We start from the raw sequence: 113,199 nt of genomic DNA, 5'->3' as shown, positions 1-113,199 counted from the left end.
TCTCCTCGGGGATGGGATCGCTGGATCGGCACGCACCGTGTGCATGCAGTCAATGCCGTCATTGACTGCTAATATCAATCATCAATATACAATCATTGTACAGTCGATAATGTAGTCAAAGCTGAGGTCGGTTCTGCATCCAAACTAAGCAGAAACCCGTAGTTCGCGGCGGTCGAAACCCGCATCTGCACGGAATTGGAGCAGGCTGGCCGAAGGGCGGCGTTTTCGGACCTGTGGGAAGATCCAAGCAAGCACCGCGCCATAGGTGACAAGGACGCGATGCAACATTATACATACAATTCGACCGCCGGCGTCCCGCTACCGCTGCGCCGCCCCCGCTACCGACATGTGACGCCATGGCCGACTGGACACCCGACCTCGCCCTTTCCGACAAGCCGCGCTACCTCGCCATCGCCGATCTGATGGAGGAGGACATCAGGGCCGGACGGCTCACGCTCGGCGACCGGCTGCCGCCGCAGCGCCGGCTGGCGGAGCGGATCGGGGTCGATTTCACCACCGTGGCGCGCGGCTATGTCGAGGCGCAGAAGCGCGGGCTGGTGGAAAGCCGGGTCGGGCAGGGCACATTCGTGACCGGCACGCCCAAGCCCGCGCGCCGGGCGGGCCACGCGCCGTCGCGGGGCGAGCGCGCGGAAATCGTCGATCTCTCGATGAATCTGCCGCCCGAGCCGGACGACCCGGCCCTGATCGAGCGCATGCAGGACGGGCTGGCCGAGGTAAGCCGCGACCTGGTGGCGCTGCTGCGCTATCAGGGCTTCGGCGGCTCGCCGGCCGACAAGGACGCGGCGTCCGCCTGGCTGGGCCGGCGCGCGCTGGTGCCCTCGCAGGAGCGCATCTTCGTCACGCCCGGCGCGCATCCCGCGCTGCTCGGCATCCTCACTCTGCTGGCGCGGCCCGGCGAGACCGTGCTGTGCGAGGCGATCACCTATCCCGGCATACGCTCCATCGCCGCCCAGCTCGGGCTGCGGCTTCAGGGCCTGCCGATGGATGGCGAGGGCATCGACCCCGACGCCTTCGCGGAGGCCTGCCGGACCGGCGCGCCCAAGGCGCTGTACCTCAATCCGACGCTGCAGAACCCGACCACGCTGACCATCCCCGAGGCGCGCCGGGCGGCGATCGCCAATGTCGCGCGGCGCTTCAACGTGCCGATCATCGAGGACGACGCCTATGGCTTCATCCCCGCCCATGGCGTGCCCCCGCTCGCCGCCATCGCGCCGGACCTGACCTGGCACGTCGCGGGGCTGGCGAAATGCATCGGCGCGGGGTTGCGCACGGCCTATGTCGTGGTGCCGGACGCGCGCAGCGGCTGGCCCTTCGCCGCCGCGCTGCGCGCCGCCAATGTCATGGCCTCGCCGCTCACCGTCGCGCTGGCGACGCGCTGGATCGAGGATGGCACCGCCGACACGCTGCTGCGCTTCATCCGCGCCGAGACGGGCGCGCGCCAGCTGCTGGCTGCGGAGATCTTGCCGGCCGGCAGCTTCCGCGCCGACCCGATGAGCTTCAATCTCTGGGTGGAACTGCCCGAGCCGTGGACGCGCTCGGCCTTTGTCGGGCACATGCAGGCGACCGGCATCGGCGTGGTGGCGAGCGACGTGTTCACCGTCGACGGTGCCCCGCCGGAAGCCGCGCGGGTGTGCCTGGGCGGGCCGGTGGACCGCTCGAGGGTGCGCGGCGCGCTGGAATACATGGCGCACGCGCTGGAAGGCTCGCCGGCGCTGGCGACCGCCTTCCTCTAGATTGCAGATAGCCGGCTATTCTTCCCCGTCGTCGGCGGCGTCGACACGGCCGGGGACCGGCACGTCCGGCAGGAATTCCGAGCCGCGCCGGCCGAGGAATTCCGCGATCGCCTCCGCCGGCGGGGTGAGCCGCTTGGCCGAGCGCTTGACCACATACCATTGCCGCACCACCGGCAGGCCCTCGACATCGAGGATCGCCAGCCGGCCGTCGGCGATCTCCGCCGCCACGGTGTGCGCGGAGATGAAGGACAGGCCGAGCCCGGCCATCACCGCCTGCTTGATGGTCTCGTTGGAGCCGATCTCCATGGCGATGCGCGGCTCGATGCCGGCGCCCTGGAAGAACCGCTCCATCAGCCCGCGCGTGCCAGAGCCCGGTTCGCGCACCAGGAACTTCATGCCCGCCAGCGCCAAAGGCGACACGCGCCGGCCGAGCAGGGGATGATCGACCGGCGCGATCATCACATGGGGGTGCGGGCCCAGGAGATGCTGCTCGACCGTCATGTCCATGGGCGGGCGGCCCATGATCGCGACATCGATGACGTCGCCGCGCAACGCCGTGATCATCTCCTCGCGATTGCCGACCAGCAGCGCCACCTCGATGCCGGGATGGGTGCGCGCGAAGGCGCCGAGCGCGTTGGGCGCGAAATATTTGGCGGTGGAGACGATGCCGACCGTCACCCGCCCGGCGTTCAGCCCCTTCATCGCATCGAGCGCGGCGCTGCAATCGCCGAGCGCGTGCTCGATGCGCGAGACCGCCGCCAGCACCTCGCGGCCGGCGGCGCTGGGGTGGAAGCGCTCGCCGGTGCGCTCCAGCAGCGGCACGCCGAGCATCTCCTCCAGAAGCTGGACCTGCATGGTGACGGCCGGCGGGGTGACGTTCAGCCGCTTGGCGGCGGCGGTCACGGTGCCGGTCTCGACCACGGCGGCGACGGCGCGGAGCTGCTTGAGCGTGGCATTACGCATGGAAAGTGCTTCTTCAGATAAATTGAAGTCTGGGAAAAGAATATTCGAATTTCCTTACGCACACAACTCGGGCACAGTCAGCTCAACAAAAAGGCGTCCGCCGCTTCGGGTCCCCCACTCGAAGGCACAACGGAAACGACACGCCACAGGGTCGAAGAACCTTTAAAAACTGGGGAAACGCCATGAGTCACAAGACATTGCAGGACCACCTTTCGGGGTGGGCCGGAGCCGATCCGCTGCGCGGGGCGGTGGGGGAGAGCGTGCTGGCGCTGGCGCAGGCCGGCACCGCGATTTCCGAGCTGGTCGCCGCCGGCTCGCTGGCCGGGTCCATGGCCACGGTCCGCGGCTATCACGAGGACGGCGACAGCCAGAAGGAACTGGACGTCATCGCCGACACCATGGTGCGCGAGGCGCTCGGCCGGGCGCCGGTCGCGCTGCTCGGCTCCGAGGAGGCCGACGAGCCCTATGCGCTGAACCCGGACGGCCTGCTGGCGGTCGCGGTCGATCCGCTGGACGGCTCCTCGAACATCGACAGCAACGCCTCGATCGGCACGATTTTCTCGATCCTGCCCCATATCGGGCCGCACTCGCTGCTGCAGCCGGGCACGGCCCAGCTCGCGGCGGGCTTCCTGATCTACGGGCCGCAGGTCGCGCTGGTGCTCACGCTCGGCGAGGGCACGCAGATCTTCCTGCTGGAGCGCGCCACCCGCCGTTTCCTGCTGGCGCAGCCGGGCGCGAGCGTGCCGCACGAGACCGCGGAATACGCCATCAACGCCTCCAATGCCCGACATTGGGACAGCTCGATCCGCTACTATGTCGAGGACTGCCAGGCGGGGGCCGATGGCCCGCGTGGAAAGGATTTCAACACGCGCTGGATCGCCTCCATGGTCGCGGATGCCTATCGCATCCTCGCGCGCGGCGGCGTCTATCTCTATCCCGGCGACGCCCGCAAGGGGTATCAGCACGGCCGGCTGCGGCTGGTCTACGAGGCCAACCCGGTGGCGTTCCTGATGGAACAGGCCGGGGCCGCGGCCACCGACGGGCGCCAGCCGATCCTCAGCCTCCAGCCGACGCACCTGCACCAGCGCGTGCCGCTGGTGTTCGGCTCGCGCGGCGAGGTCGAGCGCATCGCCCGCTACCACCTCGATTCGTCCGCCATGCCGGAGCGCTCGCCGCTGTTCGGCCGGCGCGGCCTCCTGCGCGCGTGAGGGGGAAGGACATGTCGATCCATCACCCGATCATCTCCGTCACCGGCTCCTCGGGCGCGGGCACCACCTCGGTGCGGCGCATCTTCGAGCAGATCTTCCGGCGCGAGCATGTCACCGCGGCCTATATCGAGGGCGACGCCTTCCATCGCTACGACCGGGCGCAGATGCGCGCGATGATGGCGGACGAGTCCGCGCGCGGAAACAATCACTACAGCCATTTCGGACCCGATTCGAACCTGTTCGAGGAGCTGGAGGAGACGTTCCGCAGCTATTCCCAGACCGGCACCGGCAAGGTCCGGCACTATGTTCATGACGAGAAGGAGGCCGCCGAATATGGCGGCGCGCCGGGCACCTTCACCGAATGGGAGCCGATCCCGACCCCGACCGACCTGCTGTTTTACGAGGGACTGCACGGGGCGGTGGCGAGCGGCAATATCGATGTCGCGCGCTATGCCGACCTCAAGATCGGCGTGGTGCCGGTGATCAATCTCGAATGGATCCAGAAGATCCATCGCGACCGCGCCCATCGCGGCTATTCCACCGAGGCGGTGACCGACACCATCCTGCGGCGCATGCCCGATTACGTGAACTATATCTGTCCGCAGTTCACCCATACCGACATCAACTTCCAGCGCGTGCCGACGGTGGACACCTCCAACCCGTTCATCGCGCGCTGGATACCGACGGCGGACGAATCCATCGTGGTGATCCGCTTCATGAACCCGCGCGGGATCGACTTCCCCTACCTGCTCTCGATGATCCAGGGCTCGTGGATGAGCCGCGCCAACTCCATCGTCATTCCGGGCGGCAAGCTCGACATCGCGATGCAGCTCATTCTCACGCCGATGATCCTCAACCTCGTCGACAAGAAGCGGCGCGCGGCATGAACCGGGAGGAAGACATGCTCACCAAGACCACGGTTCCGGTGATCTGCCCCTATGAGGGCGCGACCGAAATTCCTTACGAGGACATGGCCAACGCGCTGCGGGCGCTGTCCATGGACGCGGTGGAGAAGGCCAAATCCGGCCATCCCGGCATGCCGATGGGCATGGCCGACGCCGCGACCGTGCTGTTCACCCGCTTCATGAAGATCGACCCGACCCGCCCGCGCTGGGCGGACCGCGATCGCTTCGTGCTCTCGGCCGGCCATGGCTCGATGCTGCTCTATGCGCTGCATCACCTGCTGGGCTTCGAGGACATGGGCATCGACCAGCTCAAGAACTTCCGCCAGTTCGGCGCCACCACCGCCGGCCACCCGGAATATGGACACACGCTCGGGGTGGAGACCACCACCGGCCCGCTCGGGCAGGGGCTGACCACGGCGGTCGGCCTGGCGCTGGCCGAGCGCATGCTGAATGCGCGCTTCGGCGACGATCTGGTGGACCACTACACCTATGTCATCGCCGGCGACGGCTGCCTGATGGAGGGCATCTCCCACGAGGCGATCGACCTCGCGGGACACCTGAAGCTCGGCAAGCTGATCGTGCTGTGGGACGATAACGGCATCTCGATCGACGGGCCGACCTCGCTGTCGACCTCCACCGACCAGCTCGCGCGCTTCGAGGCGGCGGGCTGGGACGTGCACCGCGCCGACGGCCACGCCCACCACACGCTGATCGACGCCATCGCCAAGGCGCGCAACACCAAGAAGCCCTCGCTGATCGCCTGCCGCACCACGATCGGCTATGGCGCGCCCAACAAGTCGGGCACCGAGGGCGTGCATGGCGCCCCACTCGGGGCGGAGGAGATCGCGGCGGCGCGCGAGTTCCTCGGCTGGCATCACCCGCCCTTCGAGGTGCCGGCCGGCGTGCGCGCCGCCTTCACCAAGATCGCCGAACGTGGCCGGCAGGCGCGCGAGGCCTGGCAGGCGCGGCTCTCCGCCAGCGAGCAGCGCGGCGCCTTCGAGGCGGCGATTTCCGGCGAGTTGCCGGCCGCGTTCGACGAGACGCTGGACGCCTATAAGCGGTTGCTGATCGAGGAGGCGCCGAAGGTCGCGACCCGCAAGGCCTCGGAGATGGCGCTCACCGTGATCAACGCGGCGACCGACCTGACCATTGGCGGCTCGGCGGACCTCGCCCATTCCAACCTGACGCTGACCAAGGGGCTGGGCTCGATCGCGCCGTGCAAATATGCCGGCCGCTACATCCATTACGGCATTCGCGAGCACGCGATGAGCGCGGTGATGAACGGGCTCGCGCTGCATGGCGGCTTCATCCCCTATGGCGGCACCTTCCTGGTGTTCTCCGACTATATGCGCGGCGGCATGCGGCTCTCCGCGCTGATGGGACTGCGCACCATCTATGTGCTGACCCACGATTCCATCGGGCTCGGCGAGGACGGGCCGACGCACCAACCGGTCGAGCATCTCGCCATGCTGCGGGCGACGCCGAACCTCTACGTGTTCCGCCCCGCCGACGCGGTGGAGACGCTGGAAGCCTGGCAGGTGGCGCTGCATGCCGAGAACACGCCCTCGGTGCTCGCGCTGTCGCGGCAGAACCTGCCGACGCTTCGTGCCGACTACACGGAGGACAACCTCACCGCCCGCGGCGCCTATGTGATCAGGAAGCCGACGCGCTGGCGCGACGTGACGTTGCTGGCCACCGGCTCGGAGGTCGAGATCGCGCTGAAGGCTGCCGACATGCTGGCGGCGCGCGGGGTCGAGGCGGCGGTGGTGTCGATGCCGTGCTGGGAGCTGTTCGAGCAGCAGAGCCCGGAGTACCGGAAAGGGGTTCTCGGCACTGCCCCCCGCGTGGCCATCGAGGCCGCCGCGCGGCTCGGCTGGGACCGCTGGATCGGCGAGCGCGGCGCCTTTGTCGGCATGACCGGCTTCGGCGCCTCGGCGCCCGCGCCCGAACTCTACGCGCATTTCGGCATCACCGCCGAGGCGGTGGTCGATGCCGCCTGCGACATCCTGACCTGCGCCTGAGGAGAGAGAACATGGCCCGTATCACCCTTCGCCAGCTTCTCGACCACGCGGCCGAGCAGGGCTATGGCGTCCCCGCCTTCAACATCAACAATATGGAGCAGGGCATCGCGATCATGGAGGCCGCCATCGCGGTCGATGCCCCGGTCATCATGCAGGCGAGCCGCGGCGCGCGCTCCTATGCCGGCGACATCATGCTCTCGCGGATGATCGACGCGCTGACCGAGATGTACCCCGCCATCCCGATCTGCATGCATCAGGACCACGGAAACAACGAGGCGACCTGCCTCTCGGCGATCCAGCACGGCTTCACCTCGGTGATGATGGACGGCTCGCTGAAGGAGGACGCCAAGACACCGGCGGACTACGACTACAACGTCGCGATCACCCGCCGCGTGGTGGATGCCGCGCACTGGGTCGGCGCCTCGGTCGAGGGCGAACTGGGCGTGCTCGGCTCGCTGGAGAGCGGGGCCGGGGAGCAGGAGGACGGGCACGGCGCGGAAGGCGCGCTCAGCCACGACCAGTTGCTCACCGATCCCGACCAGGCGGTCGAGTTCGTCGCCGCCACCAAGGTCGACGCGCTCGCCATCGCCATGGGCACCTCGCACGGCGCCTATAAATTCTCGCGCAAGCCGGATGGCGACATCCTCGCCATGAACGTGATCGAGGAAATTCACCGCCGGCTGCCGAACATCCATCTGGTGATGCACGGCTCCTCCTCGGTGCCGCAGGCGCTGCAGGACCTGTTCAATGCCTCGGGAGGCGAGATGCCCCAGACCTGGGGCGTGCCGGTGGAGGAGATCGTACGCGGCATCCGCCACGGCGTGCGCAAGGTCAATATCGATACCGACTGCCGGCTCGCCATGACCGCGCAGTTCCGCAAGGTGGCGGTGGGTTCGACATCCGAATTCGACCCGCGCCAGTTCCTGAAACCCGCCATGGACGCGATGCGCGATCTGTGCCGGGAGCGGTTCGAGCAGTTCGGCACCGCTGGGCAGGCCTCGAAGATCAAGGTGCTGCCGCTCGCGGCGATGGCCAAGCGCTATGCCTCGGGCGCGCTCGATCCGGTGATCGGCGGCGTGCGGGTGGCGGCGGAATGATGGGCTGAGCCGGGCGGAGCGCCCGGCGGGAAGACACGAAACATCAGGCGAACAGCCAAGGCGCGCGACCCCTGTTGCGCGTCAACGGGAAAACCATACCCGACATTCAACCGGAGCGAGATCGATGAACGCGATCGAAAAGGTGCCGACCGAAGCCAAGCGCGACCGCTACAGCGCCGGCGTCATGGAATACCGCAAGATGGGCTACTGGCAGCCCGATTACGAGCCGAAGGACACCGACGTGATCGCGGTGTTCCGCATCACCCCGCAGGACGGCGTCGACCCGATCGAGGCCTCGGCGGCGGTGGCCGGGGAAAGCTCGACGGCGACATGGACGGTGGTGTGGACCGACCGGCTGACCGCCTGCGACAAGTACCGCGCCAAGTGCTACCGGGTCGATCCGGTGCCGAACTCGCCGGAGAGCTGGTTCGCCTATATCGCCTACGACCTCGACCTGTTCGAGCCGGGCTCGATCGCGAACCTCTCGGCCTCGATCATCGGCAACGTGTTCGGCTTCAAGCCGCTCAAGGCGCTGCGCCTCGAGGACATGCGGCTGCCGGTCGCCTACATCAAGACCTTCGACGGCCCGGCCACCGGCATCGTGGTGGAGCGCGAGCGGCTCGACAAGTTCGGCCGCCCGCTGCTGGGCGCGACGGTGAAGCCCAAGCTCGGCCTGTCCGGCCGCAATTACGGCCGCGTGGTCTATGAGGCGCTGAAGGGCGGGCTCGACTTCACCAAGGACGACGAGAACATCAACTCGCAGCCCTTCATGCACTGGCGCGACCGCTTCCTCTACTGCATGGAGGCGGTGAACAAGGCGCAGGCCGCGACCGGCGAGGTGAAGGGCACCTATCTCAACATCACCGCCGGCACCATGGAGGACATGTACGAGCGCGCCGAATTCGCCAAGCAGCTCGGCTCCAGCATCGTGATGATCGACCTGATCATCGGCTACACCGCGATCCAGTCCATGGCGAAGTGGGCGCGGCGCAACGACATGATCCTGCACCTGCACCGCGCCGGCCACTCGACCTACACCCGGCAGAAGGCGCATGGCGTGTCGTTCCGGGTCATCACCAAGTGGATGCGCCTTGCCGGCGTCGACCACATCCATGCCGGAACGGTGGTCGGCAAGCTGGAGGGCGACCCCCACACCACCAAGGGCTATTACGATCTGTGCCGCGAGGATTTCGTGCCGCAGAACCTCGCCCACGGCATCTTCTTCGACCAGCCCTGGGCCTCGACCCGCAAGCTGATGCCGGTGGCCTCCGGCGGCATTCATGCCGGCCAGATGCACCAGCTCATCGACCTGCTCGGCGAGGATGTGGTGCTGCAGTTCGGCGGCGGCACCATCGGCCACCCGATGGGCATCCAGGCCGGCGCCACCGCGAACCGTGTCGCGCTGGAAGCGATGATCTTCGCCCGCAACGAGGGCCGCGACATCGTCAATGAGGGCCCGGAAATCCTGAAGGCCGCCGCCCGCCACTGCCTGCCGCTACGCCAGGCGCTGGATGTGTGGAAGGACGTGACCTTCAACTACTCGTCGACCGACACGCCCGACTTCGTGCCGCAGGTGACGGCTGCCGAGTGACCGCGGCGGAGTGAGCCGCGCTTTTCCGCCCCGCCGTCATCGCGCGCCGACGGCGGCGGGGAACCGACCCCCCATTTAGGAGACACCACCATGCGCCTCACCCAGGGAGCCTTCTCCTTCCTGCCCGACCTCACCGACGAGCAGATCGCCCGGCAGGTCCAGTACTGCATCGACAAGGGATGGGCGGTGAACATCGAGTTCACCGACGACCCGCACCCCCGCAACACCTATTGGGAAATGTGGGGCATGCCGATGTTCGATGTGAAGGACGCCGCCGGCGTCATGTTCGAGCTGAACGAATGCCGCAAGGCCTATGGCGGGCGGAACTACATCCGCATCAGCGCCTTCGATTCGACCCACACCTGGGAATCGCTGCGCCTGTCCTTCCTCACCGACCGCCCGGCCGACGAGCCCGGCTTCGCGCTGGAGCGGCAGGAGGTTGACGGCCGCGCCATCCGCTACACCACGCGCTCCTATGCGGCCCAGAGGCCGGAGGGCGCCCGCTACTGACGGATCGGAAGCCGCGGCTTCCCAGACCAACTCGCCCGCGGTGGATCCCATTCCTCCCCCGCCGCGGCAGGCCGGCCCGGAACCGCACGCCGGGCCGGCCCTTTTCTCCCCTCGCGTGAAGGAGCGCTGCCATGGATGCCATCACCGACGAGCCGCGCCCGGCCGAGGCGGACGAGCGCATCGACTTCCGCGCCGAATTCGCCCGCTCGGGCCTCGCCGACATCTTCGACGAGCTGGACCGCGACCTGGTGGGCCTCGCGCCGGTGAAGAGCCGGCTGCGCGAGATCGCCGCGCTGCTGCTGGTCGACCGCGCCCGCGCGCGATTCGGGCTCGGGGCTTCCAGCCCGACGCTGCATATGAGCTTCACCGGCAATCCCGGCACCGGGAAGACCACGGTGGCGCTGCGCATGGCGGAAATCCTGCACAGGCTCGGCTATGTGCGCAAAGGCCATCTCGTGACCGTGACGCGCGACGATCTAGTCGGCCAGTACATCGGCCACACCGCGCCCAAGACCAAGGAAATCCTCAAGAAGGCGATGGGCGGCGTGCTGTTCATCGACGAGGCCTATTACCTTTACCGGCCCGAGAACGAGCGCGATTACGGGCAGGAGGCGATCGAGATCCTGCTGCAGGTGATGGAGAACCAGCGCGACGACCTCGTGGTGATCCTCGCCGGCTATGGCGACCGCATGGAGCGCTTCTTCACCGCCAATCCCGGCTTCCGCTCGCGCGTGGCGCATCATATCGACTTCCCGGACTATTCCGGGGACGAGCTGGCGGCGATCGGCGGGCGGCTGCTCGACGGCATGGGCTATGTCATGAGCCCGGAGGCGGAAGCGGCGTTCGCGCGTTATATCGAGCTGCGTACGGCGCAGCCGCATTTCGCCAATGGCCGCTCGATCCGCAACGCGCTGGACCGCGCGCGGCTGCGGCAGGCCAACCGGCTGTTCGCCAGCGAGATCCCGGTGAGCCGCGACGACCTGATCACGCTGGAGGCGGCGGACATTCTCGCCAGCCGGGTGTTCTCCGGCGGCATCGACAGCTACCCGCCGCTGAGACCTCGTTGACCCTTTCCTCTCCCCGACGGGGGAGAGGCCGGCACCGTGACAGGAGACCGCCATGACCACCCCGCTCATCGCCCCGTCCATGCTGGCTTCCGACTTCGCGCGCCTCGGCGAGGAGGTGCGCGACGTCGTGGCGGCGGGCGCGGACTGGATCCATCTCGACGTGATGGACGGGCATTTCGTGCCGAACATCACCTTCGGCCCCGATGTCATCAAGGCGATGCGCCCGCACACCGACAAGGTGTTCGACGTGCATCTGATGATTTCTCCCGTGGAGCCCTATCTCGAAGCCTTCGCCAAGGCGGGGGCCGACATCATCACCGTGCAGGCCGAGGCAACGGACCATCTCGACCGCTGCCTTCAGGTCATTCGCGGGCTCGGCTGCAAGGCGGGCGTGGCGCTGAATCCGGCGACGCCGGAAAGCGCGGTGGCCTATGTGCTCGACAAGGTGGACCTGATCCTCGCCATGACCGTCAATCCCGGCTTCGGCGGGCAGGCCTTCATTCCCGACGTGCTGCCCAAGGTGGAGCGGCTGCGCGCCATGATCGGCGAGCGGCCGATCCATCTGGAGATCGACGGCGGGGTCAATCCGCAGACCGGGGCGCGTTGCGTCGCGGCCGGGGCGGACGTGCTGGTGGCGGGCTCGGCGGTGTTTAAGGGCGGGATCGAGGGCTACCGCGCCAATATCGCCGCGATCCGCGCCGGGGGCGCCCCGGCACGGGCCGACGCAGCCTGAGGCTACGCCGCCAGCGACAGGGCGGCCGGGCGCCGGGAGAGGCTGTGCTGCAGCCGGCGCTGTTCGCGCGCCAGCGTCTGCGCCACCTCGCGGGCGTCGAGCCGGTCGCGCTTCAGCACCAGCGCGACCAGCGGGTCGGCGAGGATATCGTCGAGCCGGGGCTCGCCCGCGGCATGGGAATCGAAAGGGGTCATGTCGGATTATCCCGGTCGCCGGCGGCGCGCGAGGCGCATCGATCCGGCAGGGCTGCATGGCAAAAGCGAAGGACGGCGCGGCGCCGTCAGCAGCAGGGACAACACATCGGTTTAAGTCGCGTGGCGGTCATGTCAGCCTCCTCAAAGGCGCGGTTTGAACGACCCGACCACGACACCGTGGCGCTTTAGCAATTGATGACGCGGTGCAAGCTGCCGGGCTCAAATCCCGCGACCGGGGGAGCCAAGCGCGCTCCCGACCGATGAGGCAACCATGCCGGGGTGGCCGGCGATTGTCAACTTATTTAGTAGATTATTAGAATGGTTCACAACAGCGGCGTCTGGCGGCCGTGGGTCGCGAGCAGGTGGCGCACCACCGGGCCGGTCTCGTGGCGGTGGAAGGCGCGGACCTCCTGCTGCACGTCGGCATCGGCATGGGAGACGCGGCGGTGCTGGCGCAGATGCTCGGCCCAGCTTTCCACCATGAACCATTCCACCAGGATTTCCGGGTCGGCCGCATCCTCGGTCACGCCCCAATTATAGGCGCCATCGCGGCGCCGGGCATGGGAGAGCCGGTTCAGCACCCTGAGGAAGGCCGCGTGATCCTCGCGCGCGACATGGTACTCGACCAGGATCAGCACCGGGCCGCGATCCCCCGCCACCGGCTCGGCGAGCAGCGGCTCGGGCCAGTGATTGGAGGGGGCGAGGTCGGACTCGCCCGTCGGCAGGCGGATGCGGTGGGCGACCAGCCCGGCCAGCACCAGGCCGGCGGCGGCGATCAGCAGCGTCGCGGAAAGGCCGATCTCCTGCGCGATGAAGCCCCAGCCCAGCGAACCGCCGGCCATCGCGCCGTTGAACACGGTGAGATAGACCGCGAGCGCGCGCCCGCGCACCCAGTTCGGCAGGATCGCCTGCGCGGTGGCGTTGAGCGTGGTCAGTGCCACGATCCACGCCCCGCCCATCGCCAGCAGGATCGCGATCGCCAGCCATTGCGGCGGCGCCAGCGCCAGCGCGGCGGCGGCGAGGGCGGTGAGGATGGCGCTTGCCAGCATCAGCCCGTCGGCATCGAGAATGGTGCGCAGCTTGGGCAGCGCCAGCGCGCCGAGGATGGCCCCGGCGCCGACCGAGCCGAGCAGCAGGCCGTAAAAGGCGGCGTCGCCCTTGAGGAGTTCGCGCGTCACCAGCGGCAGCAGCGCCCAGACCGCGCTGGCGAAGGCGAAGAACACCGCCGCGCGCAGCAGCACGACATGCAGCTCGCGGCTGGAGCGGGCATAGCGCAGCCCGGCGCGGAAGGCGCCCGAGAAGCGCTCGGAGAGTTCATCCTGCGCGGTTGGCGGGCGCTTCCACCAAATGAGCGCGGCGATCACGATGATGTAGCTCGCGACATCCGCGCCATAGGTGAGCGCGGCGCCGAAGGCGGCGAGCAGCACGCCGCCGACCGCCGGGCCGATGGAGCGGGCGATGTTGATGCCGAGCGAGTTGAGCGCGACCGCGCTCTTGAGTTCGCTGCGCGGCACCAGCTCGGGCACGATGGACTGCCAGGTCGGCCCCATCAGCGCCGCGCCGATGCCGCCCACGAAGGTCAGCGCGATCAGGGCGGTCACGGTCATCAGCCCGCTATGGGCGAGGATCAGCAAGGTCAGGCTGACCGAGCCGAGCAGGAACTGGATGGCGATGAGGAATTTCCGCCGGTCGAGAATGTCGGACAGCACGCCGGCCGGGATCGCCAGCAGGAAGATCGGCAGCATGCCGGCGGCCTGCACCGCGGCGACGGCGGCGGGGGAGGCGGAGAGGTCGGTGACCAGCCACGCGCTGGCGACATCGCGCATGAAGCTGCCGGTGTTGCCGAGCACGGTGGCCGCCCACAGCACAGCGAAGACCGGGCGCCTCAGTGGCGCGAAGCCGCCGGAGGACTGTGCGTTGGGGGCGTCAGTCATGGCGGGCTCCGTGTCGGGGAGGCAGGAGGTCGTACCGTGCGACCAGCACGAAGGCGCCGGCAAGGCCGAGATGCTCGAAGAAGGAATTCGCCATGAAGAACCGCGCCTCGCCCGGCGGCAATTCCCAGAAGCGGTTCGCGAGCACTGTGGCGAGCAGGGTGAAGCCGGCGAGGGCCAGCGCCCCGAGCCAGCGCCCGCGCCCGGTCAGGATCATCACCGGCGCGACGAGTTCGAGCGCGATCACCGCCAGCGCGAAGGGCAAAGCCGGGGCGAGGCCGAAATGCGCCATTTCCGCCAGCGCGCCGTCGAAATCGAACGCCTTGACCAGCGCGCCCTGGAGATAGGCCCCGCACAGAGCGAGCCGGGCGAGGAACAGCACCGGGGCCGGGGCGAGCGCCCGGCGCGCCAGGGTTTCAAGGGCGCGGGCCACGGCTCAGAACGCCCAGCAGGCGCAGCCGAGCGCACCCCAGAACGAACGCTCGTCCGACACCGGCGCGCTGGAGCCCCACGCCCCGGCATGGGCGTGGCCGTGGACATTGCACGCGCTGGCGCAGCCGCACAGCGAGGCGAAGGCGTATTTCGTGGTCTTGCCGGCCTGCGCGCGCTCCTGATAGCCGCCGAAGCGGCGCACCGGCGACCAGTCCGGCATGGCGGGCGGCAGGTCGGGCGCGAGGTTCGAGAAATCGCCCGCGCCATGGACCGGCACGCCGCCGAGCAGGGTCAACGCGGCGGTGATGTCCTGAATCTCGTCGTCCGGCACGTCGAAATAATCGGCCTCCAGCACCACCATGTCGGCGAGCTGGCCGGGCGCGATCTGCCCCTTCTTGCCGGGCTCGTTGGAGAACCAGGTGTTGGCTTCGGTCCACAGCCGCAGCGCGGTCTCGCGGTCGAGCCGGTTTGAGGCGGGGTAGAGCGACATTCCGCCCAGCGTCCGCCCGGTGACCAGCCACGACAGCGAGACCCACGGATTATAGGAGGCGACGCGGGTGGCATCGGTGCCGGCGCCGACCGGGACGCCCATGTCCAGCATGCGGCGGATCGGCGGGCTGCGTTCGGCGGCGCGGGCGCCGTAGCGCTCGGTGAAATATTCGCCCTGAAACGCCATGCGGTGCTGTACGGCGATGCCGCCGCCCAGCGCGGCGATGCGCTCGATGTTGCGATCCGTGATGGTCTCGGCATGGTCGAAGAACCAGTTGAGCCCCTGAAGCGGGACATCGCGGTTCACCTTCTCGAACACGTCGAGCGCGCGGGAGATCGTCTCGTTATAGGTGGCGTGCAGCCGCCACGGCCAGCGCTTCTCGGCCAGCAGGCGGACCACGGGTTCGAGGTCGCCTTCCATGGAGGGCGGCATGTCGGGCCGCTCGACGCGGAAATCCTCGAAATCGGCGGCGGAATAGACCAGCATCTCGCCGGCGCCGTTCAGGCGGAAGCTGTCGTCGCCCTGGCCGGGCGTCACCGTGCCGGTCCAGCGCGCGAAATCCGCCAGCTCTTCCTTCGGCTTCTGGGTGAACAGGTTGTAGGCGATGCGCACGGTGAGCTGGCCCTCGCGGTGCAGCTCCTCGATGATCGCGTAGTCGTCCGGGTAGTTCTGGAAGCCGCCGCCGGCGTCGATCACGCCGGTGACGCCGAGCCGGTTCACCTCGCGCATGAAATGGCGGGTGGAGTTCTTCTGGTACTCCGGCGGCAGCTTCGGGCCCTTGGCCAGCGTCGCGTAGAGGATGGTGGCGTTGGGCTTGGCGAGTAATAGGCCGATGGGATTGCCGTTGGAATCGTGGACGATCTCGCCGCCGGGCGGGTTCGGCGTGTCCTTGGTGTAGCCGACCGCGCGCAGCGCCGCTCCGTTGAGCAAGGCGCGGTCATAGAGGTGCAGGATGAACACCGGCGTGTCGGGGGCAATCGCGTTGATCTCTTCCAGCGTCGGCAGGCGCTTTTCCGCGAACTGGTGCTCGGTGAAGCCGCCGACCACGCGCACCCATTGCGGGGCGGGGGTGTTGTCGACCTGGCTTTTGAGCATCTCCAGCGCCTGGCCGAGCGAGCGCACGCCGTCCCAGCGCAGCTCCATATTGTAGTTCAGCCCGCCGCGGATGATGTGCATGTGGCTGTCGATCAGGCCAGGGATCACCCGGCGCCCGCCGGCGTCGATCTTTCGCGTGGCCGGGCCGGCGAGTGGCATGATCTCGGCCTCGCTGCCCGCCTGCACGATGCGGCCGTCCTTGACCGCCACCGCCTGCGCGGCAGGATTGGAGCGGTCGAGCGTGGTGATGCGGCCGTTGAACAGGATGAGGTCGGGCGTGCCGGCGTCGGTCTGCGTCATCGGGTTCGAGGTCATGGTCTGGGCCCTCAGCTGCGGGGAGGCGAGGCCGGTCGCGAGCGCGACCGTGCCGGCGGCGGCGTGGGTCATCAGTTCGCGGCGGTTGGGCATAGGGCGTTCCATGGCGCGCTCCTCATGAGCCGGACGGCGGATCGGCCGGGCCGGCGCTCTGCCGGCCGGGAAGCTGGCCGAGCACATGGTCCGAGCAATCGGCGAGGCCGATGGCGGCGCGCAGCCCGTCGCCGTTGATAAGATGGCGGGCGACCGGCACGATCTGTTCGCCGATCAGAATGCCGAACAGCCCCACCAGCGCGACCACCGGCGGGGCCGGCGAGCGCACATTGATGAGGCTGTAGACGATGCCCACCAGAAGGCCGGCGCCGAGCGAGGCGAGATAAAGCTTCACCGGCTGGTCCTCCTATCGGCGGCCGCTCAGGCGGCCACGGTTGCGACCGCCTCGCGTATGACGGCGGTCACGGCGTCGGCCTTGGACACCAGCGACATGTGGCTGGCCTCCAGCTCGGTGGTGTGGGCCTTCAGCGTGCGCGCCAGCTCGCGCTGGAGTTCGACGCTGACGGCGCGGTCCTGCGTCGAGACCACGAACCAGCTCGGCCGGTCCTTCCACGCGGCCTGACTTACCTTGTCCGAGAAGGTGGCGAGGCCCAGCGGAGGCTGGAGCGCGGCGAGCAGGCGCGCCTCGGCCTCGGGCAGGTCCTGCGCGACATTGGCGATCCAGCTCTCGACGCTCATCTTGAGATGGCCGGTGCCGTCGTCATGCACGCCGGAGAGGCCGGGCGGCGGGGCGTGGGCGCCGACCTGATCGCCGGTCGACTGGCCGACATCCGGGGCGAAGGCGGCGACATAGACCAGCGCCTTCACCTTGGGATCGTTGCCGGCCTCGGTGATGACGGTGCCGCCCCAGCTATGGCCGGCGAGCACCACCGGCCCCTCGATCGCCGCGAGGGCGAGGCGGGTGGCGGCGACATCGTCGGCGAGCGAGGTGGTCGGGTTCTGCACGGCGACCACGGCAATCCCCTCGGCCTGCAGCCGGCGGATGACGTGGCGCCAGCTCGACCCGTCGGCCCAGGCGCCATGGACGAGAACGACGGTGACGTTGGTGGTGGCCATGATGCTCAGTGCCCGCCTTCCGAGGCGCCGAACATGGTCTTGGCGTAGATGATGCCGAGGCCATAGGCGCCACCGAACTTCTTGGCGACGCCGGTGGTGAAGTCGTAGGTCGCGCTGCGCGCCCAGTCGCGCTGGAGTTCGAGCAGATATTGCAGCGAGGTCATCGGCACCGCGCCGGCCTGGATCATGCGCTCCATGGCGCGCTCATGGGCCTCGTCCGAGACGTCGCCGCAGGCGTCGGAGATGACATAGACCTCGAAGCCCTGCTCGATCGCCGAGATCGCCGGGCCGACGATGCACACGCCGGTCCACAGGCCGGCGAGCACGATGCGCGGCTTGCCGATGCGGTTCACCTCCTCGATGACCGCGGCGTCCTCCCAGGTGTTCATCGAGGTACGGTCGAACAGCTTCTGGCCGGGAAACGCTTCGGTGATCTCGCCGAACATCGGGCCGGAGAAGCTCTTCTCCGCCACGGTGGTGAGGATGGTCGGCACCTTGAAGCCGGCGGCGGCGTGGGAGATCAGCGCCGCGTTGTTGCGCAGGTTCACCGCGTCGATCGACTTGGTGGCGAAGGACATCTGCGACTGGAAGTCGATCAGGATCAGCAGGTGGTTGGTGGGATCGATGAGCCCCTTGCCGGGGACGGGGGTCGCGGTCGCCATGGCACATCCTCTCCATTCGGTGCGGATTTTTTTAGAAACCGGCGCTGGTTGGGCACAATTGTGCAGGAGGGTGAGGCGTCCCTACCCTGAGGATATGCCCAGCACCGCGCGCAGGCAGGCGAGCAGCGCCTCGGGCTCGACCGGCTTTTCGAGGAAGCCGCGGACCCCCGCCCTGAGCGCGCCGGCGCGGGTCGCCTCGTCCGGATAGGCGGTGATCAGGATGGTGGGCAGGTGACGCCCCTGTGCGCGCAGGCGGTAATGAAGCGCGAGCCCGCTCAGGCCCGGCAGGCGCAGGTCGGCGATCAGGCAGGCGGCCTCGCGCGCGGTGCGCGAGGCGAGGAAGCTCGCGGCGTCCGGGAAGCCGCAGACCTCGAAGCCGAAGGCGCCGATCAGGCTGGCGAGCGCCGCGCGCGCGGAGGCGTCGTCCTCCACGATCGCGACAAGGCGGGGGATGGCGTTCTGGCGCGGCGTCATGACGTGGGGTTCCGTCCGGCGGCGCGCGGGCACGGCGTCCCGGCGCCCGCTCAGGATCGGGCGAAGGCCGGGATGGCGGCAATTGTACCGGAGTGTCGGTCGGCTAGGCCCGAGTATGGTCCCGGTTAAGTCCGCGGGTGGGGTCCGCCGCCAGCCGGTCGGCGAAGCGCACAAGATCGACCAGCGAGCGCGCCTGCAGCTTCTGCATGATCTGGGCGCGGTGCACCTTCACCGTGACCTCGCTGAGCTGGAGGTTGACGGCGATCTGCTTGTTCATCAGCCCGCCCGCCACCAGCGGCAGGATCTCCCGCTCGCGCGGGGTCATGGCGGCATAGCGCTCGCGCAGCTCCGCCATCTGCCGCGCCTCGGCGCGCCGGGCGCGGTCGCGCTCGATGCCGTTATGCACCGCGTCCAGCAGGTCCTGGTCGCGAAACGGCTTCAGCAGGAACTCGATGGCCCCCGCCTTCATCGCCGAGACCGACATCGGCACGTCGCCATGGCCGGTGATGAACACAACAGGGATGTGGATGCCGGCCCGCACCAGCTCCCGCTGGAATTCGAGCCCGCTCGACCCGCGCAGGCGCACGTCGAGCACCAGGCACGCCGGCAGGTCCGGGCGCTTCGCCGCGAGAAAGGCGGCCCCGGATTCGAAGGCCTGCACCTTGTGGCCCTCGGAGCTGAGAAGGCTTTCCAGCGAGGCCAGGATCGAGGCGTCATCGTCGACCACGAAGACGGCGGATGGTTCGTTCATGAGTCCTGCTCCGCTTGATCGCGCGCCAAGATGGCCGCTGGCAGCGAGAAATGGAAGACCGCGCCGCGTGGGCTGTTCGGCGCCGCCCAGATTCGTCCGCCATGGGCCTCGATGACGGAGCGGCAGAACATCAGCCCCATGCCCATGCCGCCGGGCTTTGTGGAGACAAACGGGTCGAAGATGCGCTCCGCCATGCCGGGCGCGATGCCGGTCCCGCTGTCGCTGACCATGGCGTGCAGCTCACCATGCGCGCCGAAATTGGTGCGGATCACCAGCAGGCGCTGGCGGTCATGGGCGGCCTTGATGGCGTCGATCCCGTTCTCGATGAGGTTGCACAGCACCTGATGGAGCTGCACGCCATTGCCGATGATCGGCGGCAGGTCCTCGGTCAGCTCCATCGCGATCGGGATGCCCTCGAAGCGCGCCTCCGCCCCGGCGGCGGCCACCGCCTCGCGCACCAGCGCGTTGAGATCGAGCTCGGTGCGCTCCTGCGCGCCCTTCATGAACATGGTGCGGATGCCGGCCACCACCTTGTTGGAGCGGTGGCCGTCGGCGACGATGCGGCGCAGCGCGTCCTCCACCCGGTCGAGCCGTGGCTCGCTGCGCGCGAGCCAGCGCAGGGCGGCGTCGGCGTTGGTGATCATGCTGGCGAGCGGCTGGTTGATCTCATGGGCGATGGAGGCCGAGAGCGCCTCCATGGCGGTGAGCCGGTTCTGTCGGGCGCGGCGCTCGGCCGCCATGGTCGCGGACAGCCGGGCGTAAACCCCGGTGGTCTCGAACAGCAGCACGGCGAGCACGATGCTGGCGGCGGCCAGCCCATAGAGCCGCCCCGCCCACCAGCCGACGCTGAGCCGGACCGCGCCGCCGAGGAAAGAGATCAGCATCAGCTCGATAATCAGCGAGAACAGGACGAGGCTGACCCAGATGTCGAGCGGCGAGCGCCGTCGCACCAGCAGCACCGCGATGCCGGCCACGTACAGCGCCATGCCGGTGATGGGCACCCACAGCCAGATGTCGTTGATCTGGCGCGAATCGCGCATGAACACCGGCAGACGATCCTGATGGGAGAGGATGAGGCCGATGGCGAGCGCGGCGGCGGCGCCAACCACCAGCACGGTCTTGAACACCGTGACACCGGTGAAGCGGCCGGCCGCGCTGGTGCCCGAGGCGAAGGCGAAGCCCAGCACGAACAGCGGGAAGCCGAGCCGGCGCACCGCCGCGAGGGCGGCCGTGGTCTGCAGGCCGAAATCAATGCCGAGCGAGGAGAACACGCCGGGGAAGGACAGCGCCCAGGCCGGCACGATCAGCGCCGAGAACAGATAGCCGGCGGCGAGGATCAGCAGCGCCCGCGTGCGCTGCACGTCGTAGAGCGCGAACAGCAGCGCCGCGGTCATGATTTCCAGGACGCAGGTCGCGGCGGCATAGGCCGGCAGCAGCGCCTCGGTCCGGCCCGTGGCCTCGCGGGCGAACGGCATGGTCAGGAGCAGCGCCGCCACCAGCCCGGCCGCGACGATGTAATGCCTGCGCATCGCGCGGACCGGAGTCGCCGATCGATCGTCCCTGGCCGGCACGGCACCACCATCGCAGCGCGAAGAGGGGACCGGAGCGGCCGCCCTCGCGCGAGACTAGAGCCGTTCCCGCCCGGATGAAACATCCGCATGGGAAGGGCTCCGGATCCAAGAGCGGGAGCATCCCCTCGTCGCCGTCTCTGCGCGCCGAGGCGCGTGCGAAGGATTGCGGACGTCATGCGTAACTGGAATCCTGTGGCCCGCATTAGGTCCATATGTTGCGGACCCCGCAACCGGCCGCCGCCGCCGCTACATGAGAGGACGCCATGCCCAAGAACATCGCCGATCTTATGGTTGAAACCCTTCACCACGCCGGTGTCGAGCGCATTTACGGCGTGGTCGGCGACAGCCTCAACGGGCTGACCGAGGCGATCCGCACGACCGAACAAGTGCGCTGGGTTCATATGCGGCACGAGGAGGCCGCCGCCTTCGCCGCCGCCGGCGAATCCCAGATCACCGGAAAGCTCGCCGTGTGTGCCGGCTCCTGCGGGCCGGGCAATCTCCACCTGATCAACGGCCTGTTCGACGCGCAGCGCTCGCGCACCCCGGTGCTGGCCATCGCCGCGCAGATCCCCTCGGCCGAGATCGGCGGCGGCTATTTCCAGGAAACCCATCCGCAGAACCTGTTCCAGGAATGCAGCGTCTATTGCGAGATGGTCTCCTCGCCCGAGCAGATGCCCTATGTGCTGGAGAACGCCATCCGCGCCGCGGTGGGCAAGCGCGGCGTCGCCGTGGTGGTGATGCCCGGCGATGTCGCGCTGATGCCCGCGCCGGAACGCGCGGTCTCGCCCGCCCTGCTGCCGCCCGCGCCGACCGTGGTGCCGGCGCCCGCCGAGATCGACGCGCTGGCGGCGCTCATCGCGGAGGCGGGGAGCGTCACCCTGTTCTGCGGGCGCGGCTGCGCCGGGGCCCATGCCGAGGTGCTGGCGCTGGCGGAAAAGCTCAAGAGCCCGATCGTCCATGCGCTCGGCGGCAAGGAGCACATCGAATACGACAACCCCTACGATGTCGGGCTCACCGGCTTCATCGGCTTCTCCTCGGGCTACGAGGCGATGCAGTCCTGCGACCTCCTGCTGATGCTCGGCACGGATTTTCCCTACAAGCAGTTCCTGCCCGCCGAGGCGCGCATCGCGCAGGTGGACATCCGCCCGGAAAATCTCGGCCGGCGCTGCAAGCTCGACCTCGGCCTGGTCGGCGACGTGCGCGCCACCCTCGCCGCGCTGCTGCCGAAGCTGGAGGGCAAGGAGGGGACGGCGCATCTCGACGCCGCGCTCGCCAATTACGCCAAGGCGCGCAAGGGGCTCGACGACCTCGCGGTCGGCACCGCCGGGCGGCCGCCGATCCACCCGCAATATCTGGCGCGCCTTGTCAGCGAGGCGGCCAGCGAGGACGCGGCCTTCACCTTCGACGTCGGCACGCCCACCATCTGGGCGGCGCGCTATCTGAAGATGAACGGCAAGCGGCGCCTTGTCGGCTCGCTGGTCCACGGCTCCATGGCCAATGCCATGCCGCAGGCAATCGGCATCCAGGCCGCGCAGCCGGGGCGGCAGGTGGTCTCGCTCTCCGGTGATGGCGGCTTCGCCATGCTGATGGGCGACCTGATCACGCTCACCCAGGAAAAGCTCCCGGTGAAGGTGGTGATCTTCAACAATGGCACGCTCGGCTTCGTGGCGCTGGAGATGAAGGCGTCGGGCTTCGTCGAGCTCGGCACACGGCTCGACAATCCCGATTTCGCCGCCATGGCCCGTGCCATGGGCATCCATGGCGTGCGGGTGGAGGACCCCGGCGACCTGCCGGGCGCGGTGGCGGACATTCTCGCCCATGACGGGCCGGCGGTGCTGGACGTGGTGACCGCCACGCAGGAACTCTCGATGCCGCCGACCATCGGCTTCGAACAGGCCAAGGGCTTCGGCCTGTGGGTGCTGCGCGCGGTGATGAGCGGGCGCGGCAGCGAGGTGCTGGACCTGGCGAAGACCAACATCCTGCCGCGCTGAACGGGTCGCCCTTGGGGAGTGTGGGCTCCCCTACGTAAAGGGGTGGCGGTGGATTGTTCAAAATTGCTACGATATCGACTATATCGGCCGGCGACGCGGATCGCCGGCCGATGGAATCCGTTAGACGATCCAGCCGAGCTTCGTCATGGCCGACGCAGACATCCTTTACACCGCCGTGCTGGAGCACATGCAGGGCGGTGTGCTCGCCATCGGCATGGATGGCCGGGTGCAGGCGTTCAATCCCGCCGCCGAGCGGCTTCTGGGCTGCTCGCCCGAGCGGCTGCGGGGCGAATTGTTCGCCTCGCTGTTCTTCGACAACCCGGCCAATGACGGTTTCACACAGACCGTGCTGAACGCGATCTACGACGCCGAGGACCGGCACAACCAGGATGTGGAATATCATCGCCCCGACGGGCCGATCTGGCTCAACGTGACCACCTCGGTGCTGTGGACGCCCGAGCTTCCGGGCGCTGAGGCCACGAAAGCCGGCGTGGTGGTGCTGTTCGTCGACATCACCGAGCGCAAGGCCGCCGAGGCGGCGCTGCGCCGGGTCAATGATGAGCTGGAGCGCCGGGTCGACGAGCGCACCCGCGACCTCGCCGCCACCAATTACGCGCTCAAGCTGGAGATCGCCGAGCGCGTGCGAGCGCAGGAACGCCTCGCCCATCTCGCCGACCATGACGCGCTGACCGGCCTGCCGAACCGCCGGCTGTTCGAGCAGCGGCTGGGTGAGGCGATCGACGCCGGCGACGGCTTCGCGCTGCTCTATCTCGACCTCGACGGCTTCAAGCCGGTGAACGACACCCATGGCCACGCCACCGGCGACTGGCTGCTGAAAAGCGTGTCGCGGCGGCTCGCGGTCTGCGTGCGCGACACCGACACGCTGGCGCGGCTTGGTGGCGACGAGTTCGCGGTGCTGCTGCGCTCCAGCCTCGCCGAGGACGGGGTGCTCACCGTGGTGCAGCGGATCATCGAGCACATTTCCGAGCCCTATCACGCCGAGCCCGACATCGTGCTGCGCATCGGCGTCAGCGTCGGCTTCGCGCTGCAGCCGCAGGCGGATGGGGCCTTGAGCAAGCGGCGCGCGCGCGCTCTGGGCCTGCGCGAACTGGTGCAGGCGGCGGACGCCGCGATGTACGAGGCCAAGCGCGCGGGACGCGGCACCTGGCGCAAGGCGGCCCGTCCGCACTCCTGACCCGCCATCGCGGCCTCAGGCCGGCGCGAGGCCGGCCCAGATGAACGAGACGCCGCTGCCGATCACCAGCACCTCGACCAGGGCGGTGTGAATCTTCACGTGCATCCTGTCGATCAGCCAGCGCGCGCCATAGGCGCCCGGCACCATGCACAGGCCGATCAGCAGTCCGGCGAGGAACAGGTCGGGGCTCATCAGGTCGAGCCGGCCGAACATGACGGTCTTCACCACATTGACCGACATGCCGATCAGCGCGTCGGTGCCGACCACCGCGCCGCGCACCAGCCCGAGCCCGAGCAGCAGCGGCATCAGCACCACGCCGCCGCCCGGCAGCGCGCCGGAGATGAGGCCGAACAGGCCGGAGACGCCGACCACCGCCCCGGGGGTCGGGGTGACGGCGCGGCGTGCCATGTAGCGGCGCAGCGGGATCGAGGCCAGCAGAAAGCCGCCGATCAGCATGGCGAGCTCGGATTGCGGCAGGTAGCTGTAGAGCAGCGTGCCCGCCACCACGCAGGGCAAGGACGGGATCATGATCCTGAGCACGATCCGGCGGTCGATCTGGTGGCGATAGACCCAGACCCGGGACAGATTGCCGAGCGTCATCGCGATCGCCATGACCGGCACCACGGCCTTCACGCCCACCACCGGCATCAGGAACGGGGTGACGATCAGCCCCGCGCCGAAGCTGCTGATGCCGCCGATGATGGAGCCGGCGAAGGCGATGAAGCCCAGCAGCATGAACTGCGCCGGGCTGACCGCGCCGAAGCTAGACAGCATGTCCATGGGAACCGGTCACCCCTGCCCGAGAAGGCTTTCGACCGCTGCCGCGATGGCGAACAGCCGTTCGTCCTCGAAGCGGCGGCCGACGAGCTGGAGGCCGAGCGGCAGGCCGGCGGGACCGTGCCCGAAGGGCAGCGTCACGCACGGCGTGTATAGCAGGGTCCAGAGCGAGTTGAAGCGCGCGTCGCCGGTCTTGGCGAGGCCGGCCGGCGCCTCGCCGGCGGCGGCCGGGGTGAGGATGAGGTCGATCTCTTCCATGGCGCCCTCGATCCAGACCCGCATCGCCTCGGCGCGGCGCTGGGAGGCGATGTAGTCCTCGACGCGGCAGCGCTCGCCGTCGCGCACGCGGCCCTCGTAGAAGTCGCGGCTGAGCTGGTCGAGGAACAGGCGCTTCTCATGGCCGAAGCTGCGCGCGGCTTCGAAATTGGCGATGCGGCGGTGGTCGTCCTGCCAGCCGGAGAACACCGCCTCCGGCAGCTCAAGCTCCGTGATCCCGGCGCCGGCCTCGGCCAGAAGGCGCGCGGCGGCCTCAATGGCGTCACGGGTGCTGGGCTCGGCCTGCTCCCACTCGGCGGTGCGGCACAGCGCGACGCGCAGTTTGAGACCGCTCGGAGCGACCGGCTCATAGGGGATGCCGACCAGGACGGCGCGCAGCAATTCGACATCGGCGACCGAGCGTCCGCACAGGCCGACCGTGTCCAGCGTGCCGGAATGCGGCTTGACGCCGACCCGGCTGATCTCGCCGAAGCTCGGCTTGTAGCCGACGATGCCGCAGAAGGCGGAGGGGCGGATGATCGAGCCGCTGGTCTGGGTGCCGATGCCGAGCGGCACCTGGCGGTCCGCCACCGCCGCCGCCGAGCCCTGCGAGGAGCCGCCCGGCGTGTGCGCGCGATTATGCGGGTTCATGGTCGGGCCGGGGTGGCGGTTGGCGAACTCGGTGGTCACGGTCTTGCCGAGGATCAGCCCGCCGGCCCTGCGGATCATCGCCGCGCAGGCGGAATCGGCAACGGGCACGTAGTCGGGATAGATCGGCGAATTGAACCGGGTGGGCATGCCGGCGACATTGATGATGTCCTTGAGCCCGACCGGCACGCCGTGGAGCGGGCCCTTGGGCGGCACGGCATCGGCGGCGCGGGCGTCGGCGAGCGCCTGCTCGGGATCGAGATGTGCCCAGGCGCGGACCTCGCCATCGCGCTCGGCGATGCGGGCAAGGCAGCTCTCGACCAGTTCCCGCGAGGAGAGCGCGCCCTTGGCGATGGCGGCGGCGGCTTCAGTGGCACCGAGGTCGCAGGGCTCGCTTGCAAGGGCGACGGTTGCCGTCTGACGGATGTTCATGATCGGCCCCTTCAGTTCGCGGCGAGGATGCGGTCGGCCCAGGCCGACAGGGAGAGGTGACGGTCGTCCTCATGGCGCGGGCCGACGAGGGTGATGCCGACCGGCAGGCCGTTCGGCCCGGTGAAGCGCGGCAGGGTGACCGCGGGCATGTACATGTGCGTCCAGATGTAATTGAAGGTGGCGTTGCCGGTGGAGGCGAGGCCGGGCGGCGCCTCGCCGGCCGCGCTCGGGGTGAGCAGGGCGTCGATGCCGCGCTCCGCCATGGCGGCGTCGATCCAGCGGCGGGCGCGCTGGCCGAGCCGCAGCGCCTCGCGGAAATCGGCAAGGCTTGAGGCATTGCCGACATCGACGCGCTCGCGACGGAAATCGGCGCTGACGAGGTCGGGAAAGCGCGACAGCTCGTCGGCATAATTGCGCACGCTCTCGAAGCCGCAGACGATGCGGTGGGCGCGGTCGAGCCCGTCGAACATTTCCGGCAGCTCGAAGTCGATCACCTGCGCCCCGGCGGACTCGAAGGCGCGGGCGGCGGCCGCGATCGCCGCGCGGGTCTCCGGCAGGGTGATCTCCCAATGCGGGGTGCGGCACAGGCCGATGCGCGGACGCGATACCGCGTCGGGCGCCGGCGGCACATAGGGAAGCTGGCCGGCGGCCGCCTTGAACAGGGCGAGGTCGTCGACGGAGCGGGCCATGAGGCCGACCGTGTCGAACTGCTCGGTATTGGTGCGCACGCCGGCATTGTGGAACAGCTGGAAGCTCGGCTTGTAGCCATAGGCGCCGCAATAGGCGGCGGGGCGGAGCACCGAGCCGCCGGTCTGGGTGCCGATGGCGAGCGGCACATGGAAATCGGCCACCGCCGCCGCCGAGCCGGAGGAGGAGCCGCCCGGCGTGTGCGCGCCATTATGCGGGTTGCGGGTCTTGCCGGCGTGGCGATTGGCGAATTCCGTGGTCACGGTCTTGCCGAGCGCGATGGCGCCCTGCGCGCGCGACAGGGCGACGGTGGAACTGTCCCAAGGCGGGCGGTGGCCGCGATAGATCGGCGAGCCATAGGCCGAGGGCTGGTCGAAGGTGTCGAGAATGTCCTTCACGCCGAAGGGAATGCCGTGCAGCAGACCGGCGGAGGGCCCGGCATCGAGCTGGCGGGCCCGCGCCAGCGCGCCGGCGGCGTCGACATGCTCCCACGCCTCGACCTCGGGCTCGCGCGCCTCGATCCGCTCCAGGCAGGCCGAAACCAGCCGCTCGGCGGTGAGCGCGCCGTCGTCGATGCGCCGGCGCGCCTCCAGCGCGGTGAGGCGCGCGATGTCGTCCCGCAGATGAACGTTCATGTCGGTTTTCCTTGAGAGGCCGCCGGTCAGCCGGGCCGGCTGGCGGAGAGTGAGCCCGCGTGGAGGCAGGCGACGTCGTGACCGGGCGCCATGTCGCGGCGCGCGGGCTCGGTGCGCAGGCAGTCGTCGGCGCGATAGGCGCAGCGCGGGGCGAAGCTGCAGCCGGGCGGCAGCTTGCTGACATCGGGCGGCGAGCCTGTAAGTTCGCCCAGCCGCCGGTCGCGGTAGCTGCCCTGCACCACGCAATGGGTCAGCGCGCGGGTATAGGGATGGGCGGGGTTCAGCAGCACCTGCGCCGCATCGCCATGCTCGACGATGCGGCCGGCATACATCACCGCCACCTCGTCGGCGATCTCGGCGGCGACGCCGAGGTCGTGGGTGACGAACACCATGGCGGTGCCGCGCTCCTTCTGGATCTCGCGCAGCAGCAGCAGCACCTGGATCTGCACCGTGGCGTCGAGCGCGGTGGTGGGCTCGTCCGCGAGCAGAAGCTCGGGATCGCAGCTCATCGCCATCGCGATCATGGCGCGCTGGCGCAGGCCGCCGGACAATTCGTTGGGATAGGCCTGGAGCCGGCGCTCGGCGGAGGGAATCTGCACGAGGTCGAATAATTCGCGCGCCTTCGCCATGGCCTCGCGCCAGGAGACGCCGCGATGCTGCACGATGGTCTCGGCAATCTGGTGCCCGATGCGGAACACCGGATCGAGCGCGGTCATCGGCTCCTGGAAGATGAAGCCGACCCGCCCGCCACGCAGCTTCAGCAGCTCCGGGGCGGAGAGCGTGGTGACGTCCTGCCCGCCGACGCGGACGCGGCCCTCGACCTTCGCGCCTTCCTCGCGCAGCAGGCCGACGATGGAGCGCAGCGTGACGCTCTTGCCGGAGCCGGATTCGCCCAGAAGCACGAGGCAGCGCCCGCGATCGAGCGACAATTCGACCCCGCGCACCACCTGGGTCCAGCCGCCCCGGCCACCATAGGCGACGTTGAGGCCGGAAATATCGAGGATGGGTTCGGACAGGCCCGCGCGCGCCGAAGCCGACAGCGGATCATGAATGTTCATTGCACGCTCCCCGGGACGCTTGCCGGCACGCGCGGCGACAAAGAATGGCCGCTGCCGGGCAGCGCGGCCCAGCAGGCGGCGCGATGGCCCGGCCCGCTCTCGTCCATCTCGGCGAGCGGGGGACGGGCGGCGGCGCAGACGCTCTCGGCGATCGGGCAGCGTGTGCGGAAGCGGCAGCCGCTCGGCGGGTTCACCGGGTCCGGCGGATCGCCGGTGAGCGGGGGGGCACTCACACGCTGGCGCGGATCGGGCGAGGGCTTGGAGGCAAACAGCGCGCGGGTATAGGGATGGCGCGGCGCGGCGAAGATGTCGGCGGCGCTCGCTTCCTCCACGATCTGGCCGAGATACATCACCACCACCCGGTCGGCGATATAGCGCACCACATTGAGGTCGTGGGAGATGAACAGGTAGCTGAGCCCGAGCTGGTCGCGCAGGTCCACCAGCAGGTTCAGCACCTGCGCCTCCACCGACTTGTCGAGCGCGGAGACCGGCTCGTCGAGGATCAGGAGGCGCGGGCGGATCGCCAGCGCGCGGGCGATGTTCACGCGCTGACGCTGGCCGCCGGAGAGCTGGATCGGGTAGCGCTCGGCAAAGCGCGCCGGCGGCAGGCCGACCGCGCCCAGCAGGTCTCTGGCATAGGCGCGGGCCTTTTCCGACGAGACGCCATGGGCGCGCGGGCCGAAGGCGAGCGTCTCGGTCAGCGTCATGCGCGGGTTGAGCGAAGAGGCGCTGTCCTGGAACACCATCTGGATGGCGCGGCGGCGCTCGCCGTCGATGCGCGCGCGCGGCGTCCAGAAGCTCTCGCCGTCGAAGATGATCTCGCCATCATCGGCCGGGGTGATGCCGGCGATCAGCCGGGCCGCCGTCGACTTGCCGCAGCCGGATTCCCCAACGATGCCGACCGTCTCGCCCTTGCCGACCGTGAGCGACAGATCGTCCACGGCGTGAACCACGGTGCGCCCGCCGAACAGGCCGCCGCCGAGGCGGAACTCCTTGCGCAGGCCGGAGGCGATCAGCAGCGGCTGCTGCGGGCCGCCATGGTCCTCGATCCGCGGCAGCGGCGCCTGCATGCGGGAGAAATCGACGGTCATCGACGCACCTCCATGGCGCGGCGCACGCCGTCGGAAACGAGGTTGAAGCACACGGAGCACAGGAAGATCATCGCGCCGGGCAGGGCCGCCACCCACGGGTTCACATAGATCGACTGGCGCAGGGCGGAGAGCATCAGCCCCCAGTCCGGGTTGGGCGGGGCGACGCCGAGGCCGAGGAAGGACAGGCCGGAGGCGGCGATGATCGACACGCTGACCTGGCTGGAGGCGAACACCAGGATCGGGCCGGCGACGTTGCTGAGCACATGCTCGCGCATGATCCGCGCCGTCGAGGCCCCGGACAGCCGGGCCGCGATCACGAATTCATAGGAGCGCACCTGCGTGGTCACGCTCTCCGCCATGCGCGCGATCGGCGGGATGAACACCATCGAGAGCGCGAGCACCGCGTTCATCAGCCCCGGCCCCAGCGCGCCGGCGATGGCGACCGCCAGCAGGATGGAGGGGAAGGCATAGAATACGTCCATGCCGCGCATGATCGCCATGTTGGTGCGCCCGCCGGCATAGCCGGCGAGGATGCCGAGGAAGCCGCCGACGAACAGGCCGACCGCCACCGGCAGCACCGCCATGGCGAGCGAGATGCGCCCGCCATAGATCAGCCGGCTCAAAATATCGCGGCCGAGCTCGTCGCCGCCGAGCCAGCGATCCGGCGTGCCGATCTCGGCAAGGCGGCGCGCCACGCGGGTCTGGAACGGATCGGCGGGCGCGACATAGTTCGCGAACACGGCCGCGAGGATGATCGCCAGCAGGATGCATGCCGCGGTCATCGCCACCGGCTGGCGCATGAAGCGCAGCAGCACGACCCGGCCATAACTGTGATGCTTCACCTCGGGGAGGATCGCGGCCTCGGCATCGGCGGTTTCGCCAAAGGTCCCGTGCATCACGCCCTCCGGATGCGGGGGTCGGTCGCGCTCTGCACGAGGTCGACCACCAGATTGAGGAACACGAAGAACATGGAGAGCACGAGCATCGTGCCCTGCAGCAGCGGCAGGTCGCGCTGGAAGATCGCCGAGGCCAGCAGGAAACCGGTGCCCGGCCAGGCGAACACGGTTTCCACCAGCACCGAACCGCCCAGCATGTTGCCGAGCTGGAGGCCCATGACGGCGAGCGCGGTCGGCAGCGCGTTGCGGATGACGTGCCACAGCACGCTCTGGCGCGGCAGGCCCTTGGCCCGCAGCGTTGTGATGAAGTCCTGATCCAGCACGTCGACCACGCTGGCGCGCAGGGTGCGGGCGATCACCGCCATGGGAATGGCGGCGGTGGCGATGGTGGGCAGGATGAGGTGGCTGATATGCGCCCAGTCCGGCCGCCAGCCGCCGGAGCGGTCGGGCCCGATGCCGAGCGGGGGCAGCCAGTTGAGATCGACCGCGAACACGATGACCAGCATGATCGCCAGCCAGTAATGCGGCACGCTCACGCCGGAGATGGTGATGAGGTTGACGATGTGGTCGACCGGGCGGTCGCGCCACAGCCCGGCGACGATGCCGAGCAGGAAGCCGAGAATGCAGGCGACGAGGCCGGCGCTGACGGCGAGGATGAAGGTGTTGCCGACGGCACTCATCACTTCGGTGGCGACCGGGCGCCCGCTGCCGATGGAGGTGCCGAGATTGCCGACCGCCGCATTGCCCAGCCAGATAGCGTACTGGACCAAGAAGGGCCGGTCGAGACCGAACTCGCGTCGGGCCTCGTCGACCATTTCCTGCGTGGCCTCGTTCGGCAGCAGCGCGCTGATCGGATCCCCTGGTGCGATGTGCACCAGGGAGAACACGATGAAGGTCACGCCGATCCCGATCGGAACCGCATAGAGAATGCGGCGGACGACATAGAGGAACATCAGTCTTTACTCTCGGGCTCAGGGCTCGATGGAGACGGGCGAGAAGTCGACGAACCAGCTCTGAGCATGGACGTGGCCCTTGATCTTCGGCGACAGGGCGCGCGAGCCGACGTCATGGACGATCCAGACCAGATCGGCGCGATCGACCAGTCGCTGGTGGATCCGGGCGACCAGTTCGTCCTGCTTCTTGGGATCGAATTCGTTGCGGATTTCCAGAGCGAGGCGCTCGATCTCCTCGTCGCGGATGCTGCCCCAGTTGGAGCCCTTCGGCGCGATTTCCTCGGGCGTCACGTAGCGCAGCACGGCGACATAGGGGTCGTTGGTGCTGTAGCTGTTGTTGAGGATGGTGATGCCCTTGTTCTCGTCCGCCTGGGCGCCGACGCGGCGGCGGCCGCGCAGGGCTTCCCACTCGAAGACTTCCAGCTCCATCTCGATGCCGACTTCGCGCAGGTTCTCCTGGATGAACTCGTTCATCAGCAGCGGGTACATCTGGCCCGAACCCGAGGTCGAGATCGCGGCCTTCACCTTGAGTGGCTTATCGGGACCATAGCCGGCTTCTTTCAGCAGCTTGCGCGCCTCATCCGGGTCGTACTTGACGTCGAATGTCGGCTTGCCGAACCACGGGCTCTGCGGGGAGACCATGCCCTTGGCGGGGACGGCGAGGCCGTTCAGTACCTTGACGAGACCGTCGCGGTCGATGGCGAGGTTGACGGCCTTGCGCACGCGGATGTCGGTGAAGGGGGAGCCGTCGAGTTCGCTGAGCGTGTAGGGCCAGACATGGGGAATGGCGTTGGTCGAGATCTTCATCCCGGCCGAGGTGAGCTTTTCCACCGTGTCCGGCGAGGGGCTTTCCGCCCAGTCGACGCGGCCCGAGAGAAGGGCGGCGGTGCGCGCCGAGACTTCCGGGATCGGCAGCAGCACCAGCCGGTCGAGCTTGGGCACCCGGTCCTTGTCCCAGTACTCCTTGTTCGGCAGCAGTTCGAGGCGCTGGCGCGGCACCAGTTCCTCGACCTTCCACGGGCCGGTGCCCGAGGGCGTGGCGCGGAACTTGTCCCAGTCGTTGCCGAGCTTGGCATACTGGGCGGGCGAGGCGATCAGGAAGCGCGGGAGCTGGTAGGGGAACAGCGAGTCCGGCGCCTTGGTGGTCATCTCCACCGTGTAGTCGTCGATCTTCTTCCAGCTTTTCAGCGACCCCAGATAGATCTTGAGCTGACGCTCGAACGAGGCGTCATAGGCCGGGTATTGCTTGTTGAACGCCCGCTCCAGATTGAAGATCACCGCGTCGGCGTTGAAGTCGGAGCCGTCGTGAAACTTCACGCCCTGGCGCAGCTTGATGACCCATTTGGTGGTGTCGTTCGGATCGACCTGCCATTCGGTGGCGAGCGCGGGGCGCAGGTCCGCCGAGGTGTCGGCGCGCGACAGATCGTAGGAAATCAGCGGGTCGTAGATGGTGTAGCCCGCGAACCGGACGCCCTCCGTGCCCTGGTCCGGGGCGCCGTCGATGAGCGGGATATCCGCGAGCGTCATGGCGACGCGAAGCGTGCCCTGTGCGAGCGCCGGACCTGCCGCGAAGGCGGCAACCATCAGCCCGGCCATCAATTTGGAACAGATACGAAGGTTCATCAGCCACTCCTGACCGCAAGTTCTATAGTGTTTAAAATCTAGTGATTACGGAGCGGCGTCAATCTGACCGGCGCCTGAATGCCAAGCAAACGGCGCGTAAACTTTGAGCATTCGGAGCGTGTCAGGGCAGGCGGCGGCGGTGTTTCGCGTGGCGGTGCTGCACGGCCGGAGCGTCAGGTATCGATATGCCGCCTTCCATCGCGGGAGGGAGCGGGACGTGAGCGAAAAGACCGGCGCCGCGCGGGGGTGAGAGCGGGCGCCGGCCGGCTCACAGCCTGCGGTCCCAGAAGCGGAACAGCGGGGCGGTGAGCGTCGCCACCAGCACGATGCGCATGAAGTGCCAGGCCGCGACGATGGGCGGGGCGAGGCCGAGCGCTTCCGCCGTCAGCGACATTTCCGCGACGCCGCCGGGGGACGCGGCGAGCACGGCGGTGGGGAAGTCGACATAGGCCGACACCGCCCAGGCGATGGCGACATTGGCGAGGATCAGCAGCACCGTCGCGATCACGGTCGCCGGCACGAAGCGCGAGCCGAAGCGGCGCAGCGTGAGCCAGTGGAACCGCGCGCCGAGCGAAACGCCGATCGCGATCTGCGCGATGGCGCGGGCATAGGGCGGGGCGGCGATCGGCTCCTCCATCATCAGGCCGAAGCCGATGCCGGCGACGAGCCCGCCGAGCAGGAAGGCGTTGAAGAGGCGCAGCCGGTTCAGGATCTGCGCGCACAAGGCCGCCGCCACCACGCCGACCGCCAGCATCAGCGTCGACATTTCCGGCGGGTGGCTGATGGGCGCGGTCGCGGCGTGATGCATGTAGAGCGTCAGCCCGGCCGGGACGGTGAGCACGATCACCACCACGCGCAGGCTCTGCGCCACCGAGACCACGGTGATGTTGGCGTTGAACTGGTGGGCGAGCCCCGCCATTTCCGCGAGCCCGCCGGGCATCACCGCGAAGAAGGCGCTGCGCCGGTCGCAGCCGCCGAATTTGGCGAGCGGCAGCGACAGCGCCACCGAGACCAGGATCGAGGCGACGCCGGCCAGCGTGATGATGAGGCCAAGGTCCAGCACCTGCCGGCCGACCTCCGGCGTGAAGAACACCCCGACCGCGAAGCCCGCCACCGACTGCCCATATTGCCGCACGAAGGCGGGAACCGGCAGCGAGAAGCCGGTCATGCTCATCAGCGCGGCGCAGAACAGCGCGGCCAGCAGCCAGGGCAGCGGCGTGTGGGCGAGGTGGAACAGCGCGCCGGCGAGCGTCGCCAGCGCGGCGCCGCCGATCACGCGTGCCCAGCCCGGCATCCGGTTGAAATGGCGCTGGAGCAGGGCGCCGGCCAGCGGCTCGGGCAGCGCCGCCTCGACCTCGCGCTCGATCTCTTCCTCGATGGCTTCCTCGTCGCCCGCCCCGGTGAGGGGCGAACGGTCGCCGTCGGTGCGGTCCGTCATGCCGGCACCTCGCCGCAGATCCAGCGCGCCAGCGCACACAGCCGCGCATCCATCTGCGCGGTGCCGGCGAGCTGGAGGCCCCAGGGCATGCCGTCGGCCACCATCAGCGGCAGGCTGAAGGCCGGGAAGCCGAGCCACGACCAATAGGCGAGATAGGTGCGGCTGCCGGTGAATTCGTGCCCCTGCGGGGCCGGGCCGGAGGCGGCCGGCAGCACATAGGCGTCGGCGTCGAGCGCGGTGAGCGCGCGGGTGGTGAGGCGGCGGGCGATGTCCTGCTTCAGCCGCAGCTCCTCATAGTCCAGCGCGGTCATCTCGCGTCCGCGCGCGATCAGGGCGTGGATGCGCGGGCCGATGGCCTCGCCGTATTGTTCGATATAGTCGCGATAGGGGAAGCGCATGTCGTAGGTCACCATGTCGAGCGAGCCGTCGACATGGGCATCGAGCCAGGATTCCAGCGCGCGCACGTCCTCGCTGTCCTCGCGGTCGACGATCTCCACGCCGCGCGCGGCGAGGGCGCGGCATTGCGCCTCAAAAATCTCGCGATGCGCGCCGGCTACTTCGTCCCAGCCCTTGAGGGTGAGCCGGATCAGCCGCCGGGGTTTGGCCGCCGCTGGCGCGCCCTCCGCCGCCCCGGCGAGGCGCGGATGGCCGGGGCTGCCGATCGCCGCGATCGCGGAGGCCGCCGCCCACAGCTCGTCGAGCGAATTGGCCATGAGGCCGAGATGGTCGTGGGTGACGGAGAGCGGGTGCACGCCGCCGGTCGGTAGCGCGCCGAGCGTGCCCTTATAGCCGAAGCAGCCATTATAGGAGGCCGGGCGCAGTACCGAGCCCTGGGTCTGGGTGCCGAGCGCCAGCGGCAGCAGGCCGGCGCCAACCACCGCGCCCGAGCCGCTCGACGAGCCGCCGGGCGTGCGCGCGGCATCGTGGGCATTGACGGTCGGGCCGGGGCCGCCAATGGCGAATTCGGTGGTGACGGTCTTGCCGAACGGGATCGCCCCAGCCTCGCGCAGTGCGGTGACGCAGGCGGCGTCGCGACCGCTCATGCGTCCGGCAAAGGCGGCGTTGCCGCAGCCGGTCGGCATGTCGCGGGTCTCGATGATGTCCTTGATGCCGACCGGACAGCCGTCCAGCACACTGAGCGGGCGGCCGGCGCGGTAGCGCTCGGTCGACGCGTCGGCGGCGCGCCGGCAGGCCTCGACATCGAGGAAGGCGAAGGCCTGCAGCGACGGCTCCCGCGCCAGCACCCGCTCGATGGTCGCCTCCATGTCCTGGCGCGGCGTACGTGCGCCCGACAGATAGGCGCGGCGCAGCGTCGCGAAGGGCGTGAGCGGCGGGGCGGGCGGCGGGGCGTACATGGGCGGCATCTCCGGGGCAAAAGAGGGCCGGCTGCGCCGAAGGCCGGCACAGTCGGGCAGGATCGCGATGTCTGGCCGCGCGGGGCCGGGAGTTCAGTCGGATTCGGACACGTAATGGGCGTCGTTGCAGGCGCGCATCAGGCGCCGTTCCACGGCGGTTCCCTTGAGGTCGAAGCCAATGCGCTCGATCTGGAGCATGGGATCGCCGAGCGCCACGCCGAGCAGCTCGACATCGCCGGCCTCGGCCTTCACGGCGGTGACCTTCTCGCGGACCTTGGCGATGATGATGTGGTACTGGCGTTCGAGCAGCTGGTAGAGCACGTCCGGCCGCGTCGCGTCGATCAGCACGCCGATGCCCGGCATCACGTCCTCGCGCAGCGCCAGGATTTCGCTCACCAGCGGGCGCTTGCGGAACAGGCGCAGGCGCCGCACGCGGGCGACATGCGCGCCGCGCGAGATGCCCAGCGCGCGGGCTTCCTGCGCCGAGGCGCGGGCCGGGGTCACGTCGATATAGGCGGTTTCCTGGTTGAGGCGTTCGCCTTCGGCGGTGACCAGCCGGTAATAGCGCTGCACTTCCTGGCGATGCGTGTGCATGGCGACCGTGGTGCCGCGCCCGCGCTGGCGCACCAGCAGGCGCTGGTCGGCCAGTTCCTCGATGGCCTTGCGCGCCGTGCCGACGCTCACCCCATATTCCGCCGCCAGCGCGTTCTCGCTCGGCACCAGCTCGCCCGGCCGCCATTCCCCGCTCTGCACCCGCCGGAGCAGGTCTTCCTTCATCCGTAGATAAAGCGGTTTGGCCGCTTCCGCTGCCTCTGCCATGGCCACCATGATCCCGTCGCGTCCTCAGAATTCCTCGTGAGGATAGACGGGCGGGATCGGGTCGACATCATCCATCTGGCTTCCGATGGCCGCTTCGATCTCGTTCAGCGCCTTCATCCACAGGGAGAGGCGCAGAAACACGTTGCGGATCTCGTCCTCGGGAACCGGAACGCCCTGAAGCGCCAGCGCGGCGCGCACATACTCTTCCGAAACGTCATACATGGCCGGGTCCCTGTTCTCACGCCGCCATCGGCGCCAGCGTGGCGTCGAGCTCCGGCAAATGGCGATACCAGCCGGCCGCGCGCTCATAGGCATGGGCGATGTTGAGCAGACCCGCCTCGCCGAAGGGGCGGGTGGCGAATTGCAGGGCCAGCGGCAGGCCCTGCGCGGAAAAGCCCATCGGCACCGAGAGCGCCGGCACATTGGCGAGGCTGAACGGATAGACGCCGATGCGCCGCTCCATCAGCCGCACCACGGCCTCGTCGGACGATTCGACCTTTTCCTGTTCCTGCTCGATCGGCTTGGTGGCGCGGATCATGGTCGGGCTGACCAGGGCGTCGAACTCCTTCATCGCCTCCAGCACCTGCCGGCGCACCACGACGCGGGCGCGCATGGCGCGGTTGTAGACCGTGGCGGGGATCAGCGAGGAGGCGGCGAGGCGGGTGCGGGTGCCGACATCGAAGCGGTCATAGCGCTCGCGCAGATATTTCTTCACGAACCAGGCGGCGACATCGGCATCGGTGCTGAGCAGTTGCAGCGGCACGGCATAGAGCGCCAGCGGCAGCGAGACTTCCTCGATCTGCGCGCCGAGACCGCGCAGCACGTCCAGCGCGGCGGAGAAGGCGACCTTTACCTCCTCGGTGGTGGCGTCGCCCCAGGCGATCTCGCGCACCACGGCGATGCGCCGGCCCTTGATCGATCGCTCAAGCCCGGCGGCATAGGCCTCGGCCGGGCGGTTGCTGCATAGGGGATCGCGCGCATCCGGGCCGGCGATCGCCTCCAGCACCTGCGCGATGTCGCCGACGCTGCGCGCCAGAGGACCGATCGTGTCGGTGGTGTAGGCTTCGATCACCGCGCCGTGGCGGCTGACGCGGCCATAGGTCGGGCGCAGGCCCGCGACCCCGTTCAGCGCCGCCGGGCCGCGCACCGAGCCGCCGGTGTCCTCGCCGAGCGAGAAGGTGCACATGCGCGCGGCCGGCGCGATGCCCGAGCCGGTTGAGGAACTGGAGGCCGAATAGGCCGGGTTCCACGGGTTGCGCGGCTGGCCATAGGGGAAGGTGAGGGTGCCGCCCTTGCCGAATTCATGGAGGTTCTGCTTGCCGAGCAGGATGGCGCCGGCGGCGTCCAGCTTCTCGATCACGGCGGCATTGCCGGGCGCGACCATTTCGTGCGGGTCGAGCACCTTTGTCGCGAGCGTGGTCGGGAAGCCGAGGGCGTGCATCTGGTCCTTCACGCCATAGGGAATGCCGTGGAGCGGGCCGCGATACTGGCCGGCGGCGATTTCGGCTTCCGCCTTGCGCGCGGCGGCGAGGGCGCGCTCGCCGTCGACGGTGATCCAGGCCTTGAGGATGCCGTCCCAGCGCTCGATGCGGGCAAGATAAGCGCTGACCAGATCCACCGGGGAGATGGCGCCGCCGCGGATCAGCGCCGCCTGTTCACTACCGCTCAGAGCCGTCAGTTCATCACTCATGCCCGCCACCACACGCCGCTGCGCCGCTACCTCGTTCGTTAGTTCTATATAGAATGATATCTATAATTCTGTCGAGGCCCGGCCGGCCGCATCCCGCAAAATTCTCGTGCCGGGCCGGGCGGCCAAGGTGCGGCCGAGGGGAGAGGGCGAGAGGCGGGCGGTTCAGGCCTGCGGCGTGCCGAGCAGCTGCCGCACGGTCTGCGCCGCCCGCTCGCGCCAGGGCGCGGAACGCAGGCCGAAGGTGTCGGCGAAGGCGTCGCTGGACAGTTCGGAATTGGCCGGGCGGCGCGCGGGGGTCGGGTAGTCCGCCGTCGCGATGGCTGCCACCTCCGGCCGCCGGCCGGTCAGCGGAGCGCCCGCCTCGATAATGGCCTCGGCGAAGCCGTGCCAGTTCGTCACCCCGGTCCCGGCGAAATGATAGGTGCCGGCGACCCCGCGCCCGGCCGCCAGCGCCTCGGCCGCCGCCAGCAGCGCGCGCGCAAGGTCGGGGGTCGCGGTCGGGCAGCCATGCTGGTCGGCGACGACGGTCAGCCGATCGCGCTCGCCGGCAAGCCGCAGCATGGTCTTGAGAAAGTTGTGGCCGTGGATGCCATAGACCCAGGAGGTGCGCAGGATGACATGGCGGTCCAGCGCCGCGCGCAGCCGCGCCTCGCCCTCAGCCTTGGTACGGCCATAGACGCCGAGCGGGGCGATGGGATCGCTCTCGACATAGGCGCCGACCTTGGTGCCGTCGAACACGTAGTCCGTGGAGACATGGACCAGCCCGGCGCCGTGGCGGGCGCAGGCGAGCGCCAGCACTTCCGGCCCGACGGCGTTGATGGCGTGCGCAGCCTCGGGCTCGCTCTCGGCACGGTCGACCGCGGTATAGGCGGCGGCGTTGATCACGATGTCCGGCCGATGCTGGGCCAGCGCGCCGGCGACCGCGGCCGGGTCGGCGATGTCCAGCCCCGCGCGGTCCATCGCAACCAGACCCAGCCCCCGCGCGGCGGCCAGGGCCGCGGTCTCGCGCCCCAACTGCCCGCCGGCGCCGGTCAACAGAAGCTTCATTTGGTCAGCCCGATCCTGTTCCGATCGTAGCGCTGCTGGAGCGGCTGCCACCAGTCCTGGTTATCCAGATACCAGCGCACCGTCGCCTCTATGCCGCTCTCGAAATCATGAGCCGGTACCCAGCCAAGCTCGGACTTCAGCTTGCCGGCATCGATGGCGTAGCGCGCGTCGTGGCCCGGCCGGTCGGTGACGAAGGTGATCAGTTTTTCGCGCGGGCCGATCGCCGCATCCGGCACCAGCTTGTCCATGATCGCGCAGATGGTGCGCACCACGTCGATGTTGCGGCGCTCATTATTGCCGCCGACATTGTAGCTTTCGCCGAGCCGGCCGCGGGTCGCGATCAGCTCCAGCGCCGCCGCGTGGTCGTCGACATAGAGCCAGTCGCGCACGTTCTCGCCCCGGCCGTAGACCGGCAGCGGCTTGCCTTCCAGCGCGTTGAGGATGGTCAGCGGGATCAGCTTTTCGGGGAAATGATACGGCCCGTAATTGTTCGAGCAGTTCGACATCACCACCGGCAGGCCATAGGTGTGGAACCAGGCACGCACCAGATGGTCGGACGCCGCCTTGGAGGCGGAATAGGGCGAGTTGGGCTGGTAGGGCGTGTCCTCGCGGAACAGGCCTTCGGCGCCCAGCGTGCCGTATACTTCGTCGGTCGAGATGTGGTGGAAGCGGAACGCCGCGCGCGCGCCGGCGTCCAGCCCGCGCCAGTAGCGCAGCGTCTCGTCCAGCAGGGTGAAGGTGCCGACCACATTTGTATTGATGAAGTCGGCCGGGCCGTCGATGGAGCGGTCGACATGGGATTCGGCGGCCAGATGCATGACGAGATCGGGCCGGAAGCTCTCCAGCGCCGCGCGGAACGCCGCCCCGTCGCAGATATCGGCCTGCACGAAACGATGGCCGGGCAGGTTGTCGATCTCGGCGAGCGAGGTGAGGCTGCCGGCATAGGTCAGCTTGTCATAGGTGAGCACATCCCGCCCGGAACGCACCAGGCGGCGCACCACCGCCGAGCCGATGAAGCCGGCGCCGCCGGTGACGAGGATGCGTTGCGCGTTCGCGACCATGCCGGACCCTTCTGACCACCGCCTCCCGCTATCACAGCCAAAAGGGCGTCGCCTAGAGCCAATCGGATGTCACCATCCGATCAAGAAGGGTGGCTCCAGCCCCCTGAGTCCGGAGCCTTTCCGGTTCGTATGTTTCCTGCGGACAGGAAGGGCTCTAAAGGCTTGATCCCGGCCATCGATGGTGCATGTTCAAGGTAACCGAAGCGGAGGGCGGTCCATGCGGGAGATTCGTCGCTGGTGATGCGGTGGCGAGGGGCGGGCGTTGAGCGGCGGAATCGGCTTCCGGCCTCGCGATCCGGTGGGTATCGCACGCAGCCGGCCGTCTCCTGCGCATGGTGTTCGAAAATAGAATTTTTATTTTCCTTTGTCGTTTTAGCCTGATTTTGTCTGAAAATAAAAAGTTTCAATTGCGTTGTTTGTATAAGTGGACGATTTCATAGATGAAAAATGTTCTGGTGACGGGCGGGGCGGGTTATATCGGTTCTCATGCCTGCAAGGCGCTGAAGATCGCCGGGTATAATCCTGTCACCTTCGACAATCTTGTGACCGGCTGGGCGGATGCGGTGCGTTTCGGGCCGTTTGAGCAGGGCGATATCTTCGATGCCGCGCGGCTCGACGAGGTGTTCGCGCGCTGGCAGCCGGTGGCGGTGATGCATTTCGCCGCGCTCAGCCAGGTCGGCGAGGCGATGCAGGAGCCGGGACGCTACTGGCGCAGCAACCTCGTGGCCTCGCTCACCCTGATCGAGGCGGCGGTGCGGGCGGGGTGCCTGAACTTCGTGTTCTCCTCCACCTGCGCGGTCTATGGCGATCAGGACGGGGTGGTGATCGACGAAAACACCGTGCAGTCCCCGATCAATGCCTATGGCGCCTCCAAGCGCGCCATCGAGGATGTGCTGCGCAATTTCGGCCACACCTATGGCCTGCGCTCGATCATCTTCCGCTATTTCAATGTCGCCGGCGCCGATCCGACCGGCGAGCTCAGCGAGCGCCATGTCCCGGAGACCCATCTGATCCCGATCCTGCTCGAAGTCGCCAAGGGCAAGCGCGACCATGTGAAGATCTTCGGCAGCGACTACGCGACGCCGGACGGCACCTGCATCCGCGACTATATCCACGTCGCCGATCTGGTCGACGCGCATCTGCTCGGCCTGCAATGGCTGGAGGCCGGGCGCGGCAGCAACGTGTTCTGCCTCGGTAGCGGCCATGGCTACTCGGTGCGGCAGGTGGTGGAGGAGGCCCGCAGTATTGTCGGGCACCCGATCCCCGTCATCATGGCGGACCGCCGGGCCGGCGACGCGGCCAGCCTGGTCTGTGGCAGCCAGCACGCCCTGCAGCAACTGGGCTGGGCGCCGCAGCGCTCGCTATTGCCGATCATGATCGAGGATGCGTGGCGGTCCATGGGGTAGCTCTGCTGGAGGCGGCCGTCATGCCAGCGACGCGGAACTGCGGCACACCGGCCCGGTCTCGCGTGGCGCAGCGCCGTCCGCGGCCATTTTCAACCTGGGCGGCAACGGGTATGGTCACCGCCGTTTGAATTCTTGCTTTGCCAGATCGTCCTGCCGATTTTCTCGTCTATTTTAAGATTGCTATCGGAGTTCCGCCTGATCATGCGCGTTCTTATTACCGGAACCATGGGTTTTATCGGGTTCCACCTGGCGAACCGGCTGCTCGCGGATGGCCATTTCGTCACCGGCTATGACGCCATGACGGATTATTACGACCCGCAGCTCAAGCAGGCGCGGCTCGACATTCTTCGCCGCCGCAACGGCTTCACGCCGGTCATCGCGCGGCTGGAGGACATGGCGACGCTGGAGCGCACCGCCGAGGAGGCGCAGCCGGACGTCATCGTCCACCTCGCGGCGCAGGCGGGGGTACGCTACTCGATCGAGCATCCGCGCACCTATGTCGATTCCAACCTGGTCGGCTCGTTCAACGTGCTGGAAGTGGCGCGGCAGCTGAAGCCCAAGCACCTGCTCTGCGCCTCCACCAGCTCGATCTATGGCGGAAACGAGGTGATGCCTTTCCGCGAGATCGACAAGGCGGACCTGCCGATCACGCTCTACGCCGCCACCAAGAAGGCGATGGAGGCGATGGCGCATTCCTATGCGCATCTGTGGAACATCCCCACCACCTGCTTCCGCTTCTTCACGGTCTATGGCCCGTGGGGGCGCCCCGACATGGCGCTGTTCAAATTCGTCGACGCGATCTGCAAGGACCGGCCGATCGAGATTTACGGCATGGGCGAGATGAAGCGCGACTTCACCTATATTGACGACCTGATCGAGGCGATCGTCCGCCTGATCGGCCTGCCGCCGGAGCCGGGCAAGCCGGTGGCGGGGGGGATCGACACGCTGTCGGGCGTCGCGCCCTGGCGCACGGTGAACATCGCCGGCGGCACGCCGATCGGGCTGCTGGAGTTCGTCGAGGCGATCGAGAGGGCGCTGGGCCGCCCGGCGGAGAAGATCCTGCTGCCGATGCAGATGGGCGACGTGCGCGAGACCTTCGCCGACCACCATCTCCTGGAGGCGCTGACCGGCTACCGGCCGTCGACCACGGTCGAGGTCGGGGTCAAGGCGTTCGTCGACTGGTACCGCGGGCATTACGGGATATGAGGGTGGTGCGGCGAGCTCGGCGGGGCGCTCGTTGCCGGGCAGGTCGGACTTGCTATGATGGCGCGTACCTTGCTTATCACTGCTGCCAGTGTGTCGGTACAGCACGCCGGTCCTGCTGACGTGCCTGTGCCCGTCGAAGGATGAAGGGTTGCGTATGAGTTGTTTCGGAATTGGAAGGTATTTTGCCGGTTCCGGGGTGAAGGGCCTAAAGTCCCGCTAATAACGACCGTTGGCCTGCTTTATCGATGATACGCCTTCGTTTTCTGTCTCTATTTTGCAACGTGATTGTTGTTTCGGGAATGACTGGATCTTTTTAATCGATCTTTGTCGTGAAATGATTTGAGTACGGGCCCAGAGGGCGGAGCGGCATGCGCTTGTGGAATGCTTTTGCTAAATTCTGGTTGAGAGGCGCTGCGTCGAAGCTGAGCGTGTATCGAGGCCTCATTCGTTATTTCCACGCCCGCGGGTGGAGCCGTACCGCGAAGTTCTTTTCTCAACGACTGGAATGCGCGCTCGGAATCTTCCTGCCGCCCAATGCCGTGATTCCCGCTTCCGTGGAATTCCGTCATCCGACCAGCGTCGTGATCGGGGAGGGCGTCGTGATGGGTGAGCGGGTCATCGTCTATCAGCATGTGACCCTGGGCGGCGTTCGCCTGGGCGACGCCGAAGCGATGCGCTATCCCAGTATCGGCGACGATACCGTCATCTTCGCGGGCGCCGTGCTGCTGGGGCAGATAAAGATCGGTAAGAATTGCACGATCGGCGCAAATGCCGTTGTCTTGCAGGATGTACCTGACAACGCGACCGCTGTGGGAATTCCCGCGCGTATTATTTTGAAATCCAACCCATTGCAGATCTCAGCGACTGCCGATCAAGAGGCGGATTAACATGGTGGCGAGCATCCTCAGAGTCCCCACTCCCGAAGCCCGCGAGCCTGCCAAGGCCACGACCGGGAATGTCCTGCGCGTCAGCGGTCCCAGCGCGCTCAACGGCGAGGTCGCGCTGAGCGGCGCCAAGAATTCGGCGCTGCGACTACTCGCGGCCAGCCTGCTGACCTCGGGCACCGTGACCCTGACCAATTATCCGTCCGAGTTGCTGGACGCGCAGCTTCACGTCGAGATGCTCGACGCGCTGGGCAAGAGCTGCGAGCTCATCTCCGCCGACGAGATCCGGATCGCCGAAGTCAGCGTGCCGCAGTCGCGCCTGGAATGGACCCGGCGCTCGATCCGCAACACGCTGCTGATCCTCGGCGCGCTCACCGCCCGCACCGGCGCGGGCAGCGTGCCGCTTCCCGGCGGCTGCAAGCTCGGCGAGCGCAAATATGACCTGCATGTCATGCTGCTGGAAAAGCTGGGCGCGCGGGTGTGGGAAGATGGCGACTATCTGTGCGCCGAAGCCCCGAACGGCCTGATCGGCACCGACATCTACCTGCCGATGCGCTCCACCGGCGCTACCGAGAACGCGATCCTCACCGGCTGCCTCGCCAAGGGTGTGACCCGGCTGTGGAACCCCCATATCCGTCCGGAGATCCTCGACCTCATCGCGCTGCTGCGCAAGATGGGCGCCAAGATCCGCGTCTTCGGCCAGGAGCATATCGAGATCACCGGCAGCGAAGGCCTGCATGGCGCTGAGCACCGGGTGATCGCCGACAACATGGAAGCCATCACCTGGGTGGTCGGCGCGGCGGTCACCGGCGGCGACATCGAGATTCGCGACTTCCCCTATGACGACCTCGAAAGCGTGATGGTCCACCTGCGGGCGGCCGGCGCCCGGTTCTATCGGGGCGACACGTCGCTGATCGTACGCGGGGGCACCTGCTACCCGATCGAGATCAGCACCGGCCCGCATCCGGGCATCAATTCCGACGTGCAGCCGATCCTTGCGGCCTGGGGCGTCAAGGCGCGCGGCGAATCCCGCATCGTCGACCTGCGCTTCCCCGGCCGCTACGGCTATGCCGAGGAAATGGCGCGCATGGGCGCTTCCTATGAGGAAGATGGCGACATGCTGCGCATCCACGGTAATGGCGGCGCTCTCAAGCCCGCCACCGTGCGCGCGCTTGACCTGCGCGCCGGTGCCGCGCTCTCGCTGTGCGCCCTGATGGCCGAGGGCGAGACCGTGATCACCGATGCGTGGCAGATCTCGCGCGGCTATGTGAACTTCGCCGAGAAGCTGACCTCGCTGGGGGCCACCTGCCGATGGGAGGCGTGAGTCAGCCCGTCGTCGCGCGTGCCGGCGAGGCGCTGGCGCATGATCTGGAGCGGCTGTGCCCGGGCGGCGTGTTCGCCGATGTCTCCCTGGCCGATATCAGCCGCTGGCGCATAGGCGGCACCGCTGATCTGTTGGTGCGCCCGCGCAGCACCGAGCAACTCGCCGCGCTGCGCGGCTATATCGCCGCGCGCGGCCTGGCGAGCGTGGTGATCGGCGCCACCAGCAATCTGTTGTTCGCCGACGAAGGGCTGCGCGCCATCGCCATTCAGATCGGCAGCGATTTCGCGTCGCTGTCGATCCGGGGCGAGGAGATCGTCGCCGATCCCGGCGTCTGGGTTCCGGGCCTCGTGCGCGCCAGCATGAGCGCGGGCCTGACCGGCATCGAGCATGCCTGCGGCATTCCCGGCACGCTGGGCGGGCTGGTGTGCATGAATGGCGGCAGCCAGCGTCGCGGCATCGGCGAGCGGGTGGTTGCGGTGGAGAGCGTGGCGAGCGACGGCACCATTCACACCCGGACCGCCGAGGCATGTGGCTTCGCCTATCGCCGCTCGGTGTTCCAGGGCAATGACGAGGTCATCACCCGCACCACGCTGCGGCTGGAGCCGGCGGGGGACAAGGCGGCGTGCCGCCGCGCGATCCTCGCCATATTGACCGACCGGCGCCGCAAATTCCCGCAGAAGCTGCCCAATTGCGGGTCGGTGTTCGTGAGCAACCCGGCGATGTATGCCGAGTTCGGCCCGCCCGGCGCCATCATCGAGAAGCTGGGCTTCAAGGGGCGGCGGGTCGGCGGCGCGCTGGTCTCGCCGCAGCACGCCAATTTCATCGTGAACACCGGCACCGCCCGCGCCGAAGAGGTGCGCGAGCTGATCGTCACCATCAAGAACGCGGTGTTCGAGACGACCGGCTACGCGATGGAGATCGAGGCCCGGTTCATCACCCCGGATGGCGCGATCCTCTCGCCCGACGCCCTGCCGCTTGCCGGCGCGCCGGTGGCCTGACCCGGCCGCATCCGGCCCGGCCGGCCATCGCGCCGGAGAGCGCGGCGCGAGCGGCGCGGTGCGGCACTCGCGCGCTAACCGCGTTTCAGATGAAGTGCAGCCCTGGCCGGTCGAGCGTCTCAAAGGCGAGGTCGTCATACGGACGGCACGTCGATACGTGCCGCCGCCTTCGCCGAGAGAGCGGATGGCGATGGCGTTTCTTTTTACCTGGAGCCTTCCGACGGCTCGCCCCCGAAGCGCGTCGCCCTCCGCCCAAGAGCGCAAAACCTTGGAACGTCGCGACCGGCTCGCGCGGCGTGTCGACATCGGTCGCGATGACGACGTCGCGCCGGGTGGGAGAACGGCCAAGCCCCACGCGCCTCCCCATGATCAACCTGCTTTTGGTCTCCTTCCATCCCGAGGGATGCGGCAGAGACCAGCGATTGGATTTGTTCAGGCGCCGACGGTATCGTGCCTCCTCCGTCATTTTCGTGGGGGTGGCGATGGAGTGGAGCGATGTCCGGATCTTTCTGGCGATCGCCCGTACCGGCACGCTGGGCGCCGCCGCCCGTGCGCTGCATCTGAGCCATCCCACGGTCGGGCGCCGGCTTCGGGCGCTCGAACAGGCGACCGGGCACACGCTGTTCCAGCGCACGGTCGATGGCTTTATCCTGACGGAGGAGGGCCATGCCGTCATCGCCCTCGCCGAGCAGATGGAGGAAGGCGCGCTGGCCATCGAGCGCCGGCTCGCCGGACGGGAGCAGGACCTTCAGGGCACCTTGCGCATCTCGTGCGCCGACTGGTTCGGGGCCTATGTGCTGCCGCCGATCATCGACGACTATGCCAAGGCCTATCCCAATGTCGATCTGGAGATATTGACCGGCACCCGCCTCTTCAGCCTCGCCCAGCGGGAGGCCGACATTGCGTTCCGGATCGTCCCGTTCGACAGCCCCGATGTCGTGCCGCGACGTCTGGTCCGTCTGCCCTATGGCGTCTATGTGGCGGCCGTCTCGCCCGAGCCGGTATATGGCGATGGCACCGGATTCCGGCTGATCACCCACGACACCTCGACCGGCCAGTTCCCGGATATCGCCTGGCTCACCGAGAGCTTCCCGAACGCCCGGCCGCTGCTGCGGTCGAACAATCGCAACGTGCAGGGGCGGATGTGCCGCGAGGGCATCGGCATCGCCGTGCTGCCGCAGGTGGTCGGTGACCAGATCGCGGGCCTGCGCCGGCTGAAGCTGCCGCAGGAGCCACCCTCGCGGGATATCTGGATGGGCTATCACCGCGACATACGGCGTCTCCAGCGGCTGCGGGCTTTTATCGCCATCGTGACTGACCATGTCGCGAAGGCGCCGCTCCGGATGGGCGCGCCGCAGCCGGACCCGTCAGCTTGAGGGCGTGCCCGGCGGTCGCCATGCAGCTTCCTACTGTTCTTCCTCGAACAGCCAGAGCTCGGCGGTCGGCTGCGGCAGGCCGAAGGCGTTTTCCCGCAGGCCGAGGAAGGCCGGGATACGACGCTTCTGCTCGTCGCTGAGCGCGGCGGCGAGCGGCTTGAGCGCGGCCGCGAGCGTCTTCAACTCGCTGGCCCGCACCGCTTCCGCGTCGGCGGTGCGCTCCATCAGCGCGACGAAATCGGCCGGTGCCGGCAGCTTGGCGCGCTCCAGCTTGCGGGCGGCAGCGTCGGCGGCGATCCTGCGGATCGCGGCCTCGACCGGCTCCCACAGCGCCGCCTGCTGGGGGGTGAGGCCGATCACGGTCTTCAGCGCGATCACGCGGGCATCGAGCACCGCCTGGGCGTCCTGGCGGGTGTAGAGCTCGACGATCTCGGGCGCCGGCGCGGGCGGCGTCTGCTGGGCGTGCGCGGACGGCAGGCCGGCAATGCCGGCGGCGGCCAGCAGCAGCGCGAAGAGGAGCTTGGGCATTTTCAGGTTCCTGGTCCACGACATGAGAGGAAGCGGGCTCACTGCCACGCGCCGTTCGGCAGGCGTCCGTGATAGGGCGTGTCGCGGCAATGCCCCCACGGGCCGCGCCACGCGCCGGGACCGCACCCCTCGGCCACCGGAACGACGATCGCCGGGCCGTCGGTCAGCTTGGACACCGGCGCGGACGCCGGCAGGGTCGCGCAGGCGAGAAGCCCCGCGCAGCTGAGAAGCCCCGCGCGTGCCAGCAGTCGAGTGACGATCATCTGGATCTCCATGACGTTGACGCAAAGAGGCAGGTCGGAAGCGGCAGGTAGGCCGCGCGCCGGCTGTCTGGCCGGGACGGGAATCACCGAACCTTACCCCGAAGCCGTTCAACTGGAGGGGTGTCGAAGTAGGCGCCGAACAGGCCGATTCCGGCGGGCGCGTCGGGGCCTGCGCCACATGGGTCTTGCGCTGCTTTCGGTATGGAGCGCTTGAACCGAGCGCCGCTTGCTGGAGCGTGCGGCGGGTCGGTGGAGGACAGGTCCGCATCGCCATGGGGCCGGCCGTTGCCGTCCTCGAAGGGGAGGGCGAGGCGGCGCCTTGCCTGAGGAAGCCGGCGAAGACGTTCTCAAGCGCCTGCGAGGACGCGCCTGCGGTCGCAAGCATCGCGCGCGGGACGCTCGCCATCGTGGTGATGGCGAGCCCGGGTTCGGGGACGTGCTGCTCTGGTGGCGGATCGGGGAGGGGGCGGGACGCTCCGCCGGCGATGTCGGCGCGCGTTCGCGGCCTAGAAATGCCAGGCGAGGCTCACGGTCGGCCCGTGCATGGTGGTGTTGTAGCGGAACGAGCCGCCATTGCCGTTCGAGCTCTCGTAATCCTCATAGAGGTAGCGATAGCCGATGGCGGTGGAGACCGACGGCGTCCACATATAGCCGACGCCGAGATAGCCGGTGCTGGAGAGCTTGGAGCCGACGCCGAAGCCGCCAATGTCGGCGATGGCGTTGACGAACCATTTTTCGTTGATCGTCCAGGTCGCCACCAGGCCGATGGTGGGATCGACCCACGACTCGCTCTGGCTCCGCGAGACCGTGACCGGAAGCAGCGCCGGCGTCAGCGACAGGTCGGCGGACAGATCGACATAGCGCAGGCCGACGGTGGCGGCGATGTCGACGTTCTGGATGCCGAGCGGCAGCCAGTAGCCGACCGCGCCGGTCGCGATGGTCTGATCGAGTTCCGCATCGAGCCGGCTGTTGCCGAAGACCCCGACATTCTCGCCGTGCGACAGCTTGGCCAGCACCAGATCAGCCAGGAACAGCCATTTGCCGTTGGTGGCGAGGAACGAGCCCATCAGCGCGCCATCGAGATTGCCCAGCACGTCGCCGATCGAGGCATTGACCGGCGAGGTCGGCAGGTCGCGCACGCCGACATCGCCGTCGATCGCGGTCAGCCAGCCATAGAAGGTTGCCTGATAGCGCCAGTCGGACGAGGTCTCGACCGGCGCCACGGCCTTCACCGGCACAGGCGGCGGCATATCCGCCGCGTGGACCGCGCCGGTCGCCAGAAGCGTGGCGATCAGCGTCGCCGCGCCGTGGAACGTGGAAGCTCGCATCATGGGGGCCCGACTCAGTTCACCTTGGTGACGGCGGGGATAGCCCACGAGCCGTCGAGGATCGACGGATCGTTCTCGTCCGGCCAGTAAAGGCGCAGCATCAGGTTGAAGCGGTCCTTCGGTGCGGGGAGCCAGTTGGCTTCCTTGCCCGCGCCCGGGCTCTCGTTCTGGATATAGATGACCAGCGAGCCGTCGGGCTCGTAGGTCGGCTTGGTCCGCACGCTCATCGAGTAGCGGTTGATGGGATTGGCGACGAAGAACATGTTCGCGTCATACATGGTCAGCGACCAGAAGCCCTTCACCGGGGGAAGCTGGCCGGCCGCGAAGCGCAGCTGATACTTGTTCGCGCCGCTATATTCGTCACCATCCTTGTTCTTGAGCGAGGTCGGATAGACGGCGTCCTGCGGACGGTTGGCGCCGAGCCCGATGGCGGTGATGAGCGCGCGCTGGAGATAGTCGGTGCCATAGAGGCCGGTCTTGGTGGTGTAGCCCCAGCCATTCACGTCCTTCACGTCGCCGTCGCTGACCTTGAAGTGCAGCATGATGCGGTCAAAGGAGAGCGCGGGCAGGCGCTTCGCCCAGCGGGCGTCGACCGCCTTGGCATCGAAGCTCTGGCCGGGGACGAGGCCGATCTCCTTGAAGCGCTCCAGCTCCGGCGCGTCCTTCGCCGCAGGCGGGTTGGTCTTCATGAGTTCGGCGAGCAGCGTGAAATACTCGGCGGCGCTGAGCGCGTTCACCTGATCGCGCACCGCCGTTTTCATGTCGACCGTGGGATCGACCTTGCCGGCCGGCGGGGTGTAGTCCTTGCCGAGCGCGCTCAGGGGAAACAGCTTGAACTGGTCCTGCAGCGCGTGGACGGCGGCGTAGTCCTCCGGCGTGCCGGAGCAGTAGATGCGCCCGAGCATCCAGACCATGCTGGTTGGCGATTTCAGCTGCACCATGCCGTCCGGCACCGTGCCGGACCAGCCGGGGCCGGTGACGAGGAAGGTCTGCGCGCCGGTGCCGGTGGTGCGGGAGCCCGGCACCTGGAACACGCTGGTCCACCCGTCCAGGAAAGGCAGCAGGAAGTAGCGCCCCTTCATGTCCGGAATGCTCACCACCCAGGGTTCGGCGCCGACATCGAAGAAGGCGGTGGTGTAGAGCGTGTCGGCATTCGGGGCGGTCACGTCGCGGAAGGCCGCGTCGGGATAGGAGCGCGCCTTCATGATGGTGCCCATCGGGGCGCGCGTGCCTTCCGGCTTGGCGACGTTGGTCATGACCCGGCGGGTGTATTCCATCGTCACCAGCGGGTAGCCGTAGACATAGGCGTCCGAGGCGATCTTGAAATCCTCGGTGCCCTCGACGACGTCGAACAGCGGCCCGTCCCAGGCCAGGGCGCCCTGATGGGTGGCGGCGAGCGCGAAGGCGGTTCCGCCCAGCAGCAGGGTGCGGCGCGAAAAGTTCATCACAGGCTTCCTTGTTGGCATGACGGGGACGCCGCGCGGCCGTTCCGGCGAAGGAGAGTGTCCCTCTCGCGGGCCGGACGCCTCATGGCGGAAAAGCGCGGCCGTGCGCGGCGGCGATGGGGGCACAGGCAGGAATGGCGCTCGCGAGGCGATCGAGGCCACGCGAGAAAAACACCAAGACCTTGCGCAAGATCATCTGCCTGTTTTGTTTGATGACATACAATCTCAAAGCATCGATCCCCAACTCTTCATGGAATTCGTGCGTGATTGCCTTGTCGATGGCGCAAGCCATAGCTTAGATGAAAGTGTTCTGCTTGCTTTTTGAGGACAGGAGCGACCGAATTTGAACCATATTCCGGCCCAGCGCGTGGGGCCTCTCGCGGCCCTGCCGGGCCTGCTTGAGGAGTTCGGCGTCAGCCTGGACGACGCGTTCGCCGGCTCCGGCATCGCCCCGGCGGAACTGGTGCCGGATGCGCGCTTTGCCTATCCGGTCCTTGCGGCCTTGCTGGAGCGCTCGGCCGTTCTGGCGCATTGCCCGCATCTGGGGCTGCTGGTCGGGGCGCGGAACGATCATCGTTGCTTGGGTCCTATCGGCGAGATGATGGCCAGCGCCCCGACGCTCGGCGATGCCTTTCGCGACTATATCGGCCTCCAGATCGGCTATTCCCGTGGAGCGGTGGTCTATCTGCAGAATATCGGCGACGACTATCTCATCGGCTACGGGCTGTATGCCGATCCCGGAACCGGCCGGCAGATCCACGATCTGGTGCTTGCCCTCGGCTGCAACATGGTCCGCTCGCTCACCGGCGGCCGGGCGAACCCGCTGCGCACGCTGGCGAGCGTGGGCCAGCCTGCCACTATCGCGCCCTATCGCAGCCTGCTGAAGACCACCACCCTGTTCGACCAGGAACATACCGCCGTGATGGTCTCGGCGCGCGACATGGCGCTGCCGCTTCCCGGAGCGGATCCCGCGCGGCGACAGCAGTTGCGCGACAGCATCCAGAAGATGCTGCGGGGCGATCTCGACGACATCGCGGCGCAGGTGCGCCACATCTTGCGTCCGCGGCTGATGACCGGCGAGGCCGACCGCGAGTCGGTGGCGCGCGAACTCGGGCTCGGCGGCCGCACGCTGGCGCGCCATCTCGCCCGCACCGGCACCAGCTTCGAAGCCATCAAGGACGAGGTGCGCTTCACCATCGCCCGCGAACTGCTGGCGCGGACCTGCCTGCCGATCGGGCGCATCGCCGAAGCGCTCGCCTATTCCGCCAACAGCACATTCGACCATGCCTTCACGCGATGGGCGGGCATGGCGCCCTCGCAATGGCGCGCCACGCAGCAGATCGGCGAATAGGCCGCGCGACATCGCCTTCATGGCCGCCGATCCCGGCCGCCGATCCCGGGCGCTGAATGACGCGGGGCGCCTTGCGCAGGACGGCGCATGGCAGAGGACGATGTCTCTGCACTCGACCGCGCCGGCGCAGTCGCTATTCTTGGGCGGCGCGGCCAGTGGCGGCTCGGCGGGGAATCACTTGGCGCTGGAGATCCTCGCCAACCACACCGTCGCCCCTGATGCGTGAGAGAGTTGAGAGAGCAGAGTCATGTACATCCCGACCCTTGAGGACATGATCGCGGCGCGTGCCCGCATCGAGCCCTATGTTCATCGCACGCCGGTCCTGACGTCGCGCATGCTGAACGAGCTGACCGGCGCCGAGCTGTTCTTCAAATGCGAAAATCTGCAGAAGGCCGGCGCCTTCAAGGCGCGCGGGGCGTCGAACGCGGTGTTCGGCCTTACCGACGCGCAGGCGGCCAAGGGCGTCGCCACCCATTCCAGCGGCAATCACGGCACCTGCCTGAGCTATGCCGCCGGACGCCGGGGCATTCCCTGCACCGTGGTGATGCCGCACACGGCGCCGCAGGCCAAGAAGGACGCGGTGCGCGGCTATGGCGGGCGCGTGGTGGAATCCGAGCCCTCGACCTCCTCGCGCGAAGCGGTGTTCGCCGAGGTGGTGGCACAAACCGGCGCGGAGTTCGTCCACCCCTATAACGACCCGCGCGTGATCGCCGGGCAGGCCACCTGCTCGGCCGAGCTGATCGAGCAGGTCGAGGGGCTGGACGCGGTGATCGCGCCGATTGGCGGCGGCGGCATGGTGTCGGGCACCTGCCTGACGCTCTCCAACCTCGCGCCCTCCATCAAGATCTACGCCGCCGAGCCCTTGAACGCGGACGATGCCGCGCGCAGCTTCCGCGCCGGCCACATCATCGCGGACGACGCGCCCGAGACGGTGGCCGATGGCTTGAAGGTGCCGCTGAAGGAGCTGACCTGGCACTTCGTGCAAAACCACGTCACCGATATCCTCACCGCGACGGAAGACGAGATCGTCGAGGCGATGAAGCTGATCTGGAAGCGGATGAAGATCGTGATGGAGCCCTCCAGCGCCGTGCCGCTGGCCACCATCATCAAGAATCCGGACATCTTCGCCGGCCAGCGGGTCGGCGTCATCATCACCGGCGGCAATGTCGATCTCGACAAGCTGCCGTGGAACTGAAGCCTTGGAACCGAGGAACGCTGCCATGAACGCCAAGACGGACATCACTCCCGACTTCTCGGCCTATGAAGTCGGCTACGATATTCCCGCCGTCCCGGGCATGAACGAGGCGGAGATCCAGACGCCCTGCCTGATCCTCGACCTCGACGCGCTGGAGCGCAACATCAAGAAGATGGGCGACTATGCCAAGGCGCACGGCATGCGCCACCGCAGCCACGGCAAGATGCACAAATCGGTCGACGTGCAGAAGCTGCAGGAGAAGCTTGGTGGCTCGGTCGGCGTCTGCTGCCAGAAGGTGGCGGAGGCGGAAGCCTTCGCGCGCGGCGGCATCAAGGACATCCTCGTCACCAATGAGGTGCGCGAGGCGGCCAAGATCGACCGGCTCGTCCGCCTGCCCAAATTCGGCTCGACCGTCACGGTGTGCGTCGACGACGTGGCCAACATCGCCGACCTGTCGGCGGCGGCGGTGAAGCACGGGACCGAACTCGGCATCTTCGTCGAGATCGATTGCGGCGCCGGGCGCTGCGGCGTCACCACCAAGGAGGCGGTGGTCGAGATCGCCAAGGCCGCAGCAAGCGCGCCGAACCTCACCTTCAAGGGCATCCAGGCCTATCAGGGCGCGATGCAGCACATGGACAGCTATGAGGCCCGCAAGGAGAAGCTGGACGCGGCCATCGCGCAGGTGAAGGACGCGGTCGCGGCGCTCGAAGCGGCGGGGCTCAAGCCGGAATTCGTCTCGGGCGGCGGCACCGGCTCCTATTATTTCGAGTCCAACTCGCACGTCTATAACGAGCTGCAGTGCGGCTCCTATGCCTTCATGGACGCCGATTACGGCCGCATCCACGACAAGGACGGCAAGCGCATCGACAAGGGCGAGTGGGAGAACGCGCTGTTCATCCTCACCTCGGTGATGAGCCACGCCAAGCCGCACCTCGCCGTGTGCGACGCCGGCCTCAAGGCGCAGTCGGTGGATTCCGGCCTGCCCTTCGTCTATGGCCGCGACGATGTGAAATACATCAAGTGCTCGGATGAGCACGGCGTGATCGAGGACAAGGACCACGTGCTCAAGGTCAATGAAAAGCTGCGGCTGGTGCCGGGCCATTGCGACCCGACCTGCAACGTCCACGACTGGTATGTCGGCGTGCGCGGCGGCAAGGTCGAGGCGGTGTGGCCGGTCTCGGCGCGCGGAAAGGGCTATTGATGTACGTCGTCGCCGAGAAGGACATTGCCGGCCTGATGACGCCGGAAGCCGCGTTCACCGCCATCGAGGCGGTGTTCGCCGCGATGGCGGCCCGCAAGGCCTATAACTTCCCCGTGGTGCGCGAGGCGATCGGCCACCAGGACGCGCTCTACGGCTTCAAGGGCGGCTTCGATGCCGCCGGGCTGACGCTGGGGCTCAAGGCCGGCGGCTACTGGCCGCATAATCTGGAGCGCGGGCTGATCAACCATCAGTCGACGGTGTTCCTGTTCGATCCCGAGACCGGCCGCGTCAGCGCGGCGGTGGGCGGCAATCTGCTCACCGCGCTGCGCACGGCGGCGGCAAGCTCGGTGTCGATCAAATATCTCGCGCCGAAGGGGGCGAAGGTGCTGGGCATGATCGGCGCCGGGCACCAGTCGGCGTTCCAGCTGCGTGCGGCGGCGAAGGTGCACCCGTTCGAGAAGGTGATCGGCTGGAACCCGCATCCCGAGATGCTGGGCCGGCTGAAGGACACCGCCGCGGAGATCGGCCTGCCCTTCGAGGCGGTGGAACTCGATCGACTGGGCAGCGAAGCCGACGTGATCATCTCGATCACCTCGGCCTTCGCACCCCTGCTGCTGGACGCTCATGTGAAGGGACCGACCCATATCGCGGCGATGGGCACCGACACCAAGGGCAAGCAGGAACTGGACCCCGCCCTTGTGGCCCGCGCGAAGCTGTTCGCCGACGAGATCGCGCAGTCGGTCACCATCGGCGAGTTCCAGCACGCCGTACAGCAAGGACGGGTCGCGGAGAGCGCCATCGTCCAGCTCGGCGCTGTGGTGAACGGCGACGATCCCGGCCGCGGCGATGCGGAGGTCACGATCTTCGACGGCACCGGCGTCGGTCTTCAGGACCTTGCCGTGGCCGCCGCCGTCGTCGAGCTCGCCAAGCAGAAGGGCATCGCGCAGGAAGTCGCGATCTGAGGAAAGAGGGGGCTCGATGTCGCGAGCGATTAGGCCGGATCGTCGTCGCGCGACGGCTGTCCGGCTGGAGCCCATCCCGTGTGGACGGAACATCCGCACGGGATGGCGTGCTCTGGATTGAAGGAGCTGGAGCCGTACTTCGTCGATCGGATGAGATCGGGAAAGGCTCTCGGCGTTGCAGTGCCAGAACCCTACATCGGCGCGCCCGCTGTGGAATGGGCACGCGCCTGTAGCCGCCGTCCCTTCGGCTTAGGCGGCCCGAGGTGCTTCCGGGCTCGCACGACGCTCCATCACCCACCATCGACATCGCCATCCGACGAGGCCGCGAGCGGGCCGCCACGGCGATCCTCGCGGGATGAGGAGACGTTATTCCTGCTGAGAGCGCTCCCCCGTCCGGCCCGGTGCTGCTGTCGCTGCCGATGGACGTGATGAGCTCCGTCAGCATTCTGGAGCGCTCGGTCATCGACCGGCGCATGCTCGCTCGGTCTCGGGCGCGCGCCGGTGGTCTCGCTGGTCGGCGACGGTGCGGCACTCTATTCCCCGCAGTCGATCTGGACGGCAGCGCATGAGAGGCTGCCCGTGACCTTCGTGGTGATGAACAACCGCGCATACAACGTGCTCAAGAATTTCATGCGCACCCAGCAGCATTACGCCTCGGTGCAGAGCAACCGTTACATCGCCATGGAAATCAACTCGCCGGTCATCGACTACGTGGCGCTCGCGCAATCCATGGCGCTGTCGGCGCGGCGGGTGACGTCCGCGGGCGATATCGCCCCGACCATCGAGGCCGGCATCGCCTCCGGCAAGGCCAATCTGGTCGAGATCGAGATCTCAACCGAATCCCCGAACTGACCTGTTTTCCGAAATGGAGAGCAAGAGCCATCTCAATGGCATAGGCGAGGGCGAAAAGCCCCGATCGCGACAGATTACCGACAGATAGGGCTTGCTACGACGTCGGCATCGGCAAACGCCGTTTGAAACAGGAGTTATCGATGCGCTACCTCACCGCGACCGCTTTCGCCGCCCTTCTCATTGCCCCGATCGCTGCTCATGCCAGCCCTGCCTGCACCACGGAAGGCAAGGACAAGTGGATGAGCGAGGACGCCATGAAGGCCAAGGTCGCCGAGATGGGCTATCAGAAGATCAAGACGTTCAAGGTCTCCGGCAGCTGCTACGAAATCTATGGCTTCACCAAGGACGGCAAGAAGGCCGAGGTCTACTTCAATCCGGTGTCGGGCGCCGTCGTCAAGTCCGAGATCGACTGATGTCTGGGGCACAGATGCGGGCCCGAGAAGACATCCCGTCTGCTGCGGGGACCCATACCGTTCAGGTATGGGATCCCGTAGTGCGTGTGTTCCACTGGACGGTGGTCGCCGGTTGCCTTCTTAATCTCTTCATTCTGGAAGATGGCGACCTCGCGCACCGCATCATCGGCTATCTGGTCGCGGCCATGCTGGTGATCCGTCTGGTCTGGGGCTTTATTGGTACGCGCTATGCGCGTTTTACCGAGTTCGTTCCCAGCCGCCATCGGCTTGTCGGATATCTGGCCGCGCTTGCAAAGGGCCGCGAGCCGCGCATGCTGGGACACAATCCGGCGGGCGCGGTGATGATGCTGGCGCTGATGGCATTGCTGGCGGCTGTCAGCTTGACCGGATGGATGATGGGGCTCGATGCCTTCTGGGGCGAGGAATGGCTCGAAGAGACACACGAGTTCCTGGCCAACGCCATTCTCGTTCTGGCGCTGCTGCACGCCGCCGCGGCCGTGATCGAGAGCGTGCGGCATCGCGAGAACCTCGTGCTGTCGATGATCACGGGCCGCAAGCGAAGCAACTGAGCCCTCCATGGAGGCGCGGGCAGGCATGAGATTGCTGCTTGTCGAGGATAGCGCGCGGCTGCGCGAGCTGGTCAGCGAGACCATTCGCGAGGCGGGCTGGCGCATCGATACCGTAGGTTCGGCGCTGGAGGCCCAAAGCGTCCTCTATGTCGATGCCTACGATCTTATCCTGCTCGATCTTGGACTGCCGGATGGCGACGGGCTGGATGTCCTGCGCGCGCTCCGGCGGCAGCGCAACGCAACGCCCGTGCTGGTGCTCACCGCGCGAGGGGCGATCGATGAGCGGATCGCCGGGCTCGATGCGGGCGCCGACGACTACCTCACCAAGCCTTTCAACAATGGTGAGCTGCTGGCCCGTATCCGTGCGCTGCTGCGGCGCGCGCCCGTCGTTCTCGCGCCGGTGCTGGAGGCCGGCCAGCTACGTTTCGATCCGGCGCGCCATGAGGTGAGCTGCTACGGAGAGGTTCTGCCGCTGACGCCCCGCGAGCGCTCGGTGCTCGAAATCCTCATGCGCGATCTGGGCAGTGTGACGCCGAAGCGGGTGCTGGAGCGCAAGCTCTCGGATCTCGACGGCGATATCTCGGTCAACGCGATAGACCTTCAGCTCTCACGCCTGCGCAAGAAGCTCGCCGCGTGTCCTGCCGGGGTGGCGATCGAGACGGTGCGGGGTGTCGGCTATCTGTTGCGCGAGACCGGACCGTGACGAGGTCCGCGCGTCCGCTCGGTGCGCTGGTCGCGCGGCGCATCGTGCTGTTCACGCTGCTTGCCATGCTGGTGCAGCTCGGTTTCGTGGTGGCGCAATATGCCGCCGATACCGGGAACCTCTCGCGGCTCCTGTTGGAGCGCGAAACAGCGGCACTGGCGGAGGGGTTTTCGATCCGCCAGTCGACCTTGAGCTATGAACTGCCCGAGGCGCTGCGGGGGCGTTATGATGTCGAGGGCTCCGGCTATGTGGCGCGGGTGCGCACGCCCTCCGGCGTCATCCTGTTCTCGCATTGCGACGCGTCGTGCACCGAGCATTTCCTGCCGCTGGATATCAATCCGCCGAACTTCTGGCTGCGGACGCTGAAGGAAGGCTATCCCCTGTCCTTTGCCGGGGGGCGAACCGTCGATATCGAGGGTCGGCCCACCTTCATCGAGATCGCCATCGACGGCGATCGACAGGGTGCCCTGTGGGAGGTCTTCGCCGACGAGGTGACGGAGCACATGCTGGTGCCGATGGGCCTCGCACTGTTCGTCGTGCTCGGCGCGAGTCTTTACTCGATACGGGTGGCGCTGAGACCGGTGCGCGACGCGGCAGCCACGGCCGAGCTGCTTGATCCGATGAAGCCCGATGGCGCGCTGTCGACGCAGGGCATGCCGCTGGAGATCGCCCAGCTCGCCGGTGCGGTGAACCGCTCCTATGAACGGGTTCGCAATCTGATCGCTGGGCAGAAGCTGTTCACCTCGGCGATCGCGCACGAGATCCGTACCCCGCTGGCGATCATTCGGCTGGAACTGGAGAGGATCGATCATCCGCGCGCCGCGCGGGCCATCCGCGAGATCGATGAACTGACCCGCTTCCTCGAACAGGTCGTGGCATTGGCGCGCCTCGAAGCGACCGGGCGGGACGGATTTGCCGAGGTGCATCTGGATCAACTGCTGGAGGAGGTGGTCGGCACGCTGGCCGGCATGGTCTATGCCGGCGGCGCGTCCATCGGCTTCGAGGGCTCGACCGATCCGGTCGTCTCGGGCTCGGCGCCATTGCTCCGCGACGCGGTGCGCAATCTCATCGAAAACGCCCTGCGCCATGGCGGGCCGGGTGTCGCCATCCGTATCGTCTCGACCAGCGACGGGCACATCGACGTCATTGATGACGGCGTGGGATTTGTCGCGCAGCCCGTCTCCGATGCGCTCGGACATTACAAGCGCTCCGGCGGTCTGGGCATCGGGCTTGAGATCGTGCGTCGCATCTGCGAACTGCACGGCGCGCGGTTCGATATCCGACGTGCGGGGGCGCGGGGCACTGTCGCGACAATCGCCCTGACGTTGCCCCCTGAAACGCCCTCGGATTGAATTGGACTCCGTCGGAAGGAGACGGGGCCTGCGGCAAGCCGGTCGAGAGCGGACCACGGTGAGCGCCACCTTTCCGGCATCAGGCGCGGCGATGGCGGGATCGAATAGGAGATTGGCCGGCAGCGGGGGCTGGGGTTGTGAGGGAACGTCACACTGCGTGACACTTACCGGTCACCTGCGTGACAAGGCCTCACAGACATGATGTTCCAGCTTGGAAGCCGCTCACATCAGGGTAAGCAACCCAGCTGCCGCTCGAACTGTTGAAGGCTTGTCTCGCAACGTTCGGCGATGTCATCCATGTCACTCTCGGTCACGATAAGCGGCAGGGAGAAGCCCGGCACCTCATGCGCGCGCCACGAGGCCGTTGCCAGAGGCTATGCGGTCGAACATCCGGACATATGTCCCGCAGCCGTTGCGCTAACGGGTATCTGATTGAGAAAAGAGGTAGTCGGACGCATCATTTGCAAAGTGGCTCTGCGGTTTTCCCCGAAAGCGGCTCTTTTTGACGGGGCCATTTCCAGGAAATCTCCCCTCACCCGCCTGGCGCGGGTTTGTGCAGGAGGAAAATATGAGCGACCCGAGCCTCGATTACTCGAAAGGCGCCGCGTACATGAACGGCATCTACGTGCCGATCTCCGAGGCCAAGATTCCAGTGGGCGATTGGGGTTTTACCCATTCGGACGTCACCTATGACGTGGTTCATGTAACCGACGGCGGGTTCTTCCGGCTGGAAGACCACCTCGACCGTTTTCATCGTTCGCTGGAAGGCTACCGTCTCGATCCCGGCGTCACCCGCGACGAGATGCGCACCATCCTCGGCAAGGTGGTGGCGTTGAGCGGCCTGAAGGACGCCTTTGTCGCGATGCTCTCGACGCGCGGCGTACCGCGGGTCTACGGCTCGCGCGATCCCGACGACTGCGACAACACCTTCATCGCCTATGCGGTGCCGTGGGTCGACGTCATCAAGCCGGAGGTGCAGGAGCGCGGCGCCCACCTGCTCGTCGCACAGGTGCCCCGCATCTCGCAGAACTCGCTCGATCCCACCCTCAAGAACTATATGTGGCGGGACTTCACCCGCGGCATGTTCGAGGCCAAGGACAAGGGCTTCGACACGGCGATCCTGCTCGACAGCGAGGGGTACCTCACCGAGGGCGCGGGCTTCAACGTCTTCATCGTCAAGGACAACAAGGTCATCACCCCCGATCGCGGCGCGCTGCGCGGCATCACCCGACTCGCCGTCCTCGACCTGTGCCCCGAGCTCGGGCTTGAGCCGATCGTTGGCCCGATCACCTTCGACGACCTGATGGACGCCGACGAGGTGTTCACCACCACCACCGCCGGCGGTGTGATGCCCTGCGCCCGGGTCAACGAGCGCATCTATGGCAATGACCGGCCGGGGCCGATCAGCGCCAAGCTGAAGGAGACCTATTGGCGCAAGCACAAGGAGGGCTGGCACATGACGCCGGTCAACTATGCCGACGCCGACAACCCCTTCAAGGTCGCGGCCTGACACACCGCCTCCCTGTGACGGCTCAAGGGCGGCGTTCAGACTGCCCTGAGGAGGAAACGCACAAGGCAAGGGCCCCGCAAGGACCGATCGCACCGATTTCAAAAACCAGAGGGCGTGGCCATGACCAAATCGACGTTCAATTCTTCCGACGCTCCGGCACTGTCCGCCGCGTCCGTCAACCGCCGTACCGTGTTGAAGACACTTGCGGCGGGCACGGCCGGCGCGCTTGCCGCGCCCTACATCCGGCCCGCTTCGGCCGCGCCCACCCAGCTGCGGGCGCTGATGTGGGAAGTCTATGCCGTTCCCGACATCGTCGGGGCCTTCGAAGAAAAGCACAAGATCAAGTTCTCCCCGACCTTCTTCGACGGCAACTCCGAAGCCTACAACAAGCTGCGCGTCGGCGGCACCAAGGATTTCGATCTCGTTCAGGCCGACGGCTTCTGGCCGGGCCTGTATTTCCGCGAGAAGCTGATCCGCGACATCGACTACGCCAAGATCCCCAACACCGCCAATGTGTACCCGGTGTTCAAGCCCGACCGCTTCAAGCTGTTGACCGACCAGACAAGCGGCAAGCACTTTGGCGTCACCTGGTGCTGGGGCAGCTACGGCACCACCTACAACACCGCCGACGTGCCGAAGGAGAAGGTCGAGAGCATCGAGGTGCTGTTCGATCCCGCCTTTGGTGGACGCCTCGCGACCAGCGCCCGCTTCGAGGAGAACATCGCGCTGACCGGCATCCTGGCCGCCACCCGCATGGGCACCAAGGACAAGCCGCGCCCCGACGGCAAGCCCTTCAACCCCTACGTCCTCACCGATGAAGAACTCGCGGAGGTCGAGAAGCTGCTGATCCAACAGAAGTCGCTGCTGCTCACGCGCTACCAGGACAACACCACCCTGCAGCAGCTGCTGGAAAGCGGGGCGATCGTCGCCGCGCCGGAATTTGCGCAGGTCTATCGCATCCTCGTGCATAAGAAGGAGAAGGGCGACATCTCCGCCAACTTCGCGCACCAGCTTGTACCGAAGGAAGGCGGCCTCGGCTGGGTCGATACCTGGCTGGTCACGTCCGGCGTGACCGATCCGGCGGCGCTCGATCTCTGCTATGACTTCATGAACACCTTCCTCGCGCCGGAAAACATCAAGAAAATCTCGCTCATCGCCGGCTCGTCCGCGACCGTGGATCTGCGTTCGATCTCGACGCCGGAGGAACAGAAGCTGTTCCTGATGGACCGTACCGAGGAATTGTCGAGCATGTATCAGTTCGACCAGCCTTCCTCGACCGAGAAGTGGGAACGCGTTTGGTCACGCGTGCAGGCTGCCTGACAAGCCATAGCCCGGGCCGTCAACGGCCCGGGCCTTGCTTCGGTTGGTTCGATCAGGGAGTGCGGCGTTGGCCTATATCCATCTCGACGGCGTTTCCAGGCAGTATGGAAGCGTCTGGGCGGTCGATCGCGTCGACATGGCGATCGAGAAACATGAGTTCGTCTCGCTGCTCGGCCCGAGCGGCTCGGGAAAGACGACGCTGCTGCGGATCATCGCGGGTCTGGAGCGCCCGACCCAGGGACGCGTGCTCATCGATGGCGAGGACGTGACCGACCTGCCGCCGCACAAGCGCGGGGTGGCGATGGTGTTCCAGGAATTCCTGCTGTTCCCCCATCGCACGGTCTACGAGAATCTTGCCTTCCCCCTGCGCATGCTCGGCCTGCCCAAGGGCGAGATCGAGGCGCGCGTCGACTGGGTGGTGGGCATCCTCGCCCTGCGCGGACTGGAGAAGCGCTACCCGAACCAGCTCTCCGGCGGCCAGCAGCAGCGCGTTGCCCTCGGGCGTGGCCTTGTCGGCCGCCCGAAGGTGCTGCTGCTCGACGAGCCGCTCGCCAATCTCGACCGCGAACTGCGGCAGGAAATGGAGGTGGAGATCCGCAAGCACCAGACCGATCTGGGCATCCCCTTCATCTATGTCACGCATAATCAGGAAGAGGCGCTCTCGATGAGCGACCGCATCGCCGTCGTGCGCGGCGGGCGCATCGAAGACTTCGCCTCGCGCACCGCCATCTACGACCATCCCAGAACCGCCTTCATCGCCCAGTTCGTCGGACGCTCGAACCGGTTCCCGGGCACGGCGCTCGTCGCCGACGGCAAGGTCGCCCTGCGCTCCGACGGCGTGCGGATCGAGACGGCGGCCCGGCCGGACATCGCCGAGGGCATCCCGCTGGCTGCCTATGTGAAGAACGAGAAGGTCCGGCTCAGGCTTCCCGCAGACCTGCCGGCGGATGCCGCCAACGCGCTGACGGCCACGATACGGTACGTCATCCTGCGCGGCGCCTATGCCGAATATGTGCTCAGCTGGAAGGGCGGCGAGATCATCGCCAGCCGGCCGCGCAGCGAGGCGGAGTTCGCCGCGGGCACGGAAGTGGCCTGCTTCTGGAATGAGGGGGATGTCGACCTGTTTCCGGTGGCGGAGGACGGTCGATGAAGCGGCGCATCGCCCCGGCCATCTTTCTCGGCCTGCCCACGGTGTTTCTGGTCGGGCTGTTCGTGTTGCCGCTCATCTCCATGCTGGTGCTGAGCGTCTGGCGGACCGAGAACTACCACATCATCCGCGACTTCAGCTTCCACAATTACGAGGCGCTGGCGACCGAAGGCGCCTACATGACCTTTCTGGTGCGCTCGCTGGTGATGGCGAGCGTCGTCTCGCTGATCTGCACCCTGATCGCCTGGCCCGTCGCCTACGGCATCACGCTCTACGGCGGACGCTACAAGCTCCTGCTGACGCTCGCTTTCGCCGTGCCCTTTCTGACGGGCGAGGTGCTGCGCATCATCGCCCTTCAGGGGCTTCTGGGCCCGGTCGGGTTGCTTAACGGCGTGCTGCTGTCGCTGGGGGCGGCGCCGCTCAGGGTGATCATGTATACCAATGTCGCCAGCGCCATCGGCCTCGTCTACCTCTATCTGCCGATCGTGGTGACGGTGATCTATCTGTCGCTGCTCAATTTCGACCAGCGGCTGATCGATGCCGCGACGATCTTCGGGGCGAGCCCGGCCCGTGCCTTTTTCGAGATCACCTGGCCGCTGAACCTGTTCGGCACGCTGATCGGCTTCGCGCTGTGCTTCATTCCCTGCCTGTCGGCGACGCTGGCACCCCGCTTCCTCGGCGGCCCCAACGGCACGCTCTACGGCATGGCGATGGCGCAGCAGTTCGGCGAGAGCGGCACCTGGGCGCTGGGGGCGGCCATGGGTGTCGTGCTGTTCACGGTATCCGTGATGCTGGTCGTGGTGGTCTCTCGTCTGGTCGATCTGCGCCGCACCGGCTTCACCGGCTTCGGGAGGGGATGAGATGCGCCTGAAACCAGGAAAAACCGTGCTGCTGGCGATGGTCGCCGTCTCCTACCTGTTCCTCTATCTGCCGGTCGTCCATATCGGGTTGGCGAGCTTCGCACGGAACTCGAACTTTCCTTATCCGCCGAAATGGTCGCTCGAGATCATGACGCGGCTGTTCGCCAACTCGCTCTACCAGACAGCGCTGGGCAATAGCCTCGTTATCGGCCTCTGCTCGGCGCTGCTGGCAACGGCGCTGGCGGGTCTCGCGACCATAGGGCTCATGCGGCACGCCGGCCGGCGCGCGCCGCTGTATCTGGCTCTGTTCATCGCGCCGCTCTTCGTGGCGGAGGTGCTGCTCGGTATCTCCTCGCTCATCTTCAACGGCCTGTTCCTCGGGCTGCGCGGCAATATGGTCTCGGCCATTCTCGCCAATGTGGTCCACTGCTTCAGCTATGCGCTGCTGATCATCGCGACGCAGCTCTATCGCTATGACTGGAGGCTCGACGATGCGGCCATGGTGTTCGGTGCCAGCCCGGCCCGCACCTTCTTCGAGGTGACCTTGCCGCTGATCTGGCCCGGCCTGCTCGGGGCCTTCATCGTGGCCTTCATCATGGCGTTCAACAATCTGGAGATTTCGTTCTATCTGCTGGGCGCGACGCCGACCCTGCCGTCGGCGGCCTGGGGTGCGCTGCGCTACGGGGTCAAACCGGAACTCTATGCGCTGGCGACCTGCGTGAATCTGATCGTCTTCCTGCTGCTCGGCATCATGTTCGTGCTGATGCGGACCGGTCTCGTCACCTTCGGCCACCGGCCGGAGCGAGAACGCAGCGCCGTGTAGCGCGAACGCCAGCGGCGTGGTGCGGAACTTGCGTTCTCCTGATCGATCAGATCGCGGAGGCATTGTGAGGCTGCTGGATTCGCTTGCGCTGCATATCGACAGGGTTGCCGATGCACCGTTGCACCGGCAACTCTATAAGCGGCTCGTGGAGGAAATCACCGCCGGCGCGCTGCGGCCGGGCGAGAAGCTTCCCTCGACGCGGGACTTTGCCGACCTGCTGGGGGTATCGCGCAACACCGTGTTGCTGGCCTTCGACCACCTGATTTCCGAAGGCTATCTGGAGCCCGTTACCGGTTCCGGCACCTATGTCTCGCGAGAGCTCCCCGAACAGCGCCCGGCAAAGGCCTCGGCGCGCATAAATCCCGCGATAGAGGCGGCCGGGCATCTCCGCCGGTCCATGGCGCCGGATTCGGCGATCACCCATGCGCCATCCACCCTTCGGCACATGCGCCGGCCCGTGCCGTTCCGCGCCAATTTTCCGGCGGTCGACATGTTCCCGGTCCGGCAATGGGCCAGCCTTGCCGCAACCCTTTATCGAGGGCTGGATCCCGATGCCGCCGGCGAGTTGCTGGGGGAAGGCGATCCGCAGGGCTATGAGCCGCTCCGTGTCGCCATTGCCGAGCATGTCGCGCTCAGCCGCGGGCTTACCTGTACCCCGCAGAACATCGTCATCTTCGCGGGGGCGCAGCATGCAGTGGATCTCGCCTGCCGCATCCTGCTCACCCCCGGCGAGCGGGTCTGGTGCGAGGATCCGGGCTATGACGGCATCTATGCCTCGGCGACCGCCGCGGGCGCCATTCCCGTCGCCGTGCCTGTCGATGAGGAGGGGATCGACGTGGAGCGCGGCATTGTTCTCGCCCCCGATGCCCGCCTCGTCTATGTCTCGCCTTCCAAACAGTTCCCGCTCGGCATGGAAACCAGCCTCGAGCGACGCCATGCCCTGCTGCACTGGGCCGGCGCCGCTGGCGCCTGGGTGCTGGAGGACGATTACGATACGGAGTTCCGCTATGCCGGCCGTCCGATGCCGGCGCTGCACGCGCTGGATCGCGAGGGTCGCGTCCTGTATTTCGGCACCTTCAGCAAGATGCTGTTTCCGGGCCTCCGTTTGGGTTTCGCGGTGCTGCCGGAGGCTCTGGTCGAGGCTTTCGTCTCGGCGCGCGCCATTGTCGGGCGCTATTCGCCGATGCTGGAACAGGCGCTGGTCGCCCGCTTCATGAAGGATGGCCATCTGGCGACCCATGTGCGGCGCATGCGGCGGCTCTATGCGCGGCGGCAGGATTATCTGCTGCAGGCGATCGACCGCCACCTTTCCCGGTGGATGACCGCCGCCCCTACCAATACCGGCATGGAGATCATCGCCACTCTGTCGCCAGGGCTGAGCGGGAAACGGGTCGCGGAAGCCGCGGCGCAACGAGGGCTGGAGATCCTGCCCATCGCCGCTCTCGCACGCGAAGCCGAGGTCGATCATCTCGTCACGCTCGGCTTCAGCGCCTTCGGCGAAGACCAGATGGCCGAAGGGATGGGCATTCTCCGTGACGTTTTTGTCGAGATGGAGCGCGATGATGGAACACAAAAGAAGGCCAGCTGACAGATCGGGTAGATGCTGCTTCACTCATCTAGCCGATCTTCATCCATCGCCGTGGCGTACCTGACGTATATAACAACCTGTCCGTTGCCGAAGTGAACCGCCCCTAGATTCCTGGACGCCTTCTTCCCTAAATTTTGAGGCAAGGAGGCCCCGATGGGCAAAGCGAACTTCACCGAGGACTTCAAGGGCGACGCCGTCCTTGGTGGTGCGTTTCGCCGACATCGCTCGCAAGCGCATGCGTATCGAAGGCGGCGGCTACCGGCGCGATCATTTGCGCGCCCTGGCTCAGCGAGTCGAGGTCGGAGCGAGGGAAGTCCGCATCATCGGATCGAAAGGAGACCTGCTCCGAACGCTGGGTGCCGTCTCAGGAGGGAAAACGGCTACGCTGGGCGTGCCCAGTTTGGGACTGAAATGGCGGAGGGAGCGGGATTCGAACCCGCGATACGGTTTCCCGTATACACACTTTCCAGGCGTGCGCCTTCAACCACTCGGCCACCCCTCCTGCGGCGCCGGCCTTGTCGGCCCGCGCATTCTTCCGCGTCCCACGATATCCGCGTTCCTGTGAGGATGGCGCGGCGCCGGACGAAGAGGCGCGGAATATAGCGAAGCGCGACCGCGTGGCAAGACGCCCGCCGGGATTTTCAACCGTCTGCGTGCGAGGCCCCCGCGCGACCCGCCGCGGGCCCGTCAGTTCGAGGGCATCGGAGTCCCGGCGGGGACGTCGGCCAACGTGCAGGTGGCGCTGTGCGCGCTGGTGCCCATCAGTTGCATCCGGCCGTCGCCGGTGCCGCCCGCCGTGATGTTGTAGAGGATGGTGCTCACCGTGCCGGCCGGCTTGCCGCCCTCGGAGAAAGTGCAGGTGACCTGCACCGCCGCCACGGTCGCCGTCCCGCTATTCGCCACGGAGACATCCATCACCGTGCCCACCGGGTCGGCGAAGATGTCGCCCTGCGTCAGCGTCAGCCCCGAGACGTCGGCGACCGCGCCGCCGGCGGCGAACGGGGTGCACAGGAGGAGCGCGGCAAATCCGATCGGCTTCATGGCGGCTCTCGCATCTAAGGATAGGGCAGGGCGCTTCGCAAACGCCCTATTCAGTAGAATGGGCAGGTGCCGCCGCCTAGGGTGAATCCATCAAAATTCGTCTCATTTCTGCGCCGCACCATCGGGCTTGCTGGCGCCGGCCGGCGGTGGGCGCCAGCTCCGGCTGGCCGGTAGCTGATTATACTTGTCATGTTGACGCGATTCCCTGTGTAGAGAGCAAGTATATTTTACTAATACATGAAATTATCATGCGTCATTTCTAGATCGTTGACGTCGCGGCTGCTAGACAATCAGATGGGCGCCGGTATATTTCGCGCAGGAGAATGGTTCCGAGTCAGAGTGGTGCCGGTCATGGGGGGTGAGATGGGTCCGAATGCGCGTCAGGCGGTATCGCGGCGCGGCTGGATGGGCGTTGCGGCCGTCGGCGGCCTCTCCCTCGTGCTGGCCGCCTGCGGCGAGAAGAACGAATATGTTCCGCCGCCGCCGCCCAAGGTCTCCGTCACCTCGCCGGTCCAGCAAAGCGTGACCCGCTATCTTGAGCTGACGGGCAATACCGCCTCGGTGGGCGAGATCGACCTCGTGGCGCGGGTCGAGGGCTTCCTCGACCAGATCAACTACACCGACGGTGCGCAGGTGAAGAAGGGCACGCAGCTCTTCCTGATCCAGCAGGACACCTACAAGGCCAATCTCGACCAGGCCAAGGCGCAGCTCGCCTCGGCGCAGGCGCAGTACACCAACGCCCAGACCGAATATGGCCGCCAGTCCACGCTCGGCCAGCAGGACTTCTCCTCGCAGGCGGTGGTCGATCGCTCGCGGGCGACGATGGAGCAGGCCAAGGCCGCCGTCGACGAGGCGACGGCCAATGTCGAGATCGCCACCATCAACCTCGGCTACACTCAGGTGACCGCGCCGTTCGACGGCATCGTCACCCGGCATCTGGCCGATGTCGGTCAGCTGGTCGGCCATGCCGAGCCCACCAAGCTCGCCACGCTGATCCAGATGAATCCGATCTATGCCTATTTCAACCTGAGCGAAAATCAGGTGCTGCGCATCAAGCAGACGCTGGCGGAGAGCGGGCGTACCATCGAGCAGGTACGTGATGTCGAAATCGACATCGGCCTGCAGAACGAGGGCGACGACTACCCCCACAAGGGCCAGCTTGACTACGCTGCCCCGCAGATCGACCCGTCCACGGGCACGCTGCTGGCGCGCGCGGTGTTCGAGAACGAGAAGCTGGCGCTGCTGCCGGGTCTGTTCGTGCGGGTGCGGGTGCCGGTCCAGCACATGCCCGACGCGCTGCTGGTGGATCCCACGGCGATCGGTTCCGGCCAGCAGGGCAGCTACGTGCTCGTGGTCGGCAAGGACAATGTGGTCGAGCAGAAGATCGTGACCCCCGGGCAGCTCTATGGCGGGCTGCGGGTGATCGAATCCGGCCTGTCGGCGGACGACAAGGTGATCGTCGGCGGCATCCAGCGCGCGGTGCCGGGCGCCAAGGTGGACCCCGAGGTGGTGGCGCCGCCGCCCGCACCTCCCGCCGCGGCCGCTCCGGCGGCCACGACGCCTCCTGCTGCGACGCCTTCTGCTGCGCCGCCTTCAGCCACGACGCCTCCCGCGCCGACGCCGGCCAAGCCCTGAACAGCCCGGCCGCGCGCCGGTTCTCCTGAGCCAACGGTCAGCCCGAACCGAAAGTCCGATCCATGATCTCCCGCTTCTTCATCGAACGGCCGGTTCTGTCCAACGTCCTCGCCCTGGTCTTCGTGCTGATCGGCACGGTGGCGCTGCTCAAGCTGCCGGTGGCGCAATATCCCAATGTCGTGCCGCCCACGGTGCAGGTGACCACGCTCTATCCGGGCGCGAGTGCCCGCACGCTGGTCGATACCGTCGCCCTGCCGATCGAGCAGCAGGTGAACGGCGTCGAAGGCATGCTCTACATGCAGTCCACCAGCGCCAGCGACGGCACCTACACGCTGACCGTCACCTTCGCCATCGGCACCGATCCCGATTTCGCGCAGGTTCTGGTGCAGAACCGGGTCGCCATCGCCATGTCATCGCTGCCGCAGGCGGTGCAGGTGCAGGGCGTGACCACGCAGAAGAAGTCGACCTCGATCCTGCAATTCGTCACGCTGTATTCGCCCGACGGGCGCTATGACAGCCTGTTCCTCGCCAATTACGGCGTGATCAACCTGCAGGACGAGATCGCCCGCCTCAGCGGCGTCGGCAATGTCAGCGTGTTCGGCGCCGGCGAATATGCCATGCGCGTCTGGCTCGATCCCAACCAGCTCCAGGCGCGCGGGCTCACCCCGCAGCAGGTGATCGACGCCATCCAGCAGGAGAGCCAGGAAGTCGCCTCCGGCATGATCGGCATGCCGCCCATGCCCAAGGGCCAGGATTTCCAGTTCACGCTGAACATCGCCGGCCGGCTCGACAAAGCGGCGGATTTCGAGAACATCATCGTCAAGGTCGACAACGCCAATGGCGGCCAGATCACCCGGGTGCGCGACGTCGGCCGGGTCGAACTCGGCGCCCAGACCTACAGCCAGGTGTTCACCTTCAACGGCAAGCCGGCGGCGGCGCTCGGCATCTACCAGCTTCCCGAGGCCAATTCGCTGCAGGTCGCGCAGGAAGTGCGCGACAAGATGGCCCAGCTCGCGAAGAACTTCCCGCCGGGCCTCTCCTACCAGATTCCGTTCGACACCACGGTCTTCGTCAACGCCTCGGTGACCGAGGTGTACAAGACCCTGTTCGAGGCCGGCATATTGGTGCTGATCGTCATCCTGGTCTTCCTTCAGGACTGGCGCGCGACGCTGGTGCCGGCGACCACGGTGCCGGTCACCATCATCGGCTCCTTCGCCGCGATGGCGGCGATGGGCTTCACCGTCAACCTGTCGACCCTGTTCGCCATCGTGCTCGCCATCGGCATCGTGGTCGACGACGCCATCGTGATCGTGGAAGGCGTGGCGCGACACATCGAGCGCGGCCTCCCCGGGCGGCAGGCGGCCGAGAAGGCGATGGACGAACTGTTCGGCCCGATCATCGGCATCACGCTGGTGCTGATGAGCGTGTTCATCCCGGCGGCCTTCATGCCGGGCCTCACCGGCCAGCTCTACCAGCAGTTCGCGCTCGTCATCGCCGCCACCGCGTTCATCTCGGCGATCAACGCGATGACGCTGAAGCCGACGCAGTGCGCGCTCTGGCTGCGCAAGCCGGTGCCGCCCGAGGAGCGCAATTTCTTCTATCGCGGCTTCAACGCGGTGTATGACCGCGCCGAGCACTGGTACGCCGGCCTGATCCGGCACATGGTCGGGGTCAGCTACCTGACCGTGACCGTGGCCCTCGTGCTGATCGGCATCGCGATGTGGGGCCTGACCCGGGTGCCGACCGCCTTCCTGCCGACCGAGGACCAGGGCTATGTGCTGATCGGCGCGCAGCTTCCCGACGCCGCCTCGCTGGAGCGCACCAACGAGGTCATGGCGCGCATCTCCCAGATCGCCTCCGACACGCCGGGGGTGGAGAACGTGATCTCCATTTCCGGCATCTCGGTGCTCGACAACAATGCCACGCTGCCCAATGCCGGCGTCGCCTATGTCATCCTCAAGAGCTGGGACGAGCGCGACAAGGCCGGGCAGGGGCTGCTCGAAATCTACACCTCGCTCAACAAGGCGCTGCAGGCCGAGCAGCAGGCCATCACCTTCGTGCTGGTGCCCCCGCCGATCCAGGGCATCGGCAATGCCAGTGGCTTCACCATGATGGTGGAATCCAAGAATGGCAGCTTCGACTTCACCGAATTGCAGGCGGCGACCCAGCAGGTGGTGAGCAATGCCGGCTCGCAATCGGCGTTGCAGCACCTGAACACCTCGTTCCGCGCCGACGTGCCGCAATATTTCCTGTCGATCGACCGCATCAAGGCGGAGACGCTGGGCGTCACGGTCGGGCAGGTGTTCGCGACCATCCAGGGTTATATCGGGTCGAGCTACGTCACGCAGTTCAACCAGTTCGGCCAGACCTTCCAGGCCTATATCCAGGCCGAATCCGAGTTCCGCCGCACGCCTGAGCAGGTGCTGAACCTCAAGATCCGCACCCCGGCCGGCGAGATGGTGCCGATCGGCACGCTGGCGGAAGTGAAGCCGGTGTTCGGCCCCTCGATGATCACGCTCTACAATCTCTATCCGGCGGCGACCATCGTCGGCGGCTCTGCCCAGGGCTTTTCCTCGGGTCAGGCGCTGGACATCATGGGCCAGGTCGCGAGCAAGAGCCTGCCGCCGGGCATGGGCTACGAGTGGAGCGCGATGTCCTACCAGGAAGAGGTGGTCGGCAACGAGATCTACTACGTGTTCGGTCTCGCGATCCTGCTGGTCTATTTCGTGCTCGCTGGCCAGTATGAAAGCTGGATCCAGCCCTTCGCGGTGCTGCTCGCGGTGCCGCTGGCGCTGCTCGGCACGGTGGGCGCGTTGACCGGGCTCGGCATCGCCAACAATCTCTACACACAGATCGGCCTGATCCTGCTGATCGCGCTCTCGGCCAAGAACGCGATCCTGATCGTCGAGTTCGCGCGCGAGAAGCGGGCGGAGGGCATGGAGATCATGGATGCGGCGGTGGAGGCGGCGCGGCTGCGGTTCCGCCCGATCCTCATGACCTCCTTTGCCTTCATTCTGGGCGTTCTGCCGCTGGTGCTGGCCACCGGCGCCGGCGCCAATTCGCGCAAGTCGATCGGCATCGCGGTGTTCTCCGGCATGCTGGCCTCGACCTGCCTCGCCGTGCTGTTCGTGCCGTCCTTCTACACGGTGCTGCAGCGCTTCGAGGAATGGCGCGGCCGAAAGAAGACCCCCGCGGCTCACGGCGACGCGAACCATGGCGACGCCCCGCCGCCCGCCGGCGAGGCGACCCCGGTGCGCTGAGCACCGGCGTCGCGGACCCGCGGCGCGTGAGCGGCCTCGCGCCGGCGCCTGAATAAGCAGCAGAATCCCGCCTCTCCAGCGTCCGCGTGGTGCTTAATCAGGCGGGCATGCCGCGCGCGCGCCGATGCGGCGCCGCGACGTAACGGTAAACCATGCGGCACGAATCCTGCGTTCGTCGGAGGGCGCGGCGGGAAACGGCTTCCGTCCCCCGGTGTGCCCGCCTAAGCTGTTCGCCTCGCGCGGTGGTTCCGTTTTTTCAGTTGGTGCCTATGACCATTTTCGCCAGCCTGCATCACGTCACGGCCTACAAATACGATCGCCCGATCACGCTCGGGCCGCAGATCATCCGGCTGCGCCCCGCGCCGCATTGCCGGACGCCGGTGCAGAGCTACTCGCTCAAGGTCACGCCCTCGAACCATTTCGTGAACTGGCAGCAGGACCCGTTCGGCAACTGGATGGCCCGCTTCGTCTTCCCCGAGCCGGTGACGGAGTTCCGCATCGAGGTCGACCTGATCGCGGACATGACGGTCTACAACCCCTTCGACTTCTTCGTCGAGGAATATGCCGAGAAGCTGCCCTTCGCCTACACGACAGACCTCGCCAAGGAGCTGATCCCCTATCTGGAGAAGGAGGAGGGCGGCCCGCTGCTCGACGCCTATGTCGAGAAATGGCGCCCCAAGGTGGGCAGCCCGACCGTCGATTTCCTTGTCGAGCTGAACCAGAGCCTCCAGCACGACGTGAAGTACCTGATCCGCATGGAGCCCGGCGTCCAGAGCCCGGACGAGACGCTCTCGCTCGCCGCCGGCTCGTGCCGCGATTCCGGCTGGCTCCTCGTGCAGATCCTGCGCCGGCTCGGCCTCGCCGCGCGCTTCGTCTCGGGCTACCTGATCCAGCTCAAGCCGGACGTGAAGGCGCTCGACGGCCCCACCGGCACCGAGGTGGACTTCACCGATCTGCACGCCTGGTGCGAGGTCTATCTCCCCGGCGCCGGCTGGATCGGGCTCGACCCGACCTCGGGCCTGTTGTGCGGCGAGAGCCACCTGCCGCTCTGCGCCACGCCGAACTACGTCTCCGCCGCGCCGATCACCGGCTCGTTCAGCGCGCCCGAGGGCACCAAGACCGAGTTCGATTTCGACATGCGGGTGACGCGCGTCGCCGAGAAGCCGCGTGTGACCCTGCCGTTCTCCGACGACGCCTGGGCCTCGCTCGACGCGCTGGGCGACCGGGTGGATGCCGACCTCGCGGCGCAGGACGTGCGCCTGACCATGGGCGGCGAGCCGACCTTCATCTCGATCGACGACTACCAGAGCGCGGAGTGGAACACCTCCGCCGTCGGCCCGACCAAGCGCATGCGCGCCGACGATCTGGTGCGCCGGATTCGCAAGCGCTTCGCCCCCGGCGGCATGCTCCATTACGGCCAGGGCAAGTGGTATCCCGGCGAGAGCCTGCCGCGCTGGACCTTCTCGCTTTACTGGCGCAAGGACGGCAAGCCGATCTGGCGCGACCCGAGCCTGGTCGCGCTGGAATCGCAGACCTCGGCCAAGATCGCGCAGGCCGAGGCCTTCACCACCAATCTCGCCGCCCGCCTCGGCCTCGCCACCGGCTATGTCGAGCCGGCCTATGAAGACCCGGCCTACTGGATCCTCAAGGAAGGCGATCTGCCGGACAATGTGGATCCGCTGAATTCCAAGCTGGAGAACCCGGAAGAGCGCGCGCGCTTCAGCCGCGTGTTCGAGCGCGGCCTCGGCAAGCCGAGCGGCTATGTGCTGCCGATCCAGCGCTGGCAGGCCCGCGCGCAGCGCGGCTGGGTGAGCGAGAAGTGGAATTTCCGGCGCGGCAAGCTGTTCCTCATGCCCGGCGACAGCCCGGTGGGCTACCGGCTGCCGCTCGCCAGCCTGCCTTGGGTGCCGCCGGCGGCCTATCCCTACATCAACCCCGCCGATCCGATGACCATCACCGGCGAACTGCCGGATGTGGAGGTGCTGCACCAGCGCTACCGCCGCTCGGCCTCCGATGAGGGGCATCAGGAAAAGGTGGAGCAGGTGCTGACCGGCACCGGCTCGGTGCGCACCGCGCTCTCGATCGAGCCCCGCGACGGCCGGCTCTGCGTGTTCATGCCGCCGACCGAGCGGCTGGAGGACTATCTGGAGCTGCTCGCCGCCATCGAGGTCACCGCCGCCGAGCTCAAGCTGCCGGTGCATATCGAGGGCTACACCCCGCCGGTCGATCCGCGCCTCAACGTGATCCGCGTCGCCCCCGATCCGGGCGTGATCGAGGTAAACGTCCATCCCGCGTCGAACTGGCAGACCTGCGTCGAGATCACCCGCGACCTTTATGAGGAAGCGCGGCTGTCGCGGCTCGGCACCGAGAAGTTCATGGTCGACGGGCGCCACACCGGCACCGGCGGCGGCAACCATGTCGTGGTCGGCGGCGCCATGCCGGCGGACAGTCCGTTCCTGCGCCGGCCGGACCTGCTCAAGAGCCTCATCATCTACTGGCAGCGCCATCCCTCGCTGTCCTACATGTTTTCGGGCCTGTTCGTCGGCCCGACCTCGCAGGCCCCGCGCATCGACGAGGCGCGACACGACGCGCTGTACGAGCTGGAAATCGCGCTCGCCAACGTCCCGGCGCCCGGCGTCGGACAGGCGCCGCCGCCCTGGCTGGTCGACCGGCTGTTCCGCAACCTGCTGACCGACGTCACCGGCAACACCCATCGCTCGGAAATCTGCATCGATAAGCTGTTCTCGCCGGACGGCCCGACCGGCCGGCTTGGCCTGGTCGAGTTCCGCTCGTTCGAGATGCCGCCGGACTGGCGCATGAGCCTTGCCCAGCAGCTCCTGCTGCGCGCGCTGATCGCCTGGTTCTGGCGCGAGCCGCAGGAGGGCAAGCTGGCCCGCTGGGGCACGGCGCTGCACGACCGCTTCATGCTGCCGCACTTTGTGTGGTCGGATTTCATGGACGTGCTGCACGACCTCGGCGGCGCCGGCTACCGCTTCGATCCGATGTGGTTCGAGGCGCAGCGCGAGTTCCGCTTCCCCTATTTCGGGCAGGTGGAATATGGCGGGGTGTCGCTGGAAATCCGTCAGGCGCTAGAGCCGTGGCACGTCATGGGCGAGGAAGGCGCGATCGGCGGCACGGTGCGCTTCGTCGATTCCTCGGTGGAGCGGCTTCAGGCCCGCGTCGAGGGCCTCAACCCGATCCGCCATATCGTCACCTGCAACGGCCGGCGCCTGCCGCTGGTCCCGACCGGGCGCTTCGGCGAATATGTCGCGGGTGTGCGCTTCAAGGCGTGGCAGCCGGCCTCGGGCCTGCACCCGACCATCCCGGTCCATGCCCCGCTCACCTTCGACATCGTGGACCTGTGGTCGAACCGTTCGCTCGGCGGCTGCGTCTATCATGTGGCGCATCCCGGCGGGCGAAACTACGATACGTTCCCGGTGAACTCCTACGAGGCGCAGGCGCGGCGACTGGCGCGGTTCCAGCATTTCGGCCACACACCGGGCTATCTGTTCGTGCCGCCCGAGGAGCCGAGCGGGGAGTTCCCCGTCACCCTCGACCTGCGGCGCCCGCCGGGCGTGTAAGGCCGGCAATCGGGTGCGGTAGCTGGACCGGCTGGCCGTCGACGAGCGTGCCGGGACGGCCAGGGCGGCGTGCTCCGCCGGTCCGGCCTGCCGTTGTGCCGTGATGGGGTGGCGGATGGAAACACCCGTGGATTGCCGGCCGGCCCTGCTTGCGCCGGTCCCTTTGCGGCGCGCATAGAGGACGCCATGGCTGGACGCACAGACCCGCAGGCGCTGACGCGTCGCTTCGAGGCGGAAGCGGTGGACGCTTTGCTCGCGGGCTATCAGCCGCTTCCGGGCGTGCACGACGAGCTGGTCGCCGCTGACGGAACTCCCCGCCCTCACTGGAACTCGATGCTGGCCGCGCTCGCCGAGATGGGCGTGGACGAGGTGAACCGACGCTTCGCCGCCGCCGACCGCCATCTTTACCGTTCCGGCGTGTTCTACCGCGTCTATGACGATCCGGGCGGCGGCGAGCGGCCCTGGCCGCTCTCGCACTTGCCGCTGGTGATCGACGAGGTGGAATGGCGCGCGCTGGAGCGCGGGCTGATCCAGCGCGCCCAACTGCTGGAGGGCGTGCTCTCCGACCTCTACGGCGAGGGCCAACTGGTGCGCTCGGGCGCGCTGCCGGCCGCCGCCGTCGCCGGCTCGCCGGATTTCCTGCGGCCCATGGTCGGCGTCGATCCCCATGGCGGCAGCTTCCTCAAGATCTACGCCGCCGATATCGGCCGCGGGCCGGACGGCAATTGGTGGGTGCTCTCCGACCGCACGCAGTCGCCTTCGGGCGCCGGTTACGCGCTGGAGAACCGCATCGCGATCGCCCGTGCCCTGCCGGACCTCGCCCGCGCGCTGAATGTCGAGCGCCTTGCCAGCTATTTCCAGGCGCTGCGTGCCAACCTCACCCGGCTCGACCGTTCCGGCGAGGGGCGGGTGGGGCTGCTCACCCCCGGCCCGCTGAACGAGACCTATTTCGAGCACGCCTATCTGGCGCGTTACCTCGGCTTCGTACTGCTGGAGGGCGAGGACCTCACGGTGCGCGACAATGTGGTCTATGTCCGCACCGTCGCCGGCCTCAAGCGGGTCGACGTGCTGCTGCGCCGCCTCGATGCCGATTTCGCCGATCCGCTGGAGCTGAACCCGCGTTCGCATCTCGGCATTCCCGGCGTGGTGCAGGCGATCCGCGCCGGCGGCGTCGCCATGGTCAACGCGCTCGGCTCGGGCCTTATCGAATCCCCGGCCATGATGGGCTTCCTGCCCAAGCTCGGTCCGCGCGTGCTCGGCGAGGACCTGATCCTGCCCAATGTCGCGACGTGGTGGTGCGGGCAGGAGGCCGAGCGCGAGCGCGTGCTCGACACGCTCGACGACCTCATCCTCGCCCCCGCCTTCCAGCGCCCGCTGCCGGGGCTGATGGAGGACGGCCCGGTGATCGGCGCCGACCTCCCCCCCGCGCGCCGCGCCGCGATCGAGAACGCCATCCGCACCCGCGGCATCGATATTGTCGGGCAGGAAGCGGTGCGGATGTCGACCATGCCGGTCTGGGTGAACGGTCGGCTGGAGCCGCGCCCGTTCATCCTGCGCATCTTCGTCACCGCGACCGACGACGGCTGGAAGGTGATGCCCGGCGGCTTCTGCCGCGTCTCCGACCGGCTCGACGCCCGCGCCGTGACCATGCAGCGCGGCGGCCGCTCCGCCGACGTTTGGGTTCTGGATGAGAACCCGGTGGAGCAGCTCACGCTGCTGCCGCCCGCCGACCGCGTGGAAATCCGCCGCCAGACCGGCCCGCTGCCGAGCCGCGCGGCCGATAATTTCTTCTGGCTCGGCCGCTATGTCGAGCGCGCCGAAACCACGCTCCGGCTGCTGCGCACGCTGGTCGGGCGGCTGTCCTCCTCGACCGAAGGCGGCGGGCAGTCCGTCGACAAGCTGCTCGGCCTGCTCCAGGCCTGGGGCGCGGTGCCGGCGGACCTCGCGCGCGGCAAGCCGGCGCGCCATGCGCTGGCGGCGCTGTCGCGGCGCGACCTGCCCGGCGCCTTGCCGAACCTGATCGAGAACGCCCGCCATACCGCCTCGGTGATCCGCGACCGCCTGTCGCCCGATGCCTGGCGCACGCTGGCCGACCTCGCCGTTCTGGTCGCCGAGCCGGTGCCGCCCGGCGGCGCGGAGGCGGATGCCTATGAGCGCTCCGACCGCGCGCTGCGCGGGCTCGCCGCCTTCTCCGGCCTCGCCTCGGAGAACATGAACCGGCTCGCCGGCTGGCGCTTTCTCGATCTCGGCCGGCGCATCGAGCGCGGCATCGCCACCTGCCGCTTCGCCCGCGCGCTTGTCGGCGAAGCCCCGACCGCCGGCACGCTCGACGTGCTGCTGGAGCTGTGCGACAGCCAGATCACCTATCGATCGCGCTATGTGATGACCGAGAGCCGCGCCCCGGTGCTCGACCTGGTGCTGCTGGATCCGGTCAATCCGCGCTCGCTGGCGTTTCAGATCGACTGCCTGCTCGACCATCTCGACACGCTGCCCGGCCACCATGCCGACGAGCCCCCTCCGCCGGAGGAGCGCGTGGCGGCGCGGCTGTCGGCGGCGATGAAGGCGTTCAGCGCCAACGAGTTCGACGATGCGCGGCTGCGTGAGATCGAGGCCGAGCTGATGGAACTGTCGAACGACATCGCCGAGCGCTATTTCATCCACCGCCTGCCGGTGGAGACGCCATGGGACTTCCTGGCATGATGTACGACATCCTCCAGACCACCTCCTACCGCTACGCCCATCCGGTGCCGGTGGCGCGGCATGTGGTGCGCATGGTGCCGGTGGACCGGCCGGGACAGCGCGTCATCGTCAGCCATTTCGCGGTGGAGCCCGAGCCGGTGGAATGGCGGGAGGCGCGCGATTTCTTCGGCAACAAGGTGGTGCATATCCGCATCGAGACCGCCCATACCAGCTTCGTGGTGCGCACCAGCGCGCGGGTGGTGGTGGAGGCCGGTCCCCCGCACGATCCGCTGGCCAGCCCGGCCTGGGAGGATGTGCGCGAGGCGGCCTTCACCTCGACCGAGATCGGCCCCGCCTCGCCCGCCCATCACCTGTTCGCCAGCCCCGCCGTGCCGCTCAGCGCGGCGATCACCCGATGGGCGGCCAAGAGCTTCCCGGCCGGGCGCCCGATGCTGGAGGGCGCCATCGACCTGATGAACCGGCTGCACGAGGAGTTCACCTATGATTCCCGCGCCACCGACGTCTCGACCCCGCCGCTGGAGGCGTTCGAGATGCGGGCCGGGGTGTGCCAGGATTTCGCGCATATCATGATTGCGGGCCTGCGCGGGCTCGGCCTGCCGGCGGCCTATGTCAGCGGCTTCCTGCGCACCGAGCCGCCGCCCGGACAGGAGCGGCTTCAGGGCGCGGACGCCACCCATGCCTGGGTTTCGGTGTGGTGCGGGGAGGATATCGGCTGGCAGGGACTCGACCCGACCAATGCGCTGGTGGTCGCGACCGACCATGTCGTGCTGGCCCATGGCCGCGACTATTCCGACGTTGCCCCGATCGGCGGTGTGCTGATCGGCTCGGGCCGGCAAAAGCTCTCGGTGGCGGTGGACGTCATCCCTGTGGTCGAGAAGGCCGTGCCGGGCGAGGCCGCGCGGGCGGCGCGCGCCGGCCCGGTCACGCCGGGCTCCGGCGGCGGGCCGGCGAAGGGCTGAGGCCGCGCGCCGCGCCGCCCGCGACAGGGCTGGTGTTGCGGGATACAGATGGGCGATCCTTCTGGCGAATCGCTCCCGGATGAAGCTCTGACATGACCGACGCCACCCGACGCGCCGATGCCGAAGCTGACGGCCTGCTGGCGAGCCTTGCGGTTTATCTGCGCCCGCGCGTGCTCATCGTCATCCTGCTCGGCTTCTCCTCCGGCCTGCCGCTGGCGCTCTCCGGCGCCACGCTCACCATCTGGATGGCCGAGGCCAAGGTGAACCTCGCCACCATCGGCCTGTTCGCGCTGGTCGGCGTTCCCTACAATTTCAAGTTCGTCTGGGCACCGCTGGTCGACGCGCTCGACGTGCCGCTGCTCGGGCGCTGGCTGGGACGGCGGCGCGGCTGGCTGGTGTTCACCCAGCTCCTGCTCGCCCTGGCCGTGGTGTGGCTCGGCTTTCAGGACCCGGTGACCGCGCCCTGGCATGTCGCGCTCGGCGCGCTGCTGGTCGCCGCCGCTTCGGCGACGCAGGACATCGTGGTCGATGCCTTCCGCGTCGAGAGCCTTGAGGTGCGCGAGCAGGCCGCCGGCATGGCGGGCTATGTCGCGGCCTATCGCGTCGGCATGCTGGCCTCGGGCGCGGGAGTGGTGCTGCTGGTGGCGTGGTTCGAGGTGCTGGGCGTGCCGCGCGGCGACGTCTGGGCCTGGGGCTATTTCTGCGCCGCGCTGATGGTCGGCGTCGGGCTCATCGCCTCGCTGCTGGCGAAGGAACCGGCGGGCGCAGACCCGGTGAAGCACGATGTGCCGGTGCTCAGGCGCATCGCGCAGACCGCGGTCGGGGCGTTCGGCGAGTTCCTGTCACGGCGTAGCGCGATCGCGATCCTGCTGTTCGTGGTGCTGTACAAGTTCTGCGACGCCTTTGCCGGCGTGCTGACCGGCGCCTTCGTCATCGATATCGGCTTCGACAAGGCGGCCTATGCCGGCATCGTCAAGGGTGTGGGCTTCGCCAGCGCGCTGATCGGCGGCTTCGCCGGCGGACTGATCGCGCGGACGCTGCCGCTGTCCACCAGCCTGTGGGTCGGCGGGCTGCTGCAGATGGCCTCGAACCTCGCCTTCTCCTGGCAGGCGTGGATGGGGGTGAACCTGCCCGCGCTCACCGCGACCATCATCGTCGAGAATTTCACCGGCGCGATCGGCACGGTGATCTTCGTCGCCTATATCTCGGCGCTGTGCGGCGACCGCGCCCACACCGCCACCCAATATGCGCTGCTGACCGCGCTGGCGGCGGTCGGGCGCACCTTCCTTGCCTCGGGCGCCGGCTTCATCGCGCAATCGACCGGCTGGATGACCTTCTTCGCCATTACCGCCGTCGCCGCGCTGCCCGGCCTCGCGCTCTTGGCCTATCTCCAGGCGCGCGGGCATTTCCGCGAACTGGCGGGCGGGAAGGGCTAGAAGCTGGTCCTCGCCCGGATCGCCGCGGCCAGCGTGCCCTCGTCGAGATAGTCGAGCTCGCCACCAACCGGCACACCATGGGCGAGCCTTGTGACCTTCACCCCGGTCTCGCGCAGCAGTTCGGTGATGTAATGCGCGGTGGTCTGGCCATCGACCGTGGCGGGCAGGGCGAGCAGCACTTCCCCGGTGCCCTCGCGGGTCACCCGCGCGACCAGGCTTGTGAGGTTGAGGTCGTCCGGGCCGATGCCATCGAGCGGGGAGAGCGTGCCGCCGAGCACATGGTAGCGCGCATTCACCGCGCCCGAGCGCTCCAGCGCCCAGAGGTCTGACACATCGGCGACCGCGACGAGGATGCCGGCCTCGCGCGTCTCGTCGGCGCAGACCGAGCATGGCGAGGTGACGTCGAGATTGCCGCAGACCTGGCAGGTGGTGATCTTGCCCAGCACCTCTTCCATGGCGCCGGCCAGTGGGGCCATCAGCGATTCGCGCTTCTTGATGAGCTGGAGTGCCGCGCGCCGGGCCGAGCGCGGCCCGAGTCCCGGCACGCGGGCCAGAAGCTGGATCAGGCGTTCGATCTCGGGTCCGGCGACGGCGCGGCGCATATTAATCCTCGGGGCAGGGGCCTGACGGCCTGTCCCATGCTCTAGCACGGGAGGAGGCGATGGCAATCCGCCGGCGCCGGGCATCGCCGTTCACATCGGTATCAGGGCGGACCGGTTTTGCTCGACAGGAGGAAGGGGGGTTGCTACCCGAAATCTCTCGGAAAAAGGGGGAACGTGCCGATGAGGAAAGTCCTGCCGTTGACGGCGATGGTTGTGCTCGCCGGGCTCGCGCCGGCACATGCCGCCGAGGGAGCCGGGCTGGACGGGACCACGCTGTCGCTGATCTGGGGTATCCCCTTCGCCGGCATGCTGCTGTCCATCGCGCTGTTTCCGCTGCTGCTCCCGCATTTCTGGCATCACCATTACGGCAAGGTCGCGCTGTTCTGGGGTCTGGCCTTTCTCATTCCGTTCATCGCGGTCGAGGGCGGGGACGTTGCGATCTATGAGGTCGTCCACGCCGCGCTGCTGGAATACATCCCGTTCATCATCCTGCTGTTCGCGCTCTTCACCATTTCCGGCGGCATCCTGCTCAGCGGCAACCTCCATGGCAGCCCGGCGGTGAACACGCTGCTGCTCGCTATCGGCACGGTGCTGGCCAGCATCATCGGCACCACCGGCGCCTCGATGGTGCTGATCCGCCCGCTGCTGCGCGCCAACGACAACCGGCGCCACAATGTCCACACCGTGGTGTTCTTCATCTTCCTGGTGTCGAACATCGGCGGCTCGCTGACCCCGCTCGGCGATCCGCCGCTGTTCCTGGGCTTCCTGAAGGGCGTCGACTTCTTCTGGACCACGCAGCATCTGTTCCACGACACCGCGCTGATCGCCGCGATCCTGCTCGCGGTGTTCTATGTGCTGGACCGCTATTTCTACGGCAAGGAAGAGGGGATGCCCGCCAAGGCCGACCCGACGCCGGACACCGAGGCGCTGCGCCTGATCGGGCTGCGCAACATTCCGCTGCTGGGCGGCGTGATCGCGGCGATCCTGATGAGCGCGCTGTGGAAGCCGGGCATCGAGTTCAACATCGCCGGCACACATCTGCCGCTGCCCTCGCTGGCGCGGGACGTGACGCTGCTGGTGCTCGCCGGCATTTCGGTCTGGATCACCCCGGCCTTCATCCGCGAGCGCAACGGCTTCGACTGGGAGCCGATCCGCGAGGTTGCCAAGCTGTTCGCGGCGATCTTCCTCACCATCATCCCGGTGATCGCCATCCTCAAGGCCGGGCCGGACGGCGTGCTCGCCCCGCTGGTGGCGCTGGTGACGGACGAGAACGGCGGGCCGGTGAATGCCGGCTATTTCTGGATGACCGGCATCCTCTCCGGCTTCCTCGACAATGCGCCGACCTATCTGGTGTTCTTCAACCTTGCCGGCGGCGACGCGCAGGAGCTGATGGCGCGCTATGCGGTGACGCTGGAGGCGATCTCGGCGGGAGCGGTGTTCATGGGCGCGCTGACCTATATCGGCAACGCGCCGAACTTCATGGTGCTGGCCATCGCCAAAAGCCGCGGGGTCAACATGCCGAGCTTCTTCGGCTACATGGCGTGGTCCGGCGTGTTCCTGCTGCCGTGCTTCGCCCTGCTGACCTGGCTCTACTTCCTGTAGGCGCGCGCCGCTCAGCCGGCGGGCTGGGCGGCGAACCTTTTGGCGAACCAGTCGGCGAGCATCGCCTTCTCGAAGCGCAGCCGGTCGTCGGAGCGGATCGCGATCGGGTCCATCAGGTAATTGACCTTGAGGACCCGCTCCTCGCTCTGCGCGACGATCCGCCCGTTGCGGCGCAGCGTGGTGCGCAGGCGCATCTGCGGCCAGGTGTCCTGCCGCATCACCCGCAGCGTATTGGTGCGCGAGCGCAGCGGGTCGATCTTGCCGGCAAGGTCGATGTCGAGCACCTCGATATCGAGGTCAGTGCCGGCCGGGACATAGCGGTGGGCGAGGCGGAGCAGGATGCGCTCCAGCCCTTCCAGCGTCAGGCGCTGGTCCACCGGGCCCCAGGTCAAATTGCCGTCGGTGTAGGTCTGCGGGGCGATGAAGCTGACGCGCGTCGCGGCCTGCGCGGCGGTCAGTCCGAAGGCGGGAAGCAGCAGGGCGGCGAGCGTGGCCGCCCCGCACAGGCGTCGATGAAACATGCGGGCCTCCTGCGGTGCAGGCGGCCAGCCTCGCATCATTCCGCCGCCATGGCCATGCGCGGCTGCGCGTGGCGGACATCCTCGTCCACCGCCGGCTCGAAGCGGGCGAAATTGTCGCTGAACAGGCCGACCAGCCGGCGCGCGGTCATGGCGTAGTCCATGCGGCTGGCCCAGGCGCGCGCGGGATCGAGCAGGCGCGGCTCGATACCCTCCACGGAGGTCGGCACCGCGAAGCCGAAATGCGGATCGGTGCGGTATTCGGCCTCGGCAAGCGAACCGTCGAGCGCGGCGGCGACCAAACGGCGCGTCGCTTCGATCGGCATGCGCCGGGCGCCGGCATCGCCGGCCTTGCCGCCGGTCCAGCCGGTGTTGACCAGCCAGCATTCCACGCCATGCTCGGCCACTAGGTCGCGCAGCAGATTGCCGTAGACCGAGGGGTGGCGCGGCATAAACGGGGCGCCGAAGCAGGCGGAGAAGGTGGCCTGCGGCTCCTTTACGCCTTCCTCGGTGCCCGCAACCTTGGCGGTGTAGCCGGAGAGGAAGTGATACATCGCCTGCGCCGGGGTGAGCTTGGCGATCGGCGGCATCACGCCGAAGGCGTCGCAGGTCAGCATCACGATATGGCGCGGAATGCCGCCGAGCCCATCGGCGCGGGCATTGGCGATGACGTCCAGCGGATAGGCGGCGCGGGCGTTCTCAGCGAGCGCGGCGCTGTCGAAGTCCGGCACCCGGCTGTCGGCGTCGAGCACGACATTCTCCAGGACGGTGCCGAAATGCCGGGTCGCGGCGAAGATCTGTGGCTCGCTCTCCGCCGAGAGGCGGATGGTCTTGGCGTAGCAGCCGCCCTCGACATTGAACACGCCCTCGCGGCTCCAGCCATGCTCGTCATCGCCGATCAGCGCGCGGGCGGGATCAGCGGAGAGCGTGGTCTTGCCGGTGCCGGACAGGCCGAAGAATAGGGCGACGTCGCCTTCCTCGCCCATATTGGCTGCGCAATGCATCGGCAGTACGCCGCGCTCGGGCAGCAGATAGTTGAGATAGCCGAACACCGATTTCTTCATCTCGCCGGCATAGGCGGTGCCGCCGATCAGGATAAGGCCGTTGGCATAGTCGCAGGCGATGACCGTGGAGGAGCGCGTGCCGTGCTTTTCCGGCTCGGCGCGGAAGGCGGGTGCGCAGAGAATGGTGAGCTGCGGGGCAAAATCGGCCAGATCGGCGCGCGCGGGGCGGCGCAGCAGGGTGCGGATGAACAGCGAGTGCCAGGCGTGCTCGGTGAACACCCGCACCTTCAGCCGCTGCGCCGGGTCGGCGCCGGCATGCAGGTCCTGCGCGAACAGGGTTCGGCCGGCGGCATGGGCGAGGAAATCCGCCTTCAGCGCCTCGAAGTTCTCACGGGACATGGCATTGGAGTTGTCCCACCAGACCGTCTCTTCCGTCGTCTCGTCGCGGACGATGAAGCGGTCGGCCGGGCTGCGGCCGGTATGGGCGCCGGTGTCGGCGGAGAGCGCGCCGGAATCGGAGAGCCGCGCCTCGCCGCGCGCGATGGCGCGCTCATAGAGGGCGGGCTCGGTGAGATTCCAGAACACCTTGCCGGTGCCCGAGAGGCCGGAGGCGTCGGCGCCGTGGTTCGGGTTGCGTGTGCCGGTTTCCTGCACGGGCAGCTCCTTCAGGTTACGCGATACTGTTGCGCGCCACCCTGGAGGAGGTATCGGGCGATTTGGATGAGATTCCGGGTCGGAACTGTGGCCAAAGCACGCCATGCGCGTGACCGCATTAACCTCCCGCAGAGGTTAACGAAGCGGTAAGGATTGCTGGGCCCGCGCCCGCGCGCGGCGGGTTCCTGGCGACCGTCCCCGCCTTCCACACATGCCGGCCGCGCCTCACGCCGCCGTCTGGCGTGCCCTGGTGGCAAGCTCGACCAGAACCGCGCGCAGTTCGGCCCCGCTCGCTACCCGCCGGCCGAAATCGAGCCGGCGCGCCAGTTCGCCGGACATCAGGTCGCAGCCTTCCGGGTCCAGCCCGGTCAGCCGCCACGCGCCCGACGGGGCACCCAGAAGCGCGGTGGCGTAGAGCGCGATGGCATCGGCATGGTCGGCATTCATGTGCGCGATCGCGCTCTCCTCCGCCGCGATCAGCTCGTCCGCGCCGTCGAGCGCGGTCAGGAACTCCTCGGCGTCGAGATCGAGGATGCGTCCGAAGCCGGCGACCAGATGCGCGCTTTCCAGCGTGATCGCGTAGAAGGCGAAGTCGCGGAAGCCGGCAAAGCCGGTGGCGTCGGGGTGGCGGGCGAGGAAGCGTCGGCGCGCCAGCTCCTGGTCGGGCGCGGTGGCGATCCGGCCTTTCAGGCTGACGCGCGAGCCCTGCAATTCGTCGCCGAGCCGGCGCTCGTCCAGCATCAGCGAGACGCGCGGATCGCCCTTGAGATTGCTGGTGTGGCGGGCAAGGCCGGAGAGCAGCAGAACCGGCGATCCGTCCGGCAGGGTCGCGACCTGCACCAGCGAGGCATAGGGATGGCCGTCGGCCTCCAGCGTCGCCAGCGCCCCCGTGCGCGCCTCGCGCAGCAGCCGCTTCACCGCGCCCGCCGCATCGAATTCGCCTGCCGCCTCGCCGCTCATCGTCCGCGCTCCCATCGTCTCGAACCGCCTCTTGATACCCTGTTCAGGTGGGGCTTCGGGCGGCCCGGCGTCAAGGCCGTTGGGGACGGCGACGCGGGCGCGTTGGCTATGTGCCTAAAAACGCGCTATTTTCGCTCGACTCGTCTTGCGTGTCACATTATGGCCACGCCGGCACGGTTCACCGCACTGTGCGCCACGACCGCCGCCGAACCAGAAAGTGTTGAGATGCCGACCATCGCTCTCGTCGACGACGACCGCAATATCCTCACCTCCGTCTCGATCGCCCTCGAATCCGAAGGCTACCGGATCCAGACCTATACGGATGGCGCTACCGCTCTCGACGGCTTCAAGACCAATCCGCCCGACCTCGCCATCTTCGACATCAAGATGCCGCGCATGGACGGGATGGAGCTGCTGCGTCGCCTGCGCCAGAAGAGCGACATGCCGGTGATCTTCCTCACCTCCAAGGACGATGAGATCGACGAATTGTTCGGCCTCAAGATGGGCGCCGACGACTTCATCAAGAAGCCGTTCTCCCAGCGCCTGCTGGTGGAGCGCGTCAAGGCGGTGCTGCGCCGCTTCGCGCCCAAGGACGGCACCGCCCCGCGCGAGACCGACAGCGCCAAGGTGCTGGAGCGCGGCCTGCTGCGCATGGACCCCGAGCGCCATACCTGCACCTGGAAGGGCGAGAACGTCACGCTGACCGTGACCGAGTTCCTGATCCTCCAGGCGCTCGCCACCCGCCCCGGCGTGGTGAAGAGCCGCAACGCGCTGATGGACGCGGCCTATGACGATCAGGTCTATGTCGACGACCGCACCATCGACAGCCACATCAAGCGGCTGCGCAAGAAGTTCAAGGTCACGGACGACAGCTTCGAGATGATCGAGACGCTGTACGGTGTCGGCTACCGCTTCAAGGAGTGAGCGCTCGTTGCTCGATCCCGATTCCACGCGCGGCGTGACCGACGAGGACCAGCCGCCGGAAGACGGCGGCGCGACGGCCTCGGCGCCGAAGAAGGCCGGGCGCCTTGCCGGCGTCCTCGGCGCATTGCGGCGTGCACGCAATTTCGTCGCCTTCAAGAGCTTCTCCAGCCTCCGGCGCCGCATCGTCCTCTTGAACCTTGCGGGCATGGTGGCGCTGGTCTCGGGCATTCTCTACCTGTCCGAATTCCGTGCCGGCCTGATCGATGCCCGCGTGCAGAGCCTGCTGGTGCAGGGCGAGATCATCGCGGCCGCCATCGCCGGTGCCGCGCAGGTCGAGACCAACGCCATCACCATCGACCCGGAACGGCTGCTGGAACTGCAGGCGGGCGAGAGCTACGGGCCGGGCGAGGACGGCTTCGCGCCGCTGGAATTCCCGATCAATCCCGAGCGCGTCGCCCCGGTGCTGACGCGCCTCGTCAAGCCGACCGGCACCAATGCCCGCATCTATGACCGGGATGGCGGCCTGCTGCTGGATTCGCGCTCGCTGTACTCCAAGGGCGAGATTCTGCGCTTCGAGATGCCGCCGCCGACCGAGCGCCGGCCGAACTGGTTCGAGAAGACCTGGAACAAGCTGAACCTGTGGTTCGAGCGCGGCGACCTGCCGCTCTATAAGGATCTCGGGCCCAATAACGGCAAGGGCTATCCCGAGGTCGCCGATGCGCTGCAGGGACGTAACGCCTATTCGGTGCAGGTGAACGAGCGCGGGCAGGTCATCGTGTCGGTGGCGGTGCCGGTGCAGCGTTTCCGCGCCATTCTCGGCGCGCTGCTGCTCTCCACCGATAGCGGGGAAATCGAGGCGGCGGTGACGGCCGAGCGCCTCGTCATCGTGCGCGTGTTCCTGGTCGCCATGGTGGTCATGGTGGTGCTGTCGCTGCTGCTCGCCGGCACCATCGCCGGGCCGGTGCGCAAGCTGGCGGATGCCGCCGAACGCGTGCGGCGGCGCACCCGTTCGCGCGTCGAAATCCCGGATTTCACCCGCCGCGCCGACGAGATCGGCCATCTGTCCGGCGCGCTGCGCGACATGACCGATGCGCTCTATTCCCGCATCGAGGCGATCGAGCGCTTCGCAGCGGACGTGTCGCACGAATTGAAGAATCCGCTCACCTCACTGCGCTCCGCCGTGGAGACCCTGCCGCTGGCGAAGTCCGACACCTCGCGCGGGCGTCTGCTGGAGGTGATCCAGCACGATGTGAAGCGGCTCGACCGGCTGATTACCGATATTTCCGACGCCAGCCGCCTCGACGCGGAGTTGCAGCGCCAGGAAGCCGAGCCGGTCGACCTGATGCGGCTGCTGACCGCGGTGGCTGGCGTGCACAATGATGTGGTGCGCGGTGACGGATGCGTGGTGAAGCTCAGCTTCGAGCCGGCGACCGGCGGCGCGGCCTTCATCGTCCCGGGCCACGATTCCCGGCTCGGGCAGGTGTTCAACAATCTGATCGACAATGCCCGCTCGTTCTCGCCGAAGGGCGGGCAGGTCCACGTCACCTGCCGCCGCCTCAAGGACGAGGTGGAGATCACGGTGGAGGATGACGGTCCCGGCATTCCCGACCATGCGCTCTCCCGCATTTTCGAGCGCTTCTACACCGACCGGCCGGAGGAGCAGGGCTTCGGCCAGAATTCCGGCCTCGGCCTCTCCATCTCGCGCCAGATCGTCGAGGCCCATGGCGGGCGCATCTGGGCCGAGAACCGCCCGGTGGCGGAAGTGACTGCCGCGCCGAAGCCCGCGCGCAAGCGTGCCAGCCGCGCCAAGGCGGCGGAAGCCGCGCCGAAGCTGGAAGCGGCCGAGCCGGTGCCGGTCCGCCTCTCCGGCGGGGCGCGCTTCGTCATCCGCCTGCCGGCGGCGTGAGGCCCGCCATGGCGCCGGACGCCCCCAGCATTCAAGCCCCCAGCATTCACGCCTCCTGCGTGCGAGTGGGGGAGGCCGGCGTGCTCATCCGCGGCGCGCCGGGGGCGGGCAAGTCGCGTCTGGCCTTCGCACTGGTGCTGGCGGGCGGCACGGCGCTGGTGCCTCCGGTGCGTCTGGTGGCCGACGATCGGGTGCTGCTGACGCGACGGGGAATGCAGTTGTTTGCGACCGCGCCGCAAAATCTCACTGGTTTGATCGAGGTTCGCGGCGCTGGCATTCGCCGCTTGCCCTTCGTGACGGAGGCGGCGATCGATCTGGTGGTCGACCTCGATGCCGGAGATGCGGCACGGCTTCCCCCGCTCAATGCCTGCCAGATCGTGCTGGAAGGCGTTGGAATCGCGCGTCTTGCGGCGCTGCCCTCGGGCGACGTGCTCCAGCAGGTGCTGGCGCGGCTACTGACCGCGCCGGCCGACGAGGACACGGTTTTACCGCCGTCCGAGTGAGCTGTGGCTTTTTTCCGGCGGGACTTGCCATTCGTGTGCGGTGCAACGATGATGTCGGCCCTGCGCGCGGCGGTAGCGGGTACCGTTTCCCCCGGCCGCGCCTCAAGCCAAGTTGGAGCCGTGCCCGCGGGTGCATGGCGGAGCAGAATGATCGGTCTCGTACTCGTAACCCACGGACATCTGGCCAGCGAGTTCCGCGCGGCGCTCGAACACGTCATGGGGCCTCAGACCCAGATCGAGGCCATCACCATCGGGCCGGACGACGATATCGAGCAGCGCCGGCAGGACATCGTGGACGCGGTGGCGGCGGTCAACACCTCCGAGGGCGTCGTCATCCTCACCGACATGTTCGGCGGCACGCCCTCGAACCTCGCCATCTCGGTGATGAACGCGCCCGATATCGAGGTGCTGGCGGGCATCAACCTGCCCATGCTGGTCAAGCTCGCCACGGTGCGTGGCGAGGTGACGCTGGACGACGCGGTGGCGCAGGCCCAGGAGGCCGGGCGCAAATACATCAACATCGCCAGCCGCGTCCTGGCCGGGAAATAACCTTGTCGAGCGATCCGGTGCCGGCCCAGCGCGAACTCGTCATCACGAACAAGCGGGGCCTTCATGCCCGCGCCTCGGCGAAATTCGTCCAGACCGTCGAGCGCTTCGATGCCGACGTGCGCGTGTCGCGCTGCGGCGAGACCGTGAGCGGCGCCTCGATCATGGGGCTGATGATGCTCGCCGCCGCGCTCGGCACCTCGATCCGTGTCGAGGCCACCGGCCCGCAGGCGCAGGAAGCGGTCGACGCGCTCGACGCGCTGGTCTCCGACCGCTTCGGCGAAGGCGAGTAGCGGGCGCTCTCCTCAGTAATTGGGGATGACGAAGTCAGTGATAACCTTGCCTTTCGGCGGCGCGGTTTTCTCCCGATCCATTTCCAGCCGGCGCACCTGAACGGGCTCGGCGGACAACAGGAAGTCCCTCAGTGCCGGCGGCATCCCTTGCGCCGTCATACCCTTGTGCTGTGTCGAACATCGAGCCCTTGTCGAAAAGGTGTCACATAAAGACATCTTTATATCGTTATTGTTTTCCGGCGCGGGGGCTGCTATCACCCCGCCAGAAGCGCTCGTATGGGCAGATCAGGCAGCAAGGGAAACCATCATGGCCGCCGCCAGCGAATCCATCGTCAAAGACCTCAGCCTCGCCGCCTTCGGCCGCAAGGAGATCGAGCTCGCCGAGACCGAAATGCCGGGCCTCATGGCGATCCGCGCCGAATACGGCCCGTCGCAGCCGCTGAAGGGCGCGCGCATCGCCGGCTCGCTGCACATGACCATCCAGACCGCCGTGCTGATCGAGACGCTGAAGGCTCTCGGCGCGGATGTGCGCTGGGTGTCGTGCAACATCTTCTCGACCCAGGACCACGCCGCCGCCGCCATCGCCGCCGCCGGCATTCCGGTCTTCGCCTTCAAGGGCGAGACGCTGAAGGAATACTGGGACTTCACCGCCAAACTGTTCGACTGGCATGGCGGCGGCGTTCCCAACATGATCTTGGACGATGGCGGTGATGCCACCATGCTGGTGCATCACGGCCTGCGCGCCGAGAACGGCGACACCGCGTTCCTCGACAAGCCGGAATCCGAGGAAGAGGAAATCTTCTTCGCGCTGATCAAGAAGATGCTGGCCGAGAAGCCGAAGGGCTGGTTCGCCGAAGTCGCCGCTTCCATCAAGGGAGTCTCGGAAGAGACCACCACGGGCGTGCACCGCCTCTACAAGCTGGCCGAGCAGGACAAGCTGCTGTTCCCGGCGATCAACGTTAACGACTCGGTCACCAAGTCGAAGTTCGACAACCTCTATGGCTGCCGTGAATCGCTGGTCGACGCCATCCGCCGCGGCACCGACGTGATGCTGGCCGGCAAGGTCGCCTTCGTCGCCGGCTTCGGCGATGTCGGCAAGGGCTCGGCGGCCTCGCTGCGCCAGGCCGGCGCGCGCGTCATCGTCTCGGAGGTCGATCCGATCTGCGCGCTGCAGGCCTCGATGGAAGGCTATGAGGTCGCGACCATCGAGGACGCGTTCTCCCGCGCCGACATCTACGTCACCGCCACTGGCAACCGCGACATCATCACCGTCGAGCACATGCGGCAGATGAAGGACCGGGCGATCGTCTGCAACATCGGCCATTTCGACAACGAGATTCAGGTCGCGGGCCTCAAGAACTTCAAGTGGACCAACATCAAGCCGCAGGTCGACGAGATCGAGTTCCCGGGCGGCAACCGCATCATCCTGCTGTCGGAAGGCCGCCTCGTGAACCTCGGCAATGCGATGGGCCACCCGTCCTTCGTGATGTCGTCCTCGTTCTCCAACCAGACGCTGGCGCAGATCGAGCTGTGGGCGAACCCCGGCAAGTATGACCGCAAGGTCTACACCCTGCCGAAGGTGCTGGACGAGAAGGTCGCCGCGCTGCACCTCGAAAAGCTGGGCGTGAAGCTCACCAAGCTGCGCCCGGAGCAGGCCGACTATATCGGCGTGCCGGTCGCCGGCCCGTTCAAGCCGGATCACTACCGCTATTGATCGCTCTGCACGCTAGACAAGGAAAAGGGCGCCGTACGGCGCCCTTTTTTGTCCGGTCTCGTCCTGTCCGAGCCGCCCAGGCTAGGTCAAGAGTGGTGGTCAAAGTGCGTTCTCGCGAATGGCCTGGTGAACCGTTGCGACTGTCGGGCGGAATCCGAGCCGTCTGGCCAGAGCGCCGTCGCATTGGCCAAACCAGGGGTTGGCGAGCGGCGCGGCAGACGTCACAAGGGCCGCGCCGACCAGTTCGGTGATCTCGTATACCGACATCGGCGCGTCGTCGACGGTGTTGACGATGCGGCCATCCATGGCGCCGGAGAGCGCGAGATTGACGGCCACGGCGATGTCGCGATGGTGGATCATGCTGAAGCGGGCGGCCGGATGCCATTTAAACATGTCGAGCAGCCTCGGCACCGATTCCAGATGGCCGTCCCGGTCGCCATAAACGAAGCCGAGGCGCAGGATTGACCAGTTGAGGCCGCTGCTGCGGAGCTCATTCTCCGCAGCCAGCTTGCTGGCCGGATAGTCCATCTTCGGGGCTGCGACATCGTCCTCGCGGCCGGGACGGGGACTGTCCATGTCGTAGATCAGGCCCGTGCTCGCCATGATTATGCGTGCATCCGGGGCCGACCGCCGGGTCGCGGCAATCAGATTACGGGTGCCGTCGAGGTTCACCCGCCAGATGGCATCGGCGTCCTGGGTCCGGAAGAGTGCGGCGAGATGCACGACCGCGGACACGCCCTTCAAAGCTTTGGTCAGCGAAGCTTCATCGAGAATGTCGCCTTCCACAGGCGTGACGCCCTTCGGAAGTTCCTTACCTTCCCGGACAAGTCCACGGCACTCCACCCCCGCGCCGACGAGGCGCTGCAGCAGGCGCGAGCCGACGAGGCCGGTGCCCCCGGTGACGAGAATTGTCATGACTTCGATCCTTCCGGGAGGTTGTCGTTCAGCCGCTGGGTCGCGGTCCGAAGGACCCGTACGACGGTGGCGAGCTCCGATTCGTCAAACCCGGCGAATGAAATCGCGAGGATCATTTCGATCGGGTCGGGGAGGTCCTTCCACAGGCTCAGGCCCGCCGGCGTGATAGTCAGGATTCGCTGCCGCAGGTCGGAGGGATCGGTGGACTGATCCACCAGCCCCTTGCGTACCAGCGCGCCGACCGCTTCGCTCAGTGTCGGCTTTTCCAACTGAAGCATGCCAGGCAGGCTGCGTTGAGCTATCGGCCCCTCATTGGCCAGATGGTACATCACATACCACTGGCTCAGTCCGAGGCCGTAGGGACGCAGGACCGCTTCCATGAAGGAGCGGCTGGCAAGATGGTAATGTTTCGCCCATTTCCCAGGGGAATCGTGGCGGAGATGGTCCAAAGAAATCCTCCAGTTCGTTCGGTCCCGAACGAATAATGTTCGGGGCCGAACGAACTGTCAAGATGTCCGAGGAAGGCCCTTCCGTGTGAACCTTGGCTCACAGCTCCTTTTGCATCAGCACCAGGTCGAGCCGCCGGCCGAACTTGGTGCCGATGCCCGGCATGTAGCCGGTCTCAACGAAGCCGAGCCGCTCATGCAGCCGGACCGAGGCCTGATTGCCGCCGGTGATGGCGCCGATCATCACCTTCTTGTCCAGCGCGCGGGCCGGCGCGAACAGCGACTCCACCAGCCGGGCGCCGATGCCCTTTCCGCGCGCGGCTTCCGCGACATAGACCGAGTGCTCGACGCAGACGCGGAACCCATCGAAGGGGCGGAAATCGCCGAAGCTGGCATAGCCCAGCACCTCGCCCTCCTGCACCGCCACGAGGACGGGATAGCGTTTCGTGCGGCGGTCGGCGAGCCAGGCCTGCCGGTTGGCGAGGTCGACCAGCGTGTCGTTCCAGATCGCGGTCGAGTTGACCACCGCGTCATTGTAGATGGCGAGGATGCCGGGCAGGTCGGCCTCGGTCGCGTCGCGCAGGATCATGTCGGCACCTTGCAGAAAATCGGGTCGGCGGTGCGCCAGCATAGCCGGACGCGAGCGCTAGCGCCTTTGTGAGAGGCCCGCCCGCGCTGAATTTCGCGCGCGGCGCTGGAATCGCCGCAATCGGCGACCATATCTAACGGAAAGCAAGCACCCGGCATCGGGAGAAAAGGGAGAAGTATGGCTGCCAACGATCCGTTCGGTGGAATGCGTTTCACGGTCCGCCGCGTCAGTTTCTGGCAGGTCGCGGTCGTTGTCGCGGTGGCGCTGGCGGTCGGCACCGCGCTTGCCGTGGTCGCGGCCAGCGTGTTCCTGGTCCTGTTCCCGATCGTGGCGATCGCGGGGCTGGCCTACAAGCTGTTCGGCGGCCGCAAATCGTCCGTGCGCACCGCTTCCGGCGCGACCGTGATCGACGCCGAATATCGCGTACTCTCCGCCGAGGAAGTTTCCCGCGAGAGCACACAATGGGATGACGGGCGCCGCATCCGCTGAGCGGGCGGCGCCGCGCCGCGCCCTCACTTCTCGACGAAGGCCTTCTCGATCACGAAGTCGCCGGGCTCCGTGGTCGAGCCCTCCTCGAAGCCGCGATCCTTGAGAATGACGCGCATGTCATCGAGCAGCTGCGGGCTGCCGCACAGCATCACGCGGTCGTCTTCCTTCGCGAGTGGGGGCAGATCGAGATCGGCGAACAGCTTGCCCGAGGTGATCAGGTCGGTGATGCGGCCCTGATTGTGGAACTCCTCGCGAGTAACAGTCGGGTAATAGACCAGCTTCTCCAGCACCAGTTCGCCGAAGAACTCGTTGCTCGGCAGCTCTTCCTCGATCAGCTCGCGATAGGCGAGCTCGCCTACGGTGCGCACGCCGTGGACCAGAATGACCTTCTCGTAATTCTCGTAGGTTTCCGGGTCCTTGATCAGGCTGAGGAACGGGGCGAGCCCGGTGCCGGTGGCGAGCAGATAGAGCCGGCGGCCGGGGACGAGATAGTCCACCAGCAGCGTGCCGGTCGGCTTGCGCCCGACGATCACCTCGTCGCCGACCTTGAGGTGCTGAAGCTTCGAGGTCAGCGGGCCGTTCGCCACCTTGATCGAGAAGAACTCCAGCGTCTCCTCGTAATTGGCGCTGGCGATGGAATAGGCACGCAGCAGCGGCTTGCCCTCCACCTCCAGCCCGATCATCACGAACTGGCCATTCTTGAACCGCAGCGCGGGGTCGCGCGTGGTGGTGAAGGTGAAGAGATTGTCCGTCCAGTGATGGACGGAGAGGACCCGTTCGGTATGAAGCTTGCTCATTTACAAACCGTCTAAGTAGAAACCCGCCGTAGAACCGAGGGTCCATGTAAATCGTGGCTCGGGTTTAATGCGCATTCGCCCGGTTGTCGACCCTTGTCGACGCCGGGCAGCCATGGTCTTTCCGCTACCGGCCGGCATCGGGCCGGCGGCGCGGGGAGGCAAGCCATGTTCAGCCATATCATGGTCGGGGCGCGCGATCTGGAGCGGATGACGGCGTTCTACGCGGCGGTGCTGGCGCCGCTCGGGCTGGTGCGCGACTTCACCTATGAGGATACCGGACCGGCCGGCGCGACCTGGATCGTGCCCGGCAAGCCGTGGCAGCAATTCTTCGTGCAGCTGCCGTTCAACGGCCTGCCCGCGACCTGGGGCAATGGCACCCAGGTCAGCTTTGCCGCGTCCACGCAGGAGGCGGCCACGGCGGCCTGGCAGGCGGCGATCGATCAGGGCGGGCTGGATGAGGGCGCCCCGGGCCTGCGCCCGCATTACGGGCCGGACTATTTCGCCGCCTATTGCCGCGATCCCGAAGGCAACAAGCTGTGCTTCGTCCACACGGCGGAACTGGCGCGCTCGGGTATCGCGGCGGGCGGAGTGGAAACGCCCTAGCCGCGCACCAGAGTGGCGGTCGGCTGGCCGCGTTTTTCGCGGTACATCTCGAAATCGGCGCGCCGCACCACCGCCTCCAGCCGCTCGCCGGGAACGCTGGTCGCCATGCCGGCGGACATGGAGAGCGTCGAGGCCGAATAAAACTGGTTGTTCAGAGCGACCAGCTTTTCGATGTTCTCCATCACCGCAAGCCCGCCCTCGGCATCGACGCCGGGCAGTAGCAGCGCGAACTCGTCGCCGCCGATGCGCGCGGCACAATTGGGCTTGTCCACCGCCTTTGCCAGCACCTCGCCGGTGCGCCGGAGCAGCGCGTCGCCCACCGCGTGGCCGAGCTGATCGTTGACCTGCTTGAGATTGTCGAGGTCCAGCATGATGATGGTGACCGGGAACGGGCCCTTGCGCTCCAGCCGGTTCAACTCGTCGACATAGAAAGAGCGGTTGTAGAGCTTGGTCAGCACGTCGTGCTTGCCGAGATATTCCAGATAGGCCTCGGCCTTCTTGCGCGCGGTGATGTCGGTCAGCGCGATCTGCACCAGCGACCAGTCGTGCTCATGTCCCGGCAGCACCGAGAACTGGAGGTGGACATGCAGCTCGTCGCCGTTCAGCGAATAGTTCACCACTTCGCGGGTGTGGAACAGCTTGCCGTTCCACAGGTCCACGAGCTGCTCGCGGAAATGGCGGTGCATGTCCTCGCGGAACACGTCGCCGATATGGGCGATCAGCGTGGCCTTGTCGGGCGCGGCGAACATCTCCAGCGTGTGCTGGTTGACGTCGATGACGCGGATTTCACTGAGGCAGCGGCGCACGAATTCCGGGTGCACATCGGTGAAGACCCGGAAATCGACAATGCCGCGGAACCGGAGCTCGTCGACGAGCTGCTTCACGCTGGAGAAGTCCTCGACCCACAGCGACACCGGCGAATGCTCGAACAGGCCGCGGGCATATTCCTCGGCCTGCGCGGCCTGGCGGCGCATGGTCTCGCGCTCGGTCACGTCCTCGATCGAGAGCAGCACGCGCCCGAGCGTGGCCTCGTAGCCCGGCAGCACCGTGCCCTTGAGCTGGATGTCGAGCCGCCGGCCGCCCAGCGTGTAATTCACGGTGTTGCTGGTGAAGGTGGTGGCGCCGTCCCAGAGCTGGCACAGCTCGTCCACGAAGGTCTTGAGCATGTCGGCCCGGAACACACGGCCGAGATTTGAGACGAGGTGATCGAGGCTGTCGGCCTCATAGAGCGCCAGCGTGCGCCGGTTGACCTTCAGGACGCGGATCTGCTCGGAGCACGCCTTCACCTTGGCCGGGTTCTCGCGCAGGAATTCGCGCAGCGAGACCACGCCCTCGCGGCGCCAACCATCGAACAGCGCCGTCAGCCCGGCATAATCCTCAAGCCAGAGCGAAATCGGCGCGAGCTCGAACATTTCCTCGTGGTCGTGCCGGGTGGCGGCCGCGCCGTCTGTGGTGTCGTGCAAATGTAACATGTCGACCTGTCCGCCAACCGCAACTGGCGATTGCCACTCTTATGCGTTGTCGCTCGGCTTTAGTGGTATCAAGTTCCGCCGCTGCCTTTGGACCGCAATTTTTGCAGTGTGTACCCTGCGGCCGTTGCCGGCGCGCACGGCTCTGCCCCCCGCGCCCAGTTATATCGCCAAGCCGCCTATTCGCCCATAGAGCCTTCGATGGACGCCCGCACGCGTGGCGCGCTATATCCGGATCCGGGTTCGAGGAGGCCTCATGAGCGATATCATCTGCATTTCCCCGGTGGACGGTTCGGAACTGGCGCGCCGTCCGGCGGCCTCCGGCGCGGCCATCGCCGCGGCGCTCGCGGCCGCCCGCAAGGCGCAGGCGGAATGGGCGAAGGTGCCGGTCGCCGCGCGCGCCGCCCATGTGCTGCGCTTCCTCGACGCCATGCTGGCGATGAGCCAGGAGATCGTGCCGGAACTCGCTTGGCAGATGGGTCGCCCGGTGCGCTATGGCGGCGAGTTCGGCGGCTTCGAGGAGCGGGTGCGCTATGTCGTCGACATGGCCGAGGACGCGCTCAAGCCGGTGATCCCCCATGATGCGCGCCCCGGCTTCACCCGCTACATCCGCCGCGATCCGCTCGGTATCGTCTTCGTGGTGGCGCCGTGGAACTACCCCTATCTCACCGCCGTCAACACCATCGCGCCGGCGCTGATCGCCGGCAACGCCGTGCTGCTCAAGCACGCGGCGCAGACCATCCTGGTCGGCGAGCGTTTCCAGGCGGCGATGGACAAGGCCGGCCTGCCGAAGGGCCTGTTCGCCAATCTGGTGCTGACCCATGACCAGACCTCGCAGATTCTCGCCTCGGGCAGCGTCGATTTCGTGAACTTCACCGGCTCGGTGGAAGGCGGCAAGGCGATCGAGCGCGCGGCGGCCGGCAGCTTCACCCCGATGGGGCTGGAGCTCGGCGGCAAGGACCCGGCCTATGTCCGCGCCGATGCCGATTTCGACTTCACGGTCGAGAACCTCGTCGACGGCGCCTTCTACAATGCCGGCCAGTGCTGCTGCGGGATCGAGCGCATCTATGTCCACGAGGCGCTGTACGACCGCTTCATTGACGCCTTCTCGGCGCTCACGGCCAAATATGTGCTCGGCAATCCGCTGGACGAGGCGACCACACTCGGCCCGATGGCGCAGAAGCGCTTTGCCGAGCTGATCCGCGCCCAGACCGCCGAGGCGCTGGCGAAGGGCGCGCGGGCCCATATCGACGCGTCCGCCTTCCCGATGAACCGCGAGGGCTCGCCCTATCTCGCGCCGCAGGTGCTGACCGGGGTCGACCATTCCATGTCGGTGATGCGCGAGGAGAGCTTCGGCCCGGTGGTCGGCATCATGAAGGTGAAGGACGATGCCGAGGCCGTGGCGCTGATGAATGACAGCATCTATGGCCTCACCGCCTCGATCTGGACCGCCGACCGCGCGGCGGCGGAGGAACTGGGCGGGCAGGTCGAGACCGGCACCGTGTTCATGAATCGCTGCGACTATCTCGATCCCGGCCTTGCCTGGACCGGGGTTAAGGAAACCGGCCGCGGCGCCTCGCTCTCGCGCATCGGCTTCGAGATGCTGACGCGTCCGAAGTCGTTCCACCTGCGCCACGGCTGAGCGGCGCGCTCCCCCTCACGCCGCCGCGACGTTCCCGTAGCGCCGGGCGGCCTCGATGGCGAGGCCGGTGCCGACCGAGCCGAAGGTGTCGCCCTCCACAACGCGCGCGCCGGGGAGCGCGGCAAGGATGGCGGCGCGGACATGTTTGAGCCGGGTCGAGCCGCCGGTGAGGAACAGCGCGTCGACATCGCCCGCCTTCAGCCCGGCCTGATCGAGGCAATTGGCGATGCGCGCGGCGATGCGCTCGGCCAGCGCCCGTGTGTGGTGCACCAATTCCTCCGCCGTGATGCCGACCGAAAGCCCGGCCTCCAGCCAGCCGAGATCGACGTCGACCTGCGGCTCCCCGGCCAGCGCGATCTTGGCCTCTTCCGCCTGCATGGCGAGGGTGTGGCCGCGCTGCTCCTCGATGACGCGCACCAGACGGCTTACCAGTTCGGGATGCGCGGCCTCGCGGCGGACCTCGTGCAGCTCGCGCACGGTCTTGGCATTGTAGAGCCGGTTGATGCTGGACCAGGTGGCGAGGTCGTGGAAATAGCCGCTCGGCACGTCGCGGCCGGGCTTCTTCATCGGGCTGCGATAGCCCAGCAGCGGCATCAGCGTGCCGAGGCTGAGATGGCGGTCGAAATCGGTGCCGCCGATGCGCACGCCGTCATTGGCGAGGATGTCGTCGGCGCGCTCGGTGCGGCGGTGGCGCTCGGCGCTTAGCCGCACGATTGAGAAATCCGAGGTGCCGCCGCCGATATCGGCGATCAGCGCGGTCTCCTCCGCGCTCACCTGCTGCTCATAATCGAGCGCGGCGGCGATCGGCTCGAACTGGCAGGACACCTCGCCAAATCCCGCCTTCAGCGCTATGGCGCGCAGCGCCGCCTCGGCGCGGGCATTTGCCGCCTCGTCGTCGTCGACGAAGAACACCGGGCGGCCGAGCACGGCGCGCTCCAGCGCGGCGCCGGCATCGACCTCGGCGCGCTGCTTCACGGTGCGGACGAAATCGCCGATCACCTCGCGAAAGGCGACGCGGTGCTTGCCGATCTGGGTCTTCTCGTCGATCAGCGCGCTGCCGAGCACCGATTTCAGGCTGCGCATCAGCCGCCCGTCGGTGCCGCCGACATAGAGCGCCATCGCCGCGCGGCCGATGGTCAGCGCGCCATCGCGCCCGTAAAACACCGCGCTCGGCACGGTGTCCTTGCCGTCTTCGAGGCGCGCGAGGCGGGGGGCCTCGCCGCCGTAATATCCCAGCGTCGTGTTCGACGTGCCGAAATCGAGGCCGCAAAATGCCATGGAGCGAGATGCCATGGGTCAAGACCTCCGGTTCGGGAAAAGGGGGGCTTGGTTAGAGGCTTTGCGCGAATTGATCAACCAAGGACGGCACGGCGAGTTGACGGGCGCGGCCGGAACGGGGAAACCCTTGGGGAGCCGCCCTAGCGGAACAACCGACCTCGAATGCGAGAATGCGCCGTGGCCCAGCACAAGAAGCCGACCGAACCCGCCCAGCCGCACGGCGCCATCAATTCCATGCGCTCATGGGAAACCAAGCACTGGGTCGTCGCGCTGCTGATCCTGCTGATCGCGATCGGCGCCTTCCTGGCGAGCTGGGACTGATCCGGCAGCTTGATCCGACGTCTCGGCCCAACAGCTGGGCCCGGCAGATTTGGCGGGCCGCTTCTGGCGGCCGTCACATTGTGATCCTATCTAGCGGGCTAAGGTCGCGTCGCCGGCCGCAGTTGGAAACGCCGCCGGAGGAGTTGCGCCGACCGTGTCCCTTGATACCCCGTCGAACGAGGCCACCGGCAGCGAGGCCGATCTGGACGAAGCCGCCACCCGCCTGTCCGATGTTCTGAACGGCATCGCCAATGACGAAGGGCGCGAGCGCGTCGGCGTCGGGGATCTGCTCGGCGTGATGAAGGAGCGCGCCTTCGGGCCGCTGATGCTGATCTTCGCCCTGCCCAACGTGCTGCCGACCCCGCCCGGCACTTCGGCGGTGCTCGGCGCGCCGCTGATCTTCCTCACGCTTCAGCTCGCGCTTGGCCGCGATCCGTGGTTGCCGCGGCTGATCGCGGACCGCTCCATCGCCCGCAAGGATTTCGCCGCCTTCATCGGCCGCGCCACGCCCTGGCTCGCGCGCGCCGAAGGGCTGCTGCGCCCGCGCTTCAGCATCCTGGCGCACCCGCCGTCGGAGTATCTGATCGGCGTGCTCTGCTTCGTGCTGGCGGTGGTGCTGGTATTGCCGATCCCGCTGGGCAACATGTTGCCCGCGCTGTCGATCTGCGTGTTCGCGCTGGGCATATTGGAGCGCGACGGCCTGTGGATCCTTGCCGGCATCGTGCTCGCCATCACCTCGCTCGGCGTGGTTTCCGGCGTGATCTGGGCCTTCATCAAGGCCGGGCTTTATCTGCTGCACAGCCTGCTGACGTAAGCTGTCTGGAGCACTTCCTCATCGTCCGGACGTTCTGTCCGACATGAAAGGGCTCCGGCCGGCGCTCAGCCATAGGCGCGGGCATTGTCCAGCGCGCGTTCGAGCATCAGCAGGCATTCCCTCGCCTGCTCGTGGCCGGCGGCGTCGGCGCGCAGGCGCTCGGCAAGGTCGCGCAGGTCGCGGATCGCGACGTCGACCGCGGTCTCAAGGTCGATGTCGAGATCGCCCTCGTCCTGCCGGGGCCGCGCGGGAAAGGGAATGACGTTACTCATCACGGAACTCATGCTCGCAGAATCGCCTCGTGGCCTCACTGCGAGCAGCATGCCGGGAAATGGTTAACGCCGTCCTCCCGCTACCGCAGCGGCCCGGCGACAATGCCTCCCTACATTGCCGCGATATATCCATACAATCCGGTGATATCGTTGACATTGTATGCGGCGAGGCCCACCTCAACGGTGTCGCGGGCGACGCCCGCCGGCAGATCAGGCAGGAGGCCGAGATGACCGAACAGCAATGGCCCGTTTTGACGCCGTTCCAGTGTGGTGTGCGCGGCTGCTGTCCGCGTTGCGGGCAGGGGCGCCTGTTCGACGGCTTCCTTAAGCTGAAGCCGCGCTGCGAAGCCTGCGGGCTGGACTTCTCCTTCGCCGATCCGGCGGACGGCCCGGCCTTCTTCGTCATCTGCTTCGGCTGCATTCCCTCGGTGATGTTCGGCCTGTGGCTGGAGATGGCGTTCCAGGCGCCGTACTGGGTGCACCTGTTCACCACCCTGCCGGTGATGCTTTTGACCTGCATCCCGCCGCTACGCCCGCTCAAGGGCTGGCTGGTGGCGAGCCAATATTACTACAAGGCCGAGGAAGGCCGGTTGATCCCGGTCGAGCGCAGCCTGGAGCCGGCCGTCAAACCCTGAGCCTTCACGCCTCAGCCGTCCTCGCTGCGTATGAGGGCGGCGAGCGCGACCAGCGCCTCGCCGAGCCGCGCGCGGTCGGCCACGGCGCCGAGCGAGAGCCGCAGCGCATGGCTCGGCTCTCCCCTCACGCAGAACGCTTCCGCCGGCATCACCGCCAGCCCGCGCCGCCGCGCCGCGGCGGTGAGGCGGGCGCGGTCCCAGTGCGCCGGCAGCGTCTGCCAGACATGCAGCCCCTCGGGGGCGGCGACGGCGCCCTCCGGTAGCAGCGCCCGCGCCATGTCCTGCCGGGCCCGCGCCTCGCGGCGGATCGCGCCGAGCAGATGCGTCGCGGTGCCGGTGCTGATCCAGCGCGTGGCGAGCGCGGTCATCAGCGGCGCTGGCATCAGCGCGAGATCGCGCATCGCCTGCGCCAGCTTCTCGGTGGTCTCGCCCTCGGGCACCGCGACATAGGCGATGCGCAGCCCCGGTGTCAGCGTCTTGGCCAGCGTCGCGACATGATAGGTCGCCTCGGGCAGGAGGGTGGCGAGGGCCGGGAGCGGCGTGTCCATCAGCCGGCTGTAGGGATCGTCCTCGATCACGGTGAGCTTCTTTGCGCGGGCGATGCGGGCGATCTCGGCCCGGCGAGGCGCGCTCATGGTCGCGGTGGTCGGGTTCTGCAGCGCCGGCTGGAGATAAAGCAGCCGCGCCGTCCCGTGACGGCAGGCGGAGAGCAGCGCGTCGGGCTCAAGACCCTCGCGATCGCAGGCGACGCCGACCACCCGCACGCCGAGCCGGGCCGCTGCCGCGATCAGGCCGGGATAGGTCTCGCGCTCCGCCAGCAGCGTGTCGCCGGGCTTCGCCAGCAGGGCCAGCAGGCTCGCCAGCGCCCCCTGCGCGCCGGGCATCACCATCAGCCGCGATGTGGAGACCGGCCCGAGCGTCGGCTCCAGCCAGCGCGCCGCCGCCAGCCGGTCCGGCGGGGCGCCGGGGCCGACATGATAGGCCATCAGCACATCGGCATTGGAGCGCGCCAGCAGCCCACTGAGCCCGCGCTCGATCACCTCGCCGAGCTTCATGCCCTGCGGCGGCGGCGGCATGTTCATCGAGAGGTCCATGGCCGGGGCGGAAAGGGCCGCGCCGCCGGCGATGAAGCTGCCGCGTCCCGTCACCGCATCGATCAGGCCGCGATGGCGCGCCTCGTTATAGGCGCGGGTGACGGTGGTCAGGTCGATGCCGAGCCGTGCCGCCAGCGCGCGCTGGGTCGGCAGCCGCTCACCGGGCCGCAGCGCCCCGCGTGCCACCGCATCCTCCAGCGCCGCCACGATCCGGGCATGCAGCGGGCCGCTCGCCCGGTCCGCGCGGTCGAGCGGTCCGATCCAGTCGTCATGCGGGGGCGCGGTCGCGTGCGTTGGCATGTCGCAAGCCTTGGCGCGTTGGCGGCGGCAACGCAACCCGTGTGCCGGCCGCGCGCCGCGCCGTCTGCGCATCGGCATCAGGTATCCGGCATGCCAAGGCGCGCCGGCAATGCTATGGATCGGGAAACCCGCGTGCTCTGCCGCGCGCAACCATGAGGACGACGCCAATGACCGATCCGATCCGCAAGGGCATGTTCGACGACTGGGAAAAGGACGCCAACGGCCATCTCAAGGTGTGGCCGATGAACGCCTTCACCACCGCGCTGTTCGGCGCCGAGGCGGTGGGGCTGCGCCTGGAGATCGGCGCCGCGCCCAAGCCCGGCGAGCCGGTTTCCGCGCTCCAGCTCGTGCTTCGGCCCGAGCAGGTGCGCCAGCTCTCGCACGCGCTGGCGGAAGCCGAGGCCCGCCTCGCCGACGCCCATTTCACCGTCCTTGCCAACCCCGGTGCCGGCTCCGGCAATGCGTGAGCGCAGGGGGGGGGGGATGACCTCCCGGCGCCTCCTTCGGCCCGCCGGGCGCGTGCCTCAGGATGACGGCGTGAGGGTGGAGGCGGGGGATGCGAGCGCGGTTCGTTTCTGCCACACCGCCGCCGGTGCGCGGCGGCGCGTGTAAGGAGCGAGGGGCGCCTGGCTGTCTGCGCCGCACCGCTCAGGCAGCCGCCACGTAGCGCTCCCTCGCGGTCCCAAGCACGCCCGTCATGCTGAGGTGACGGCCTCAGGCTGGTCTCGAAGCATGCGGGCGGCCGGGGCGAAGCGGGCCCCGCGTCCTCACGCCGCCAGATATTGCGCGTCAGCCTGGTCGAGGCGGCGGCGCATCTGGGTGACGATCAGCGCCTCGTCCGGCGCGCAGTTCTCATAGGTCAGCCGCTCGCCGGCATTTACCGGCTTCAGCACCCGCGCCTTCTCGGCAAGGCCGAGCGGAAGCGCGAAGCTGTCGCGCGCGTCGCGCCAGCCCATGGCGAAGCCGCGATAATCATATTCGCCGATCTTGCCGAGCACGTCGCCTGGCCTGAGGTCGCGCTTGGCCACCGCCGTGCACTCGGCGACGGGATGGTCCAGCACCTCCATGTCGGGGCGCTTGTGGAGCACCGCGCGCACCGCCGAGAGCGGCACTTCGAGGCTGGTGAGGTGATAGGGCCGGATCAGCGCGAAGCAGGGGCCGGGGCCGACCTTGAGGTCCGCCATGCGCTCCAGCACGCGCGGGTGGCGCGGCTTGACGATGCAGAACACGCCGGGCGCCACGCCCTTGCCGAGGGTGAAATCGACCACGCCGGAGCGCGAGAGGATGCCGCCATCCTCCTTGGTGCACAGCACCTGGGCGAGCACGTCGCGGTCGGCCTTCGGCCCGTGCATGCCCGGCACGTCCGGCACCAGGCCGGTGGCGTTGGCGAGCGCGGTCATCTCCACCATGGTCTTGGAGCCGTCGACGAACTCGACCAGCATGCGCGGGTTCATGTTGCGCGCCTTCGCCTCCTCGGCGAATTCGTCCGGCACGGCGTCGGGCTTGAAGGCGTTGTTCTTGGCCTTGCCGGCGCAGACGATCTCGAAGCCGAGCGACTGGGCGAAGCCGATCAGTTCCACGGTCGCGGCCGGCTCGTCCCCGGCGGCGCCGGTCAGCACCACGCCTGCCTTGCGCGCCTCCTGCTTGAGGAAGCGGCCGATGGTGATGTCGGCCTCGACGCTCAGCAGCACGACATGCTTGCCGTTGCGCATCGCCTCCAGCGACACCAGCGTGCCGATGTTCGGCGAGCCGGTGGCGTCGATCACCACGTCGATATGTCCGCTGGCGCACAGCGCGTGATAATCCTCGGTGACGGCGATCTTGCCGGCCTCGATGGCGCGGTCGATGGCCTGCGTGCTGGAGGCCGAGACGATGTCGGCGCGGTCATGCCCGGCCATGAGCGCGGCGTCGATGGCGAGTTGCGGGTCGATTTCGGACACCGCGCCGATGCGCACGCCCGGCATCAGCGCCGCCTGCACCACGAGGTCGGTGCCCATCTGCCCGGCGCCGGCCAGCCCGATCGTCACCGGGCCATGCTGCTCGGTCCAGCGCTCCAGCTCGGCGGCAAGGCCCGTCGTTACCAATGCGCCGCTGCCGAATCCGACCGCCGAAATGCTGCTTGCCCCGCGCATGAACTCAAAACCCTTCCGCCGATTCCGGGGGGACCGGCCGCCCTCGCGCGGTCTCCCCTGTCCTTCGGTACTCGACATTTGGCGTGACGCAAAGAGCCAAGCGCATCGCCCGGACGACAGATGTTCCGGTCAATAGGTCGCGCCGGCGGCCTCAAGCACCGCGCTCGCGGTCACTTCGTCGGTGATGAAGGCGGTCGGGCGCAGCATGCGCAGCGCGCCGATGATCGCCTGGGTCTTGCCAGGCCCGCCGGAGGTGAGGATGCGCTCGGGCGTGGCCTGCAGCGTCTCGATCGGGATCGACATCACCCGGCTGTTGATCGGGTGGTCGACCAGCCGGCCCTCGATGTCGACGAAATTGTAGATGACGTCGCCCACCGCGCCGGCTGCCACCAGCGAATCCCAGTCGGCATCCGAGAAGAAGCCGAAGCGCAGCGAGGTGCTGTCCCCGGTCATCTCGCCGACGCTGAGCACTACCGCGTCCATGTCACGCGCGAGATTATAGACCGGGGCGAGGCCGCAGCGTTCGATCAGCGCGCGCTTGGTCTCCAGGCTGTCGACCACGGCGGGCGCGGCGATCAGGTGGCAGTCGGCCTGGAACAGGCGCGAGAGCTGCCAGGCGAATTCGGAGGGGTTGTACTGCTTGGCCTTGGTGATGCCGCCCAGCAGCGAGATCACCGAGAGATTGGCCACCGCCTTCTCGTCGATGAAACCGAGCGCGCGCATCAGCGTGCGGCCCCAGCCGAAGCCGATCTTCATGTCCGGGCGAATCAGGTCGGAGATGAACTGCCCGGTGGCGGCGCCGATGGCGGCGGTCGGGTCGGCGGCGGGGTCGGAGAGCGGAGCGACCACCGCCTCGCGCAGGCCGAACGCCTTCTGCAGTCCCATTTCGAGGCGCGGCAGCTCGGCGATCTCGCGCGAGAGCGAAATCTTCACCTCATTGAACTGGCGGGCATCGGCCAGCATGCGCACCACGGTGACGCGCCCGATGCCCAGCGCCTCGGCGATGGCGCTCTGGGTCAGGCCCTCGACATAGTACATCCAGGCCGCGCGCAGCCTCAGGCGCGTGGAGCGCCGGCCGGTCGCGCTCATGTCGGAAGGCGCCCCGGCCGGGCTTTCCGGCTTCGTGGTCACGTTTCCCTCGGACATCGCTTCGCTTTCCCCCAACCCCCGCACGCTCTCACGGCGCGCAACGCGTTGCCGTTGCTATAAATGAGCCGTGCGCCATCTTCAAATCGCGGGCAGCAGCGGTGTCCCGGTGCCGGTTACGCATTATCCCGCTTGTCGATGCGTCGCGAGCGATGCAAATCTCGAACCGGGTGCGGCGGCGGGGCTGGATCAAGAGTCAGAGGTTCTTCATGTCCGACAAGGACGGCGCCGACGATACCGTGTTCCGGCTTGAGAATTTTCTCTGCTTCGCGGTCTACTCGGCGAACCACGCCTTCAATCGCGTCTACAAGCCGATGCTCGATCGGCTGGGGCTGACCTATCCGCAATATGTCGCCATGGTCGCGCTGTGGAGCGGGGACGGGCTGACCGTCGGCCAGCTCGGCGAGCGGGTGCTGCTGGAGACCAACACGCTCACCCCGCTGCTCAAGCGCATGGAGGCGGCCGGGCTGGTGCGCCGCGTGCGCGATTCGCTCGACGAGCGGCAGGTCCGCATCTTCCTCACCGATCATGGCCGCGCGCTGCGCCAGCAGGCCGACTGCCTGCCCGGCGCCATGGGAACCTGCATCGAGAAGGATGATGCCGATCTCAAGGCCCTGACGCTCGACCTGATCGCGGTGCGCGACAAGCTGCTGGCGAAGATCAAGCCGTAGCGGGGAGCTCGCCGGGCCGGGCGGCGGCATCAAGCCCGACCGCGCCTTCGATGAAGCGCCGGTGCCGGCCGATCTCGGCGGCGAGGAAATCGAGGAAGGCGCGCACGCGCGGCGAATGCCGAAGGTCCGGGTGGGTCAACAGCCACAGGTCGGCGGCGAACTCGTCGACCGGCGGGGCGAGGCGGACCAGCGCGGGACGGGAATCGCCCATGAGGCACGGAATGTGCCCGATTCCGAGCCCGGCCTCGATCGCCTCGGCGAGGCCCAGCACCGAGTTGACCTTGAACACCACCTTCTCCGGGCGAACATGGTCCTGCACGAACTTCACCGCTTGAAGTGTGCCGAGCCCGTCGCCCAGCGAAATCCAGTCGCGGGTCGTCAGCGCCTCCATGTCCGCCGCGCCGGGGGCGGGAAAGTCGCTCGCGAGGCCGTAGAGCGCCCAGTTGATGCGGGCGACGCGGCGGCCGACGAGGTTTTCCGGCGGGCTGTCGGTGGCGCGGATCGCGACATCGGCGTCGCGCTTGGACAGGTTGAGCGGCTGGTTGCTCAGCACGATGTCGAGCCGCACCTCGGGGTAGCGCTGGCGGAAGGCGGCCAGCATCGGCATCAGCATCTCGATCAGCAGCGAATCCGGCGTGGTGACGCGCAGTTCGCCCGAGGGCGCCGGCTCGCGCCCGGCCAGCTTGCGTCCGACCGTGGTGATTTCCTCGTCGAGCCGGTTGGCCAGCGCGACCAGTTCCTCTCCTGCGGGGGTGAGCGCGTAGCCGGTGCGGTGGCGCTCGAACAGCGGGTTGCCCAGCGCCTCCTCGATCTGCTTGAGGCGGCGGAACACCGTGGAATGATTGACGCCGATCTGCGCGGCGGCGGCGGGAAGACCCTTGGCATCGGCCACCGCCTTGATCAGGCGGAAATCGTCCCATGCCAGCGATTTGAACGGTTCGGCCATGCTGTCCCCCGCCTCGCCGGGAAGGCCGGCGCGTCCCCGACTTCATAGCAGCACGGCAGACATTGCGTCAACGCAATCGAAACTAGATGGCATTGCGCAGACGCCGGTTTATCTATGGCTCATGCAAGAGCGCAGGGAGCGCTCCATCAGAGGGCCACACCATGAACCGCAACGGCATTCATCATGTGACGGCGATCGCCGGCAATGCGCGCCGCAACGTCGAGTTCTACACCCGCACGCTCGGCCTGCGGCTGGTCAAGAAGACCGTGAACTTCGACGATCCCGGCACCTATCACTTCTATTATGGCGACGAGGCCGGTTCGCCCGGCACCATCCTCACCTTCTTTCCGTGGGACCATGTGGCGCCCGGCCGGCTTGGCGTCGGCGAGACGCAGGAGACCGCGTTCCGCGTGCCGGCCAATTCGATCGGCTACTGGACGCACCGCTTCGTCGAGAAGGGCGTACCCCATGAAGCCATCGTGCGCCGCTTCGGCGAGACGGTGCTCTCCTTCAAGGACCCGCACGGCATGCGCCTCGCCTTGGTCGGCGTCGCGGGCGCCGAGAACGAGCCGGCCTGGCTTGGCACCGACGTGCCGGCCGAGCATGCCATTCGTGGCTTCCACTCGGTGAACCTCCTGTTGGCCGATGCCGCGCCCACCGGCGCCATCCTGACCGACATCTTCGGCTTCACCGAGATCGGCCGCGAGGGTTCGCTGGTGCGGTTCAAGGTCGAGGGCAATGAGGTCGGCTCGATCGTCGACATCCATGTCGCCGGCGGCTTCCTGCCGGCCCGCATGGGCGGCGGCTCGGTCCACCATATCGCCTTCCGCGCGGCAGACGATGCCGGGCAGGAGGAGATGGTGAGGAAGCTCGTGGAACATCACGGCATCCGCACCACGGAACAGAAGGACCGTAACTACTTCCGGTCCGTCTATTTCCGCGAGCCCGGCCATGTGCTGTTCGAGATCGCGACCGACGTCCCCGGCTTTGCCGCCGACGAACTCCCGGCCGAACTCGGCCGCGCGCTGAAGCTGCCGTCCTTCCTTGAGCCGCGCCGCACCGACATCGAGGCGGTGTTGCCGGAAATCGCCTGAACCTGTCCGCCCCTTCTCCCGCGTGGGGAAGGGGCGCCCGTTCTCAAATGGATCAGGAGGCCGTCATGGCCAATCACGAGCTTTCCTTCGTGCATCGCTTCGAGCCGGCGACCGCGCCGAACCTCGCGCCGCTCCTGCTGCTGCACGGCACCGGCGGCGACGAGAACGATCTTCTCGGCCTTGGGCGCATGGTGGCGCCCGGCGCGGCGCTGCTGTCGCCGCGCGGCAAGGTGCTCGAGGGCGGGATGCCGCGCTTCTTCCGCCGTCTCGCCGAGGGCGTGTTCGACGAGGACGACCTGCGCGCCCGCGTCGACGAACTGGCCGATTTCATCGGTGAGGCGCGCGCCGCCTATGGCCTGCCGGCCCCCGTCGCGCTCGGCTTCTCCAACGGAGCGAACATCGCGGCCGCGATGTTCATGCGCCGCCCAGAAGCGCTTGCCGGCGCCGTGCTGCTGCGCGCCATGGTGCCGTTCAAGGTGCCGCCCAAGGCCGATGCCTCGGGCCGCCGCGTGCTGCTGCTCTCGGGCAGCGCCGATCCGATCGTGCCGGCCGACAACGCCGCCCGTCTCGCCGCGCAGCTCAGCGAGGCCGGCGCCGAGGTGACGCACCGTGTGCTGCCGGTCGGCCACGGCCTGTCGCAGGCCGATGTGAGCCTCACCCGGGAGTGGCTCACCGAGGTGTCCGCCGCCGCGGCTTGACAGCGGGCGTCGGGAACCGGATGCCTCCCACCGCATTGCCGCCATGGCGCGCGTCGCGCGGATTTGCCATGGTGGCGTTCGGCCTTGCCGAAATGCTGGTGGCTTGGGGAGGTGACTATGCGGTGGGAGGATTTCCGGCGCAGCGATAATGTCGAGGATCGACGCGGTGGCGGCTTCGGCGGCGGTGGCGGCCGGATTCCCGGCGGCCGGGGCGGGCTCGGCATTGGCGGGCTCATCGTGGTGGGGCTGATCGCCTGGGCTACCGGCATCAATCCGGCGGTGCTGATCGGCGGCGCGGAAATCCTGATGGGCGACGGCGGCTCCCCGCAGAGCCGGTCGCAGGCGCCGTCCGGCAAGACCGGCGCCCCGCAGGACCAGATGGGCCAGTTCGCCGCCACGGTCCTCGCCCAGACAGAGGATGTGTGGGCGCCGATCTTCAAGGCGCAGGGCAAGACCTATCAGGACCCCGGCATGGTGCTGTTCTCCGGCGCCACCCGCTCGGCCTGCGGTTCCGCGCAGTCCGCCATGGGCCCGTTCTATTGCCCGGCCGACGAGAAGGTCTATCTCGACCTCAGCTTCTTCGATGAGATGAAGCGCCGCTTCAAGGCGCCCGGCGATTTCGCCGCCGCCTATGTCATCGCCCACGAGGTCGGCCACCATGTCGAGAACCAGATGGGCATTCTCGCCAAGGTCCAGCAGATGCAACGTCAGGTCTCGCGCACCGAGGCCAACCAGCTCTCGGTCAGCGTCGAGCTGATGGCCGACTGCCTCGCCGGCGTCTGGGCGCATCATGCCGACGCGCAATGGCAGATCCTGGAGGACGGCGACATCGAGGAGGCGCTGAACGCGGCCTCCGCCATCGGCGACGACCGCTTGCAGAAGCAGTCGCAGGGCTATGTCGTGCCGGACAGCTTCACCCACGGCTCCTCGGCGCAGCGCATGCGCTGGTTCAAGCGCGGGCTGGACAGCGGCGACATGCGCCAGTGCAACACCTTTCAGGGCAATATCTGATGAGCCTTCCCGTCGCCGAGCGCCCATTCGTCGCGCTTTCCATCGCTGTGCTCACCGTCTCCGACACCCGCACGCCGGCCGATGACCGCTCCGGAAACACGCTGGCCGAGCGCGTGATCGCGGCGGGCCACCGGCTGGCGGCGCGTGACATCGTGCCCGACGATATCGAGGCGCTGCGGGCAACGGTGGGTGCGTGGATCGCCGATCCCGCGATCGATGTCGTGATCACCACCGGCGGCACCGGCTTCACCGGGCGCGACGTGACGCCCGAAGCGCTGGAGCCGCTGTTCGAGAAGCGCATGGAAGGCTTTTCCACCGTGTTCCACATGGTGTCGTTCGGCAAGATCGGCACCTCGACCCTGCAGAGCCGCGCCACGGCCGGCGTGGCTAACGCCACCTATATCTTCTGCCTGCCCGGCTCTCCGGGCGCCTGCCGCGACGGCTGGGACGAGATCCTCGTCCACCAGCTCGATATCCGGCATCGGCCCTGCAATTTCGTGGAAATCCTGCCGCGCCTCGATGAGCACCTGAAGCGCGAAAAGGCCAAGGGCGCGAGCGTCTGAACGGCGTCCTCAGCCTTCCGGCAGCAGCATTTGCGAGCGCAGCAGCACCAGCCTGCCGCGCCCGACACGGGCGACCAGCCGGCGGGCGGCATGGGCGCCGGCCTCGTGGCCGCCGAGCGTCTCGTAGAACTGGCGGTGGATCAGCAGGCCCTGCTCGGGCTTGGCGCGGCCGATCAAGGCGTGCCGCGCCACGGCGGTGGGGGGGCGGCCCCCCGCGGCGGCGCCGCACCCCCCCCCCCCCCCCCCCCACCCACCCCCCCCCCCCCCCCCCCCCCCCCAGCGCGCGCGCCGCCCCGAGCCACCCCCC

The 113,199-nt window shown here is 67.7% G+C and carries 105 protein-coding genes, 1 tRNA gene and 2 pseudogenes; 59 read left to right on the top strand and 49 right to left on the bottom strand.

Features of this window, described 5'->3' with window-relative positions; all coding sequences use genetic code 11:
• The first annotated feature begins 356 nt into the window (after positions 1–356).
• Entirely contained in the window at positions 357–1,754 is a 1,398-nt protein-coding gene (locus VRZ77_RS00950) for a PLP-dependent aminotransferase family protein (protein ID WP_414590831.1), read from the top strand.
• Positions 1,755–1,769: 15 nt separating this feature from the next.
• On the opposite strand, the gene VRZ77_RS00945 is transcribed toward VRZ77_RS00950, so the two are convergent.
• On the bottom strand, positions 1,770–2,717 hold the full coding sequence (locus VRZ77_RS00945) for a LysR family transcriptional regulator (RefSeq protein WP_414590830.1): 948 nt from the start codon (positions 2,715–2,717) through the stop codon (positions 1,770–1,772).
• 182 nt (positions 2,718–2,899) lie between these two features.
• Between VRZ77_RS00945 and VRZ77_RS00940 the strand changes: the two genes are divergently transcribed.
• The 8 genes from VRZ77_RS00940 to rpe all read left to right on the top strand — a co-directional run bounded on the left by VRZ77_RS00940 (position 2,900) and on the right by rpe (position 11,849).
• Entirely contained in the window at positions 2,900–3,925 is a 1,026-nt protein-coding gene (locus VRZ77_RS00940; RefSeq protein ID WP_414590829.1) for a class 1 fructose-bisphosphatase, read from the top strand.
• A gap of 11 nt (positions 3,926–3,936) precedes the next feature.
• A complete protein-coding gene (locus VRZ77_RS00935; RefSeq protein WP_414590828.1) occupies positions 3,937–4,812 on the top strand; it encodes a phosphoribulokinase in 876 nt (291 codons plus the stop codon).
• Between the two features lie 83 nt (positions 4,813–4,895).
• Positions 4,896–6,851 carry a transketolase gene (gene tkt, locus VRZ77_RS00930; RefSeq protein WP_414590888.1) on the top strand — a complete coding sequence of 652 codons (1,956 nt, stop codon included), beginning with the start codon at positions 4,896–4,898 and terminating at the stop codon, positions 6,849–6,851.
• 11 nt (positions 6,852–6,862) lie between these two features.
• Positions 6,863–7,948: a class II fructose-bisphosphate aldolase gene (gene fba / locus VRZ77_RS00925; RefSeq protein ID WP_414590827.1), complete on the top strand. Its 1,086-nt coding sequence runs from the start codon at positions 6,863–6,865 to the stop codon at positions 7,946–7,948.
• Positions 7,949–8,072: 124 nt separating this feature from the next.
• Positions 8,073–9,539 carry a form I ribulose bisphosphate carboxylase large subunit gene (locus VRZ77_RS00920; RefSeq protein WP_414590826.1) on the top strand — a complete coding sequence of 489 codons (1,467 nt, stop codon included), beginning with the start codon at positions 8,073–8,075 and terminating at the stop codon, positions 9,537–9,539.
• 90 nt (positions 9,540–9,629) lie between these two features.
• Entirely contained in the window at positions 9,630–10,049 is a 420-nt protein-coding gene (locus tag VRZ77_RS00915) for a ribulose bisphosphate carboxylase small subunit (protein ID WP_414590825.1), read from the top strand.
• A gap of 131 nt (positions 10,050–10,180) precedes the next feature.
• Complete coding sequence (gene cbbX, locus VRZ77_RS00910; RefSeq protein WP_414590824.1) at positions 10,181–11,116, top strand: CbbX protein; 936 nt, start codon at positions 10,181–10,183, stop codon at positions 11,114–11,116.
• Positions 11,117–11,168: 52 nt separating this feature from the next.
• Positions 11,169–11,849, top strand: a complete 681-nt coding sequence (gene rpe / locus VRZ77_RS00905; protein WP_414590823.1) for a ribulose-phosphate 3-epimerase — start codon at positions 11,169–11,171, stop codon at positions 11,847–11,849.
• 2 nt (positions 11,850–11,851) lie between these two features.
• On the opposite strand, the gene VRZ77_RS00900 is transcribed toward rpe, so the two are convergent.
• From VRZ77_RS00900 to VRZ77_RS00855, 10 genes are all read right to left on the bottom strand, one after another.
• Positions 11,852–12,043: a hypothetical protein gene (locus tag VRZ77_RS00900; RefSeq protein WP_414590822.1), complete on the bottom strand. Its 192-nt coding sequence runs from the start codon at positions 12,041–12,043 to the stop codon at positions 11,852–11,854.
• 323 nt (positions 12,044–12,366) lie between these two features.
• Positions 12,367–13,977, bottom strand: coding sequence for an MFS transporter (locus VRZ77_RS00895; protein ID WP_414590821.1), 1,611 nt, complete (start codon positions 13,975–13,977; stop codon positions 12,367–12,369).
• Entirely contained in the window at positions 13,970–14,386 is a 417-nt protein-coding gene (locus VRZ77_RS00890) for a DoxX family protein (protein ID WP_414590887.1), read from the bottom strand. Before VRZ77_RS00890 ends, VRZ77_RS00895 begins: the two co-directional genes overlap by 8 nt.
• 24 nt (positions 14,387–14,410) lie before the next feature.
• A complete protein-coding gene (locus VRZ77_RS00885; protein WP_414590886.1) occupies positions 14,411–16,399 on the bottom strand; it encodes an amidohydrolase in 1,989 nt (662 codons plus the stop codon).
• A 22-nt stretch (positions 16,400–16,421) separates the two neighbouring features.
• Entirely contained in the window at positions 16,422–16,694 is a 273-nt protein-coding gene (locus tag VRZ77_RS00880; protein ID WP_414590820.1) for a XapX domain-containing protein, read from the bottom strand.
• A 26-nt stretch (positions 16,695–16,720) separates the two neighbouring features.
• Positions 16,721–17,416, bottom strand: coding sequence for an alpha/beta fold hydrolase (locus VRZ77_RS00875; RefSeq protein WP_414590819.1), 696 nt, complete (start codon positions 17,414–17,416; stop codon positions 16,721–16,723).
• A 5-nt stretch (positions 17,417–17,421) separates the two neighbouring features.
• Positions 17,422–18,078, bottom strand: coding sequence for a hydrolase (locus VRZ77_RS00870; RefSeq protein ID WP_414590818.1), 657 nt, complete (start codon positions 18,076–18,078; stop codon positions 17,422–17,424).
• A gap of 81 nt (positions 18,079–18,159) precedes the next feature.
• Entirely contained in the window at positions 18,160–18,552 is a 393-nt protein-coding gene (locus VRZ77_RS00865; protein ID WP_414590817.1) for a response regulator transcription factor, read from the bottom strand.
• Between the two features lie 103 nt (positions 18,553–18,655).
• Positions 18,656–19,303, bottom strand: coding sequence for a response regulator transcription factor (locus VRZ77_RS00860; protein WP_414590816.1), 648 nt, complete (start codon positions 19,301–19,303; stop codon positions 18,656–18,658).
• Positions 19,300–20,832 carry an ATP-binding protein gene (locus VRZ77_RS00855; RefSeq protein ID WP_414590815.1) on the bottom strand — a complete coding sequence of 511 codons (1,533 nt, stop codon included), beginning with the start codon at positions 20,830–20,832 and terminating at the stop codon, positions 19,300–19,302. Before VRZ77_RS00855 ends, VRZ77_RS00860 begins: the two co-directional genes overlap by 4 nt.
• A gap of 305 nt (positions 20,833–21,137) precedes the next feature.
• Here VRZ77_RS00855 and poxB point away from each other — a divergent pair, with 305 nt between their 5' ends.
• On the top strand, positions 21,138–22,865 hold the full coding sequence (poxB, locus tag VRZ77_RS00850) for a ubiquinone-dependent pyruvate dehydrogenase (RefSeq protein ID WP_414590814.1): 1,728 nt from the start codon (positions 21,138–21,140) through the stop codon (positions 22,863–22,865).
• Positions 22,866–23,010: 145 nt separating this feature from the next.
• The gene (locus tag VRZ77_RS00845; RefSeq protein ID WP_414590813.1) at positions 23,011–24,060 is read left to right on the top strand and encodes a diguanylate cyclase domain-containing protein; all 1,050 of its coding nucleotides are present in this window, start codon (positions 23,011–23,013) and stop codon (positions 24,058–24,060) included.
• Between the two features lie 15 nt (positions 24,061–24,075).
• On the opposite strand, the gene VRZ77_RS00840 is transcribed toward VRZ77_RS00845, so the two are convergent.
• From VRZ77_RS00840 to rfbB, 15 genes are all read right to left on the bottom strand, one after another.
• Positions 24,076–24,840: a sulfite exporter TauE/SafE family protein gene (locus tag VRZ77_RS00840; protein WP_414590812.1), complete on the bottom strand. Its 765-nt coding sequence runs from the start codon at positions 24,838–24,840 to the stop codon at positions 24,076–24,078.
• Positions 24,841–24,849: 9 nt separating this feature from the next.
• Complete coding sequence (locus tag VRZ77_RS00835; RefSeq protein WP_414590811.1) at positions 24,850–26,172, bottom strand: amidase; 1,323 nt, start codon at positions 26,170–26,172, stop codon at positions 24,850–24,852.
• 11 nt (positions 26,173–26,183) lie between these two features.
• Positions 26,184–27,494 carry an amidase gene (locus VRZ77_RS00830; protein WP_414590810.1) on the bottom strand — a complete coding sequence of 437 codons (1,311 nt, stop codon included), beginning with the start codon at positions 27,492–27,494 and terminating at the stop codon, positions 26,184–26,186.
• A gap of 26 nt (positions 27,495–27,520) precedes the next feature.
• Positions 27,521–28,552 (bottom strand): ABC transporter ATP-binding protein, encoded by a 1,032-nt coding sequence (locus tag VRZ77_RS00825; protein ID WP_414590809.1) that lies wholly within the window; start codon positions 28,550–28,552, stop codon positions 27,521–27,523.
• Entirely contained in the window at positions 28,549–29,643 is a 1,095-nt protein-coding gene (locus tag VRZ77_RS00820; protein ID WP_414590808.1) for an ABC transporter ATP-binding protein, read from the bottom strand. Before VRZ77_RS00820 ends, VRZ77_RS00825 begins: the two co-directional genes overlap by 4 nt.
• A complete protein-coding gene (locus tag VRZ77_RS00815) occupies positions 29,640–30,539 on the bottom strand; it encodes an ABC transporter permease (RefSeq protein ID WP_414590807.1) in 900 nt (299 codons plus the stop codon). The genes VRZ77_RS00820 and VRZ77_RS00815 overlap by 4 nt, the downstream gene beginning before the upstream one ends.
• On the bottom strand, positions 30,539–31,492 hold the full coding sequence (locus VRZ77_RS00810) for an ABC transporter permease (RefSeq protein ID WP_414590806.1): 954 nt from the start codon (positions 31,490–31,492) through the stop codon (positions 30,539–30,541). Before VRZ77_RS00810 ends, VRZ77_RS00815 begins: the two co-directional genes overlap by 1 nt.
• 18 nt (positions 31,493–31,510) lie before the next feature.
• Positions 31,511–33,115 (bottom strand): ABC transporter substrate-binding protein, encoded by a 1,605-nt coding sequence (locus tag VRZ77_RS00805; RefSeq protein ID WP_414590805.1) that lies wholly within the window; start codon positions 33,113–33,115, stop codon positions 31,511–31,513.
• Positions 33,116–33,383: 268 nt separating this feature from the next.
• Positions 33,384–34,553: an AbrB family transcriptional regulator gene (locus tag VRZ77_RS00800; RefSeq protein WP_414590804.1), complete on the bottom strand. Its 1,170-nt coding sequence runs from the start codon at positions 34,551–34,553 to the stop codon at positions 33,384–33,386.
• Positions 34,550–35,908, bottom strand: a complete 1,359-nt coding sequence (locus VRZ77_RS00795; RefSeq protein ID WP_414590803.1) for an amidase — start codon at positions 35,906–35,908, stop codon at positions 34,550–34,552. Before VRZ77_RS00795 ends, VRZ77_RS00800 begins: the two co-directional genes overlap by 4 nt.
• Positions 35,909–36,001: 93 nt before the next feature.
• Entirely contained in the window at positions 36,002–36,727 is a 726-nt protein-coding gene (locus VRZ77_RS00790; protein WP_414590802.1) for a GntR family transcriptional regulator, read from the bottom strand.
• A 24-nt stretch (positions 36,728–36,751) separates the two neighbouring features.
• Positions 36,752–36,949, bottom strand: a complete 198-nt coding sequence (locus VRZ77_RS00785; protein ID WP_414590801.1) for a hypothetical protein — start codon at positions 36,947–36,949, stop codon at positions 36,752–36,754.
• Between the two features lie 16 nt (positions 36,950–36,965).
• A complete protein-coding gene (locus tag VRZ77_RS00780) occupies positions 36,966–38,417 on the bottom strand; it encodes an amidase (protein ID WP_414590800.1) in 1,452 nt (483 codons plus the stop codon).
• Positions 38,418–38,579: 162 nt separating this feature from the next.
• Complete coding sequence (rfbD, locus tag VRZ77_RS00775) at positions 38,580–39,464, bottom strand: dTDP-4-dehydrorhamnose reductase (RefSeq protein ID WP_414590799.1); 885 nt, start codon at positions 39,462–39,464, stop codon at positions 38,580–38,582.
• Positions 39,461–40,525 (bottom strand): dTDP-glucose 4,6-dehydratase, encoded by a 1,065-nt coding sequence (rfbB, locus tag VRZ77_RS00770; RefSeq protein ID WP_414590798.1) that lies wholly within the window; start codon positions 40,523–40,525, stop codon positions 39,461–39,463. The genes rfbD and rfbB overlap by 4 nt, the downstream gene beginning before the upstream one ends.
• Before the next feature lie 440 nt (positions 40,526–40,965).
• Between rfbB and galE the strand changes: the two genes are divergently transcribed.
• The 6 genes from galE (at position 40,966) to VRZ77_RS00740 (ending at position 47,719) form a co-directional block, all read left to right on the top strand.
• The gene (gene galE, locus VRZ77_RS00765; RefSeq protein WP_414590797.1) at positions 40,966–41,931 is read left to right on the top strand and encodes a UDP-glucose 4-epimerase GalE; all 966 of its coding nucleotides are present in this window, start codon (positions 40,966–40,968) and stop codon (positions 41,929–41,931) included.
• 201 nt (positions 41,932–42,132) lie between these two features.
• A complete protein-coding gene (locus tag VRZ77_RS00760; protein ID WP_414590796.1) occupies positions 42,133–43,137 on the top strand; it encodes an NAD-dependent epimerase/dehydratase family protein in 1,005 nt (334 codons plus the stop codon).
• Positions 43,138–43,505: 368 nt separating this feature from the next.
• A complete protein-coding gene (locus VRZ77_RS00755; protein ID WP_414590795.1) occupies positions 43,506–44,024 on the top strand; it encodes a serine O-acetyltransferase in 519 nt (172 codons plus the stop codon).
• A gap of 1 nt (position 44,025) precedes the next feature.
• Positions 44,026–45,345 (top strand): UDP-N-acetylglucosamine 1-carboxyvinyltransferase, encoded by a 1,320-nt coding sequence (locus VRZ77_RS00750; protein ID WP_414590794.1) that lies wholly within the window; start codon positions 44,026–44,028, stop codon positions 45,343–45,345.
• Positions 45,342–46,343 (top strand): UDP-N-acetylmuramate dehydrogenase, encoded by a 1,002-nt coding sequence (gene murB / locus VRZ77_RS00745; RefSeq protein ID WP_414590793.1) that lies wholly within the window; start codon positions 45,342–45,344, stop codon positions 46,341–46,343. Before VRZ77_RS00750 ends, murB begins: the two co-directional genes overlap by 4 nt.
• A 482-nt stretch (positions 46,344–46,825) precedes the next feature.
• Positions 46,826–47,719 carry a LysR family transcriptional regulator gene (locus tag VRZ77_RS00740; RefSeq protein WP_414590792.1) on the top strand — a complete coding sequence of 298 codons (894 nt, stop codon included), beginning with the start codon at positions 46,826–46,828 and terminating at the stop codon, positions 47,717–47,719.
• Between the two features lie 30 nt (positions 47,720–47,749).
• Here VRZ77_RS00740 and VRZ77_RS00735 read toward each other — a convergent pair whose 3' ends face one another.
• The 4 genes and pseudogenes from VRZ77_RS00735 to VRZ77_RS00720 all read right to left on the bottom strand — a co-directional run bounded on the left by VRZ77_RS00735 (position 47,750) and on the right by VRZ77_RS00720 (position 51,283).
• Positions 47,750–48,247 carry a Spy/CpxP family protein refolding chaperone gene (locus tag VRZ77_RS00735; RefSeq protein ID WP_414590791.1) on the bottom strand — a complete coding sequence of 166 codons (498 nt, stop codon included), beginning with the start codon at positions 48,245–48,247 and terminating at the stop codon, positions 47,750–47,752.
• Between the two features lie 44 nt (positions 48,248–48,291).
• Positions 48,292–48,510, bottom strand: a pseudogene (locus tag VRZ77_RS00730) (GCG_CRPN prefix-to-repeats domain-containing protein); the annotation flags it as partial.
• A 506-nt stretch (positions 48,511–49,016) separates the two neighbouring features.
• A complete protein-coding gene (locus VRZ77_RS00725; protein ID WP_414590790.1) occupies positions 49,017–49,841 on the bottom strand; it encodes a hypothetical protein in 825 nt (274 codons plus the stop codon).
• Positions 49,842–49,852: 11 nt separating this feature from the next.
• Positions 49,853–51,283, bottom strand: coding sequence for a DUF1254 domain-containing protein (locus tag VRZ77_RS00720; protein ID WP_414590789.1), 1,431 nt, complete (start codon positions 51,281–51,283; stop codon positions 49,853–49,855).
• A 103-nt stretch (positions 51,284–51,386) separates the two neighbouring features.
• Between VRZ77_RS00720 and VRZ77_RS00715 the strand changes: the two genes are divergently transcribed.
• From VRZ77_RS00715 to VRZ77_RS00635, 17 genes and pseudogenes are all read left to right on the top strand, one after another.
• Complete coding sequence (locus tag VRZ77_RS00715; RefSeq protein WP_414590788.1) at positions 51,387–51,608, top strand: hypothetical protein; 222 nt, start codon at positions 51,387–51,389, stop codon at positions 51,606–51,608.
• Between the two features lie 18 nt (positions 51,609–51,626).
• Positions 51,627–52,634, top strand: coding sequence for an AraC family transcriptional regulator ligand-binding domain-containing protein (locus VRZ77_RS00710; RefSeq protein WP_414590787.1), 1,008 nt, complete (start codon positions 51,627–51,629; stop codon positions 52,632–52,634).
• 19 nt (positions 52,635–52,653) lie between these two features.
• The gene (locus VRZ77_RS00705; RefSeq protein ID WP_414590786.1) at positions 52,654–52,860 is read left to right on the top strand and encodes a hypothetical protein; all 207 of its coding nucleotides are present in this window, start codon (positions 52,654–52,656) and stop codon (positions 52,858–52,860) included.
• Positions 52,861–52,881: 21 nt separating this feature from the next.
• Positions 52,882–53,829, top strand: coding sequence for a beta-hydroxyaspartate dehydratase BhcB (bhcB, locus tag VRZ77_RS00700; RefSeq protein WP_414590785.1), 948 nt, complete (start codon positions 52,882–52,884; stop codon positions 53,827–53,829).
• Positions 53,830–53,854: 25 nt separating this feature from the next.
• Positions 53,855–55,030 carry a 3-hydroxy-D-aspartate aldolase BhcC gene (gene bhcC, locus VRZ77_RS00695; protein ID WP_414590784.1) on the top strand — a complete coding sequence of 392 codons (1,176 nt, stop codon included), beginning with the start codon at positions 53,855–53,857 and terminating at the stop codon, positions 55,028–55,030.
• Positions 55,030–55,992, top strand: coding sequence for an iminosuccinate reductase BhcD (gene bhcD / locus VRZ77_RS00690; protein ID WP_414590783.1), 963 nt, complete (start codon positions 55,030–55,032; stop codon positions 55,990–55,992). Before bhcC ends, bhcD begins: the two co-directional genes overlap by 1 nt.
• A 483-nt stretch (positions 55,993–56,475) precedes the next feature.
• Positions 56,476–56,844 (top strand): annotated as a pseudogene (locus VRZ77_RS00685) (thiamine pyrophosphate-dependent enzyme); the annotation flags it as partial.
• Between the two features lie 140 nt (positions 56,845–56,984).
• A complete protein-coding gene (locus VRZ77_RS00680; RefSeq protein WP_414590782.1) occupies positions 56,985–57,257 on the top strand; it encodes a PepSY domain-containing protein in 273 nt (90 codons plus the stop codon).
• Positions 57,257–57,826, top strand: a complete 570-nt coding sequence (locus VRZ77_RS00675) for a cytochrome b/b6 domain-containing protein (protein ID WP_414590781.1) — start codon at positions 57,257–57,259, stop codon at positions 57,824–57,826. Before VRZ77_RS00680 ends, VRZ77_RS00675 begins: the two co-directional genes overlap by 1 nt.
• A gap of 25 nt (positions 57,827–57,851) precedes the next feature.
• On the top strand, positions 57,852–58,529 hold the full coding sequence (locus VRZ77_RS00670) for a response regulator transcription factor (protein ID WP_414590780.1): 678 nt from the start codon (positions 57,852–57,854) through the stop codon (positions 58,527–58,529).
• Positions 58,526–59,881 (top strand): sensor histidine kinase, encoded by a 1,356-nt coding sequence (locus VRZ77_RS00665; protein WP_414590779.1) that lies wholly within the window; start codon positions 58,526–58,528, stop codon positions 59,879–59,881. Before VRZ77_RS00670 ends, VRZ77_RS00665 begins: the two co-directional genes overlap by 4 nt.
• Before the next feature lie 568 nt (positions 59,882–60,449).
• On the top strand, positions 60,450–61,391 hold the full coding sequence (locus tag VRZ77_RS00660) for an aminotransferase class IV (RefSeq protein ID WP_414590778.1): 942 nt from the start codon (positions 60,450–60,452) through the stop codon (positions 61,389–61,391).
• 120 nt (positions 61,392–61,511) lie between these two features.
• A complete protein-coding gene (locus VRZ77_RS00655; RefSeq protein ID WP_414590777.1) occupies positions 61,512–62,711 on the top strand; it encodes an ABC transporter substrate-binding protein in 1,200 nt (399 codons plus the stop codon).
• 67 nt (positions 62,712–62,778) lie between these two features.
• Positions 62,779–63,861, top strand: a complete 1,083-nt coding sequence (locus VRZ77_RS00650; protein WP_414590776.1) for an ABC transporter ATP-binding protein — start codon at positions 62,779–62,781, stop codon at positions 63,859–63,861.
• Positions 63,858–64,718: an ABC transporter permease gene (locus VRZ77_RS00645; RefSeq protein WP_414590775.1), complete on the top strand. Its 861-nt coding sequence runs from the start codon at positions 63,858–63,860 to the stop codon at positions 64,716–64,718. Before VRZ77_RS00650 ends, VRZ77_RS00645 begins: the two co-directional genes overlap by 4 nt.
• A 1-nt stretch (position 64,719) precedes the next feature.
• Positions 64,720–65,541 (top strand): ABC transporter permease, encoded by an 822-nt coding sequence (locus VRZ77_RS00640; protein WP_414590774.1) that lies wholly within the window; start codon positions 64,720–64,722, stop codon positions 65,539–65,541.
• Between the two features lie 64 nt (positions 65,542–65,605).
• Positions 65,606–67,129, top strand: a complete 1,524-nt coding sequence (locus VRZ77_RS00635) for a PLP-dependent aminotransferase family protein (RefSeq protein WP_414590773.1) — start codon at positions 65,606–65,608, stop codon at positions 67,127–67,129.
• Between the two features lie 412 nt (positions 67,130–67,541).
• Here VRZ77_RS00635 and VRZ77_RS00630 read toward each other — a convergent pair.
• Both VRZ77_RS00630 and VRZ77_RS00625 read right to left on the bottom strand, forming a co-directional pair.
• Positions 67,542–67,631, bottom strand: a tRNA-Ser gene (locus tag VRZ77_RS00630).
• Positions 67,632–67,816: 185 nt separating this feature from the next.
• The gene (locus tag VRZ77_RS00625; RefSeq protein WP_414590772.1) at positions 67,817–68,170 is read right to left on the bottom strand and encodes a hypothetical protein; all 354 of its coding nucleotides are present in this window, start codon (positions 68,168–68,170) and stop codon (positions 67,817–67,819) included.
• 405 nt (positions 68,171–68,575) lie between these two features.
• On the opposite strand from VRZ77_RS00625, the gene VRZ77_RS00620 reads away from it, so the two are divergent.
• From VRZ77_RS00620 to VRZ77_RS00595, 6 genes are all read left to right on the top strand, one after another.
• A complete protein-coding gene (locus tag VRZ77_RS00620; RefSeq protein ID WP_414590771.1) occupies positions 68,576–69,805 on the top strand; it encodes an efflux RND transporter periplasmic adaptor subunit in 1,230 nt (409 codons plus the stop codon).
• 62 nt (positions 69,806–69,867) lie between these two features.
• The gene (locus VRZ77_RS00615) at positions 69,868–73,065 is read left to right on the top strand and encodes an efflux RND transporter permease subunit (RefSeq protein WP_414590770.1); all 3,198 of its coding nucleotides are present in this window, start codon (positions 69,868–69,870) and stop codon (positions 73,063–73,065) included.
• Between the two features lie 269 nt (positions 73,066–73,334).
• A complete protein-coding gene (locus VRZ77_RS00610) occupies positions 73,335–76,646 on the top strand; it encodes a DUF2126 domain-containing protein (protein WP_414590769.1) in 3,312 nt (1,103 codons plus the stop codon).
• A 186-nt stretch (positions 76,647–76,832) separates the two neighbouring features.
• On the top strand, positions 76,833–79,346 hold the full coding sequence (locus VRZ77_RS00605; RefSeq protein WP_414590768.1) for a circularly permuted type 2 ATP-grasp protein: 2,514 nt from the start codon (positions 76,833–76,835) through the stop codon (positions 79,344–79,346).
• Positions 79,343–80,305: a transglutaminase family protein gene (locus VRZ77_RS00600; RefSeq protein WP_414590885.1), complete on the top strand. Its 963-nt coding sequence runs from the start codon at positions 79,343–79,345 to the stop codon at positions 80,303–80,305. The genes VRZ77_RS00605 and VRZ77_RS00600 overlap by 4 nt, the downstream gene beginning before the upstream one ends.
• Positions 80,306–80,397: 92 nt before the next feature.
• The gene (locus tag VRZ77_RS00595; protein WP_414590767.1) at positions 80,398–81,741 is read left to right on the top strand and encodes an AmpG family muropeptide MFS transporter; all 1,344 of its coding nucleotides are present in this window, start codon (positions 80,398–80,400) and stop codon (positions 81,739–81,741) included.
• Here VRZ77_RS00595 and recR read toward each other — a convergent pair.
• The gene (gene recR / locus VRZ77_RS00590) at positions 81,738–82,343 is read right to left on the bottom strand and encodes a recombination mediator RecR (protein WP_414590766.1); all 606 of its coding nucleotides are present in this window, start codon (positions 82,341–82,343) and stop codon (positions 81,738–81,740) included. The two genes, VRZ77_RS00595 and recR, sit on opposite strands and share 4 nt — an antisense overlap.
• A gap of 207 nt (positions 82,344–82,550) precedes the next feature.
• Between recR and VRZ77_RS00585 the strand changes: the two genes are divergently transcribed.
• On the top strand, positions 82,551–83,945 hold the full coding sequence (locus VRZ77_RS00585; RefSeq protein ID WP_414590884.1) for a sodium:proton antiporter: 1,395 nt from the start codon (positions 82,551–82,553) through the stop codon (positions 83,943–83,945).
• An 11-nt stretch (positions 83,946–83,956) separates the two neighbouring features.
• On the opposite strand, the gene VRZ77_RS00580 is transcribed toward VRZ77_RS00585, so the two are convergent.
• The 3 genes from VRZ77_RS00580 to VRZ77_RS00570 all read right to left on the bottom strand — a co-directional run bounded on the left by VRZ77_RS00580 (position 83,957) and on the right by VRZ77_RS00570 (position 87,081).
• Positions 83,957–84,466, bottom strand: a complete 510-nt coding sequence (locus tag VRZ77_RS00580; protein ID WP_414590765.1) for a DUF3016 domain-containing protein — start codon at positions 84,464–84,466, stop codon at positions 83,957–83,959.
• Between the two features lie 35 nt (positions 84,467–84,501).
• On the bottom strand, positions 84,502–86,121 hold the full coding sequence (locus tag VRZ77_RS00575) for a phosphoenolpyruvate carboxykinase (protein ID WP_414590764.1): 1,620 nt from the start codon (positions 86,119–86,121) through the stop codon (positions 84,502–84,504).
• Between the two features lie 225 nt (positions 86,122–86,346).
• Complete coding sequence (locus VRZ77_RS00570) at positions 86,347–87,081, bottom strand: HugZ family protein (RefSeq protein WP_414590763.1); 735 nt, start codon at positions 87,079–87,081, stop codon at positions 86,347–86,349.
• A gap of 225 nt (positions 87,082–87,306) precedes the next feature.
• On the opposite strand from VRZ77_RS00570, the gene VRZ77_RS00565 reads away from it, so the two are divergent.
• The 5 genes from VRZ77_RS00565 to VRZ77_RS00545 all read left to right on the top strand — a co-directional run bounded on the left by VRZ77_RS00565 (position 87,307) and on the right by VRZ77_RS00545 (position 91,253).
• Positions 87,307–88,005, top strand: a complete 699-nt coding sequence (locus tag VRZ77_RS00565; RefSeq protein WP_241617878.1) for a response regulator transcription factor — start codon at positions 87,307–87,309, stop codon at positions 88,003–88,005.
• Between the two features lie 7 nt (positions 88,006–88,012).
• On the top strand, positions 88,013–89,911 hold the full coding sequence (locus VRZ77_RS00560) for a stimulus-sensing domain-containing protein (RefSeq protein WP_414590762.1): 1,899 nt from the start codon (positions 88,013–88,015) through the stop codon (positions 89,909–89,911).
• Positions 89,912–89,919: 8 nt separating this feature from the next.
• Positions 89,920–90,414, top strand: coding sequence for an HPr kinase/phosphorylase (locus tag VRZ77_RS00555; protein WP_414590761.1), 495 nt, complete (start codon positions 89,920–89,922; stop codon positions 90,412–90,414).
• A 147-nt stretch (positions 90,415–90,561) separates the two neighbouring features.
• Positions 90,562–90,963, top strand: a complete 402-nt coding sequence (locus tag VRZ77_RS00550; protein WP_414590760.1) for a PTS sugar transporter subunit IIA — start codon at positions 90,562–90,564, stop codon at positions 90,961–90,963.
• 2 nt (positions 90,964–90,965) lie between these two features.
• Positions 90,966–91,253: an HPr family phosphocarrier protein gene (locus tag VRZ77_RS00545; protein WP_414590759.1), complete on the top strand. Its 288-nt coding sequence runs from the start codon at positions 90,966–90,968 to the stop codon at positions 91,251–91,253.
• A 12-nt stretch (positions 91,254–91,265) separates the two neighbouring features.
• Here the strand turns inward: VRZ77_RS00545 and VRZ77_RS00540 are convergent, their stop codons facing one another.
• Complete coding sequence (locus VRZ77_RS00540) at positions 91,266–91,397, bottom strand: hypothetical protein (RefSeq protein WP_414590758.1); 132 nt, start codon at positions 91,395–91,397, stop codon at positions 91,266–91,268.
• A gap of 163 nt (positions 91,398–91,560) precedes the next feature.
• On the opposite strand from VRZ77_RS00540, the gene ahcY reads away from it, so the two are divergent.
• Positions 91,561–92,967, top strand: a complete 1,407-nt coding sequence (gene ahcY, locus VRZ77_RS00535) for an adenosylhomocysteinase (RefSeq protein WP_414590757.1) — start codon at positions 91,561–91,563, stop codon at positions 92,965–92,967.
• Between the two features lie 99 nt (positions 92,968–93,066).
• Here ahcY and VRZ77_RS00530 read toward each other — a convergent pair whose 3' ends face one another.
• The 3 genes from VRZ77_RS00530 to VRZ77_RS00520 form a co-directional block, all read right to left on the bottom strand.
• Positions 93,067–93,882, bottom strand: coding sequence for an NAD-dependent epimerase/dehydratase family protein (locus VRZ77_RS00530; RefSeq protein WP_414590756.1), 816 nt, complete (start codon positions 93,880–93,882; stop codon positions 93,067–93,069).
• Entirely contained in the window at positions 93,879–94,331 is a 453-nt protein-coding gene (locus tag VRZ77_RS00525; protein ID WP_414590755.1) for a MarR family winged helix-turn-helix transcriptional regulator, read from the bottom strand. The genes VRZ77_RS00530 and VRZ77_RS00525 overlap by 4 nt, the downstream gene beginning before the upstream one ends.
• Before the next feature lie 97 nt (positions 94,332–94,428).
• Complete coding sequence (locus VRZ77_RS00520; protein WP_414590754.1) at positions 94,429–94,917, bottom strand: N-acetyltransferase family protein; 489 nt, start codon at positions 94,915–94,917, stop codon at positions 94,429–94,431.
• A gap of 177 nt (positions 94,918–95,094) precedes the next feature.
• Between VRZ77_RS00520 and VRZ77_RS00515 the strand changes: the two genes are divergently transcribed.
• The gene (locus tag VRZ77_RS00515; protein ID WP_414590753.1) at positions 95,095–95,406 is read left to right on the top strand and encodes a hypothetical protein; all 312 of its coding nucleotides are present in this window, start codon (positions 95,095–95,097) and stop codon (positions 95,404–95,406) included.
• A 23-nt stretch (positions 95,407–95,429) separates the two neighbouring features.
• Here the strand turns inward: VRZ77_RS00515 and VRZ77_RS00510 are convergent, their stop codons facing one another.
• Positions 95,430–96,203, bottom strand: a complete 774-nt coding sequence (locus VRZ77_RS00510) for a ferredoxin--NADP reductase (protein WP_414590752.1) — start codon at positions 96,201–96,203, stop codon at positions 95,430–95,432.
• Positions 96,204–96,368: 165 nt separating this feature from the next.
• On the opposite strand from VRZ77_RS00510, the gene VRZ77_RS00505 reads away from it, so the two are divergent.
• The gene (locus VRZ77_RS00505) at positions 96,369–96,806 is read left to right on the top strand and encodes a VOC family protein (protein WP_414590751.1); all 438 of its coding nucleotides are present in this window, start codon (positions 96,369–96,371) and stop codon (positions 96,804–96,806) included.
• Here VRZ77_RS00505 and VRZ77_RS00500 read toward each other — a convergent pair.
• A complete protein-coding gene (locus VRZ77_RS00500) occupies positions 96,803–98,278 on the bottom strand; it encodes a diguanylate cyclase domain-containing protein (RefSeq protein ID WP_414590750.1) in 1,476 nt (491 codons plus the stop codon). The genes VRZ77_RS00505 and VRZ77_RS00500 overlap by 4 nt on opposite strands.
• Positions 98,279–98,531: 253 nt before the next feature.
• On the opposite strand from VRZ77_RS00500, the gene VRZ77_RS00495 reads away from it, so the two are divergent.
• On the top strand, positions 98,532–99,917 hold the full coding sequence (locus tag VRZ77_RS00495) for an aldehyde dehydrogenase family protein (RefSeq protein WP_414590749.1): 1,386 nt from the start codon (positions 98,532–98,534) through the stop codon (positions 99,915–99,917).
• Between the two features lie 15 nt (positions 99,918–99,932).
• Here VRZ77_RS00495 and VRZ77_RS00490 read toward each other — a convergent pair whose 3' ends face one another.
• Positions 99,933–101,195, bottom strand: a complete 1,263-nt coding sequence (locus VRZ77_RS00490) for an Hsp70 family protein (RefSeq protein WP_414590883.1) — start codon at positions 101,193–101,195, stop codon at positions 99,933–99,935.
• A gap of 177 nt (positions 101,196–101,372) precedes the next feature.
• Between VRZ77_RS00490 and VRZ77_RS00485 the strand changes: the two genes are divergently transcribed.
• Both VRZ77_RS00485 and VRZ77_RS00480 read left to right on the top strand, forming a co-directional pair.
• On the top strand, positions 101,373–101,516 hold the full coding sequence (locus VRZ77_RS00485; protein ID WP_414590748.1) for a hypothetical protein: 144 nt from the start codon (positions 101,373–101,375) through the stop codon (positions 101,514–101,516).
• Between the two features lie 154 nt (positions 101,517–101,670).
• Positions 101,671–102,330 carry an exopolysaccharide biosynthesis protein gene (locus VRZ77_RS00480; RefSeq protein ID WP_414590747.1) on the top strand — a complete coding sequence of 220 codons (660 nt, stop codon included), beginning with the start codon at positions 101,671–101,673 and terminating at the stop codon, positions 102,328–102,330.
• Between the two features lie 65 nt (positions 102,331–102,395).
• Here VRZ77_RS00480 and VRZ77_RS00475 read toward each other — a convergent pair whose 3' ends face one another.
• On the bottom strand, positions 102,396–102,602 hold the full coding sequence (locus VRZ77_RS00475; protein ID WP_414590746.1) for a hypothetical protein: 207 nt from the start codon (positions 102,600–102,602) through the stop codon (positions 102,396–102,398).
• Between the two features lie 227 nt (positions 102,603–102,829).
• Between VRZ77_RS00475 and VRZ77_RS00470 the strand changes: the two genes are divergently transcribed.
• Complete coding sequence (locus tag VRZ77_RS00470; RefSeq protein ID WP_414590745.1) at positions 102,830–103,237, top strand: DUF983 domain-containing protein; 408 nt, start codon at positions 102,830–102,832, stop codon at positions 103,235–103,237.
• Positions 103,238–103,248: 11 nt separating this feature from the next.
• On the opposite strand, the gene VRZ77_RS00465 is transcribed toward VRZ77_RS00470, so the two are convergent.
• Positions 103,249–104,631, bottom strand: coding sequence for a PLP-dependent aminotransferase family protein (locus tag VRZ77_RS00465; protein ID WP_414590744.1), 1,383 nt, complete (start codon positions 104,629–104,631; stop codon positions 103,249–103,251).
• Between the two features lie 167 nt (positions 104,632–104,798).
• Between VRZ77_RS00465 and VRZ77_RS00460 the strand changes: the two genes are divergently transcribed.
• Complete coding sequence (locus VRZ77_RS00460; RefSeq protein WP_414590743.1) at positions 104,799–105,098, top strand: hypothetical protein; 300 nt, start codon at positions 104,799–104,801, stop codon at positions 105,096–105,098.
• A 300-nt stretch (positions 105,099–105,398) separates the two neighbouring features.
• Here the strand turns inward: VRZ77_RS00460 and VRZ77_RS00455 are convergent, their stop codons facing one another.
• Both VRZ77_RS00455 and VRZ77_RS00450 read right to left on the bottom strand, forming a co-directional pair.
• Complete coding sequence (locus VRZ77_RS00455; RefSeq protein WP_414590742.1) at positions 105,399–106,763, bottom strand: NAD(P)H-dependent oxidoreductase; 1,365 nt, start codon at positions 106,761–106,763, stop codon at positions 105,399–105,401.
• Between the two features lie 129 nt (positions 106,764–106,892).
• A complete protein-coding gene (locus VRZ77_RS00450) occupies positions 106,893–107,909 on the bottom strand; it encodes a sugar-binding transcriptional regulator (RefSeq protein ID WP_414590741.1) in 1,017 nt (338 codons plus the stop codon).
• Positions 107,910–108,118: 209 nt separating this feature from the next.
• Here VRZ77_RS00450 and VRZ77_RS00445 point away from each other — a divergent pair, with 209 nt between their 5' ends.
• Entirely contained in the window at positions 108,119–108,580 is a 462-nt protein-coding gene (locus tag VRZ77_RS00445; RefSeq protein ID WP_414590740.1) for a MarR family winged helix-turn-helix transcriptional regulator, read from the top strand.
• Here VRZ77_RS00445 and VRZ77_RS00440 read toward each other — a convergent pair.
• The gene (locus VRZ77_RS00440; protein WP_414590739.1) at positions 108,570–109,526 is read right to left on the bottom strand and encodes a LysR family transcriptional regulator; all 957 of its coding nucleotides are present in this window, start codon (positions 109,524–109,526) and stop codon (positions 108,570–108,572) included. The genes VRZ77_RS00445 and VRZ77_RS00440 overlap by 11 nt on opposite strands.
• A gap of 161 nt (positions 109,527–109,687) precedes the next feature.
• On the opposite strand from VRZ77_RS00440, the gene VRZ77_RS00435 reads away from it, so the two are divergent.
• From VRZ77_RS00435 to moaB, 4 genes are all read left to right on the top strand, one after another.
• The gene (locus VRZ77_RS00435) at positions 109,688–110,620 is read left to right on the top strand and encodes a ring-cleaving dioxygenase (RefSeq protein WP_414590738.1); all 933 of its coding nucleotides are present in this window, start codon (positions 109,688–109,690) and stop codon (positions 110,618–110,620) included.
• 65 nt (positions 110,621–110,685) lie between these two features.
• On the top strand, positions 110,686–111,318 hold the full coding sequence (locus VRZ77_RS00430) for an alpha/beta hydrolase (RefSeq protein WP_414590737.1): 633 nt from the start codon (positions 110,686–110,688) through the stop codon (positions 111,316–111,318).
• A 117-nt stretch (positions 111,319–111,435) separates the two neighbouring features.
• Positions 111,436–112,329, top strand: a complete 894-nt coding sequence (locus VRZ77_RS00425; protein WP_414590736.1) for a neutral zinc metallopeptidase — start codon at positions 111,436–111,438, stop codon at positions 112,327–112,329.
• Entirely contained in the window at positions 112,329–112,892 is a 564-nt protein-coding gene (moaB, locus tag VRZ77_RS00420) for a molybdenum cofactor biosynthesis protein B (RefSeq protein WP_414590735.1), read from the top strand. Before VRZ77_RS00425 ends, moaB begins: the two co-directional genes overlap by 1 nt.
• 9 nt (positions 112,893–112,901) lie before the next feature.
• Here moaB and VRZ77_RS00415 read toward each other — a convergent pair whose 3' ends face one another.
• Positions 112,902–113,069, bottom strand: a complete 168-nt coding sequence (locus tag VRZ77_RS00415) for a hypothetical protein (RefSeq protein ID WP_414590734.1) — start codon at positions 113,067–113,069, stop codon at positions 112,902–112,904.
• Positions 113,070–113,199 lie beyond the last annotated feature (130 nt).

The sequence above is a fragment of the Ancylobacter sp. G4_0304 genome (genome assembly GCF_047501495.1).
Classification (GTDB): domain Bacteria; phylum Pseudomonadota; class Alphaproteobacteria; order Rhizobiales; family Xanthobacteraceae; genus Ancylobacter.
The sequence above is the reverse complement of the archived record's forward strand: the minus strand, read 5'-3'. Positions and strand labels throughout refer to the sequence as shown.

Coding starts and splice junctions, on each gene's coding strand:
- VRZ77_RS00555 (WP_414590761.1), top strand. CDS start 89,920: ATGGCGCCGGACGCCCCCAGCATTCAAGCCCCCAGCATTCACGCCTCC.
- VRZ77_RS00705 (WP_414590786.1), top strand. CDS start 52,654: ATGGCCGCCGATCCCGGCCGCCGATCCCGGGCGCTGAATGACGCGGGG.
- VRZ77_RS00835 (WP_414590811.1), bottom strand. CDS start 26,172: ATGAACATCCGTCAGACGGCAACCGTCGCCCTTGCAAGCGAGCCCTGC.
- VRZ77_RS00645 (WP_414590775.1), top strand. CDS start 63,858: ATGAAGCGGCGCATCGCCCCGGCCATCTTTCTCGGCCTGCCCACGGTG.
- VRZ77_RS00605 (WP_414590768.1), top strand. CDS start 76,833: ATGGCTGGACGCACAGACCCGCAGGCGCTGACGCGTCGCTTCGAGGCG.
- VRZ77_RS00870 (WP_414590818.1), bottom strand. CDS start 18,078: ATGGCGACCGCGACCCCCGTCCCCGGCAAGGGGCTCATCGATCCCACC.
- VRZ77_RS00790 (WP_414590802.1), bottom strand. CDS start 36,727: ATGGCAGAGGCAGCGGAAGCGGCCAAACCGCTTTATCTACGGATGAAG.
- VRZ77_RS00425 (WP_414590736.1), top strand. CDS start 111,436: ATGCGGTGGGAGGATTTCCGGCGCAGCGATAATGTCGAGGATCGACGC.
- VRZ77_RS00460 (WP_414590743.1), top strand. CDS start 104,799: ATGACCGATCCGATCCGCAAGGGCATGTTCGACGACTGGGAAAAGGAC.
- VRZ77_RS00465 (WP_414590744.1), bottom strand. CDS start 104,631: ATGCCAACGCACGCGACCGCGCCCCCGCATGACGACTGGATCGGACCG.
- VRZ77_RS00945 (WP_414590830.1), bottom strand. CDS start 2,717: ATGCGTAATGCCACGCTCAAGCAGCTCCGCGCCGTCGCCGCCGTGGTC.
- VRZ77_RS00570 (WP_414590763.1), bottom strand. CDS start 87,081: ATGAGCGGCGAGGCGGCAGGCGAATTCGATGCGGCGGGCGCGGTGAAG.
- VRZ77_RS00440 (WP_414590739.1), bottom strand. CDS start 109,526: ATGGCCGAACCGTTCAAATCGCTGGCATGGGACGATTTCCGCCTGATC.
- ahcY (WP_414590757.1), top strand. CDS start 91,561: ATGGCCGCCGCCAGCGAATCCATCGTCAAAGACCTCAGCCTCGCCGCC.
- VRZ77_RS00935 (WP_414590828.1), top strand. CDS start 3,937: ATGTCGATCCATCACCCGATCATCTCCGTCACCGGCTCCTCGGGCGCG.
- VRZ77_RS00510 (WP_414590752.1), bottom strand. CDS start 96,203: ATGAGCAAGCTTCATACCGAACGGGTCCTCTCCGTCCATCACTGGACG.
- bhcD (WP_414590783.1), top strand. CDS start 55,030: ATGTACGTCGTCGCCGAGAAGGACATTGCCGGCCTGATGACGCCGGAA.
- recR (WP_414590766.1), bottom strand. CDS start 82,343: ATGCGCCGCGCCGTCGCCGGACCCGAGATCGAACGCCTGATCCAGCTT.
- VRZ77_RS00515 (WP_414590753.1), top strand. CDS start 95,095: ATGGCTGCCAACGATCCGTTCGGTGGAATGCGTTTCACGGTCCGCCGC.
- VRZ77_RS00620 (WP_414590771.1), top strand. CDS start 68,576: ATGGGCGTTGCGGCCGTCGGCGGCCTCTCCCTCGTGCTGGCCGCCTGC.
- VRZ77_RS00830 (WP_414590810.1), bottom strand. CDS start 27,494: ATGAACGTTCATCTGCGGGACGACATCGCGCGCCTCACCGCGCTGGAG.
- VRZ77_RS00915 (WP_414590825.1), top strand. CDS start 9,630: ATGCGCCTCACCCAGGGAGCCTTCTCCTTCCTGCCCGACCTCACCGAC.
- VRZ77_RS00470 (WP_414590745.1), top strand. CDS start 102,830: ATGACCGAACAGCAATGGCCCGTTTTGACGCCGTTCCAGTGTGGTGTG.
- VRZ77_RS00610 (WP_414590769.1), top strand. CDS start 73,335: ATGACCATTTTCGCCAGCCTGCATCACGTCACGGCCTACAAATACGAT.
- VRZ77_RS00845 (WP_414590813.1), top strand. CDS start 23,011: ATGGCCGACGCAGACATCCTTTACACCGCCGTGCTGGAGCACATGCAG.
- VRZ77_RS00720 (WP_414590789.1), bottom strand. CDS start 51,283: ATGAACTTTTCGCGCCGCACCCTGCTGCTGGGCGGAACCGCCTTCGCG.
- VRZ77_RS00595 (WP_414590767.1), top strand. CDS start 80,398: ATGACCGACGCCACCCGACGCGCCGATGCCGAAGCTGACGGCCTGCTG.
- VRZ77_RS00435 (WP_414590738.1), top strand. CDS start 109,688: ATGAACCGCAACGGCATTCATCATGTGACGGCGATCGCCGGCAATGCG.
- bhcB (WP_414590785.1), top strand. CDS start 52,882: ATGTACATCCCGACCCTTGAGGACATGATCGCGGCGCGTGCCCGCATC.
- VRZ77_RS00475 (WP_414590746.1), bottom strand. CDS start 102,602: ATGAGTAACGTCATTCCCTTTCCCGCGCGGCCCCGGCAGGACGAGGGC.
- VRZ77_RS00655 (WP_414590777.1), top strand. CDS start 61,512: ATGACCAAATCGACGTTCAATTCTTCCGACGCTCCGGCACTGTCCGCC.
- VRZ77_RS00875 (WP_414590819.1), bottom strand. CDS start 17,416: ATGGCCACCACCAACGTCACCGTCGTTCTCGTCCATGGCGCCTGGGCC.
- cbbX (WP_414590824.1), top strand. CDS start 10,181: ATGGATGCCATCACCGACGAGCCGCGCCCGGCCGAGGCGGACGAGCGC.
- VRZ77_RS00820 (WP_414590808.1), bottom strand. CDS start 29,643: ATGACCGTCGATTTCTCCCGCATGCAGGCGCCGCTGCCGCGGATCGAG.
- VRZ77_RS00580 (WP_414590765.1), bottom strand. CDS start 84,466: ATGTTTCATCGACGCCTGTGCGGGGCGGCCACGCTCGCCGCCCTGCTG.
- moaB (WP_414590735.1), top strand. CDS start 112,329: ATGAGCCTTCCCGTCGCCGAGCGCCCATTCGTCGCGCTTTCCATCGCT.
- VRZ77_RS00495 (WP_414590749.1), top strand. CDS start 98,532: ATGAGCGATATCATCTGCATTTCCCCGGTGGACGGTTCGGAACTGGCG.
- VRZ77_RS00625 (WP_414590772.1), bottom strand. CDS start 68,170: ATGAAGCCGATCGGATTTGCCGCGCTCCTCCTGTGCACCCCGTTCGCC.
- VRZ77_RS00680 (WP_414590782.1), top strand. CDS start 56,985: ATGCGCTACCTCACCGCGACCGCTTTCGCCGCCCTTCTCATTGCCCCG.
- VRZ77_RS00675 (WP_414590781.1), top strand. CDS start 57,257: ATGTCTGGGGCACAGATGCGGGCCCGAGAAGACATCCCGTCTGCTGCG.
- VRZ77_RS00600 (WP_414590885.1), top strand. CDS start 79,343: ATGATGTACGACATCCTCCAGACCACCTCCTACCGCTACGCCCATCCG.
- VRZ77_RS00455 (WP_414590742.1), bottom strand. CDS start 106,763: ATGCGCGGGGCAAGCAGCATTTCGGCGGTCGGATTCGGCAGCGGCGCA.
- poxB (WP_414590814.1), top strand. CDS start 21,138: ATGCCCAAGAACATCGCCGATCTTATGGTTGAAACCCTTCACCACGCC.
- VRZ77_RS00670 (WP_414590780.1), top strand. CDS start 57,852: ATGAGATTGCTGCTTGTCGAGGATAGCGCGCGGCTGCGCGAGCTGGTC.
- VRZ77_RS00430 (WP_414590737.1), top strand. CDS start 110,686: ATGGCCAATCACGAGCTTTCCTTCGTGCATCGCTTCGAGCCGGCGACC.
- VRZ77_RS00540 (WP_414590758.1), bottom strand. CDS start 91,397: ATGCCGCCGGCACTGAGGGACTTCCTGTTGTCCGCCGAGCCCGTTCAG.
- VRZ77_RS00640 (WP_414590774.1), top strand. CDS start 64,720: ATGCGCCTGAAACCAGGAAAAACCGTGCTGCTGGCGATGGTCGCCGTC.
- VRZ77_RS00800 (WP_414590804.1), bottom strand. CDS start 34,553: ATGACGGACCGCACCGACGGCGACCGTTCGCCCCTCACCGGGGCGGGC.
- VRZ77_RS00565 (WP_241617878.1), top strand. CDS start 87,307: ATGCCGACCATCGCTCTCGTCGACGACGACCGCAATATCCTCACCTCC.
- VRZ77_RS00815 (WP_414590807.1), bottom strand. CDS start 30,539: ATGCACGGGACCTTTGGCGAAACCGCCGATGCCGAGGCCGCGATCCTC.
- VRZ77_RS00585 (WP_414590884.1), top strand. CDS start 82,551: ATGGTTGTGCTCGCCGGGCTCGCGCCGGCACATGCCGCCGAGGGAGCC.
- VRZ77_RS00660 (WP_414590778.1), top strand. CDS start 60,450: ATGAGCGACCCGAGCCTCGATTACTCGAAAGGCGCCGCGTACATGAAC.
- galE (WP_414590797.1), top strand. CDS start 40,966: ATGAAAAATGTTCTGGTGACGGGCGGGGCGGGTTATATCGGTTCTCAT.
- rfbD (WP_414590799.1), bottom strand. CDS start 39,464: ATGAAGCTTCTGTTGACCGGCGCCGGCGGGCAGTTGGGGCGCGAGACC.
- VRZ77_RS00505 (WP_414590751.1), top strand. CDS start 96,369: ATGTTCAGCCATATCATGGTCGGGGCGCGCGATCTGGAGCGGATGACG.
- VRZ77_RS00825 (WP_414590809.1), bottom strand. CDS start 28,552: ATGAACATTCATGATCCGCTGTCGGCTTCGGCGCGCGCGGGCCTGTCC.
- VRZ77_RS00940 (WP_414590829.1), top strand. CDS start 2,900: ATGAGTCACAAGACATTGCAGGACCACCTTTCGGGGTGGGCCGGAGCC.
- VRZ77_RS00490 (WP_414590883.1), bottom strand. CDS start 101,195: ATGGCATTTTGCGGCCTCGATTTCGGCACGTCGAACACGACGCTGGGA.
- VRZ77_RS00805 (WP_414590805.1), bottom strand. CDS start 33,115: ATGAACCTTCGTATCTGTTCCAAATTGATGGCCGGGCTGATGGTTGCC.
- VRZ77_RS00895 (WP_414590821.1), bottom strand. CDS start 13,977: ATGACTGACGCCCCCAACGCACAGTCCTCCGGCGGCTTCGCGCCACTG.
- VRZ77_RS00900 (WP_414590822.1), bottom strand. CDS start 12,043: ATGACCCCTTTCGATTCCCATGCCGCGGGCGAGCCCCGGCTCGACGAT.
- VRZ77_RS00500 (WP_414590750.1), bottom strand. CDS start 98,278: ATGTTACATTTGCACGACACCACAGACGGCGCGGCCGCCACCCGGCAC.
- VRZ77_RS00520 (WP_414590754.1), bottom strand. CDS start 94,917: ATGATCCTGCGCGACGCGACCGAGGCCGACCTGCCCGGCATCCTCGCC.
- VRZ77_RS00725 (WP_414590790.1), bottom strand. CDS start 49,841: ATGATGCGAGCTTCCACGTTCCACGGCGCGGCGACGCTGATCGCCACG.
- VRZ77_RS00865 (WP_414590817.1), bottom strand. CDS start 18,552: ATGACGCCGCGCCAGAACGCCATCCCCCGCCTTGTCGCGATCGTGGAG.
- VRZ77_RS00445 (WP_414590740.1), top strand. CDS start 108,119: ATGTCCGACAAGGACGGCGCCGACGATACCGTGTTCCGGCTTGAGAAT.
- VRZ77_RS00615 (WP_414590770.1), top strand. CDS start 69,868: ATGATCTCCCGCTTCTTCATCGAACGGCCGGTTCTGTCCAACGTCCTC.
- VRZ77_RS00840 (WP_414590812.1), bottom strand. CDS start 24,840: ATGGACATGCTGTCTAGCTTCGGCGCGGTCAGCCCGGCGCAGTTCATG.
- rfbB (WP_414590798.1), bottom strand. CDS start 40,525: ATGGTCGCGAACGCGCAACGCATCCTCGTCACCGGCGGCGCCGGCTTC.
- fba (WP_414590827.1), top strand. CDS start 6,863: ATGGCCCGTATCACCCTTCGCCAGCTTCTCGACCACGCGGCCGAGCAG.
- VRZ77_RS00780 (WP_414590800.1), bottom strand. CDS start 38,417: ATGAGTGATGAACTGACGGCTCTGAGCGGTAGTGAACAGGCGGCGCTG.
- VRZ77_RS00860 (WP_414590816.1), bottom strand. CDS start 19,303: ATGAACGAACCATCCGCCGTCTTCGTGGTCGACGATGACGCCTCGATC.
- VRZ77_RS00885 (WP_414590886.1), bottom strand. CDS start 16,399: ATGCCCAACCGCCGCGAACTGATGACCCACGCCGCCGCCGGCACGGTC.
- VRZ77_RS00740 (WP_414590792.1), top strand. CDS start 46,826: ATGGAGTGGAGCGATGTCCGGATCTTTCTGGCGATCGCCCGTACCGGC.
- VRZ77_RS00795 (WP_414590803.1), bottom strand. CDS start 35,908: ATGTACGCCCCGCCGCCCGCCCCGCCGCTCACGCCCTTCGCGACGCTG.
- VRZ77_RS00810 (WP_414590806.1), bottom strand. CDS start 31,492: ATGTTCCTCTATGTCGTCCGCCGCATTCTCTATGCGGTTCCGATCGGG.
- VRZ77_RS00750 (WP_414590794.1), top strand. CDS start 44,026: ATGGTGGCGAGCATCCTCAGAGTCCCCACTCCCGAAGCCCGCGAGCCT.
- VRZ77_RS00950 (WP_414590831.1), top strand. CDS start 357: ATGGCCGACTGGACACCCGACCTCGCCCTTTCCGACAAGCCGCGCTAC.
- VRZ77_RS00755 (WP_414590795.1), top strand. CDS start 43,506: ATGCGCTTGTGGAATGCTTTTGCTAAATTCTGGTTGAGAGGCGCTGCG.
- VRZ77_RS00530 (WP_414590756.1), bottom strand. CDS start 93,882: ATGACAATTCTCGTCACCGGGGGCACCGGCCTCGTCGGCTCGCGCCTG.
- bhcC (WP_414590784.1), top strand. CDS start 53,855: ATGAACGCCAAGACGGACATCACTCCCGACTTCTCGGCCTATGAAGTC.
- VRZ77_RS00920 (WP_414590826.1), top strand. CDS start 8,073: ATGAACGCGATCGAAAAGGTGCCGACCGAAGCCAAGCGCGACCGCTAC.
- VRZ77_RS00550 (WP_414590760.1), top strand. CDS start 90,562: ATGATCGGTCTCGTACTCGTAACCCACGGACATCTGGCCAGCGAGTTC.
- VRZ77_RS00785 (WP_414590801.1), bottom strand. CDS start 36,949: ATGTATGACGTTTCGGAAGAGTATGTGCGCGCCGCGCTGGCGCTTCAG.
- VRZ77_RS00855 (WP_414590815.1), bottom strand. CDS start 20,832: ATGCGCAGGCATTACATCGTCGCGGCCGGGCTGGTGGCGGCGCTGCTC.
- rpe (WP_414590823.1), top strand. CDS start 11,169: ATGACCACCCCGCTCATCGCCCCGTCCATGCTGGCTTCCGACTTCGCG.
- tkt (WP_414590888.1), top strand. CDS start 4,896: ATGGCCAACGCGCTGCGGGCGCTGTCCATGGACGCGGTGGAGAAGGCC.
- VRZ77_RS00760 (WP_414590796.1), top strand. CDS start 42,133: ATGCGCGTTCTTATTACCGGAACCATGGGTTTTATCGGGTTCCACCTG.
- VRZ77_RS00450 (WP_414590741.1), bottom strand. CDS start 107,909: ATGTCCGAGGGAAACGTGACCACGAAGCCGGAAAGCCCGGCCGGGGCG.
- VRZ77_RS00735 (WP_414590791.1), bottom strand. CDS start 48,247: ATGCCCAAGCTCCTCTTCGCGCTGCTGCTGGCCGCCGCCGGCATTGCC.